General features: G+C 71.9%; 81 protein-coding genes and 1 pseudogene (1 of these 82 running past the window's edge). 27 read left to right on the top strand and 55 right to left on the bottom strand.

Annotated features, from left to right (window positions below; genetic code table 11):
• Positions 1-272 precede the first annotated feature (272 nt).
• Positions 273-1,571: a DUF3152 domain-containing protein gene (locus tag ACFYO5_RS19530; RefSeq protein WP_388710048.1), complete on the bottom strand. Its 1,299-nt coding sequence runs from the start codon at positions 1,569-1,571 to the stop codon at positions 273-275.
• A gap of 224 nt (positions 1,572-1,795) precedes the next feature.
• Positions 1,796-3,052, bottom strand: a complete 1,257-nt coding sequence (locus tag ACFYO5_RS19525) for an alpha/beta fold hydrolase (protein ID WP_388710046.1) — start codon at positions 3,050-3,052, stop codon at positions 1,796-1,798.
• Between the two features lie 198 nt (positions 3,053-3,250).
• Between ACFYO5_RS19525 and ACFYO5_RS19520 the strand changes: the two genes are divergently transcribed.
• The 4 genes from ACFYO5_RS19520 (at position 3,251) to ACFYO5_RS19505 (ending at position 5,180) form a co-directional block, all read left to right on the top strand.
• Positions 3,251-3,472, top strand: a complete 222-nt coding sequence (locus ACFYO5_RS19520; protein WP_356566248.1) for a hypothetical protein — start codon at positions 3,251-3,253, stop codon at positions 3,470-3,472.
• Positions 3,473-3,695: 223 nt separating this feature from the next.
• A complete protein-coding gene (locus tag ACFYO5_RS19515; protein WP_356566246.1) occupies positions 3,696-4,337 on the top strand; it encodes a TetR/AcrR family transcriptional regulator in 642 nt (213 codons plus the stop codon).
• A 145-nt stretch (positions 4,338-4,482) separates the two neighbouring features.
• Positions 4,483-4,710: a DUF3107 domain-containing protein gene (locus tag ACFYO5_RS19510; RefSeq protein WP_073493074.1), complete on the top strand. Its 228-nt coding sequence runs from the start codon at positions 4,483-4,485 to the stop codon at positions 4,708-4,710.
• Between the two features lie 200 nt (positions 4,711-4,910).
• Positions 4,911-5,180 (top strand): hypothetical protein, encoded by a 270-nt coding sequence (locus ACFYO5_RS19505; protein ID WP_356566244.1) that lies wholly within the window; start codon positions 4,911-4,913, stop codon positions 5,178-5,180.
• A 393-nt stretch (positions 5,181-5,573) separates the two neighbouring features.
• Here ACFYO5_RS19505 and ACFYO5_RS19500 read toward each other — a convergent pair whose 3' ends face one another.
• Positions 5,574-6,311 (bottom strand): ferritin-like fold-containing protein, encoded by a 738-nt coding sequence (locus tag ACFYO5_RS19500; RefSeq protein ID WP_356566242.1) that lies wholly within the window; start codon positions 6,309-6,311, stop codon positions 5,574-5,576.
• 495 nt (positions 6,312-6,806) lie between these two features.
• Here ACFYO5_RS19500 and ACFYO5_RS19495 point away from each other — a divergent pair, with 495 nt between their 5' ends.
• Both ACFYO5_RS19495 and ACFYO5_RS19490 read left to right on the top strand, forming a co-directional pair.
• Positions 6,807-9,491 carry a DEAD/DEAH box helicase gene (locus ACFYO5_RS19495; protein WP_388710043.1) on the top strand — a complete coding sequence of 895 codons (2,685 nt, stop codon included), beginning with the start codon at positions 6,807-6,809 and terminating at the stop codon, positions 9,489-9,491.
• 143 nt (positions 9,492-9,634) lie between these two features.
• A complete protein-coding gene (locus ACFYO5_RS19490; protein ID WP_388710438.1) occupies positions 9,635-10,510 on the top strand; it encodes an alpha/beta fold hydrolase in 876 nt (291 codons plus the stop codon).
• Positions 10,511-10,712: 202 nt separating this feature from the next.
• Here the strand turns inward: ACFYO5_RS19490 and ACFYO5_RS19485 are convergent, their stop codons facing one another.
• Positions 10,713-11,618 (bottom strand): NYN domain-containing protein, encoded by a 906-nt coding sequence (locus ACFYO5_RS19485; RefSeq protein ID WP_388710436.1) that lies wholly within the window; start codon positions 11,616-11,618, stop codon positions 10,713-10,715.
• Between the two features lie 232 nt (positions 11,619-11,850).
• Here ACFYO5_RS19485 and ACFYO5_RS19480 point away from each other — a divergent pair, with 232 nt between their 5' ends.
• Entirely contained in the window at positions 11,851-12,003 is a 153-nt protein-coding gene (locus tag ACFYO5_RS19480) for a hypothetical protein (RefSeq protein WP_007384531.1), read from the top strand.
• Between the two features lie 79 nt (positions 12,004-12,082).
• Here ACFYO5_RS19480 and ACFYO5_RS19475 read toward each other — a convergent pair whose 3' ends face one another.
• From ACFYO5_RS19475 to ACFYO5_RS19465, 3 genes are all read right to left on the bottom strand, one after another.
• Entirely contained in the window at positions 12,083-12,688 is a 606-nt protein-coding gene (locus tag ACFYO5_RS19475; protein ID WP_388710040.1) for a MarC family protein, read from the bottom strand.
• Positions 12,689-12,739: 51 nt separating this feature from the next.
• The gene (locus ACFYO5_RS19470; protein ID WP_388710038.1) at positions 12,740-13,597 is read right to left on the bottom strand and encodes a PHP domain-containing protein; all 858 of its coding nucleotides are present in this window, start codon (positions 13,595-13,597) and stop codon (positions 12,740-12,742) included.
• A gap of 212 nt (positions 13,598-13,809) precedes the next feature.
• Positions 13,810-14,451: a DUF6758 family protein gene (locus ACFYO5_RS19465; RefSeq protein ID WP_356566234.1), complete on the bottom strand. Its 642-nt coding sequence runs from the start codon at positions 14,449-14,451 to the stop codon at positions 13,810-13,812.
• A gap of 158 nt (positions 14,452-14,609) precedes the next feature.
• On the opposite strand from ACFYO5_RS19465, the gene ACFYO5_RS19460 reads away from it, so the two are divergent.
• Positions 14,610-15,833: an MFS transporter gene (locus tag ACFYO5_RS19460; RefSeq protein ID WP_388710035.1), complete on the top strand. Its 1,224-nt coding sequence runs from the start codon at positions 14,610-14,612 to the stop codon at positions 15,831-15,833.
• A 30-nt stretch (positions 15,834-15,863) separates the two neighbouring features.
• On the opposite strand, the gene ACFYO5_RS19455 is transcribed toward ACFYO5_RS19460, so the two are convergent.
• Complete coding sequence (locus ACFYO5_RS19455; protein ID WP_388710033.1) at positions 15,864-16,448, bottom strand: suppressor of fused domain protein; 585 nt, start codon at positions 16,446-16,448, stop codon at positions 15,864-15,866.
• A 521-nt stretch (positions 16,449-16,969) separates the two neighbouring features.
• Between ACFYO5_RS19455 and ACFYO5_RS19450 the strand changes: the two genes are divergently transcribed.
• Together ACFYO5_RS19450 and ACFYO5_RS19445 are read left to right on the top strand one after the other, a co-directional pair.
• A complete protein-coding gene (locus ACFYO5_RS19450) occupies positions 16,970-18,085 on the top strand; it encodes a magnesium and cobalt transport protein CorA (RefSeq protein WP_388710031.1) in 1,116 nt (371 codons plus the stop codon).
• A 25-nt stretch (positions 18,086-18,110) separates the two neighbouring features.
• A complete protein-coding gene (locus ACFYO5_RS19445) occupies positions 18,111-18,638 on the top strand; it encodes a hypothetical protein (protein ID WP_388710029.1) in 528 nt (175 codons plus the stop codon).
• A gap of 4 nt (positions 18,639-18,642) precedes the next feature.
• Here the strand turns inward: ACFYO5_RS19445 and ACFYO5_RS19440 are convergent, their stop codons facing one another.
• The gene (locus ACFYO5_RS19440; protein WP_388710027.1) at positions 18,643-19,404 is read right to left on the bottom strand and encodes a hypothetical protein; all 762 of its coding nucleotides are present in this window, start codon (positions 19,402-19,404) and stop codon (positions 18,643-18,645) included.
• Between the two features lie 235 nt (positions 19,405-19,639).
• Here ACFYO5_RS19440 and ACFYO5_RS19435 point away from each other — a divergent pair, with 235 nt between their 5' ends.
• Genes ACFYO5_RS19435 through ACFYO5_RS19425 form a run of 3 tightly spaced genes read left to right on the top strand, consistent with a single transcriptional unit; the run spans position 19,640 to position 22,677 of the window.
• Positions 19,640-20,923 carry a magnesium transporter MgtE N-terminal domain-containing protein gene (locus ACFYO5_RS19435; protein ID WP_388710025.1) on the top strand — a complete coding sequence of 428 codons (1,284 nt, stop codon included), beginning with the start codon at positions 19,640-19,642 and terminating at the stop codon, positions 20,921-20,923.
• Positions 20,913-21,500, top strand: coding sequence for a DUF1003 domain-containing protein (locus ACFYO5_RS19430; RefSeq protein ID WP_388710023.1), 588 nt, complete (start codon positions 20,913-20,915; stop codon positions 21,498-21,500). The genes ACFYO5_RS19435 and ACFYO5_RS19430 overlap by 11 nt, the downstream gene beginning before the upstream one ends.
• 43 nt (positions 21,501-21,543) lie before the next feature.
• Positions 21,544-22,677, top strand: coding sequence for an Mrp/NBP35 family ATP-binding protein (locus ACFYO5_RS19425; RefSeq protein ID WP_388710021.1), 1,134 nt, complete (start codon positions 21,544-21,546; stop codon positions 22,675-22,677).
• A gap of 100 nt (positions 22,678-22,777) precedes the next feature.
• Here ACFYO5_RS19425 and ACFYO5_RS19420 read toward each other — a convergent pair whose 3' ends face one another.
• The 5 genes from ACFYO5_RS19420 to sigE all read right to left on the bottom strand — a co-directional run bounded on the left by ACFYO5_RS19420 (position 22,778) and on the right by sigE (position 28,627).
• Positions 22,778-23,437, bottom strand: coding sequence for a hypothetical protein (locus ACFYO5_RS19420; protein WP_388710019.1), 660 nt, complete (start codon positions 23,435-23,437; stop codon positions 22,778-22,780).
• A 179-nt stretch (positions 23,438-23,616) separates the two neighbouring features.
• Positions 23,617-24,057, bottom strand: a complete 441-nt coding sequence (locus ACFYO5_RS19415) for a sec-independent translocase (RefSeq protein ID WP_388710017.1) — start codon at positions 24,055-24,057, stop codon at positions 23,617-23,619.
• A gap of 244 nt (positions 24,058-24,301) precedes the next feature.
• Positions 24,302-26,215 carry a trypsin-like peptidase domain-containing protein gene (locus ACFYO5_RS19410; protein WP_388710434.1) on the bottom strand — a complete coding sequence of 638 codons (1,914 nt, stop codon included), beginning with the start codon at positions 26,213-26,215 and terminating at the stop codon, positions 24,302-24,304.
• 667 nt (positions 26,216-26,882) lie between these two features.
• Positions 26,883-27,848, bottom strand: a complete 966-nt coding sequence (locus tag ACFYO5_RS19405; protein WP_388710015.1) for a zf-HC2 domain-containing protein — start codon at positions 27,846-27,848, stop codon at positions 26,883-26,885.
• Positions 27,845-28,627: an RNA polymerase sigma factor SigE gene (sigE, locus tag ACFYO5_RS19400; protein ID WP_388710013.1), complete on the bottom strand. Its 783-nt coding sequence runs from the start codon at positions 28,625-28,627 to the stop codon at positions 27,845-27,847. Before sigE ends, ACFYO5_RS19405 begins: the two co-directional genes overlap by 4 nt.
• A 163-nt stretch (positions 28,628-28,790) precedes the next feature.
• Between sigE and ACFYO5_RS19395 the strand changes: the two genes are divergently transcribed.
• The gene (locus ACFYO5_RS19395) at positions 28,791-29,489 is read left to right on the top strand and encodes an O-methyltransferase (protein WP_356566405.1); all 699 of its coding nucleotides are present in this window, start codon (positions 28,791-28,793) and stop codon (positions 29,487-29,489) included.
• Positions 29,490-29,781: 292 nt separating this feature from the next.
• On the opposite strand, the gene ACFYO5_RS19390 is transcribed toward ACFYO5_RS19395, so the two are convergent.
• Positions 29,782-29,949 carry a DUF3117 domain-containing protein gene (locus tag ACFYO5_RS19390; protein WP_003966491.1) on the bottom strand — a complete coding sequence of 56 codons (168 nt, stop codon included), beginning with the start codon at positions 29,947-29,949 and terminating at the stop codon, positions 29,782-29,784.
• Between the two features lie 374 nt (positions 29,950-30,323).
• On the opposite strand from ACFYO5_RS19390, the gene ACFYO5_RS19385 reads away from it, so the two are divergent.
• Complete coding sequence (locus ACFYO5_RS19385) at positions 30,324-31,115, top strand: enoyl-CoA hydratase-related protein (RefSeq protein ID WP_356566206.1); 792 nt, start codon at positions 30,324-30,326, stop codon at positions 31,113-31,115.
• A gap of 81 nt (positions 31,116-31,196) precedes the next feature.
• Here the strand turns inward: ACFYO5_RS19385 and ACFYO5_RS19380 are convergent, their stop codons facing one another.
• On the bottom strand, positions 31,197-31,805 hold the full coding sequence (locus ACFYO5_RS19380) for a DNA-3-methyladenine glycosylase I (protein WP_388710011.1): 609 nt from the start codon (positions 31,803-31,805) through the stop codon (positions 31,197-31,199).
• Complete coding sequence (locus tag ACFYO5_RS19375) at positions 31,802-32,152, bottom strand: DivIVA domain-containing protein (protein WP_356566403.1); 351 nt, start codon at positions 32,150-32,152, stop codon at positions 31,802-31,804. Before ACFYO5_RS19375 ends, ACFYO5_RS19380 begins: the two co-directional genes overlap by 4 nt.
• A 131-nt stretch (positions 32,153-32,283) precedes the next feature.
• On the opposite strand from ACFYO5_RS19375, the gene folP reads away from it, so the two are divergent.
• Entirely contained in the window at positions 32,284-33,144 is an 861-nt protein-coding gene (folP, locus tag ACFYO5_RS19370) for a dihydropteroate synthase (RefSeq protein WP_388710009.1), read from the top strand.
• A gap of 164 nt (positions 33,145-33,308) precedes the next feature.
• On the opposite strand, the gene ACFYO5_RS19365 is transcribed toward folP, so the two are convergent.
• Positions 33,309-34,067 (bottom strand): TIGR00730 family Rossman fold protein, encoded by a 759-nt coding sequence (locus tag ACFYO5_RS19365; protein WP_388710007.1) that lies wholly within the window; start codon positions 34,065-34,067, stop codon positions 33,309-33,311.
• Between the two features lie 112 nt (positions 34,068-34,179).
• Positions 34,180-35,259, bottom strand: a complete 1,080-nt coding sequence (dapE, locus tag ACFYO5_RS19360; RefSeq protein ID WP_388710005.1) for a succinyl-diaminopimelate desuccinylase — start codon at positions 35,257-35,259, stop codon at positions 34,180-34,182.
• 94 nt (positions 35,260-35,353) lie between these two features.
• On the opposite strand from dapE, the gene ACFYO5_RS19355 reads away from it, so the two are divergent.
• Together ACFYO5_RS19355 and ACFYO5_RS19350 are read left to right on the top strand one after the other, a co-directional pair.
• Positions 35,354-36,343, top strand: a complete 990-nt coding sequence (locus ACFYO5_RS19355) for a heavy metal transporter (protein WP_388710003.1) — start codon at positions 35,354-35,356, stop codon at positions 36,341-36,343.
• Positions 36,344-36,640: 297 nt separating this feature from the next.
• Positions 36,641-37,102, top strand: coding sequence for an ATP-binding protein (locus ACFYO5_RS19350; RefSeq protein WP_356566196.1), 462 nt, complete (start codon positions 36,641-36,643; stop codon positions 37,100-37,102).
• A 636-nt stretch (positions 37,103-37,738) separates the two neighbouring features.
• Here the strand turns inward: ACFYO5_RS19350 and ACFYO5_RS19345 are convergent.
• Both ACFYO5_RS19345 and fdxA read right to left on the bottom strand, forming a co-directional pair.
• A complete protein-coding gene (locus tag ACFYO5_RS19345) occupies positions 37,739-38,833 on the bottom strand; it encodes a bifunctional succinyldiaminopimelate transaminase/glutamate-prephenate aminotransferase (RefSeq protein WP_356566194.1) in 1,095 nt (364 codons plus the stop codon).
• A gap of 115 nt (positions 38,834-38,948) precedes the next feature.
• Positions 38,949-39,269, bottom strand: coding sequence for a ferredoxin (gene fdxA, locus ACFYO5_RS19340; RefSeq protein ID WP_007495984.1), 321 nt, complete (start codon positions 39,267-39,269; stop codon positions 38,949-38,951).
• Positions 39,270-39,379: 110 nt separating this feature from the next.
• Here fdxA and ACFYO5_RS19335 point away from each other — a divergent pair, with 110 nt between their 5' ends.
• A complete protein-coding gene (locus tag ACFYO5_RS19335) occupies positions 39,380-40,456 on the top strand; it encodes a GNAT family N-acetyltransferase (protein WP_388710432.1) in 1,077 nt (358 codons plus the stop codon).
• Positions 40,453-41,286, top strand: coding sequence for a tetratricopeptide repeat protein (locus ACFYO5_RS19330; RefSeq protein WP_388709999.1), 834 nt, complete (start codon positions 40,453-40,455; stop codon positions 41,284-41,286). Before ACFYO5_RS19335 ends, ACFYO5_RS19330 begins: the two co-directional genes overlap by 4 nt.
• A gap of 25 nt (positions 41,287-41,311) precedes the next feature.
• Here ACFYO5_RS19330 and ACFYO5_RS19325 read toward each other — a convergent pair whose 3' ends face one another.
• The 8 genes from ACFYO5_RS19325 to ACFYO5_RS19290 form a co-directional block, all read right to left on the bottom strand.
• Positions 41,312-41,926 (bottom strand): response regulator transcription factor, encoded by a 615-nt coding sequence (locus ACFYO5_RS19325; protein WP_356566189.1) that lies wholly within the window; start codon positions 41,924-41,926, stop codon positions 41,312-41,314.
• On the bottom strand, positions 41,923-43,086 hold the full coding sequence (locus tag ACFYO5_RS19320) for a sensor histidine kinase (RefSeq protein ID WP_388709996.1): 1,164 nt from the start codon (positions 43,084-43,086) through the stop codon (positions 41,923-41,925). Before ACFYO5_RS19320 ends, ACFYO5_RS19325 begins: the two co-directional genes overlap by 4 nt.
• The gene (locus ACFYO5_RS19315; RefSeq protein ID WP_388709994.1) at positions 43,083-43,823 is read right to left on the bottom strand and encodes an ABC transporter permease; all 741 of its coding nucleotides are present in this window, start codon (positions 43,821-43,823) and stop codon (positions 43,083-43,085) included. Before ACFYO5_RS19315 ends, ACFYO5_RS19320 begins: the two co-directional genes overlap by 4 nt.
• The gene (locus ACFYO5_RS19310; protein WP_356566183.1) at positions 43,820-44,749 is read right to left on the bottom strand and encodes an ABC transporter ATP-binding protein; all 930 of its coding nucleotides are present in this window, start codon (positions 44,747-44,749) and stop codon (positions 43,820-43,822) included. The genes ACFYO5_RS19315 and ACFYO5_RS19310 overlap by 4 nt, the downstream gene beginning before the upstream one ends.
• A gap of 570 nt (positions 44,750-45,319) precedes the next feature.
• Positions 45,320-47,710, bottom strand: coding sequence for a hypothetical protein (locus tag ACFYO5_RS19305; protein ID WP_388709992.1), 2,391 nt, complete (start codon positions 47,708-47,710; stop codon positions 45,320-45,322).
• 154 nt (positions 47,711-47,864) lie between these two features.
• Entirely contained in the window at positions 47,865-48,275 is a 411-nt protein-coding gene (locus ACFYO5_RS19300) for a DUF6113 family protein (RefSeq protein ID WP_356566179.1), read from the bottom strand.
• The gene (gene mshB / locus ACFYO5_RS19295; protein ID WP_388709990.1) at positions 48,275-49,153 is read right to left on the bottom strand and encodes an N-acetyl-1-D-myo-inositol-2-amino-2-deoxy-alpha-D-glucopyranoside deacetylase; all 879 of its coding nucleotides are present in this window, start codon (positions 49,151-49,153) and stop codon (positions 48,275-48,277) included. Before mshB ends, ACFYO5_RS19300 begins: the two co-directional genes overlap by 1 nt.
• Before the next feature lie 76 nt (positions 49,154-49,229).
• The gene (locus tag ACFYO5_RS19290) at positions 49,230-49,424 is read right to left on the bottom strand and encodes a hypothetical protein (protein WP_020127941.1); all 195 of its coding nucleotides are present in this window, start codon (positions 49,422-49,424) and stop codon (positions 49,230-49,232) included.
• A 179-nt stretch (positions 49,425-49,603) separates the two neighbouring features.
• On the opposite strand from ACFYO5_RS19290, the gene ACFYO5_RS19285 reads away from it, so the two are divergent.
• The gene (locus ACFYO5_RS19285; RefSeq protein WP_388709987.1) at positions 49,604-51,763 is read left to right on the top strand and encodes a prolyl oligopeptidase family serine peptidase; all 2,160 of its coding nucleotides are present in this window, start codon (positions 49,604-49,606) and stop codon (positions 51,761-51,763) included.
• Positions 51,764-51,911: 148 nt separating this feature from the next.
• Here the strand turns inward: ACFYO5_RS19285 and ACFYO5_RS19280 are convergent, their stop codons facing one another.
• The 12 genes from ACFYO5_RS19280 to ACFYO5_RS19225 all read right to left on the bottom strand — a co-directional run bounded on the left by ACFYO5_RS19280 (position 51,912) and on the right by ACFYO5_RS19225 (position 70,196).
• Complete coding sequence (locus ACFYO5_RS19280; RefSeq protein WP_388709985.1) at positions 51,912-53,015, bottom strand: ABC transporter ATP-binding protein; 1,104 nt, start codon at positions 53,013-53,015, stop codon at positions 51,912-51,914.
• Positions 53,008-53,982, bottom strand: a complete 975-nt coding sequence (locus ACFYO5_RS19275; RefSeq protein WP_356566172.1) for an ABC transporter ATP-binding protein — start codon at positions 53,980-53,982, stop codon at positions 53,008-53,010. Before ACFYO5_RS19275 ends, ACFYO5_RS19280 begins: the two co-directional genes overlap by 8 nt.
• Before the next feature lie 6 nt (positions 53,983-53,988).
• Positions 53,989-55,026 (bottom strand): ABC transporter permease, encoded by a 1,038-nt coding sequence (locus ACFYO5_RS19270; protein WP_388709982.1) that lies wholly within the window; start codon positions 55,024-55,026, stop codon positions 53,989-53,991.
• A complete protein-coding gene (locus ACFYO5_RS19265) occupies positions 55,019-55,942 on the bottom strand; it encodes an ABC transporter permease (RefSeq protein ID WP_356566168.1) in 924 nt (307 codons plus the stop codon). Before ACFYO5_RS19265 ends, ACFYO5_RS19270 begins: the two co-directional genes overlap by 8 nt.
• A 5-nt stretch (positions 55,943-55,947) precedes the next feature.
• A complete protein-coding gene (locus ACFYO5_RS19260; protein ID WP_388709979.1) occupies positions 55,948-57,576 on the bottom strand; it encodes an ABC transporter substrate-binding protein in 1,629 nt (542 codons plus the stop codon).
• Between the two features lie 1,547 nt (positions 57,577-59,123).
• Entirely contained in the window at positions 59,124-60,260 is a 1,137-nt protein-coding gene (locus ACFYO5_RS19255; protein ID WP_388709977.1) for an ABC transporter ATP-binding protein, read from the bottom strand.
• Between the two features lie 13 nt (positions 60,261-60,273).
• A complete protein-coding gene (locus tag ACFYO5_RS19250) occupies positions 60,274-61,335 on the bottom strand; it encodes an ABC transporter ATP-binding protein (protein WP_356566157.1) in 1,062 nt (353 codons plus the stop codon).
• Positions 61,336-61,350: 15 nt separating this feature from the next.
• On the bottom strand, positions 61,351-62,328 hold the full coding sequence (locus tag ACFYO5_RS19245; RefSeq protein WP_356566155.1) for an ABC transporter permease: 978 nt from the start codon (positions 62,326-62,328) through the stop codon (positions 61,351-61,353).
• A 98-nt stretch (positions 62,329-62,426) separates the two neighbouring features.
• The gene (locus ACFYO5_RS19240; RefSeq protein WP_356566153.1) at positions 62,427-64,232 is read right to left on the bottom strand and encodes an ABC transporter substrate-binding protein; all 1,806 of its coding nucleotides are present in this window, start codon (positions 64,230-64,232) and stop codon (positions 62,427-62,429) included.
• Positions 64,233-64,334: 102 nt separating this feature from the next.
• On the bottom strand, positions 64,335-65,381 hold the full coding sequence (locus ACFYO5_RS19235; protein ID WP_388709974.1) for an ABC transporter permease: 1,047 nt from the start codon (positions 65,379-65,381) through the stop codon (positions 64,335-64,337).
• 517 nt (positions 65,382-65,898) lie between these two features.
• The gene (gene typA / locus ACFYO5_RS19230; RefSeq protein WP_356566149.1) at positions 65,899-67,806 is read right to left on the bottom strand and encodes a translational GTPase TypA; all 1,908 of its coding nucleotides are present in this window, start codon (positions 67,804-67,806) and stop codon (positions 65,899-65,901) included.
• Positions 67,807-67,967: 161 nt separating this feature from the next.
• Positions 67,968-70,196: an ABC transporter substrate-binding protein gene (locus tag ACFYO5_RS19225; protein ID WP_388709971.1), complete on the bottom strand. Its 2,229-nt coding sequence runs from the start codon at positions 70,194-70,196 to the stop codon at positions 67,968-67,970.
• 286 nt (positions 70,197-70,482) lie between these two features.
• Between ACFYO5_RS19225 and ACFYO5_RS19220 the strand changes: the two genes are divergently transcribed.
• Genes ACFYO5_RS19220 through ACFYO5_RS19205 form a run of 4 tightly spaced genes read left to right on the top strand, consistent with a single transcriptional unit; the run spans position 70,483 to position 74,343 of the window.
• Positions 70,483-70,773, top strand: a complete 291-nt coding sequence (locus tag ACFYO5_RS19220; RefSeq protein ID WP_388709969.1) for a hypothetical protein — start codon at positions 70,483-70,485, stop codon at positions 70,771-70,773.
• A gap of 18 nt (positions 70,774-70,791) precedes the next feature.
• Positions 70,792-71,610, top strand: coding sequence for a hypothetical protein (locus ACFYO5_RS19215; protein WP_388709967.1), 819 nt, complete (start codon positions 70,792-70,794; stop codon positions 71,608-71,610).
• Positions 71,611-71,629: 19 nt separating this feature from the next.
• Positions 71,630-73,570, top strand: a complete 1,941-nt coding sequence (locus ACFYO5_RS19210; protein ID WP_388709965.1) for a fumarate reductase/succinate dehydrogenase flavoprotein subunit — start codon at positions 71,630-71,632, stop codon at positions 73,568-73,570.
• Positions 73,567-74,343, top strand: coding sequence for a succinate dehydrogenase/fumarate reductase iron-sulfur subunit (locus ACFYO5_RS19205; RefSeq protein ID WP_356566139.1), 777 nt, complete (start codon positions 73,567-73,569; stop codon positions 74,341-74,343). The genes ACFYO5_RS19210 and ACFYO5_RS19205 overlap by 4 nt, the downstream gene beginning before the upstream one ends.
• 18 nt (positions 74,344-74,361) lie before the next feature.
• On the opposite strand, the gene ACFYO5_RS19200 is transcribed toward ACFYO5_RS19205, so the two are convergent.
• Both ACFYO5_RS19200 and ACFYO5_RS19195 read right to left on the bottom strand, forming a co-directional pair.
• Positions 74,362-75,300, bottom strand: coding sequence for a class I SAM-dependent methyltransferase (locus ACFYO5_RS19200; RefSeq protein ID WP_388709963.1), 939 nt, complete (start codon positions 75,298-75,300; stop codon positions 74,362-74,364).
• 172 nt (positions 75,301-75,472) lie between these two features.
• The gene (locus ACFYO5_RS19195; protein ID WP_388710430.1) at positions 75,473-76,585 is read right to left on the bottom strand and encodes a hypothetical protein; all 1,113 of its coding nucleotides are present in this window, start codon (positions 76,583-76,585) and stop codon (positions 75,473-75,475) included.
• Positions 76,586-77,060: 475 nt separating this feature from the next.
• Between ACFYO5_RS19195 and ACFYO5_RS19190 the strand changes: the two genes are divergently transcribed.
• Positions 77,061-77,528, top strand: a complete 468-nt coding sequence (locus ACFYO5_RS19190; RefSeq protein ID WP_388709961.1) for a hypothetical protein — start codon at positions 77,061-77,063, stop codon at positions 77,526-77,528.
• A gap of 9 nt (positions 77,529-77,537) precedes the next feature.
• Here the strand turns inward: ACFYO5_RS19190 and ACFYO5_RS19185 are convergent, their stop codons facing one another.
• From ACFYO5_RS19185 to ACFYO5_RS19140, 10 genes and pseudogenes are all read right to left on the bottom strand, one after another.
• Entirely contained in the window at positions 77,538-80,183 is a 2,646-nt protein-coding gene (locus tag ACFYO5_RS19185; RefSeq protein WP_388709959.1) for a SpoIIE family protein phosphatase, read from the bottom strand.
• 412 nt (positions 80,184-80,595) lie between these two features.
• On the bottom strand, positions 80,596-81,003 hold the full coding sequence (locus ACFYO5_RS19180; protein WP_356566131.1) for an ATP-binding protein: 408 nt from the start codon (positions 81,001-81,003) through the stop codon (positions 80,596-80,598).
• A gap of 153 nt (positions 81,004-81,156) precedes the next feature.
• The gene (locus ACFYO5_RS19175) at positions 81,157-81,597 is read right to left on the bottom strand and encodes a (deoxy)nucleoside triphosphate pyrophosphohydrolase (RefSeq protein WP_356566129.1); all 441 of its coding nucleotides are present in this window, start codon (positions 81,595-81,597) and stop codon (positions 81,157-81,159) included.
• A gap of 56 nt (positions 81,598-81,653) precedes the next feature.
• The gene (locus ACFYO5_RS19170) at positions 81,654-81,821 is read right to left on the bottom strand and encodes an SPOR domain-containing protein (RefSeq protein ID WP_356566127.1); all 168 of its coding nucleotides are present in this window, start codon (positions 81,819-81,821) and stop codon (positions 81,654-81,656) included.
• A 418-nt stretch (positions 81,822-82,239) separates the two neighbouring features.
• Complete coding sequence (locus tag ACFYO5_RS19165) at positions 82,240-82,992, bottom strand: GntR family transcriptional regulator (RefSeq protein ID WP_356566125.1); 753 nt, start codon at positions 82,990-82,992, stop codon at positions 82,240-82,242.
• Positions 82,993-83,139: 147 nt separating this feature from the next.
• Complete coding sequence (locus tag ACFYO5_RS19160; RefSeq protein ID WP_388709956.1) at positions 83,140-84,378, bottom strand: DUF4190 domain-containing protein; 1,239 nt, start codon at positions 84,376-84,378, stop codon at positions 83,140-83,142.
• A gap of 330 nt (positions 84,379-84,708) precedes the next feature.
• The gene (locus ACFYO5_RS19155) at positions 84,709-85,107 is read right to left on the bottom strand and encodes an Imm7 family immunity protein (RefSeq protein WP_388709954.1); all 399 of its coding nucleotides are present in this window, start codon (positions 85,105-85,107) and stop codon (positions 84,709-84,711) included.
• A 4-nt stretch (positions 85,108-85,111) separates the two neighbouring features.
• Complete coding sequence (locus tag ACFYO5_RS19150) at positions 85,112-89,797, bottom strand: putative T7SS-secreted protein (RefSeq protein WP_388709952.1); 4,686 nt, start codon at positions 89,795-89,797, stop codon at positions 85,112-85,114.
• A gap of 3 nt (positions 89,798-89,800) precedes the next feature.
• On the bottom strand, positions 89,801-90,457 hold the full coding sequence (locus ACFYO5_RS19145) for a hypothetical protein (RefSeq protein WP_356566401.1): 657 nt from the start codon (positions 90,455-90,457) through the stop codon (positions 89,801-89,803).
• Positions 90,458-90,672: 215 nt separating this feature from the next.
• A pseudogene (locus ACFYO5_RS19140) lies at positions 90,673-91,071 on the bottom strand (hypothetical protein); the annotation flags it as partial.
• Between the two features lie 362 nt (positions 91,072-91,433).
• Between ACFYO5_RS19140 and ACFYO5_RS19135 the strand changes: the two are divergent.
• On the top strand, positions 91,434-91,598 hold the full coding sequence (locus ACFYO5_RS19135; protein ID WP_388709950.1) for a hypothetical protein: 165 nt from the start codon (positions 91,434-91,436) through the stop codon (positions 91,596-91,598).
• On the opposite strand, the gene ACFYO5_RS19130 is transcribed toward ACFYO5_RS19135, so the two are convergent.
• Together ACFYO5_RS19130 and ACFYO5_RS19125 are read right to left on the bottom strand one after the other, a co-directional pair.
• Positions 91,564-91,866 carry an insulinase family protein gene (locus tag ACFYO5_RS19130; protein WP_388710427.1) on the bottom strand — a complete coding sequence of 101 codons (303 nt, stop codon included), beginning with the start codon at positions 91,864-91,866 and terminating at the stop codon, positions 91,564-91,566. The two genes, ACFYO5_RS19135 and ACFYO5_RS19130, sit on opposite strands and share 35 nt — an antisense overlap.
• 60 nt (positions 91,867-91,926) lie before the next feature.
• On the bottom strand, positions 91,927-92,034 hold the end of the coding sequence (locus ACFYO5_RS19125) for a M16 family metallopeptidase (RefSeq protein ID WP_388709948.1). Its footprint extends 336 nt past the window's final position; only the last 108 of its 444 coding nucleotides appear in the window; its start codon lies beyond the right edge, outside the window — the gene reads right to left on this strand; it ends in the stop codon at positions 91,927-91,929.

Here is a 92,034-nt window from a genome sequence, read left to right as displayed (position 1 = left end):
GAATCTTGAGGGCGGCCCCGGGGCCCCCCCCCGCTCGCCGGTGGGGGGCGCGGCGGGGGCCCGGGGGGCGCCCGGGGGGCACAACTTCCGCGCCCTGGGGGGGGGGGGGGGGGGGGGGGCCCCCCCCCCCCACCAAAAGGGGTGAACGGTCGTAACTTTCCCGTGCGGGCGGCGTTCGGTCGCGCTAAGAGATCGCGCGAGCGCGAAACGTCACCTCGCCGGGGGGCGCGGACACCGCGCCGGGCGCCCCGCTGAGCGGCTCCGGCCGGGCGTCAGCTGTTCGGATAGGGCCAGGGGTTGGGCAGACAGCGGATCCCGTCGTACTCCAGGAACTTCGTCTGCTGCTGCATGACCGGGGCGAGGTCGCCGTCCTTGTCGCAGGTGACATGGCCGTAGCCGAGCCGGTGCCCCACCTCGTGGTTGATCAGCATCTGCCGGTAGGCGTACATCTGATCGCCGTATGTCGTGGACCCCTGTGCCCACCGGTAGGCGTTGATCATCACGCGTTCGGTGGCGGCCGAGTCGCAGGAGACATTGTCCTCGGTGGTGTCCAGGCCGGACTTCGCGCACCAGTCGGCGGTGGTGCCGGGGCTCGCGAGCGTGATGACGAAGTCGGGTTCGCCCGATTGGACGCGCTCGAAGGTCCGCGCACCGCCGTGTGCCCAACTGCGGTCGTCGTTCAGCGTCGTCTGCACGGCTTGTGCGAACAGTTCGGCATCGAGCCCGAGCCCCTGCTCGACGTCCACGCGGTAGGTGTACTTCTGCCCCGTGCCGGGCGCCTTGTCGATGCCGGGCACGGCGTCGAAGCTGCCCGGCCCCGCGAACGTGGCCCCGAGCCGGTACCGCGCGCTCATCTTCTGGGCGTACGTCAGGGGCACCACCGCGGGTGACGCCGACGGGCTCGGCCGCTCGGCGCCGCGAGCGGCGGTGGAGCGGGCGTCACGGGCGGCCTTGTCGGCCGTGGCCTGGGCCTGGGTCCGGACGGAGTCCTCGTCGCGCGCGTCGGTGACCTGGCCGGCCACGACGATGGCCAGCACGGTGGTGACGGCGGCGGCCGCGATGCCGGTGAAGGCCCGGCCCTTGCCGCCCCTGGCCGCCGGCTCGGCGCCGGGCGGCTCGTCGTCGGATCCGCCGGCGCCGCCGCCCGTGGAGGCCGGACGGGGGCTCCTGTCCCGGTCGGTGACGCAGACATAGGCGTCGGTGGGGCGCGGGGTGACGCGGGTGTCCGTGGCGAGTGCGGTGCTCGCGGCCGCCGCCTCGGGCGTGCGGTGTGCGAAGACGTCGTCGTCCCCGGTGAAGGCGTCGAGGTAGTCCTGGCGCGGACCCGCCGCCGGATCGGCCCGCCGCTGCCGGGCCCCGGCCGCCGCCTCGGGTCGCTGGCGAGGGATCAGCGGGCCGAAACCGCGGGCCGTGCGCTCCCGCAACTCTCCCCAGGCTCCGCCGGCTTCACGCTGCTCGGGGTGCCCGCCGCGGACCTGCGGCGTGCCATGGGCGGGGGTGCCGTCGGGGGCGCGGCGCCCGCCCGGGACGGGCAGGCCGTGGGCGGGGGTGCCGTCGGGGAGTCTCGGCATGCCCCGAGCGGGCGTGCCGTCGGGAGACCGGGGCACTGCGCGAGCGGGGGTCGAGTCGGGAGACCCGGGCGTCGCGGAGGGCCCCTCGGCGGGCCGGGCCTGGCCCTGGGGACGGCCGTCCCGCGCCTCGTCCGGCGCGGATCCCGGCGAAGCGGAGCCGGTGCTCTCCCGCGGCGCGCTCTTGGGCGCGGCCCCGCGTCGACTGTGACGTCCCACGACCCCCCTCAGCTCCCCGAGCCCGCGGATCCGCCGGCCCGCTCAGAGAACGAGCCGGAGCCCGAACCGGTTCCCCGCGCCGAGATCGACTCCGCATCCGACGTCACTGCCGACGCCGACGCCGTCTCAGCGTCCACAGCCGCGTGCGCATCCATGTCCACATCCGTATCCGTATCCGAATCCGCCCCGGATCCGGTCCTCCCATCCGGTCTCGGCCCGACATCGGCGTCCGGCCTCGACCTCCTCCCCGCATCCGAGCGCACACCGGCGTCCGTACACGGTCCGGCCCCCGGCTCCGTGGCCGATGCCCGGTCCCGGGTCTCTGCCAGCAGCTCCCGGAACGCCGTGGCGACCGTCTCCGGATACTCCATCATCGCCACGTGCCCCGCGTTCGGCAGGGTGAGCAGGCGGGAGTCACGGAAGGCGCGTGCCGACCTCTGGGCCATGCGGAAGCCGACGAGCTGATCGCGGCCTCCGTAGACGAGGAGGGCAGGGGCGAGGACGCGTTCGGCCTGGCGCCACAGGCCGTGCTGACCGCCCAGCGTGTAGGCGTTGACCAGCCCGCGCGCGGAGCGTGTCATCGCGTCCCAGAAGTAGGGCAGCCGCATCCGCCGTTCGAGTTCCTCCACGGCGTGGCCGAAGGCCTCCGGACTGACCCGTCCGGGGTCGCCGTAGCACAGGGCCGTGACTCCGCGGACCCGCTGCTCGGCCGTCCACTCCCGGGTGAACCGGGTGAACAGCGCCGCCACGCCGGGCATGCCGAGCAGGCCGGTGGGCACCGCCGTGCGTTGGACCCGCAGCTCCGGGAGAGCGGGCGAGACGAGGGTCAGTGTCCGGACGAGGTCGGGACGGACGGCCGCGACACGGGTGGCGACCGCTCCGCCGAGCGAGTTGCCGAAGAGGTGGACGGGGCCGCGGCCGGACGCGTCGAGATGGCGGATCACCGCACGCGCGTGGGCGGTGATGGAGTAGTTGCCGTCGTCCGGCGGCGGGGAGTCTCCGAAACCGGGGAGGTCGACGGCCTCGCTCTCGACGACGCCGTCGAGCTGCGCCATCAGCGCGGACCAGTTCTGCGAGGAGCCGCCGAGGCCGTGGACGTACAGCGCGGGCTGCAGCCCCGCGCGCGTGGGCGGCCTGGAGCGGACCGTCAGGGTGACGCCGGGGAGGCGGACCGACCGCAGTCTCTCGCCCTCGGCGACCCGGACCGACGCGGCCTTCGGCAGCACGCTGGTGGGCGGCACGGACGGCAGCTCTGTCGAAGACATGCCGCAATGTTACGAGACGATCACGCCAGGACCCGTGTGTTCGGCGTCACAAGAGGCCCACCGCGCGTCGCGCAGATGGCGGCGCGATTCCTGGGCACATCGCATAGCGTCCGAAAAGGGTGTCTCCTAGGCTCGTACAAAGGGCACCCGCGTGTAGCCCCTGCACTCTCAGGGACGTTCGTAGGAAGGGAGCCCCTCATGGCCATCGACCCCACCGATCCGGAGACGTTCGCCGACGAGAAGGACGACGCCACGGAGATCGCCGTCGAGGCGCCGGAGAACGACGCCGCCGAGCAGCAGGCGGACGTCGCGCCGAGGCGTGACGATCCACTGGAGGACGTCGACCCCGGCCGGGCCAACGAGGCGGATCTCGTCGAACAGACGCGCGTGGTCTCGCACGACGAGGACGACTATCGCTGACAGGACCGACGTCGGCCTCCGAGAAGACACCGTAAAACGCCGCGCGCCGAGCAGAAGTGGGCCGCGATTTTTCCCACTAAGACCTACTTCGAAACCTTATCTGAGGCTTTTGTCATCGTCCGGTCCGTGAAATTCTGCGCTCGCACCGCGCACACCACGGTTACCGAAAAGTACGATGGCGACGCGGCGGCACACCGCAAGAGTGACGACTTTGGGAGGCGGCGTGACAGCCATCGAGCAGACCGAGGCGGCGCGCCCGCGAGGCACGCGCCTGCCGCGCCGTGCCCGACGGAACCAACTGCTGGGCGCCGCCCAGGAAGTCTTCGTCGCACAGGGCTACCACGCGGCCGCCATGGACGACATCGCCGAACGCGCCGGCGTCAGCAAGCCGGTGCTCTACCAGCATTTCCCGGGCAAGCTGGACCTCTACCTGGCTCTGCTGGACCAGCACTGCGAGTCGCTCATCCAGGCCGTGCGCAGCGCGCTCGCGTCGACGACCGACAACAAGCAGCGCGTCCGCGCGACGATGGACGCGTACTTCGCATACGTCGAGGACGACGGCGGCGCCTTCCGCCTGGTCTTCGAGTCGGACCTGACGAACGAGCCCGCCGTGCGCGAGCGCGTCGACAAGGTCACCAACGAGTGCGCCGAGGCGATCTGCGACGTCATCGCCGAGGACACCGGTCTCTCGCGCGCGGAGTCGATGCTGCTGGCCTCCGGCCTCGGTGGCCTGGCGCAGGTCGTGGCCCGCTCCTGGCTGCACAGCGACCGCAGCGTCCCGCGGGACCAGGCGGTGCAGTTGCTGGCCTCCCTGGCCTGGCGGGGCATCGCCGGATTCCCGCTGCACGGCATCGAGCAGCACTGAGCGACACCACCCCGGCCGTTTGTTCCCGTGCGCTGTTCGCTCCTGGCGTGGACGCCCGCGCCGTACACGTCCCCTCACCGGGCTAATGTGTGCAGCGTACGGCGCGGACGCCCGCGCACCTCGTGATCGTCGGAGGGACTTAGCCGTGGAGGTCAAGATCGGCGTGCAGCACGCGCCCCGCGAGATCGTTCTGGAGAGCGGTCAGACTCCGGAGGAGGTCGAGCGCGTGGTGGCCGACGCCCTGGCCGGGAAGTCGCAGCTGCTCAGCCTCACGGACCAGCACGGCCGCAAGGTCCTGGTTCCGGCCGACCGCCTGGCCTACGTTGAGCTGGGCGAGCCGGCCCCGCGCAAGGTGGGCTTCGGCGCGCTGTAGCGATGCTCGACGGAAGGGGCCCGGCGGCCGTTCGGCTGCCGGGCCCCTTCCGCGTTCCGCCCCCGCGGACACACCCCGCTCCCGTACCGCGCCCTCCACGGACGGAGCACGACCTCCCCACAGGGGATTGCATTCCGCAGGTCACGGGTATGACGGGCTACGACCTTGGTACACAGCCCGGCCGCCTGGAGGGACCTCGGATGATCTTGGAAGCGCTCGGCTCCGCTGTGTTCGGTCTCGTGCTCGCGTGGGCGGCGGTCCACCGCCTCTCCCACCGGCTCCCGGCCCGCACGCTCGTGCTGGCGACGGGCGTCGCCGGAGCCCTGTTCGGAGACTTCGTCACCCACAGCGCACTGGGCCCCGGTTCCCCGTTCGCGAGTCTCCTCGGCGCGGCGATCGTCTCCACCGCCTCGCTCTCCCTGCTCCTGCGCCCGGCGACGAGACTCCGCCGCCGATCGGCAACGGCGTAGCGGACTCGGTCCCACCGGATCCGCCACGGGCGCGCAAGCCCCGCCCGAGCGGCGGCGAACGGCCGCCCATGCGCCGGCCGCCAAGGAAGGCCGTCCAGGAAGCCGCCTCTGGCCCCGGCGTGGCGTGCAGGCGTGGAGGCTACGGCGTCGAACAAAACCACGCGCCAGGGGCCGGAGCCGCCCCACGGCGAACCCGCGAGGGCGCGACGCGCTACGCGGCCGACCCCAGCCGGCGAGGAGGCCGCAGTCGGCGCCGGCGGCCACGACGACGCCCCGGCCGGAAAGGCCGGCGGCGTGCCGTGCACGCATGGACCACGTCGGCAACGGCGTGGAACACAGCCACGCGACAGGGACCGGACCCGCCCCCCGCCGATCCCACGGGGGCGCGACGCGCTACGCGGCCAACCCCAGTGCGGCCATCCGCTTCGTGTGCGCCTCGGTGATCCGCGAGAACATCCGTCCCACCTCCGCGAGGTCGAACCCGTCCGCCACGCCGCCCACGAGCATCGTGGACAGGGCGTCGCGGTCGGCCACCACCCGCTGGGACTGCGAGAGGGCCTCGCCCATCAGCCGCCGCGCCCACAGCGCGAGCCGTCCGCCCACCCGCGGTTCCGCGTCGATCGCCGCGCGCACCCGGTCGACGGCGAAGCCGGCGTGACCGGTGTCGTCGAGCACGGCCAGGACCAGGCCGCGGGTGTCCGTGTCGAGCCGGGCCGCGACCTCCCGGTAGAAGTCGCTGGCGATCGAGTCGCCGACGTAGGCCTTGACGAGGCCCTCCAGCCAGTCCGACGGGGCGGTCTGGCGGTGGAAGCCGTCGAGCGCGGCCACGAACGGCTGCATCGCGCGCGTCGGCTCCTCGCCGATCTCCGTGAGCCGGTCGCGCAGCCGCTCGAAGTGGTGGAACTCCGCCGACGCCATCTTCGCCAGCTCCGCCTTGTCCTCCAGCGTGGGCGCCAGTTTGGCGTCCTCGGCGAGCCGCTCGAACGCCGCCAGCTCGCCGTACGCGAGCGCGCCGAGCAGGTCCACGACCGCGGCCCGGTACTGAGGATCGGCGGAGGCCTTCGCCCAGTCCTGGGCGGCGATACCGGTGGCGGCGTTCTCAGGCTTGTCAGAGCTCGTCATGCAGCGCACAATAGCCCGCCCGTGGTGGGACGGAAGTCCCTGGTCAATCAGTGTGACAACGACGACGCGAAGGACCACGTCCGACGGCGCGACAACCACAACGTGACCGAATCGGCCATCGCATGTGCGCGGATCCGGGGTATGGTGGTAATGCGCCTGCCGATGATTCGACGGGCTGCAGGTATGAGGATGCCCGGTCGGTGGCCCGATCGGCTCCGACCCGACAGCCCTCCCTGGCCGTACGGCACCTCGCGTACGACGACCGGAGGGAACCCCTCAGCGGTACGAACGCTAGAGCGTCGGCAGAGGTCCCGTGTCTTGCCGGTTTCGCCCAGAGGGCGACCGACGTCCCCGACACGGTCCGCCACGACCCCCGCGCTCGCCTCGCACCGCGCACACAGAAGAGGCAGCACCCTGACTACGTTCCGAGAGCTCGGGATCCTTCCCGAGACCGCCGAAGCCCTCGAAGCCGTCGGCATCATCACCCCCTTCCCCATCCAGGAAATGACGCTTCCCGTGGCCCTGACGGGCACGGACGTCATCGGACAGGCCAAGACGGGCACCGGCAAGACGCTCGGCTTCGGCCTTCCGCTCCTCGATCGCGTCACCGTCCCCGCCGACGTCGAGGCCGGTCGCGCCAAGCCCGAGGACCTGACCGACGCCCCGCAGGCGCTCGTCGTCGTCCCCACCCGCGAGCTGTGCACGCAGGTCACCAACGACCTGCTGACCGCGGGCAAGGTGCGCAACGTGCGCGTCCTCGCCATCTACGGCGGCCGGGCCTACGAGCCCCAGGTCGAGGCCCTCAAGAAGGGCGTCGACGTCGTCGTCGGCACCCCGGGCCGACTGCTGGACCTCGCGGGCCAGAAGAAGCTCGACCTCAAGCACATCCGCTCGCTCGTCCTCGACGAGGCCGACGAGATGCTCGACCTGGGCTTCCTGCCCGACGTCGAGAAGATCATCAACATGCTTCCGGTGAAGCGCCAGACCATGCTGTTCTCGGCGACCATGCCGGGCGCGGTCATCGGCCTCGCGCGCCGCTACATGTCGCAGCCGACGCACATCAACGCCACCTCGCCGGACGACGCGGGCCGGACCGTCGCGAACACCAAGCAGCACGTGTTCCGCGCGCACAACATGGACAAGCCCGAGATGGTCGCGCGCATCCTCCAGGCCGAGGGCCGCGGTCTGGTCATGGTGTTCTGCCGTACCAAGCGCACGGCGGCCGACCTGGCCGACCAGCTCCAGCAGCGCGGCTTCGCCTCCGGCGCGGTCCACGGCGACCTCGGCCAGGGCGCCCGCGAGCAGGCGCTGCGCGCCTTCCGCAATGGCAAGGTCGACGTCCTCGTCTGCACCGACGTGGCCGCCCGCGGCATCGACGTCGAGGGCGTGACCCACGTCATCAACTACCAGTCCCCCGAGGACGAGAAGACGTACCTGCACCGCATCGGCCGCACCGGCCGCGCGGGCGCCAAGGGCATCGCCGTCACCCTCGTCGACTGGGACGACATCCCGCGCTGGCAGCTCATCAACAAGGCGCTGGACCTGAAGTTCCCCGACCCGCCGGAGACGTACTCCACGTCCCCGCACTTCTTCGAGGCACTCGCCATCCCCGCGGGCACCAAGGGTGTCCTGCCGCGTTCGGAGCGCACGCGCGCCGGTCTCGACGCGGAGGAGATGGAGGACCTCGGCGAGCCGGGCGGCCGTGGTGGACGCGGCCGTAACGACCGGAACGACCGGGGTGACCGAGGCGACCGCCGCGGTGGCGGCCGCGACGAGTCGCGCTCCGCCGAGCGCGAGCGCCCCGCCCGTACGCCGCGCCGTCGCCGCCGCACCCGCAACGGCGAGCCCCTCGACGCGTCGGCCCCCGCCGGGACCGTCGCACCCGAGCAGACGCCCGCCGCGGAGGACGCGACCTCGTCGCGTACGCCGCGACGTCGGCGCCGGGGCCGTGCCGCGCAGGAGGTCGCCGCCGCGGCGTCCGTGACGCCGGTGGTCAGCGTCCCCGAGGCCGCTGAAGCGGTCGTGACGACCGTGGAGAGCCCGGCCCCCGACGCTTCGGACGCCGCCAAGCCGCGCCGCCGCCGTACCCGCAGGAACGCGGACGCGCCGGTCGGCGCGACGGGGACGGCGGTCGAGACCGTGGCCGGGACCACGGTGGAGATCCCCGCCCAGGCGCCCGCGGCGGAGGCCACCGTGGCCGAAGCCGCCGTCGACACGGCGGAGGCCACCGAGGCCAGGCCGCGCCGCCGTACCCGCAAGGCGACGGCCCCGGTCGAGGCCACGGCCGACGCCGCCGAGAGCGCCGCGGTGGCCACCGAGGCCGCGCCGCGTCGTACGCGCAAGACGACGGCTGCTCCGGCTGCCGAGGTCGCGGTCGACACGGCCGAGGCCACGGAGGCCAAGCCGCGCCGCACCCGCAAGACGGCCACCGCACCGGCCGCCGAGGACGCCACCGAGGCCAAGCCCCGCCGCACCCGCAAGGCCGCCCAGCCGGAGACGACGGCCACCGTCGACATCCCGGCCCAGGCCGCGCAGGAGCCCGAGGCCAAGCCCCGCCGCACCCGCAAGACGGCCACCGCACCGGCCGCCGAGGCCGCGGTAGACACGGCCGAAGGCACGGAGGCCAAGCCGCGCCGCACCCGCAAGGCGGCGGTCGCGACGGACGCCGCGGCGGACGTCGCCGAAGCGGTCGAGGTCAAGCCGCGCCGCACCCGCAAGACGGCGGCTGCCCCGGCCGCCGAGGTCGCGGTCGACACGGCCGAGGCCACGGAGGCCAAGCCGCGCCGCACGCGCAAGACGGCCACCGCACCGGCCGCCGAGGACGCCACCGAGGCCAAGCCCCGCCGCGCCCGTAAGACGGCGGCTGCCCCGGCCGCCGAGGCCGCGGTCGACACGGCCGAGGCCACGGAGGCCAAGCCGCGCCGCACCCGCAAGACGGCCACCGCACCGGCCGCCGAGGACGCCACCGAGGCCAAGCCCCGCCGCACCCGCAAGGCCGCCCAGCCGGAGACGACGGCCACCGTCGACATCCCGGCCCAGGCCGCGCAGGAGCCCGAGGCCAAGCCCCGCCGCATCCGCAAGACGGCGGCGGCTGCCCCGGCCGCCGAAGCCGGTGCCGCCGAAGAGGCGAAGCCGAAGGCCCGGCGCACGCGCAAGGCGACGGCCGCCGCGGAGTCCGCGGAGAGCTGATCGCCCGCAAGGGCACAGTCCGACGGCCCGGTCGCTCCCTGGTGGAGCGGCCGGGCCGTCGGCGTTCCGGCACCGGCGCCGTCCCTCGCCGGCCCCTCCTCGCGGGCCCCGTCGCCGTGGCCCGGTAGCCTCGGCGTGTGACCATGCCGACCGCCTTCACCCCGCCCCCCGGCGCTCGCGCGTACCCCCTGCGCACCGCGCGCGGCGAGTTCGCCGTCGTCGACTCGCCCGTGGCCGACGGTGTGGTGCCCCGGGGTGTCGCGCTGCTGCTGCCCGGGTTCACCGGCAGCAAGGAGGATTTCCACCTGCTGCACGAACCGCTCGCGGCGCGCGGGTACCGCACGGTCGCCGTGGACGGTCGCGGACAGAACGAGAGCGACGGTCCCGCGTTCGACGAAGCACCGTACGCGCAGGAGGAGTTGGCGCGGGACGTGCTCGCGCAGGCGGCCGCGCTCGGCACCCCGGTCCAGCTGGCCGGGCACTCCCTGGGCGGTCAGATCGCCAGGGCGGCCGTTCTGCTCGACCACTCCCCCTTCGTCTCGTTCACGCTGGTCGCGTCCGGCCCGGCGCGGATCTCCGAGTCGCAGCGGCAACGCGTGCGGCTGCTGCACGACGCGCTCGCGCTGATGACGATGCCCGAGGTGTGGGAGGCGATCCTGGCGATGGGCCCGCCGGAGGAAGTCGGCGGCCCGGCCCGCGGATTCGGCGATCCGGTGCTGCTGCGGCAGCGGTGGGTGAACCACAAGCCCGCGCAACTCCTGGCGACGGGTCGCCAGTTGCTGACCGAGCCGGACCGCGTCGCGGAACTCGCCGCCGTGCCGCTGCCGTTCCACGTCCTGTCGGGGGCGTACGACGACACCTGGCCGGTGACCGTCCTGGACGACATGGCGATGGAGCTGGGCGCGCACCGGACGGTCGTCGCGGGCGCCGAGCACTCCCCCAACCTGGACCAGCCTCTGCCGACGGCGCACGCGCTCGCGGACTTCTGGGACAAGATCCGCCCGGACGGGCACGGCTAGGGCGGCTCGTCCGGATCGGTCCGGTCGCGGACGTGCAAGCCCAGGGCTGCGCCGGATCCGTCCGGTCGCGGACGTGCACGACCACGACTGCTCCACATCGGCCGGCCCCGAACGGGCAAAGCCCAGGACTGCTCCGCATCGGCCCGTCCCGAACGGGCAAGCCCAGGACTGCTCCGCATCGGCCGGTCGCCGGACGGAGCGGCTAGTACTGCGTCTGCAGGTGCTCCCAGAACCCGTCCCGCAGTGCCCGCCTGAGGTCCGACTGGCCGCGCAGCGAGTACTGAAGCATGCCCTCCGCCTCCACGAGCAGGTCCTGGTCGACGGAGCCGGGCAGGTAGGGGTGGCCCGGCAGCAGTTCCACGAGGGACTCCCGGCCCCGTGCCGCCAGCCACTTCGCCGCGATCTGCGCGCCGACGAAGCGGACGTCGTCGCGGGTCGGCCGGGCCGCGCCGGCCGGCTCGTAGGTCTGGGCGGTGCGCCGTGAGACGTACGGCTTGAAGAAGTCGAGGTCGAGGGTGCGCTGGCTGTCGACCTCCCACAGCAGGGGTTCCGCCTGGTTGCGGCCCTCGGGGGCCTCGATGCCCCAGAGGTGGACCCGGGCGCCGTAGCCCTGAGCGGCCTCGACGGCGGAGACCAGGTCCTCGTCGCCGCCCAGCAGCGCGGCGTCGCTGATGGCGCGGTGCCGGGCGAGGGACTCCAGGTCGCTGCGGATCAGGGAGTCGACGCCCTTCTGCTGGTTGTTGGCGTTGAGGTTGCCCAGGCGGACCTTGACGTCGGGGAGTTCGGCGATGGACTGCTGCTCGACGGTGTGGATGCGGCGGCGGGCGCCGTCGTACCAGTAGACGCGCAGCAGCCGGCTGTCCGCGAAGATCGTGCGGGCGCGGTCGATGAGCGCGTCGATCAGGCCCTCGGCGTCGAGGTCGAAGGCCCGGCGGTCCTCGGTCCCGGCGACGAGCCGGCCCGCCGCCGCGTAGAGGTACCCGGCGTCGACGAAGATCGCATGGGTCGAGGGTGTCTTCGCCACCTCGGCGAGCATGCGGGTCAGCAGCTCGTTGGTGCGGTCGATGCGGGCGGCGAGGGCCGGGAGGTCGTCGTTCATCGCGTCCATTGTCCCGGCGGTCACGCTGCGAACACAACCGGTCCCGCTCGGTCCGGGCACGCGCCGTCATCGATCACGGCGGGTCCCCTGTCGGGCGTCGGCGACCCCGCTCCCTTACCGGTGAGTAATTAGGCGTTCGAAAAATTTCTTTAGCGTAGGGAATGTTTGTAACACGGGAGCGGTTGACTCCTCATGTACAGCAATTCTCCTCAGGAGGATGACCAGACGAAGGGAGAAGCCCATGCGCTTCGAAATCATGCGACTCGACGACGTCGACGGCACGCCCGTGGACAGCACCGTCGTGGACGCCGCCTCCGTCAACCGGATCGTTCAGCAGGCCGCCGCCATCGGGCAGCGGCTGTGGATCCGTCCGGCCGACACCTCGGCCTCGTAACACCACGGAGCCACACACAGACTTCAGAGCCCCCCACGGCACGATGCCGTAGGGGGCTCTGCGCGTACCGGCGGCCGGCTCAGGTTCCTTGGACCACCTGTGTGACGCCGTTGATGATCTGCTGTACGGCGATGGCGGAGAGCATCATTCCGGCGAGGCGCGTCACCAGGACCACGCCGCCGTCCTTGATGACCCGGATGATCAGCAGCGAGTAGCGCATCACCACCCACAGCACGGCATGGATGGCGAGGATGGCCGTCCACACCGACACCTGCGTGACGGCGCTGTCGGCCTTCTGCACGGCCAGGATGACCGACACGATCGCACCCGGCCCGGCCAGCAGCGGCATGCCGAGCGGGACCAGCGCCACATTGACGTCCTTGGTCTGCTTGGGCTCGTCGGTCTTGCCGGTCAGCAGGTCGAGGGCGATCAGCAGGAGCAGCAGTCCGCCCGCGATCATCAGGGCGGGCACGGACACATGCAGGTAGTTCAGGATCTGGTGGCCCAGGAGCCCGAAGACGGCGATGACACCGCCGGCCACGCAGACGGCCTGGAAGGCCATCCTCTTCTGCACCTTGGCGGGGCGCCCGGCGGTCAGCGCGAGGAAGATCGGGGTGATCCCGGGGGGATCCATGATGACGAAGAGCGTGAGGAAGAGAGAGCCGAAGACGGCAACGTCGAACATCGGTACGAGAGCCTTGCGAAAGAGGTGAAGGGTGACGGATCGGGGTGGGCCTCAGGCTCCGCCGGCCCCCGGCACCGGGAACGCGCCGGTCGCGCGCCGGGTGATCTCCCCGTAGACCTCGGGGTCCGTCGTGTACTCGCCGAGCGTGCACGTCTTGCGGCTGCCGTGGTAGTCGCTCGACCCGGTCACGAGAAGCCCCAGGTCGGCGGCGAGCCCGCGCAGTCGCGCCCGGGTGTCGTCGTCGTGGTCCATGTGGTCGACCTCGATGCCGTCGAGGCCGGCGGCGGCCAGCTCGGCGATCGCGGACTCCGGCACCGTACGGCCCCGCTTGCTCGCGGCCGGGTGGGCGAAGACGGTCACGCCGCCGGCCGCCTTGACCAGCCGGATCGCCTCGAAGGGGTCAGTCTCGTGCTTCTCGACGTAGGCCCGGCCGCCGTCGGACAGCCAGTTCTGGGTGAACGCGTCGTTCACGGTCGGCACGACGCCGAGTTCGACGAGCGCGGTGGCCACGTGCGGACGTCCGACGGAGCCCTCCCCCGCGATCCGCGCGACCTGCTCCCAGGTGACGGGCACGCCCAGCTCGTTGAGCCTGGTGACCATCGCGCGCGCCCGCGGCACCCGGTCGTCGCGCACCAGCTCGCGCTCGGCGAGCAGGGCGGGCTCGTCGGGGTCGAAGAGGTAGGCCAGCATGTGCATGCTGATCCCGTCGAGACGGCAGGACAGCTCGGCGCCCGTGACGAGGGTGAGACCCCGCGGCAGCGCGGCGATCGCCTCGGCGTGTCCACGGGTGCTGTCGTGGTCGGTCAGCGCGACGACGTCCAGTCCGGCCGCGGCGGCGTTGCGCACCAGCTCGGCCGGGGTGTCCGTACCATCGGAAGCCGTGGAGTGGCAGTGCAGGTCGATGCGCACGACGCGGACTCCAAGCGGTGACGGGCGGACGGGGACGCTCAAGGATAACCGGATTTCCGGACTCCCCTGTCACACCCGAACCTCCGGAGCACCCCCTACACCTGGGGAGCGCCGACCGGACCCGGACCGGACCGGGAGAGCACCCCCGGACCTGCGGACCCCACCTCAGCGCGACCGCGCACCGCCGGGTCCTTCCCGCACCGGGAACACCCCTACGGTTTCAGCAGTCGCGGCGAAAGCGCCCCGCACGGCACCAGCTCGACCTCCGCGCCCGCGTCGCGCAGATCGGTCAGCACCAGCTCGTCGTACATCAGCAGCCCCGACTGCTCGGGCCACACGACGGCCCACAGCCACAGCCCGCGCGCCTCGCCCGCGAAGACCGCGCGGTCGTCCGGAGCGCCGTTGACCAGCCAGAGCGGGGTGGGGCGGCCGGCTGCGAGGACCTTGGCCTGGGGCGGCTTCTCCACGTTCATGTGGGGGCCGGGATCGGGGCCGTCCATCCCGGCGTACCGTGCGCCGAGTCCGACGCCCAGCTCCTCGGCGACGAGGATCAGCTCCCCCATGCCGCCGACCGGGCCGGGGCCCGTGCAGGCGACGGCGGAGGCGCGGCCGCCGCTGCGGTCGTCACCGGCGTAGGTCACGCCCGTGAACAGCCAGCCGACCGGCAGCGGCCACGGCATCCACACCGGCACCCGCGTGCGGTGCACGACGACGCTGAGGGCCTCGACGCTGGGCGGGATCACGGGCTGGAGCGGATGCACGGCCCCGTGCACATCGCACTGCCAGGAATCGGCGAAGAGGCCGGGAGCCCTGACCCGGCCACCACACTTCGGGCAACTGGGTTCGCCCCTCATAGAGCCCCACGGTCCTACCCGATCCGGCCCACGTCAAGGACGATCACCCGTCCGGGCGGAACCCCGTCCGGCCGGACCCAATGCATGTAACTTGCATTAGTTAGCTTGGCTAACTTAGTATGTGTAAATACCAACCAACTCTTGGGACGGGAGCAAGCATGGACCCCTTCGATGCGGGAGCCGGTGGCCTTCTGCGGCAGCCCAAGGCGGTCTGGGCGACCGCCGGCGCGTCCGTCGTCGCCTTCATGGGCATCGGACTCGTCGACCCGATCCTGCCCTCCATCGCCCGGGGGCTGGACGCCACGGCCGGCCAGGTCTCCCTCCTCTTCACCTCCTACTTCCTGATCACCGCGTTCGCGATGCTGGTGACCGGCTTCGTCTCCAGCCGGATCGGCGGTCGCAGGACCCTGCTGCTCGGTCTCGCCCTCGTCGTCGTCTTCGCGGGCCTGGCCGGCACCTCCGACACCGTCGGACAGCTCGTCGGCTACCGCGCGGGCTGGGGTCTCGGCAACGCGCTGTTCGTCTCCACCGCGCTGGCGGTGATCGTCGGCGCGGCGGCGGGCGGCAGCGCGGCGGCCATCCTGCTGTACGAGTCCGCCCTCGGCCTCGGCATGGCGTGCGGGCCCCTGCTCGGCGCGCTGCTCGGGGACGCCAGCTGGCGCTATCCGTTCTTCGGCACCGCGGTGCTGATGGCGATCGGCTTCCTGTGCGTCGCGGCGTTCCTGAAGGAGCAGCCGAGGCCGGCCCGCAGGACCTCGCTGCTGGACCCGCTCAAGGCGCTCGGCCACGGCGGTCTGGCCTCGGCGGCGGTCTCGGCGTTCTTCTACAACTACACGTTCTTCACCGTGCTGGCCTTCACGCCGTTCGTGCTGGACATGACGCCCTACAGGTCGGGCGCGGTGTTCTTCGCCTGGGGCCTGCTGCTCGCCGTCTTCTCGGTGCTGGTGGCCCCGCGGCTCCAGAAGCGGTTCGGGTCCCTGAAGGTGCTCGGCGGCTCCCTGCTGCTGCTCGCCGCCGACGTCCTGGTGCTCGGCTACGGCGACCACGCCACCGCCGTGCTCTGCACGATCCTGTCGGGCGCCTTCATCGGCGTGAACAACACCGTGTACACGGAGCTGGCGCTCGGCGTGTCGGACGCCCCGCGCCCGGTCGCGAGCGCCGGCTACAACTTCGTGCGCTGGTTCGCCGCGGCCGCCGCGCCGTTCTTCGCGCCGAAGATCGAGGAGTGGACCGACGTCCACGTCCCGTTCGTCGTCGCGGCGGTCACCGCCGTCCTCGGCGCGGTCGTGGTCGCCGTACGGCGGGAGGCGCTGACGCACCAGGCCGAGGAGCTGGAGCCCCGGCACGCGACCGAGGACGGGGTCACCGTCTTCGCCAACTGACAGCGCCCGGACGCCTGTCGGTGAGTTCGCTCACCCCAGGGGGACGGACCCGCGGGACGGATCCCGCAGGTCCGTCCCGTGCGTCAGCCACCGCTCCTGGAGGGCCTGGGCGCCGTGCACGCGCTTCCAGGCGGCCTCGTTGGGGGTCATCGGCAGCAGCGGCAGGAAGTGGACCGGGTCGAGGGGCTCGTCGAGGCCCAGGTCCTCGACCAGACCGCCGGGCTCGGCGACCAGTACGGAGGTGAACGGGGAGCCGGGCCACAGGGGTTCACCGACGTCGAGGGAGGCGCCGGGCGCCACGACGACGCCCTCGACCTGCGGGGAGGCGGCGAGCACGGCGAGCGGGCGGAGCACCTTGTCGGTGTCCGCCCGCCCGGCGCGCACGGACAGGACCAGCTCGGCGCGCGGCCCCTTGACCGGGTCGGCGAGCATCGCCGTGGGGTCGCTCATCGGCTGCGCGGACATGCCGAGCGTGGCGTAGCGGACGATGTCCCCCTCCTGGAAGCGGAGGACCTCGATGCGGTCCGTACCCAGGAAGGTGACCGCGGCACGGGCGTCCGGCTCGCCCAGCGCGCTGCGCAACCGGGCTTCGACCAGAGGAAGAACATCAGCCATGCCGCGAGCATAGAACTCGCCAGTACCGGGCAAAGCAGCGCCTTGACACTTCGGTCGGCTGATACTCTGGCCCGGCGGTTCGGGGCAGCACGCAGAAGCGTCGCCATCAAGCCCCGACGCCGAAGGTATTCCCTCACGGGGGACCGGCTGGAGGAGGTGGGGCTGTCATGGATCGAAGTCGACCGTGCAGTACCACTCGCTCTTCCCGCCGCTGACGTAGCTCTGGCTCCGGCCGACCGCCGCCTCTCGCGTTCGCTTCTTCACTCGGAAGAGCACTTCGTTTCGTTGTACCGGATCCGCCCGAGCTTCCTCGGTCCGCGCGATCCGTCTGATCTGAAGCAGTAGCCGAATCAGTAGCGAAACCCGCCACCGCGACGGTGCGGTGCTCCCCGCTTTGCGGACGTGCCAAACATCCTCTCCCTGCCTCGATGGGCGGGAAGGACCCTTGTCAGGACGTCCCCATTCCGGGTAGTTCCACCCGTCGTCGGCGCCTTTCGTTGCCCGTCGCGAAGGAGCCTGCCATGTCGATGATCCGCGACCTGCGTGCCGTGGTCCGCCCGTCCCGCCCCTCCCTGCGCAAGGAGAGCGGCGCGTACGACACCACGCGCGACCCGGCCACCCCCTCGGCCGTCGTCGACTGCGCCGTCTACCGCGACGGCGCCCGCGTCGAGACGGCGACGCCGCTGGCCCCGCACGAGGCGATGCGCCAGGTGCGCCGCGACGGCGGCTTCGTCTGGATCGGCCTGCACGAGCCGACGGAGAGTGAGTTCTCCGGCATCGCCCGGGAGTTCGGGCTGCACCCGCTGGCCGTGGAGGACGCGGTCCAGGCCCACCAGCGCCCCAAGCTGGAGCGCTACGACGACTCCCTGTTCACCGTCTTCAAGACCATCCACTACGTGGAGCACGACCAACTCGACGCCAACAGCGAGGTCGTGGAGACCGGCGAGGTCATGTGCTTCACCGGCAAGGACTTCTTCATCACCGTCCGGCACGGCGGCCAGGGCTCGTTGCGCGCCCTGCGGCACCGCCTCCAGGACGACCCGGAGCTGCTCGCCAGGGGCCCCTCCGCGGTGCTGCACGCGATCGCCGACCATGTCGTCGACGGCTACATCGCGGTCGCCGACGCCGTGCAGGACGACATCGACGAGGTCGAGACGGAGGTGTTCTCGCCGGGCCGCAAGGGCAGCCCGCGCGGCACCGACGCCGGCCGGATCTACCAACTCAAGCGTGAGGTACTGGAGTTCAAGCGCGCGGTGTCGCCGCTGCTGCGACCGATGCAGCTGCTGAGCGAGCGGCCCATGCGGCTGGTCGACCCCGACATCCAGAAGTACTTCCGCGACGTCGCCGACCACCTCGCACGGGTCCAGGAACAGGTCATCGGCTTCGACGAGCTGCTCAACTCGATCCTCCAGGCCAACCTCGCCCAGGCGTCCGTCGCGCAGAACGAGGACATGCGCAAGATCACGTCCTGGGCGGCCATCATCGCCGTACCGACGATGGTCTGCGGGGTGTACGGCATGAACTTCGACCACATGCCGGAGCTGCACTGGCGCTACGGCTATCCCATGATGATGTCGGTGACGGTGGCGCTCTGCGTGGGCATCCACCGCACGCTGAAGCGCAACGGCTGGCTCTGACGGGCGCCTGGATAGGGTGGGTCCCATGACACGCGAGCTGCTCGATCCGGCCCTCGTCGAGGAGGCCACCAAGAAGTCCGGCCTCATCTGGGTCGAGGCGGCCGGTGAACGGAGCGCACGGGCCCTGTGGCACGTGTGGCACGCGGGCGCGGCCCATCTCGTCGGCGACGGGCCCGGCGAGCAGCCGCTGCCGGGACTGGCGGACGGCGTGACGGCCGAGGTGACCGTCCGCAGCAAGGACAAGGGCGGCCGGCTGGTCACCTGGACCGCGCGGGTCGTCCAGCTCGCCCCCGGCACCGAGGCGTGGGAGGCGGCCGTCGCCGATCTCAAGGGCAAGCGGCTCAACGCGCCCGACGGCGAGGCGATGACCGGGCGCTGGGCGCGCGAGTGCCGGGTGGTCCGGCTGGAGCCCACCGGCGCCACGGCCGCGCTGCCCGACGGGGACCTGGCGGCGCCGCCGGTGCCGTCCCCGGCGACGACCCGTCAGCCGGTCCCGGCGGCCCTGCCGCGGCTGCTGCTGAAGAGGAAACCCAAGAAGGCCCCGCGCGCGTAGCCGGTCACGACGTCGGCAGTTCCTTGCCGTAGTCCACGGTCTCGCCCTTCGCCGGCTTCTCCAGGGCGAAGTCCCTGCCCCAGGCCGAGAAGGTCAGCGTGCCCGCCCCGCCCGCGCGCACCAGGCGCAGCGGGTACGGCTTGCCCTCCAGGGACACGTCCAGCGTGCCGCCGGAGCCCCCGTCGCCCGTGATGCGGATGGTGCGCACCCCGCCCTGCTCGTGGTGGCCGTCCTTGCCCAGCGAACCGTGCAGTGTCAGCACACTGTCGAGAAGGAGGTCCTTGTCCGTGAACCCGCTGAACTTCTTGTACGAGGGATCACCGGTCGGCACCTTCACGTACTTGTCGTCGAGTTTGCCCGCGGCCGCGGTGTCGGAGCCGCCGTCGTCGGACTTGCCGTCCTCGTGCTTCCAGAACGCGGCGTCCGCCTTGAGGTACAGCTCCTCGTCGACCCGCAGCAGGTGGAAGGTGGCGCCCCCGGCGGTGACCGACCCCGTGGCGCCGTCCGACTTCAGGCTCATGTCGAGCTTGTACGACTTCCCGCCGGCGACCACGCTCCCGGAGAGCCGCACCGCGTCCACCGCCGCGGCGGCCGTCTGCGTCCTCGCCTGGATCTTGTCGGCGGCCAGCTTGCCGACCCCGTTGGTTCCCGCGTCCGGGTCCTCGCCGCCGCACCCGGTGAGCCCCAGGCCCGTCACGGCCAGCGCGCACATCGCGCTCACCAGCGCGGCTCGGCGATGGGTACGGCCCTGGGTGATCGCAGTCACAGAGGGGGCTGCCTTTCTGCGGGAAACTCCTGAGCGGCGTACCGCAGCGTACCGGGGTCCGGGCAGGGGAACGGAGCCAGTCCGTCCGGACCCCTCACCAGCGCGTACCCGATCGGGACGGGCTAGCCTTAAGCCCGCACGAGCGGGCATTTGCGAAAAGAACCTCACCCGCGACACCGCGGGGAGCACGACGGCGAACACCCCGTACGAGCGCGTACGAGAAGGAGGTCCGGACATGGCTGCGGGCGCCCCCCGGATCTTCGTCTCCCACCTGGCCGGAGTCGCCGTGTTCGACCCGGCCGGCGACACCGTGGGGCGGGTGCGTGACCTGGTCGTCATGCTGCGGGTCGGCCGCAAGCCGCCCAGGCTGCTCGGGCTGGTCGTCGAACTCACCACCCGGCGCCGGATCTTCCTGCCGATGACCCGGGTGACCAGCATCGAGTCCGGCCAGGTCCTCAGCACCGGAGTGCTGAACGTGCGCCGCTTCGAACAGCGGCCCACCGAGCGGCTCGTCTTCGGCGAGCTGCTCGACCGGCGCGTCACGCTCGCCGAGACCGGCGAGGACGTCACCGTCCTCGACCTGTCCGTGCAGCAACTGCCGGCCCGCCGGGACTGGGAGATCGACCGGATCTTCGTGCAGAAGGGCAGGAAGTCGGGTGCCTTCCGGCGCGGCAAGGGCGAGAAGCTGACCGTGGAGTGGTCGGCGGTCACCGGCTTCTCCCTGGAGGAGCACGGGCAGGGCGCCGAGAGCCTCCTCGCCACCTTCGAGCAGCTGCGCCCGGCCGACCTGGCGAACGTCCTGCACCACCTGTCCGCCAAGCGCCGCGCGGAGGTCGCCGCCGCCCTCGACGACGACCGGCTCGCCGACGTCCTGGAGGAGCTGCCGGAGGACGACCAGATCGAGATCCTCGGCAAGCTGAAGGAGGAGCGCGCCGCGGACGTCCTGGAGGCCATGGACCCCGACGACGCGGCCGACCTGCTCTCCGAGCTGCCCGAGGAGGACAAGGAGCGGCTGCTGAGCCTGATGGAGCCGGACGACGCCGCTGACATGCGCCGTCTGATGGCGTACGAGGAGCACACGGCGGGCGGTCTGATGACGACCGAGCCGATCGTGCTGCGGCCGGACGCGACCGTCGCCGACGCCCTCGCCCGCGTCCGCAACCCCGACCTCTCCCCCGCCCTCGCCGCCCAGGTGTACGTGTGCCGTCCACCCGACGACACCCCCACCGGCAAGTATCTGGGCACCGTCCACTTCCAGCGGCTCCTGCGCGACCCCCCGTACACCCTGGTCAGCTCGATCCTCGACGACGACCTCCAGGCGCTCGCCCCGGACGCGGCGCTGCCCGTGGTCGCCGGGTTCTTCGCGACGTACGACATGGTCGCGGCGCCCGTCGTCGACGAGGCGGGCTCGCTGCTCGGCGCGGTGACCGTGGACGACGTACTGGACCACATGCTGCCCGAGGACTGGCGGGAGACGGAGTTCCACCTGGCCGAGGGGGAGGTGCCCGATGGCTCCTGACCGTGACCCCGCCCGCGCCGAGCGGACCCCGACCGGCGCCACGGCGGCGACCCGCCCCCGCGTCCGGCTGGACCAGCCGCGTCCGCCCAGGCGGCGGATCCTGCCCGAGTGGGACCCGGAGGCCTTCGGACGGCTGTCGGAGCGCATCGCCCGGTTCCTGGGCACCGGACGCTTCATCGTCTGGATGACGATCGTCATCATCGTGTGGGTGCTGTGGAACATCTTCGCCCCACGCGACCTGCGCTTCGACAACTATCCCTTCATCTTCCTCACGCTGATGCTGTCGCTCCAGGCCTCCTACGCGGCCCCGTTGATCCTGCTCGCGCAGAACCGCCAGGACGACCGCGACCGGGTCAACCTGGAGCAGGACCGCAAGCAGAACGAGCGGTCCATCGCGGACACCGAGTACCTCACCCGGGAGATCGCCGCCCTGCGGATCGGGCTCGGCGAGGTCGCCACCCGGGACTGGATCCGCTCCGAACTCCAGGACATGGTGAAGGAGCTGGAGGGGGCGCGCGACGGCCATGTCGTATTCCCGGCAGACCGGTCGCGCGGACGTGACGTAGACGACCGCTGACGGGCATGCCGAGGGTCGCGCGGGGCGCCGTACCATCGTCCTTATGGCTACGGAAGACGCGGTGCGTGAAGCACTGGCGACGGTGAACGACCCCGAGATCAACCGCCCCATCACCGAACTCGGGATGGTCAAGTCGGTGGACATCGGGGCGGACGGAGCGGTCGCGGTCACCGTGTACCTGACGGTCTCCGGCTGCCCGATGCGCGAGACGATCACGCAGCGCGTCACCGACGCGGTCTCCGCGGTCGACGGCGTCACGCGGGTCGACGTGACCCTGGACGTGATGAGCGACGAACAGCGCAAGGAACTGGCGAGCGCGCTGCGCGGCGGCCAGACCGAGCGCGAGGTGCCCTTCGCCAAGCCCGGCTCGCTCACGCGCGTGTACGCGGTCGCGTCCGGCAAGGGAGGCGTCGGCAAGTCGTCGGTCACGGTGAACCTGGCCGCGGCGATGGCGGCCGACGGTCTGAGGGTGGGTGTCGTCGACGCCGACATCTACGGCCACAGCGTGCCCCGCATGCTCGGCGCGGACGGCCGTCCCACCCAGGTCGAGAACATGATCATGCCGCCGTCGGCGCACGGCGTGAAGGTCATCTCGATCGGCATGTTCACGCCGGGCAATGCCCCGGTCGTCTGGCGCGGCCCGATGCTCCACCGGGCGCTCCAGCAGTTCCTGGCCGACGTGTACTGGGGCGACCTCGACGTCCTGCTGCTCGACCTCCCGCCGGGCACCGGCGACATCGCCATCTCGGTGGCCCAGCTGGTCCCGAACGCGGAGATCCTGGTCGTGACGACGCCGCAGCAGGCCGCCGCCGAGGTGGCCGAGCGGGCGGGTTCCATCGCCGTCCAGACCCACCAGAAGATCGTCGGCGTCGTCGAGAACATGTCCGGGCTGCCCTGCCCGCACTGCGGCGAGATGGTCGACGTCTTCGGCACCGGCGGCGGCCAGTCCGTCGCGGACGGCCTGACCCGCACCACGGGCGCCTCGGTGCCGGTCCTCGGCTCCATCCCCATCGACGTCCGGCTGCGCGAGGGCGGCGACGAGGGCAAGCCGGTCGTCCTCACCGACCCGGACTCCCCGGCGGGCTCCGCCCTGCGGGCCATCGCGGGCAAACTGGGCGGCCGTCAGCGCGGTCTCTCGGGCCTGTCCCTGGGGATCACCCCGAAGAACAAGTTCTGACCTGCGGGCTCCGACCCGCCGTACGAACCCGATTCCCGACCGTCGTACGACAGCGGGGGCGCCGTCGGTCAGGACCGCGCCCCCGTCGCCGTCACCGCGGCTACTCGTACGCGGCGATGTCCTTGATCACGGCGAAGCCGAGCCCGTACGCGCTCATGCCCCTGCCGTACGCCCCCACGTGCACGCCCTCCTGCGTCGAGCCGGCCAGCACCCAGCCGAACTCGGACTCGCGATAGTGGAAGGGGGTCGGCACGCCGTCGACCGGCAGGGACAGCGTGGACCAGTCCGAGCCGGACAGGTCGTCGGCCAGCACCCACGCCGTCTCGGTCTGCTGGTCCAGCCAGTCGTCGCGCAGGCTGTGGTCCATCTGCCCCGGCCAGGTGAAGGACAGCAGCCCCACACCCGCCAGCCAGGCCGCCGAGGACACCGAGGTGGCCTCCAGCAGTCCGGTGCCGTCCGCGCTGCGCCGGACGGGATTCGCGGCGACGGTCACGACCACGGCGAACTTCCCGCGGTCCTCCCCGGCCGTCTCGTGCCGTACGGAGGGCTCGTCACCGTGCCCGATCGAACCGTGCTCGACGGCACCGTCGGCCGCCGTACCGACCTGCATCAGCCAGCGCGGTCCCGTGAAGGCCTCGTCGAGGCCGTACCACGGGAAGGACGCCTCCAGGTAGCCGTCGACCGTGCGCCGGGCGGAGGGGACCTGTTGTCCGCCCTCCGCGGCCGACGCCTGTTCGACTGCCCGACTCGTCGTCTCCATGTACCCGGACGCCTCCTTGCTCTAGCCGGACCGTACGGCCCGCCCCCCTTCGGGCGGCGTCGCCCTTGTGGGTACGGCCCGCACAACAACCAGGCAGCATAGCCACCCCGCTCGTGACTGGGGGGAAGCCGCCCGGCGCGTGAGGCGTGCGCCCCCTCACATCCGGGGGCGCGGGTGACTCAGGTGGCGTCCGCGTCGAAGGGCGGGCGGTCGTCCTTGCCCGGCTCCTCCGGCTTCTTCACCATGTCGATCCGGCCGCCGGACGAGGAGGCCGAGGAGGACGACGAGGACTCCTGTTCGCGGGCCTGCACGGCGTCCGTGACCTCGGCCATCTCCTTCTTGAGGTCGAAGCCGTTGCGGATCTCCTTGAGCCCCAGGTCCTCGTTGTCCAGCTGCTTGCGGAGGAAGGTCTTGGGGTTGAGGTCCTCGAACTCGAAGTCCTTGAACTCCGGGCCGAGTTCCTGCCGGATGTCCTGCTTGGCGCTCTCGGAGAACTCACGGATCTTCCGGACCGTGCGCATCACGTCCTGGATGACCTTCGGGAGCTTGTCCGGACCGAAGACGAGCACGGCCAGGACGACGATCGTCACCAGCTCGAGCGCACCTATGTCATTGAACACCTGAAGCTCCTTGCGATGTCCGCGGTCCGCGGTCCTCGGTGGCCCTGGTGGCCCTCGGTGGTCAGTGCGGGTCTTCCGTGGTCCGGGCCGGGTCCACGGTACCTGTCGCACCTGTCCGACCGGTACCGTCCCGAGGTGTCCGACTGGTCGTGGGCGACCTGTTTTCCGCGTTGTTTGCCTGATGGGGCCAGGCGTCGGCGTCCGAAGTGTGAGGTATCCGGCAATCGTGGGGTGACCGGCCGGTTCAGCCGCTGTCGGAGGAGCCGAGGACGAGGGACAGGGCGCGTTCCTTGCCGTCGCGTTCGACGGTCAGTTCCAGGCGGTCGCCGGGGCGGTGTGCGCGGGTCCTGACGATCAGTTCCTCGCCCGAGTGGACGCGTCGGCCGTCGACCGCGGTGATGACGTCCCCCGGCCGGATGCCGGCCCTGTCGCCGGGGCCGCCCGCGGTCACCGGATCGCTTCCGCCACCGTTCTCGGTGCCGACCCGGGCGCCGTCGCCCGCGTAGTCCATGTCGAGGGTCACGCCGATGACGGGGTGGGTCGCCCGGCCCGTGTTGATCAGTTCCTCGGCGACGCGTTTGCCCTGATTGACCGGGATGGCGAAGCCCAGGCCGATCGAGCCGGCCCGGCCGCCGTCGGAGTCGCTGCCGTCGGCGGCGGACCGGATGGCCGAGTTGATGCCGATGACGTGGCCCTGCGTGTCGAGGAGGGGGCCACCGGAGTTGCCGGGGTTGATGGGCGCGTCGGTCTGCAAGGCGTCCACGTACGACACGTCGCTCCCGTCGCCGCTGCCGCCGCCGGCGGTGATGGGCCGCTCCCTGGCGCTGATGATGCCCGAGGTGACGGTGCCCGCCAGGTCGAAGGGGGCGCCGATGGCGACGACCGGGTCACCGACCCGCACGTTGTCGGAGTTGCCGAGGGGCAGGGGCTCGAGACCGCGCACGCCGGTCACCCTGACCACCGCGAGGTCGTATCCGCTGTCCTTGCCGACGACCTCGGCCTCGGCGGTCTGGCCTCCGTTGAAGGTGACCGATATCTCGCCGCCGGACCCGGCGGGCTCGACGACGTGGCTGTTGGTCAGGATGTGCCCCCGCGTGTCGAGCACGAAGCCGGTGCCGGTGCCGGCCTCCGCACTGCCGCTGACGTGCAGGGTGACGACGCCGGGCAGGGCACGGGCGGCGATCCCGGCGACACTGTCCGCGTCCCGGCCGCCCGGCACGACGGGGGCCTGCGGCAGCTCCACCGCCGCCACCCCGCCGTTCCGCTCCAGATACACGCCGACGCCCCCGCCGACGCCCCCGGAGACCAGAGCCACCAGCAAGGCCCCACCGACCAGCCCCCGACGCCTACGCCTGCGCCGCTGCTCCACGCTGAGGACGGCACCCCCGGTCTGCTGGAGCGGCCCGGCCCCGAGGGGAGCGGCCGCCCAGGGGTCATAGCGACGCCAGGGGTCGGCGGGGGCTTGGGAGGAGGAGTCGGCGGGGGCCTCGGGGGAGGCGGGGGGCACGGACGGGGCGGCGGGTGCCTCGGGGGAGGCGGGGCTGCTGTGGGAGGCCGCGGGTTGGTCGGAGACGGGCGCGAGAGGGACGCCGTGTGCCGGTGGGGGCGTCCCGAAAGCCGCCGCGCCGGGAACACCGGACGCGGGCGGCGGCGTCTCGGGAGCCACCGCGTCGGGAATGGGCATGTCGGCGACTGGCGGGGCCACGTCGAGCGCGGGCTCGGCGGGAACACCGGTCGCGAGTGGGGGCGGGAGCGGGGGCGTCTCGGGAGCCACCGCGCCTGGAGCGGACCTGCCGACGACTGGCGGATCCACGTCGAGCGCAGGCCCGACAGGAACACCGGTCGCGGGCGGGGGCGGGAGCGGGGGCGTCTCGGGAACCACCGCGCCTGGAGCGGACCTGCCTGGGACTGGCGGATCCACGCCGCGCGCAGGCCCGACAGGCGTCTCGGGAACCACCGCGCCTGGAGCGGACCTGCCTGGGACTGGCGGATCCACGCCGAGCGCAGGCCCGACAGGAACACCGGTCGCGAGCGGGGGCGAGGGCGGGGGCGTCTCGGGAACCGCCGCACCGGGCACCGGCGCCCCGCCGGACTCCGCAGCTACGGCGCCCGGCACGGGCGAGGGCACGCCGTAGGCCACCGCGCCCGGAACGGGCATGCCGACGGCAGGCGGGGCCACGCCGAACACCGGCGCAGCGGGAACGCCGGGCGGGAACGGTGGCACCTCGGGGAGGCCCGTACCGCGCACGTCGGCGACACCGGGCGTCGGCACCGTCGCCCCGGAGGCGGCCGTGGCGGAGGTCGGTGACGCGGCCGGGTGCTGGACGGGCGGTGCGGGCGCCCAGGGGCCCGGTTCGCCGTAGGGAGGGGTGCTGTAGGGGTCGGGGTCGTGCAGGGGCTTGGGACGGTCGGTGACGGCAGGAACGTGGGACGCGGGGTCGGTCGACGGCGGTGACTGCGTCTCGTCCCCGGCGAGCGGCCGGAGCGCGGTGTCAGCCGGCTCCATTGCCTCCCCCGACGACAGCTGCGAGGGACCGGCCACCGGGGCCCCCGGGCCCACGGCAACTTGGGGACGGGCCAGTTCGAAGTCGCCCTGGGCGACGGCGTCCCACGCAGGCCCGCTCGACCGCTCGGCGGCCTCCCGCCCGGCGGGGCTTCCGCCGGGGACCTCGCCACCCGCGGGCACACTCGGCTCGTCCCCGGACACCCGCCCGGCAGGGCTCTCTGTGGGCTTGCCCTCGTTCATGCTCTCCCCGTGCTCAGGCTCGCACTCCGCCCCGCGTCGCATGGGCGCGATTCACCCTGGATTCAACCAGGTTCGCGGGTCAGTGGGCCTGGTGCGGGGGCGGGGTCGGGGCGGACGTGGGCTTGGGGACCGGTGCGGCGAGCAGGCCGGGGGAGGTGATGCCCGGGGTGGTGGTCCAGGAGGTCAGCGAGACCGGTGGGGTCGTGCCGAGCGGGCGTATGAGAGGGGACATGGCGGCGGCGCCGGCCATCACGGGGGTGGTCAGCCGGTGCAGTGGCGCCTGCTCGGGGTGGACCGCCGGGGACGGCACTCCGGGCAGCAGCGGTGCGGAGACCTGGGTCGGGACCAGCGGGGTCTCGCCGAGCATCTGCCCACCCTGGGCGAGCAGGGGTCCGACGCCACGGCGGCGCTGGCTCTCGGGGCTCGTCGCAGAGCCGCCGCCCGGCGTGCGGGCCGGTGTCACATTGCTGCCCGCGCCGGTGCCGCCACGGGCGTCCGTGTCGGCCGGGACGCCGGTGTTCATGCCGCCCAGGGCGATCGCTGCCAGCGACACCGCGCCGGCGGCGACGAAGGCGAACCTCAGCCCCCGCGAACGCTCGGCGTCGGAGCGGCCGACCCCATGGATACGGAAGGCTCGCTCGGCTGAGGGCGTCAGCACGGAGCCGTGGTCGCGCGCCGGGATGTAGCCGAACTCGAACGGCTCCGCCCGCTTGGCTCCGAAGACTCCGAACGCTCCGGGGCGGGCCCCGAATCTGTCGCCGAAGCCTCCTCCTGCGAGCGGCGGCAGGCCGTCGTCGTCCGGGTCGCCTCCCCCGGGCAGCCCTTGCAGGCGCGCCAGGAAGCTTTCGGATGGGGCGGGCGGGGCCACTTCGGCGAAGACGTTCTTCAGTCGGCGCTGTGCGTCGACCTCCGCCTTGCACTTGGGGCAGGTCGCCACGTGCGCCAGCACGCGTTCACGGGTGTCATGGCCCAGCTCGCCGTCCACCAGGGCGGAGAGCCGGTCACCGAGATGCTGTTCGGCCGGGGTAGGACGGGTTCCACTCACGCGGTCGCGCCCCCTCCCCCCAGAGCGGGGACACGGGCCACGAACGAGCGACGCTCGGAGCGCGCCTCGGGCGAGCGGTGGGCCAGTGCCTTGCGCAGCTGCGAACGGCCGCGGTGGATACGCGAGCGGACCGTGCCCAGCTTGACGCCGAGGGTCGCGGCGATCTCCTCGTACGACAGTCCTTCGATGTCGCACAGGACGACCGCGGCGCGGAACTCGGGCGCGAGGGTGTCGAGGGCCTGCTGGACGTCCGCGTCGAAGTGGGCGTCGTTGAAGAGTTGCTGCGGGTTGGGTTCCTTGCTGGGCAGCCGCTCCGCCGCGTCATCGCCGAGCGAGTCGAAGCGGATGCGCTGCTTGCGGCGGACCATGTCCAGGAAGAGGTTGGTGGTGATGCGGTGCAGCCAGCCCTCGAAGGTGCCCGGGGTGTACGTCGACAGCGAGCGGAAGACGCGGACGAACACCTCCTGGGTGAGGTCCTCGGCATCGTGCTGGTTACCGGTGAGGCGGTAGGCGAGCCGGTACACGCGGCCGCTGTGCATGCTGACGATCTCCTCCCACGTGGGCGGAGTCCACGCCTGCCCGTCCGCGTCGGTGGAGAAGGTCGCGGTCTGGGCCGGGCCGGCACCAGGGCCGGCGGCGTGACTGTGGTCAGCGGTGTCGTTCACGGATTTCGGCCTGCCTGCCGAACCGAGAAAGCGCCGCAGCGCTCCTCCCCGATCCACGGGCGCGGCCGCACCTCCCCTGTCGGCTCTGGTGGTGTCCAGCGGAGCCCCTACCATAGCCACCTCGCCCGTTAGCTCCGGATAAGCGGTTTTACGAGAGATTGATCGGTGCTGATACGGCTCATGCGGCTGCGTCAGCACTTGCTCGGCATCCCGTCCGTCGTCGTGATCCAACCGTGTCCCCCCGTAGTCCGTCACACCCCTTCAAACGCGCGGTCCCATCTGCGGGTTCCCGGCACCAACGGATACAGTCACGCCCAGGCAACCACGGGGACAGGAGAGGGTCATTACCGGCAACCGGCAGACGAGCTGGGCGTTCGCCGACGCCTATGTCGCCGAGGACGAAGCACTGCGCTGGGCCCGCGACCGGGCCCGCGACGCGGGGCTGCGCTCGGTGTCGCCCAGCACGGGCGCCGCGCTGCGGTTGCTCGCCGCCACCGTGGACGCCAAGGCGGTCGCGGAGATCGGTACCGGTACCGGCGTCTCGGGGATCCACCTGCTGCACGGCATGCGCCCGGACGGCGTCCTGACGACCGTCGACCCCGAGCCGGAGCACCAGCAGTTCGCCCGGCAGGCCTTCCGGGCCTGCGGTTTCGCCAGCAACCGGGCCCGCTTCATCCCGGGCCGCGCGCTGGACGTGCTGCCACGGCTGGCGGACGCCGGCTACGACCTCGTCTTCTGCGACGGTGACCGGCTCGAGGTCATGGACTACCTCGCTGAATCGTTGCGCCTGCTGCGACAGGGGGGACTCGTGGTGTTCGAGGGCGTCTTCGCGAACGGCCGCACGATCGACTCGGGCCCGCAGCCGACGGAGGTCATAAGGGTCCGCGAACTGCTGCGCGCGGTACGCGAGAGCCAGGAGATGGTGCCGTCGCTGCTGCCGGTGGGCGACGGCCTTCTCTGCGCGGTCAAGCGATAGCCGTACGCCGACGGCCAGGCGTCAGCCCGTACGCCGACGGCCGAGCGATACCTGTGCGACCGAGGACCGTGCGAGCCACCACCGCGTGAGCCGCGCCCTGCCGCCTCCCGTTCGGGTACCTACCCGCTCGGATACCTGCCCGCCCGGTCACCTCCCCCGGCCGCCTCCCGCCCGGATACCTGCCCGCCCGGTACGCCGTTCGGGCTACGGGCCCCCGTCGCCCCCGGCAAAACAATCTCCCCGGCACCCTGAAGGATGCCGGGGAGACCGAAGGGGTATGGTCGCTTGCGCGTCAGCCGACGACCTTCTTGAGGGCGTCGCCGAGCGCGTCGGCCTCGTCCGGGGTCAGCTCGACAACGAGCCGACCGCCGCCTTCGAGCGGAACTCGCATGACGATGCCCCGCCCCTCCTTGGTCACCTCGAGCGGGCCATCGCCCGTCCGCGGCTTCATGGCCGCCATGCTCGTTCCCCTTCCTGAAACCAGCTCATCGTCAAAGCCGACGGCCCGTGGAGGGCAAGGCGCGGCCCAGCACGGGACCAACGACCAACGACACCGGCATCGAACACATTGCTTCCCAGCCATTATCCCGCATCGCAGGACCCGATGACCAACATCGGTCGGCATCGCTTGGGCAACGCGCGCGAGCAAAACCACTCAATTCGGCGATGTGACTGCGATACTGCGCGCCCGCACGGACTTCCGCCCGCCGGAAATCGTCCTGATTTCTTTGACGCAGGTCACACGTCCCGCGCGCTCGCCGTCCCTCATGCTGTCCTTCGGACACCTGCGCGTACTGGTCAGTACGTCAGCCGCGACACCGGAGGGGACATTCCATGGCCGACACCGTGCTCTACGAGGTGAGCGACGGGCTCGCGACGATCACCCTGAACCGCCCCGAGGCGATGAACGCGCTGGACATCGCGACCAAGGTCGCCCTGCGGGAGGCGGTGGAGTCCGCGGCGGCCGACGACGCCGTACGGGCCGTGCTGCTGACCGCCGCCGGTGAGCGGGCCTTCTGCGTGGGCCAGGACCTCAAGGAGCACATCGGGCTGCTGGCCGAAGGCTCCGGCAGGGTCATGAGCACGGTCAAGGAGCACTACAACCCGGTCGTGCGGGCGCTCACCGAGGCGCCCAAGCCGGTCGTCGCCGCCGTGAACGGGGTCGCCGCGGGCGCCGGCTTCGGCTTCGCGCTGGCCGCGGACTACCGGGTGGTGGCCGACACGGCGTCCTTCAACACCTCGTTCGCGGGGGTCGCGCTCACCGCCGACTCGGGCGTCTCGTGGACCCTGCCCCGCGTGATCGGCCCGGGCCGTGCCGCCGATCTGCTGCTGTTCCCGCGCAGCGTCAAGGCGCAGGAGGCGTACGAACTGGGCATCGCCAACCTGGTCGTACCGGCCGAGGCGCTGCGCCCGGAGGCCGAGCGGGTGGCGCGGGCGCTGGCCGCCGGGCCGACGGTCGCCTACGCGGCGATCAAGGAGGCCGTCGCCTACGGGCTGTCGCACTCGCTCAGCGAGACGCTGGACAAGGAGGACGAGTTGCAGACTCGGGCGGGGGCCTCGCAGGACCACGCGATCGCCGTGCAGGCGTTCGTGAACAAGGAGAAGCCCAGGTACCTGGGCCGCTGAGTCCGGCGACGCGAGCGGCGTCGGGGGCCGCGGGGCCGGTGCGGCCGTAGCGCGCCCCCGCGCCCCTCAGCCCCCCACCCCTCAGGCCTGTGCGCCGCTCACGGCCGCCGCGCCTCGGGACACACAGGTCTCCAGGTGGTCGTCCACCAGCCCGCACGCCTGCATGAGCGCGTACGCCGTGGTGGGCCCGACGAACCGGAGGCCCCGCTTTTTGAGCGCCTTCGAGAGGGCCGTCGACTCGTCCGTCACCGCCGGGACGTCCGCGAGGGTTTTGGGGACCGTCCGGGCCGCCGGGTCCGGGGCATGGGACCAGATCAGTTCGTCGAGGTCGCCCGGGGACCAGCCGGCCAGCACGCGCGCGTTGGCGAGCGTGGCGTCGATCTTGGCGCGGTTGCGGATGATGCCGGGGTCGGCGAGGAGGCGGGCGCGGTCCTCCTCCGTGAAGGCGGCGACCGCGTCGATCGCGAAGTCGGCGAAGGCGGTACGGAATCCGGAGCGGCGGCGCAGGATCGTGATCCAGGACAGACCCGACTGGAAGGCCTCCAGACTGAGGCGCTCGAAGAGGGCCTGGTCGCCGTGGACCGGGCGGCCCCACTCCTCGTCGTGGTACGTCACGTAGTCCGCCGTGGACAGGGCCCAGGGGCAGCGCAGCGCGCCGTCGGGGCCGGCGAGGGCGGCACCGTCGCTCACTGCTGCTCCTCCGGTGCGGGCTTGTCCATGGAGACGTGCGGTTCGGGCGTCCGGGCGGCGGAGAGCGCGGACTCCAGTTCGCCGATGCGGGCGTCGCGCTCGGCGAGTTCGGCGCCGAGGCGGTTGAGCGCGTCGTCGACGTCGGCCATGCGGTAGCCGCGGGCGGCGAGCGGGAAGCGGAGGCGGTCGACGTCGGACCGGTCGAGGGGGCGGTCCGGGGGCAGCGGGTCGTGCAGCCGCTCGGGCTCGACCTCCGGCAGCGGACCGGTGCCCTCGCCGCCGCCCACCACGGCGAGTGTCACCGCGGCCACCACGACGGCGAGCGCGACGACCAGGAAGAAGAACATAACCATCGGTGGGTCCCCACGCTCGCTGTGCTCGTTGTCGGATGTGTCAGGCTCCGATCGTGCCATGAGGGTGTGACAGTTAGGGTCGCAGGCGGCGGATGTCAGGGACGTACGAGGAGAGGTCACAGGGGATGCTCAGGCTGGGCAGGCGGGAATTCGGCACCCACGAGCCGGTGATCATGGCGATCGTGAACCGGACCCCCGACTCCTTCTACGACCAGGGCGCGACCTTCCGTGACGAGCCGGCCCTCGCGCGCGTGGAGCAGGCGGTGGCCGAGGGCGCCGCGATCATCGACATCGGCGGCGTGAAGGCCGGTCCCGGTGCGGAGGTCACGGCCGAGGAGGAGGCGCGGCGCACGGTCGGTTTCGTGGCCGAGGTGCGGCGGCGCTTCCCGGACGTCGTGATCAGCGTGGACACGTGGCGGTCCGAGGTCGGCGAGGCCGTCTGCGAGGCGGGCGCGGATCTGCTGAACGACGCGTGGGGCGGGGTGGATCCGCGGCTGGCCGAGGTGGCGGCGCGGTACGGGGCCGGGCTGGTCTGCACGCACGCGGGCGGCACGCGGCCGCGCACGCGGCCGCACCGGGTGGCCTACGACGACGTCGTGGCCGACATCCTGCGCGTGACCGTGGGGCTGGCGGAGCGGGCCGTGGAGCTGGGGGTGCCGCGGGAGTCGATCCTGATCGATCCCGGGCACGACTTCGGGAAGAACACGCGGCACAGCCTCGAGGCGACGCGGCGGCTGGGCGAGATGGTGGGCACGGGCTGGCCGGTGCTGGTGTCGCTGTCGAACAAGGACTTCGTGGGCGAGACGTTGGACCGGCCGGTGAAGGAACGGGTGGTGGGGACGTTGGCCACCACCGCGGTGTCCGCGTGGCTGGGGGCACGGGTGTACCGGGTGCACGAGGTCGCCGAGACGCGGCAGGTGCTGGACATGGTGGCGTCCATCGCGGGGCACCGGGAGCCGGCGGTGGCCCGGCGGGGGCTGGCGTAGTTCCCGCTCGCCCCCGCCACCGCTTCCCGCCCCCTCCCCCGCCGCGGCTTCCCGGCCCCGGCGCGGGGGCCGCGCCCCCGCGCCCGCAGCCGCCGGCCGCCACGGGTTGCCCGGCCGCCACGCGTCCCCCGGCGCCGGACGGGCGGGCGGGGCAAATCCGCCCTCTAGCGGCCCGCTTCCTTGGAGACCAACGCCACCGCTTCCTCCACGTCGTCCGTGACGTGGAAGAGGAGGAGGTCCTTCTCCGAGGCCTTGCCCTGGGCGATCAGGGTGTTCTTCAGCCAGTCGATCAGGCCGCCCCAGTACTCCGTGCCGAAGAGGACGATCGGGAAGCGGGTGACCTTCTGGGTCTGGACGAGGGTGAGGGCCTCGAAGAGTTCGTCCAGGGTGCCGAGGCCGCCGGGCAGGACGACGAACCCCTGCGCGTACTTCACGAACATCATCTTGCGGACGAAGAAGTACCGGAAGTTCAGGCCGATGTCGACGTAGGGGTTGAGGCCCTGCTCGAAGGGCAGTTCGATGCCGAGGCCGACCGAGACGCCGCCCGCCTCGCAGGCGCCCTTGTTGGCCGCCTCCATGGCGCCGGGACCGCCGCCCGTGATCACCGCCCAGCCGGCCTGCACCAGCGCGCGGCCGAGCCGTACGCCCGCCTCGTACTCCGGGGAGTCCACCGGCGTCCGGGCGGAGCCGAAGACGCTGATGGCGGCCGGGAGTTCGGCGAGGGTGCCGAAGCCCTCGATGAACTCCGACTGGATGCGCAGGACCCGCCAGGGGTCGGTGTGGACCCAGTCGGACGGGGCCCGCTCGTCCAGCAGCCGCTGGTCCGTGGTGCTCGCCTGCACCTGGTCCCGCCTCCGGAGGACCGGTCCCAGGCGCTGTTCCTCCGGTGGCCGCCGCTTGCCCTCCGGGTTGCCTGTAGCCATGTGAACTCCCTCCGCTAGCAGTCGTTCCACCTCAGCGTAGATCTACGCGGGTTACGGACGGGGGACGTCGGCGTGTCCGCCGTCCGGCGCCCCCGGCACGGATGCCCCGGGATCAGGCGGTCAGCCAGGACCGCAGCCGCTCCTCGGCCGCCAGGATCTTCGCGGTGTCCACGTGTTCGTCCCGCTTGTGCGCCAGGTGCGGGTTGCCGGGGCCGTAGTTGACGGCGGGCACGCCGAGCGCCGAGAAGCGGGAGACGTCGGTCCAGCCGTACTTGGGCTGCGGGGTGCCGCCCACCGCCTCGATGAAGGCCGCCGCGGCGGGGTGGGAGAGGCCGGGCCGGGCCGCCCCGCTGTGGTCGTCGACGACGAACTCCGCCACCCCGCAGTCGGCGAACACCTCTCGGACGTGGGCGACGGCCTCCTCGGGCGTACGGTCGGGCGCGTAGCGGAAGTTGACGGTCACGACGCACTCGTCGGGGATGACGTTGCCGGCCACTCCGCCGGTGATGCCGACCGCGTTGAGGCCTTCGCGGTACTCCAGGCCGTCGACCACCGGGTGACGGGGCTCGTAGGAGGCGAGGCGGGCCAGGATCGGGGCGGCGGCGTGGATGGCGTTGGAGCCCATCCAGCCGCGCGCCGAGTGGGCCCGCTCGCCGCTGGTCCTCAGCAGGACCCGCAGGGTGCCCTGGCAGCCGCCCTCCACCTGACCGTCTGAGGGCTCCAGGAGGACCGCAAAGTCGCCCTCCAGCCACTCCGGGTGGGCCTCGGCGACGTGCTTGAGGCCGTTGAGGTCGGCGGCGACCTCTTCGTTGTCGTAGAAGACGAAGGTGAGGTCCCGGTTGGGGGCCGGGACGGTCGCGGCGATGCGGAGCTGGACCGCGACGCCCGACTTCATGTCGCAGGTGCCGCAGCCCCACAGGATGCCGTCCGCGTCCAGCCGGGAGGGGACGTTGTCCGCGATCGGGACGGTGTCGATGTGGCCGGCGAGGATCACCCGCTCGGGACGGCCCAGCCGGGTGCGGGCGGTCACGTTGTTGCCGTGCCGGTCCACCGTCAGGTGCGGGAGCGCGCGCAGAGCCGTCTCGACGGCGTCCGCGAGCGGCTTCTCCGTGCCGCTCTCGGAGGGGAAGTCGACGAGCTGCGCGGTGAGCAGGGCGGCGTCCAGCGTGAGGTCAAGCGGGGTCTCGGCCATGGCCTCGACCCTAACGCCCCGACCGCTGGGAGCGCCCCGACCCGCCTTCCGCACCGGTCTCCCCGGTTTTCGTACTCTCCAGTACCTTGTACGCGTGCCAGAGCCGTCACCTTCTCCCAAGCGCCGCGGCCGCCTCCTGCGATGCGGGGCGGCCTGCGTGGTCCTGTCCGCCGTCGCGGGGTACGTCGTGGTCCAGTACGTCACCGGCGGCGCCGGGGATCCGGGGTGCAGAGTCGTTTCCGCGGACGGGGCGGCGTACGAGTTCACCCCGGAACAGGCGGTGAACGCGGCCACCATCGCCGCCGTCGGCACCAACCGGGACATGCCCGAACGGGCCGTGACCATCGCCCTGGCGACCGCGCTCCAGGAGTCGGCGCTGCGCAACCTCGACCACGGCGACCGGGATTCGCTCGGCCTCTTCCAGCAGCGGCCCTCGCAGGGCTGGGGCAGCGCGCGGGAGGTCAGGGACCCGGCCTACGCGGCGAACATCTTCTACGAGCACCTCGCCAAGGTCCCCGGTTACACCGGACTGCCGCTCACCGTCGCCGCGCAGCGGGTGCAGCGCAGCGGCTACCCGGAGGCGTACGCCAAGCACGAGCCGGACGCGACGCTGCTGGCCGCCGCTCTCACCGGGACCACCGCGGCCTCACTGACCTGCGAGGGCCGCCCGGACGCCGGCACCGCCGTCGCGACGGCCACCGGTCCGGACGCGGTCCGCGCCGCGCTCGTACGGGACTTCGGGCGCGACGCGCTCCAGCAGGCGGGCGCGGAGGTGGGCGCCGAGGAGACCTCCCCCGCGGACGTCGGCCCGCCGGTCGCCGAGACCGACGGACGGACCGTGACGCTGCCCGTGGCCGAGGCCACCGCCACGGACGGGCCCGAGGCCCTGCGGCGCGGCTGGCAGCTCGCGCACTGGGCGGTGGCCAACGCCTCCGCGCTGCGCGTGGAGCGCGTCAGCTATGCCGGCCGGGAGTGGGTGGCCGGAAACACCCGCAGCACATGGCGCCCCACCGGACCGGCCGACGACGGCGCCACAAAGGCGGGCGACGGCTCCGGAAGCGTACGGATCGTCACCGCGCAGTAGTACGGGTATTCACCCTGACGGGTGGTGCGTGGGGTACCGGGCGGCGGTGCGTCCGGGTTTCCGCGCCGTCACCCCCGACGTGGGCGAACAGCTTGGGAACAAAGGGCTCCGCGGGTTCTGCGCATTTTCCTGTCGGTCGGGTTTCGCCCGTTTTTAACCAGAGCTGATTATGCGACGCATTGCCAACTCTTTACGTCGGCAGTCCGCAACCTTCGCGGGGTTCGAGCGGTAGTCAGTGCGTCCGGGCCCGGACAGACGTCACAGACAGTTCTTGTTCTCTCCCGTCGAAGGAGCATCATGTCCCTCCCCCTGACCCGCAGGATCGCCCGTGCCGCACTGCTTGTCGCCGCGGGAGCTGCTGCCGGTGTCGGTGCGGCCGGCTCCGCCAGCGCTGCCCCCGACCTGCCCGCCACCCCGAACCTGGGCGGCCTGACCGCCCTGGACGGGGCGAGCGTCGGCAACACGGTCGACAGCGCGGCGCAGAACGTCACCGGGACCGCGGGCGAGACCGGTGGCAAGGCGGTCGAGCACGCCGTGCCGGCCGCGGGCAAGACCGGCGGCAAGGCCGTGAAGAAGGTGACCCCGGTCGCGCAGAAGGCCGCCGGTGAGGCCGCCGGCTCCGCGGCGGGCTCCGCCGGGGACCTCGTCGGGGACACCGCGTCCACGGCCACGAAGGGCGGCCTGCCGACGGAGTCGCTGACGCAGGGTGGACTGCCGGGCGCGGGGACGCTGCCGGTGAAGGACCTGCCGCTCGGCTAGCACCGGGCTTCGGCCGTGACGGGGTCCGGGGTGTCTCCCCGGACCCCGTCCCGCTGCGCGAGCGCGCTCACGCCCGCCTAGTCAGAGCCGGCCGGGCCGAGCCGGGCCCGGCGCCGCACGCGATGCCCGCCCCGCGCCACGCCGCCCACACCCCGGACCCCCTCCCGCTGTGCGGGCGTGCTCACGCCGGCCGAGCCGGGTGCGGCCCGGCCGGGACCCGGGCCGCACCCGATACCCGCTCCGCCCACGCCGCCCACACCCCGGACCCCCTCCCGCTGTGCGAGCGTGCTCACGCCGGCCGAACCGGGACCGGCCCGGCCGGGACCCGGGCCGCACCCGATACCCGCTCCGCCCACGGCCGCCCACACCCCGGACCCCGTCCCGCTCGCTGTACGAGCGTGCTCACGCCGACCGAACCGGGACCGGCCCGGCCGGGACCCGGGCCGCACCCGATACCCGCCCCCGCCCCACGGCCCCCGACACCCCGGACCCCGTCCCGCTGCGCGAGCGCGCTCACGCCGACCGAGCCAGGGCCGGCCGGGACCCGGCGCCGCAAGCAACGCCCGCCCCGCCCCGCCCCGGCGGCACGGCCACCCGCAGCGGTACCGGCTCACGCCAGCCACTCCACCGCCGGCGTCACGCCAGCCGCTCCACCGCCGCCCGCACCCGGTCGTCCGACGCCGTCAGGGCCACCCGCACGTGCTGCGCGCCCGCCGGACCGTAGAAGTCGCCGGGGGCCACCAGGACGCCGCGGGCCGCCAGGTGGGACACCGTGTCCCAGCAGGACTCACCCCTCGTGGCCCAGAGGTAGAGGCTGGCCTCGCTGTGGTCGATGCGGAAGCCGTGGCCGACGAGGGCCTCGCGCAGCAGGCCGCGGCGGACCGCGTAGCGCTCCCGCTGCTCGTGGACGTGGGCGTCGTCGGAGAGGGCCGCCACGACCGCCGCCTGCGTCGGCGCCGACGTCATCATCCCGCCGTGCTTGCGGATCTCCAGGAGCGGTGCGAGCACCGCCGGGTCGCCGGCCAGGAACGCGGCACGGTAGCCGGCCAGGTTGGAGCGCTTGGACAGGGAGTGGACCGCGACGATCCCGTCGTACGAGCCGCCGTTGACGTCCGGGTGGAGGACGGAGACCGGGTCGGCCTCCCAGCCCAGTTCGAGGTAGCACTCGTCGGAGAAGACGAGGATGCCGTGCTCGCGCGCCCAGGCCACGATCCGGGTCAGCTCGGCCTTGGAGAGGACCTTGCCGGTGGGGTTGGAGGGCGAGTTCAGCCAGAGGAGCCTGAGGTCCGTCGGGTCCAGCTCGGTCGGGTCGTCGTAGGCCTCGTACGCGGCACGGGCCAGGCGGGCGCCGACCTCGTACGTCGGGTAGGCGAGGCGCGGGAAGGCCACCCGGTCGCCGGGGCCGAGACCCAGCTGGGTGGGGAGCCAGGCGACCAGTTCCTTGGAGCCGACGATCGGCAGGACGTGCCGGTGGGTGACCGCGCGGGCACCCAGGCGCCGCTCCAGCCAGCCGGTGATCGCGTCGCGCAGCGCCGGGGTGCCCCAGACCGTCGGGTAGCCCGGGGAGTCCGCCGCGTCGATCAGCGCCTTGCGAATCAGCTCGGGGACCGGGTCGACCGGGGTGCCGACGGAGAGGTCGACGATCCCGTCGGGATGCGCCGCGGCCGTCTTCTTGTACGGCTCCAGCTTGTCCCAGGGGAAGGTGGGAAGACGGTCGGAAACTGCGGACACGGTTCTTGGCTCGCTCTCTGACGGATACGGCAAACGCCTCGGCCCCCTACGGCGATCTTGGGCGATCAGGCCGTACGGGACCGAGGCGGCGCGATGGTGCGGACCGCTTGCCCGACTACTCGGCCTGCGGCGGCAGCGCGGCGACGAAGGGGTGGTCGCGCTCGATCAGACCGAGCTTGCTGGCACCGCCGGGCGAGCCCAGCTCGTCGAAGAACTCGACGTTCGCCTTGTAGTAGTCCTTCCACTCCTCCGGAGTGTCGTCCTCGTAGAAGATCGCCTCGACCGGGCAGACCGGCTCACAGGCACCACAGTCGACGCATTCGTCCGGGTGGATGTACAAGGACCGCTGGCCCTCGTAGATGCAGTCGACCGGGCACTCCTCGATGCACGCCTTGTCCTTCACGTCGACACAAGGCTGCGCGATGACGTAGGTCACGCTGTCATTCCTCCTCGATAGGGCGCTGGCGGGCCTCCCCAGGCTCCGCCGCCTGGCGCGCGGGAGCGCGGCGTCGTCGATGCCCGACCCTAGTATCTCCGTTCTTGGCAATGATCCGACCAGGAGGGGTGGACCGACCTGTGGAAATTTCGGCCACTGGACGTCTCGAGGTCCGCATCACCGCCGCTGACGTGGGAAAACGCGTCTCCGTGCGGCGTCTGAGCGAACCTGGGGTGACTGAGGGGCGATTCACCGACACGGTGGGTGTTCTCACATCATGGGACAGCGGTGTGCTGGTGATCACACGCAAGAGCGGGGAGAGCGTCCGCTTCTCGGAGTCCTCACTGGTCGCCGGGAAGGTCGTGCCGCCCGCTCCGGCCCGCCGCCGGGGACCGGCCGCCTCCTACGCCGAACTCGCCCACGTCTCCGCCCGCGCCTGGCGGCCGACGGAGAGCGAGCGGCTCGGCGGGTGGGAGCTGCGCGCCGCCTCCGGGTTCACCCGCCGGGCCAACTCCGTGCTGCCGCTGGGCGACCCGGGCCTGCCCCTCGACGGGGCGCTGGACGTCGTACGGCGCTGGTACGGCGACCGGGGGCTGCCCGCCTATCTGCAGACCGCGACCGGGGCCGAGGGCACCCAGGAGCTGCTGTGCGCCGAGTTGGAACGGCGCGGGTGGGTGCGTGAGGTGACGGCCGAGCTGTGGATCGGGGCGCTCGCGCCGGTCGCCGACCGGGCGGAGGCGGAGGCCGGGGGTGCGGTGCTGGCGCGGCAGGCCGACGAGGCCTGGCTGGCGCGGTACCAGCGCAAGGGGGTCGACGAGGTGGCGCTGAAGGTGCTGGGAGGGGGGTCCCCCCGCCCGGGCGAGGCCGGGAGGGGGAGGGAGCCGTCGGTGTGGTTCGCGTCGGTGCCCGGCGAGGGCGCGGTTCCCGCGGCCATCGGCCGGTGTGTCGTGGACGGTCGGTGGGCCGGGTTCGGGGCGGTCGAGGTGGATCCGGCGCAACGGCGGCGCGGGCTGGCGACGGTCGTGATGGCCGCGCTGGCCCGTCGGGCGCTGGCGGAGGGCGCGTCCGCGGCCTGGCTCCAGGTCGAGGAGGACAACACGGCGGCGCGGGCGCTGTACGCCGGCATGGGGTTCGGGGCGCATCACGCCTACCACCATTATCGGGAGCCGGAGGGGAGTACGCCGTGACGGGACTCGAGCCCGCGGAGCTGCGGCGGCGGTTCGCCGAGGAGGCGCGGTCCGAGCGGCCCGATCTGTCGCTGCTGTGCCTCCTGGTGGGCGCGGCGGCGGACCGGTCGCTGGACGAGGCGCAGCTGGACGCCGCGCAGGTCGAACTGGACTCGCTGGCCGGGCAGGTGCCGTTCCGGCCGGGCGGGCCGCGCGCGTGGGCGGTCGCGCTGCGCGAGCTGCTCGGCGAGCGGCTCGGCTTCGGCGGCTCGGCGGCGGCGTACGAGCGGTTGGAGTCGTCCCTGCTGCATCAGGTGCTGGAGCGGCGGCGGGGGCTGCCCATCCTGCTGTCCGTGGTGTGGATCGAGGTCGCGCGGCGGGCCGGCGCGCCGGTGTACGGCGTCGCCCTGCCGGGGCACTTCGTGGTCGGCTTCGGCCCTCCGGAGGAGCAGGTGCTCGTCGATCCGTTCGACGGGGGCCGGCTGCTGACGGGGCGCGATGCCGAGCTGCTGGTGACGGGGGCGACGGGGGCCCCGCTGGAACCCTCGATGCTGGCACCGGCCGAGACGCTGGACGTCGTACGGCGGATCCTCAACAACATCCGGGCGTGGGCGGCGGCCCGGCCCGAACGGTCGGACGTCGCCCTGTGGGCCGTGGAGCTGGGGCTCCTCCTGCCGTCCCATCCGGCGCGCCTGCGGTACGAGCGGGGGCAACTGCTGGTGCAGCGCGGGCAGTTCACGCAGGGGGCGGAGGAGATGGAGGAGTACGCGGGGCTGGTCGAGGTGGTGGACGCGACGCTGGCGGAGCGGGTCCGGCAGGAGGCGCGGGCGGCGCGGGCTCTGCTGAACTGACGCCCCGACCACGGCACCCGCCGGCTCAGAGCCAGCCCTTCTCCCTCGCCGTCCGCACCGCCTCGGCCCGGTTGCGTACCGCCAGCTTCTGGATCGCGGTCGACAGGTAGTTGCGCACCGTGCCCTGGGACAGGTGCAGGGCCGCCGCCAGCTCGGCGTTGGTGGAGCCGTCCGCCGCCGCCCGGAGCACCTCGCGCTCGCGGTCCGTCAGGGGGTTCGCGCCCTCGGCGAGGGCCGCTGCCGCCAGGGTGGGGTCGATGACGCGTTCGCCGGCCAGGACCTTGCGGACCGCCTGCGCCAGCTCGGCCGCGGGGGCGTCCTTGACGAGGAAGGCGTCGGCGCCGGCCTCCATGGCGCTGCGGAGGTAGCCGGGGCGGCCGAAGGTGGTGAGGACGACCAGTTTGACCGCCGGGAGTTCCCGGTGGAGCACGGCCGCCGCCTCGATGCCCGTCGCGCCCGGCATCTCGATGTCGAGGAGGGCCACGTCCACGTCGTGGGCCCGCGCGGCCGCCGGCACCTCGTCGCCGCGGGCCACCTGGACGACCACCTCGATGTCGTCCTCCAGGCCGAGCAGGGCGGCGAGCGCCTCGCGGACCATCGACTGGTCCTCGGCGAGGAGGACCTTGATCGTGCGGGTCATGAGCCGGATCCTACGTCGGTCACGGGCACGCGCGCGGTGATCCGGAAGCCGCTTCTGGAGCCGCCCGCCTCCAGCGTGCCGCCCGCCTTCTCCAGGCGCTCGGTCAGGCCGGTGAGGCCGTTGCCGGGGACCGTCGCGGAGACGGCTCCCTGGCCGCCGCAGCCGTCGTCCTCGACGGAGAGTTCCAGGACGGGTCCGTCGAGGGTCCGGCGGCGCAGCACCTCCACCGTGCAGCGCCGGGCGCCGCTGTGCCGTAGGACGTTGGTGACGGCCTCGCGCAGGGCCCAGGCGAGGACCGACTCGCTGTCCTCGGGGACGCCGTCGAGGTCGACGGGGCCGGGGATCCCGGCGACGATGCCCGCCGCGGTCAGGGCGGCCCGCGCTCCGGCGAGTTCGGCGGCGAGCCGGGGGCGGCGGTATCCGGTGACGGCCTCCCGTACGTCGACGAGGGCCTGCCGGCTGACCTGCTCGATGTCGGCGACCTGGCGCGCCGCCTTCTCGGGGTGGTCGGGGAGCATCCGGCCGGCGAGTTCGCTCTTGAGGGTGATCAGGGACAGGGAGTGGCCGAGCAGGTCGTGCAGATCGCGGGCGAGGCGCAGCCGCTCCTCGTTGGCGGCGAGCTGGGCGACGGTGGCGCGGGCCTCCCGCAACGCGATCGTCGTACGGACGAGTTCGCGTACACCGGTCATGGCGAAGCCTCCGAGGAGGGCCGGGATGAGCAGGCCAGCCAGGTAGGCCCGGCCGCCCGGCACCGCGAAGGCGATCGCGGCCATCAGGGCGGACGCGGCCGGGATCGTCCAGCGGGCCGCCCGCAGCGGCAGGGCGGCGCCGGAGGCGATCGACACGTAGACGAAGAGGACCAGCCACTCGCGGCCCAGGGTGAGGGCGAGGAGCGTGGACTGGGCGGCGAGAACGCCCAGCGAGCCGAGCACCAGGCGGTTGTGTTCGCCGCGGCCGGTGCGGAAGACCAGGACCATGTACCAGACGACGAAGGCGCCGAGGCCGGTCCAGCCGAGGACCCGCGCGACCGCGCCGTGCCCGCCGTGCAGCAGGTCGCCGACGGGCGCGCTCAGGTAGACCAGCCAGATGCCGGTCCACAGGGACTTGACGACCCGTTGTCTGCGATTCTCCGGGCGTTGCCCGATGCCGACGCCGCTCACGCCTTCAGCGTGTCCTTCCGGTACAGCCAGGCGGCGCCGCCCGTGAACAGGACGAAGAAGGCGGCGAGGACCGCGATGTCCCGGGCGTGCGGTGCCTGGTTCTGCTCGATCGCCTGCCCCAGGGCAGCGTACGCGTGCGTCGGCACCCATCGGGCGATGTCCTGGAGCCAGCCGGGGAAGGTGGTCGTCGGCATCCACAGACCGCCGAGGATCGACAGGCCGAAGTAGGTGATCATCGTGATCGGGCGGACCGCGTCCCCGCTCGCGAGGTAGCCGAGCGCGACGCCGAGGGCGGCGAAGACGAGGCTGCCCGCCCAGATCGCGCCGGTGAGGGCGAGCCACTGCCAGGCGTCCAGGCGTACGTCCTTCACGGCCGCGGCGACGGCGAAGACGATGACGATGGACGGCAGGCTGACGACGGCGGCGCTCGCGGTCTTGGCGAGGACGTACCCGCGGCCCGGCAGCGGGGTCAGCCGCAGCTGCCGTACCCAGCCGCTCTGGCGCTCCTTGGCTATCCGTTCGCTGTTGCCCATCAGGACGGCCGTGAGGGCGCCGAAGGAGGCCATGGAGACCATCATGTAGGTCGGCAGGGTCAGGCCGGTGCCGTCGATCTTCGTGGTGGCGTCGGCGCTGCCCGCGATCAGCAGGAACAGCACGGACGGGTAGATCACCGAGAAGAACAGGAACTTGCGGTTGCGCAGGGCGCGGACGAGTTCCAGCTTGATGAGGGCGTTCATGCGGTGCGTGCCTCCTCGGCGGTGGTGAGGGCGACGAAGGCCTGTTCCAGGCCGAGGCCGGCGACCTCCAGGTTGCGGGGGTACAGGCCGAGTCCGTAGAGGGCGTGCACGGTGGCGTCGGCGTCGGTGGACTGGATGCGGACCGTGCGGCCGGTGACGGTGAGGGCGGTGAGGAAGGGCAGCTCGCGCAGGGCGCTCTCCTCGACCCCGCCGGTCGTTCCGTTCTCGCCGTCCAGGTCGAAGGAGATGCGGCGGGCGCCGGCCTTCGCCTTGATCTCGGCGGCCGTCCCGTCGGCGAGCAGACGGCCGCGGTGCAGCACGACGACGCGGTCGGCGATCGCGTCGGCCTCCTCCAGGTAGTGCGTGGCGAACAGCACCGTGCGGCCCTGGTCCGCCTGCTCGCGCATGGTGTCCCAGAACGCCCGGCGGGTGGTGACGTCCATTCCGGTGGTGGGCTCGTCCAGGACGATCAGGTCGCTGTCGCCGGCGGTGGCGAGGGCGAAGCGGACGCGCTGGGCCTGGCCGCCGGAGAGCTTGTCGACCTTGCGGTCGGCGATCTTGGTGATGCCGGCGCGGGCCAGGACGTCGGCGGTCCGGTACGGCCGCGGGTGCAGGGAGCAGGCGAGCGCGACCAGTTCGGCGACGGTCACCTCGTCCATCAGGCCGCCGCTCTGGAGCATGGCGCCCACCCGTCCGGCGACGATCGCCTCGCGGGGGCCGGTGCCGAGCACGCGGACCGTGCCGCTGTCGGCCTGCTTGAGGCCGAGGAGGAGGTCGAGGGTGGTGGACTTGCCGGCCCCGTTGGGTCCGAGCAGCGCCACGGTCTCCCCCGGGCGCAGAACGAGGCTGAGCCCGTCCACCGCCCGAACGTCCCCGTAGCCCTTGGTCACCTGGTCGAAGGCGACCACCGCTGTTGTCGTCGTCATGCGTCGATCCTCGCCGCCGGGACGCGGCGGGCGGCAGTGTCGGCCGTCCGGTGTGCCGTATGACAGATGTCATGCGGCGGGGGTGGCCGGGGAGCTGACCCGGTCGGCATGCTGTGGAAGGCAGTTGGGGGCGACGAGTGGCGATGCCCGGTGCGAAGCAGGGCAGTTGGGCGACGGCGGGCTGTGGTGGCCGGGCGGCGGGCGGCAGTTGACGCCCGGAGGAGGGCAGGTGGGTGCGCGCCGGGGCGGATCACCCGCGGGTCTCCGCCGACGCCAGGCCGCCCGCCGGCGCCGGCCGCACCCGAGCGGTACCCGCGAGCCGGCCGGCAGCGGTTCCGGCGGAGCCCCGAGCACCACACGGGGAGTCGGCCGCACCGGACGGCACGCGGTATCCGTCGGCACCCCGAACGGCGCCCGCGGCCGGCACCGAACCGCACGCGGGTCCGCCCGGACCGGACCGTCCACGCTCACCGGCGCCCAGCCGCCCGCGCCGGTCGGTCCCCGGCGGTACGGCGAAGGGCACCCGGCGGAGATGCCGGGTGCCCTGGGTGGCCGCAGTTCCGCCTCGGGTCAGCTCGGGTCGGTGTCGATGACCGCGAGCCGGTCCGTCCTGCTCATCAGGGCCGGGCGCAGGGCGCTGATGACGTCCTGGACCGTGACGGGTGTCTTCTGGCCCGTGCCGCGGGTGATCAGGACGCCGTCGAAGGCGCCGCCGTACAGCTCCTTCAACGCGGCCTCGTCGTAGCTCTCGACGAGCTTGCCGTCGATGGCCTTGACGCCCAGGAACTTCCACAGGGAGTTCTTGGGGCTCATCGGGACGGCGTGCGCGGCGTCGGTCTGGACGGTGACGTTGCCGGACATCGCCGGTTCGGCGAACTTCTTCATCATCCGGTCGACCTCGGCGTCGGACACCGTCGGCTGCCTGGTCGTCGTCGGGACCTTCGCCGCGGTGGCCGCGCCGGTCTCGACCTGGCTGCGGTACGCCGCCACGACGGCCGTCTGGGCCTTGGTGGCGTCGATGCCCTTGCCCGCCTTGCCGTAGACGGCGACGGCCTTGCCGGACTTGAACTCGATCGTGCCGTCGGTGGCCGAACCGGCGCCGCCCGCGGCGGTCTCCAGGGCCGCCTGGAGCTTCTCCTCGTCGACCGGCATCGCGGGCTCGATCTCGCGGTGCTCGCCGAACAGCGACCCGATCACCGAGACGGGGTTGTAGTCGCTCTTGGCGGCCGCGTCGACGGTGGCCTGCATGTCGAACTGGAGGCCCGCCTGGTCCGGCTTGAGGGTGACGGTGTCGCCGTCCACGGACAGCTTCAGCGCCTGGTTCACCCTGCTGTCGAAGGCGTCGTCGAGCTTCTTGACGGCGTCGTCGCGGGTTCCGCCGCCGATGTCGACGCCGAGCACGGTGGTGCCCTTGGGCACGTCGGAGTGGTTCATCAGCAGTCCGGCCCCGTAGGCACCGGCCGCGGCGACCACCACCAGGCTGCCGAGCAGGACCAGTTTGCTGCGGCCCTTCTTCTTTTTCTTCTTCGCGGCGGCCGCGGGCGCGTTCTGCGGGACCGGCTCGGGCGCCTTCGGCGGGGTGTGCGGCAGCGGCCCGTCGGGGTGTCCGCCGGCCGCGAACGGCCCGCCCGGTCCGGGACCCTGACCGGCCGCGGGGACGACCGGGATGCCGCTGGTGACGGTCTGCCCGGAGACGTTGTCGTGCCGGCCGTAGCCGCCGGGGCCGGGATCGGGGGCCGGCTGCTGCGGGGTGAGGATCGCGGTGTCGTCGCTGATGCCCCCGCCGGGATGACGGACGGCTCCCGCGGCGGCGCCGGGAACCGCGCCGGGGGGTCCCCCGAGCATCGGCGGCACCATCGGGCCGTCACCGGTCACCGGGCCGCCGGTGGGACCCGCGGGACCCTGCGGGCCGCCCCGGCCACCGCGGCCGACGGGGCCCTCCGGTCCGTTGAAGTCGTAGGGGCCGCCGGGTGCGCCGGGGCCGCCGCCCTGACCGTTCGGCCCGGGATAACCGCCCTGGCCGCTGCCGCTGCCGTGCCCGGCGAAGTACGGCAGGTCGTCGCGGCGGGGCTCCGGGCCGCCGGCCTGCGCCGGACCACCCTGCGCGGGACCACCCTGCATCGGACCACCCTGCACCGGGCCGCCGCCCTGCACCGGACCGCCCTGCGCCGGACCGCCACCCTGCGGTGGGCGGGCGCCGTTGCCGTGGGGACCCGCGGCGAGCGCCTCGGTCACGTCGAAGGAGCCGGTGCCGCCGCCGTGCCCGGGAGCCACCGGACCGCCGGTGGCTCCGGACATCCCGGCGCCGTTGGTGCCGCCGGGGCGGGGGGCGCCCGGTGCGCTCATGGAGCCGACCACACCGCCGGGCCGCCCGGCCCCCGGTCGCGCGCCGCCGGGCGCACCGGCGTTGCCGCCGGGCGCGGACGGGGCGGAGGGGGTGCCGGAGGGCGCTCCGGCGGCCGAACCACCCGCCGGAGCGGCGCCGTTGGCCGGGCCGCTGCCCTGGGTGCCCTTGGCGGGGGCGGACTTGCGCGGTGCGAACCATTCGCTGGGCATCTTCTCCTCGGCCGTCGGCCCGGGGTCGCCGGGTGCCTCGCCGGCGCCCTCGGCTCCCGGACGTCCGGCGGCTCCCGGCGTGGGGGCACCGCCCGCGGCTGCGGCGGGGTCGGCGCCCCGCGCGTCGGCACCGCCGTCGTCGCCCGCGGAGTCCGCGTCGGTGACGGGCGTGCGCACGACGACCGGCGGGATGGGCCGCGACCCGGGGATGTTGATCCGGATCCGGGTCGTCAGCGTGGTCTCGGTCTTGCGTTCCTCCGGCCGTGCGGCCGAACGGCCCGTGTCAGGGCCGCCGTCGGACACCACCGGGGTGCCGTAGGGCGGCGTGCCCGAGGGGTATGCGGCTCCGCCGCGCCCGTTGGACCCGTTGGGCCCGGAGGACGGACTGTCAGTTTCACGACTCAAGGCAGGTTCTCCAGGTTGGCTCCGCCGCCCGCCACGACCTCACGGGCAGCTCGGCGGCGCGCACCACCATACTGGCCGCTTCTGGCCGGTATCCCATGACCGCCGCCGAAACCGTCACGGGACTCGCACGCCCGCGCCACGGCGAAGCGGTACGTCACTTGGCAAGTCGGACGCCGTCGCCGCCCGGTTGCCGCCCCCAGCCGATGGTGGCGCAGATCACAGCAAGTGTCATGCCGCCGAACAGGAACAGGTAGGAGCCGTACCCCGCGCCGAACAGGAAGTCGCCCTCGGGGCGGCTCGTGAGGAGCAGGACGACGGCGATCATCCAGCCGGCGGCGGGCGCGACGGCCCCGGCCCGGCTGCCGACGGCCCGCACCCCGCCGAGGAACAGCCCCGCGGCGCCCGCGAGCGCGAGCAGCAGCCCGCCGGGGAACCAGCCGGCCTGGAGCAGCGCCCCGGCGAGCGCGGTGAGCGCGCCGAGCAGCAGCAGCCCGAGGTGGGCGGCGATCCGTCCGGCGGAAGGCCGCTGGAGGGGCTGGGCGAGCAGGGAACCCTGGTCCGGCATCAGAGGGCCCCCTCGTCGGCGGCGGACCCGATACCGGCGAACAGGTCGGTCTCCCGCTCCTGGGGCCGCTGTCCGCGCACGAGTTCGTAGTACTCGGTGGTGAAGAGGGGCTGGGCCAGCTCGTTGGAGAGCGCGAAGTGTCTCTCGTCGGGGGCGACCTCGATCTGGGTGGCGTGCGCGCGCATCGCGGCGGCCTTGGCTGCGGCGTGGGCGCCGCCGTCGATCTCGGTGGTGACGCTCTCGTCGTCGACGACGCCGGGTACGTCGTCGATCTCGGCGCTCTTGGAGAAGGGCAGGCCGGGCAGCTCCTCCCGGAGCCGGGTGAAGGCGGCCTCGGCGACGGAACGCGGGACGCGGTTCCAGTAGACCTTGGGGACGCTCCAGCCGGCCTCCGCGGCCAGCTCCACGGCCCGCATGGCGACGCGGTGGGCCTGGATGTGGTCGGGGTGGCCGTAGCCGCCGTGGCCGTCGTAGGTGACGAGGACCTGGGGGCGCAGGTCGAGGATCACCTCGACGAGGTATCCGGCGGCGGCGTCGACGTCGGCCTGCCAGAAGCAGGCGGGGTCGTCATTGTCGGGCAGGCCCATCATCCCGGAGTCGGCGTAGCGTCCGGCCCCGCCGAGCAACCGAAAGTCCTGGACGCCCAGTTCGCCCATGGCCGCGGTGAGTTCGCGCAGGCGACACCCGCCCAGGGCGGCACCGGTGAGGTGCCGCAGCTGCGGCGGGATGACCTCGCCACGCTCACCGAGGGTGCAGGTGACCAGGGCCACCTGAACGCCCTCGGCCGCGTACCTGGCCATGGTCGCGCCGTTGTTGATCGACTCGTCGTCGGGGTGCGCGTGCACCAGCAGCAGACGCCGGGCTGGCAGTTCCGTCATGGGGCAACCCTACGAGGCAGGCATGCATCCGCGCCGCACGGGCAGACGCGGAGGCAGACCTCGGGCGGGCACCCCGTCAGAACTTGATGCTGCCGATCATGCTCGCCACGCTCGTCGTCAGGTCGCTGATGGTCGGCGCGATCGTCGAGGAGGCGAGGTAGAAGCCGAGCAGGATGCAGACAACCGCGTGACCGCCCTTCAGTCCTGACTTCTTGACCAGCAAGAAGACGATGATCGCCAGCAGCACCACCGCCGAAATCGAGAGTGCCACGGCGGCTCACCTCCAAGAACCCGGGTACGTGGGGGAATGACAGAGCTAGAGAACCTGTAAATCCATACATCAGCCAGCAGGTTCATACCCACACAGCGCTAGTGATCATAACTGTGGGTGCGTGCGCATCTCTCGGCGCACAGCCGCACAAGGGGGCGCATGGCCAATATGGTCGGGGCATGACGACCGAGTCCGACTCATTCCCTCGCCGGCACGCCCGCACCCAGCGGTTCACGCTCGGCGCGCCGCGTTCGTTCACCGTGGCGCCCGACGGCTCCCGTGTCGTGTTCCTGCGCTCCTCCGCGGGTGACGACCGCAGCAACGCGCTGTGGGTGCTCGACCCGGCGGACGGCCGGGAGCGCGTGGCCGCGGACCCGCGCGCCCTCCTGGGCGGCGCCTCGGAGGACCTCTCGCCCGAGGAGCGGGCGCGCCGCGAGCGCAGCCGGGAAGGCGGCGCCGGGATCGTCGGGTACGCCACCGACGCGGCCGTCGAGCTGGCGTCTTTCACGTTGTCAGGGCGGCTTTTCACGGCGGAGCTGCGGGCCGGTACGGCACGCGGGATCCGCGTTCCCGGGCCGGTGATCGATCCCCGCCCCTCCCCCGACGGGCGGCTCGTGGCGTACGTCGCGCGGGGCGCCCTGCGCGTGGTGGGCGCCGAGGGTGAGGGTGATGCGGCGCTCGCCGAGCCGGAATCGGAGTCGGTTTCCTACGGATTGGCCGAGTTCATCGCCGCGGAGGAGATGGGCCGTTCGCGGGGGTTCTGGTGGGCTCCGGAGTCCGACCGGCTGCTGGTGGCGAGGGTGGACGACACGCCGGTGGAGCGGTGGTGGATCTCCGACCCGGCACAGCCGGAACGTGAGCCACGACACGTCCCCTATCCGGCTGCCGGGACGGCCAACGCGGACGTACGGCTGTTCGTGTTCGACCTCGACGGGGGGCGCACGGAGGTCGTCTGGGACCGGGCGCGGTATCCGTATCTGGCGCGAGTGCACTGGTCAGCGGCGGGTGCTCCGCTGCTGCTCGTCCAGGCGCGCGACCAGCGCAGTCAGCTGTTCCTGGCGGTCGACACGGCCTCCGGGGCGACGCGGATGGTGCATGCCGACGAGGATCCGATTTGGCTTGATCTTTTCCCTGGAGTGCCCTGCTGGAGCCCTTCGGGACAGCTGGTGCGGATCGCCGACGAGGGCGGCGCCCGGGTCCTCGCGGTCGGCGAACGCCCGCTGACCGGAGCCCAGTTGCAGGTGCGGGCGGTACTGGACGTGACGGCCGACGACGTGCTGGTCTCGGCCTCGGCCGGGGAGTCGGCCGAGAGCCCCGAGATCGGCGAGGTGCATGTCTACCGCGTCAACGAACTCGGTGTGGAGCGCCTGTCCGACGAGCCCGGCGTGCACTCGGCGGTACGGGCCGGGGGCGTGACCGTCCTGGTCTCGTCGACGCTGGACCGGCCCGGCAGCCGGGTGCGGGTCCTGCGGCACGGTGCCCGGAGGGAGACGGGGGTCCCCGCGGCCGGAGGCCGGGACACGACAGTCACGGTCCGGTCGTATGCGGAGAATCCCGGCCTCACCCCCCGCGTGAAACTCACCCAGGGGGGCGCACGGCGGATCCCGTGCGCCGTGCTTATGCCTACGGACTACTCCGGTGACACCTCGCTCCCGGTCCTGCTGGACCCCTACGGGGGCCCGCACGGCCCTCGGGTGCTCGCCGCGCACAACGCCCACCTGACCTCGCAGTGGTTCGCCGACCAGGGCTTCGCGGTGGTCGTCGCCGACGGGCGGGGCACACCGGGGCGCTCACCGGCCTGGGAGAAGGCGATCAAGGACGATCTGGCGGCCGTCGTGCTCCAGGACCAGGTCGACGCGCTCCAGGCGCTCGCGGCGGACTTCCCGCTCGATCTGGGCCGGGTCGCCATCCGCGGCTGGTCCTTCGGCGGCTACCTGGCGGCCCTCGCGGTGCTGCGCCGCCCGGACGTGTTCCACGCGGCGGTGGTCGGCGCGCCGGTCACCGACCTGCGCCTGTACGACACGCACTACCAGGAGCGCTACCTCGGACACCCGGGACAGCAGCCGGAGGTCTACCGGCGGAACTCACTGGTGGACGACGCGGGCCTGGTCGACCCCGCCGAACCGGCCCGTCCGATGATGATCATCCACGGCCTCGCGGACGACAACGTGGTGGTCGCCCACTCCCTGCGGCTGTCCTCGGCCCTGCTCGCCGCCGGCCGCCCGCACGAGGTCCTGCCGCTGGCCGGGGTGACGCACATGACCCCGCAGGAGACGGTCGCCGAGAACCTGCTCCGCCTCCAGCTGGACTTCCTCCGGCGCTCCCTGGGGCCCGCCTAGGCACGGCAACGGGCCGGGAGACATGGCGCTCCCGGCCCGTTCACGGCACCCGCACGGCCGTACGCTGTTCAGCCTGACGCGTCCGTATATCGGAATCGCGTCGGTCAAGTTGCCTGCGTGTTAACGCGATTGCGGCTCGAATGTCTGCCTATGACCGCTCGTTCCCCTGATCCTCCCGGAGTTCCTCGGGCGGGACCACCTGCTTCTCCTCCGCGAAGTGGCAGGCGGAGTCGTGGGCCGCGGGGCCCTGCGTGTGGCGGAACTCGGCCGGGACGGCGAGGGCCGGCACCTCCAGGGCGCACCGCTCCCGCGCCTTCCAGCAGCGGGTGCGGAAGCGGCAGCCGGAGGGGATGTTCGTCGGGGACGGCACGTCGCCGGAGAGGATGATCCGCTCCCGGTGCTCGCGCGCCTCCGGGTCCGGCACGGGCACCGCGGAGAGCAGCGCCTGGGTGTACGGGTGGGTGGGGTGGTCGTAGATCTCGGCGTCCCGGCCGGTCTCCACGATCCGGCCGAGGTACATCACCGCGACCCGGTCGGAGATGTGCCGGACGATCGACAGGTCGTGCGCGATGAAGATGTACGACAGGTCGAACTCGCTCTGGAGGCCAGCCATCAGGTTGATGACCTGCGCCTGCACGGACACGTCCAGCGCGGACACCGGCTCGTCGGCGACGATCACCTCGGGACGCAGGGCGAGCCCCCGCGCGATGCCGATGCGCTGGCGCTGGCCGCCGGAGAACTGGTGCGGGTAGCGGTTGATGTACTCGGGGTTGAGGCCGACCACGTCCAGCAGGTCCTGGACCTTCCTGCGCCGGTCCCCCTTGGGCGCCACCTCGGGATGGATCTCGTACGGCTCCCCGATGATGTCGCCCACGGTCATGCGGGGGTTGAGGGAGGTGTACGGGTCCTGGAAGACCATCTGGATGTTGCGGCGCACGGCCCTGAGGGCCCGCCCGGAGAGCCTGGTGACGTCCTCGCCCTTGTAGCGGATCTGCCCGGCCGTCGGCTTCTCCAGGTTGACCAGCATCTTGGCGACCGTGGACTTGCCGCAGCCCGACTCCCCCACGATGCCCAGGGTCTCGCCGCGGCCGAGGGTGAAGTCGACGCCGTCGACCGCCTTGACCGCGCCGACCTGTTTGCGGAAGAGGACGCCCCGGGTGAGCGGGTAGTGCTTGACGAGTCCGGTCACCTCCAGGATCGGCTCGGCCGGTGAGGTGGCCGGGACGGGCGCGGCGGCCGAGGTACTAGGCATGCAGGCACTCCCTCCAGAAGTGGCAGGCGCTGCCCCGCTCCTCGTCCACCTCGTACAGCGGCGGTTCGTCGGTGCGGCACACGTCCTGGACCATGGGGCAGCGCGGGTGGAAGGCGCAACCCGGCGGGATGTGCATGAGGTTGGGCGGCAGGCCCCTGATGGCGTACAGCTCCCGGCCCTTCTGGTCCAGGCGCGGGATGGAGTCGAGCAGACCGCGGGTGTAGGGGTGGGCGGGCGCCTTGTAGATGTCGTGGACGGGTGCCGACTCCACGATCCGGCCCGCGTACATCACGGCGATGCGGTCGGCGACGTCGGCGACCACGCCGAGGTCGTGGGTGATCAGGATGAGCCCCATGTGCAGCTCGCGCTGCAACTCCGCGAGCAGGTCCATGACCTGGGCCTGGACGGTGACGTCGAGGGCGGTGGTCGGCTCGTCGGCGATGATGAGCGCCGGTTCGAGGGCCATTGCCATCGCGATCATGATGCGCTGGCGCATGCCGCCGGAGAACTGGTGCGGGTACTGGCGGACCCGCTCCTTCGCGGCGGGGATGCGGACCCGGTCCATCAGCTCCACGGCCTTGGCACGGGCGTCCTTCCTGGACATGCCGCGGTGCACGACGAACATCTCGCCGAGCTGGTCGCCCACGGAGAGCACGGGGTTCAGCGAGGACAGCGCGTCCTGGAAGATCATCGCCATCTCGGCGCCCCGGACCTTGCGGCGCTCCTGCTCCTTGAGCGTCAGCAGGTCCCGGCCCCGGAAGAGGATCTGGCCGCCGGTGATCCGGCCGGGCGGGGTGTCCAGGATGCCCATGACGGCCTGGGCGGTGACGGACTTGCCGGAGCCCGACTCGCCGAGCACGGCGAGGGTCTCCCCGGCGTCGACGCCGTAGGTGACGCCGTTGACGGCCTTGGCGATCCCGTCGCGGGTACGGAACTCCACGTGCAGGTCGCGTACTTCGAGCAGCATGCGGCGTCACCTCAGCTTCGGGTCGAGGGCGTCGCGCACCGCGTCGCCGAGCATGATGAACGCCAGCACGGTGAGCGCCAGGGCACCGGAGGGCCACAGGAGCGCGTGCGGGGCGTTGCGGATGTACGGCGAGGCGGCGGAGATGTCGATGCCCCAGGAGACGGTCGGCGGCTTCAGGCCGACGCCGAGGTAGGACAGGGTGGCCTCCAGCGCGATGTACGTGCCGAGCGCGATGGTCGCCACGACGATCACCGGGGCGACGGCGTTGGGGGCGATGTGCCGCAGCAGCATGCGGGAGTTGGAGGCGCCGAGCGCCCGCGCGGCCTGGACGTAGTCGTTCTGCTTGGCGGTGATGACCGAGCCGCGGGCGATGCGGGAGATCTGCGGCCAGCCGAGCAGCACCATGAAGCCGATGACGGGCCAGACGGTGTTGCTGGTCACCACGGAGAGCAGGACCAGGCCGCCGAGGACGACGGGGATCGCGAAGAAGATGTCGGTGATCCGGGACAGGAACGAGTCCCCCACCCCGCCGAAGAAGCCGGCGAGCCCGCCGAGGACGCTGCCGAACAGGGCGACGCCCAGCGTGGCCAGGACGCCGACGGTGACGGACGTACGGGCGCCGTAGACGGTGCGGGTGTACACGTTGCAGCCCTGGCCGTCGTAGCCGAACGGGGCGCCCTGCTGGGAGCCCTCCTGGGCCTTGGCGAGGTCGCACTTGAGGGGGGAGCCGGAGGCGATCACCGAGGGCCACAGGGAGATGAACACCAGGAAGAGGATGACCAGGGCGGAGATGATGAAGACGGGGTTGCGGCGCAGGTCGCGCCAGGCGTCGGACCACAGGGAGCGGGCCCGTTCGCCGGGGGCCGAGGCGTCCGGTTCCGTGGGGCCGGTGCCGTCCGGGCCGGCCGGGGCCCGCTCCAGGGTCTCGCCCTCGGAGGTGGCGAGGTCCATCGCGCCGCCCATGCCCGTCGCGGCGATGGCGCCGTCCTCCGGGGCACGGCCCCCGCCGGAGGGGTACGACTCCGGCGGCATCGGTTCAGGCATAGCGGATCCTCGGGTCGAGTACGGCGTACAGGAGGTCGACGAGCAGGTTGGCCACCAGGAAGACCAGGACGAGGACGGTCACGAAGCCGACGACGGTCTGGGTGTTCTGGCGGAGGATGCCCTGGTAGAGCTGGAAGCCGACGCCGTGGATGTTGAAGATGCGCTCGGTGACGATCGCGCCGCCCATCAGGGCCCCGATGTCGGTGCCGATGAAGGTGACGACCGGGATGAGCGAGTTGCGCAGCAGGTGGCGGGTGACGACACGGCGCCTGGGCAGGCCCTTGGCGATCGCCGTACGGACGTAGTCGGACCGCTTGTTCTCCGCGATGGACGTGCGGGTCAGGCGGGTGACGTAGGCCAGTGACACGCTCGCCAGCACCAGGCCCGGCACGATCAGCTCGCCGAACGCGGCATCCGAGGACACCGACGGTTTGATCCAGCCCCATTCGACGCCGAGCAGCAGTTGGAGCAGCAGGCCGGTGACGAAGGTGGGGACGGAGATCACCACGAGGGTGACGAGCAGGACGCCGGTGTCGACGGGACGGCCGCGGCGCAGGCCGGTGACCACGCCCAGGGTGATGCCGACGACGATCTCGAAGACGATCGCGACGATCGTCAGCCGGATGGTGACGGGGAACGCCGAGGACATCAGCTCGGTGACCGGCTGGCCGTTGAACGCCGTCCCGAAGTCACCGGTGAAGACGTTCCCCATGTAGGTCAGGTACTGCTGCCAGACCGGCTTGTCGAGGCCGAACTCCTTCTTCAGCTGGGCGGCGGTAGCGGGGTCGCACTGCCGGTCGCCGCAGAGGCCCGCGATGGGGTCGCCCATCACGTTGACCATCAGGAAGATCAGCAGCGTGGCTCCGACGAACACCGGGACCATCTGGAGGAGACGCCGGATCACGTACCGCCCCATGCGGGTCAGCCGGCCTTGATCTCGTTGTAGACCGGGACGGAGAACGGGTTGAGCTTGACGTTGGAGAGGCGTTCCGAGTAGCCGGCGCTGCCGTTCTGGTACCAGAGCGGGATGGCCGCCATGTTGTCCCGCACGACCTCCTCGGCCTGCTGGAACGTCTCGACGGCCTTTCCGGTGTCGGTCTCGGCGTTGGCCTTGTCGACGAGGTCGTCGAACTTCTTGTCGGACCACTTGCCGTCGTTGGAGGAGGCGTTGGTGTAGTAGAGCGGCTGGAGGAAGTTCTGGATGAGCGGGTAGTCCATCTGCCACCCCGCCCGGAAGGGGCCGCTCATCTTCTGGTCGCCGATCTGGCTGCGGAAGTCCGCGAAGGTGCCGACCGGGTTGCCGACGCAGGCCTTGTCGTTGTCCAGGGCGTTGTTGATGGAGTTGCAGACGGCGTCGACCCACTGCTTGTGGGAACCGGTGTCCGCGTTGTACGTGATCTTTACCTGGCCGCCGGGGATGCCGCCGCCCTCCTGGATGAGCTTCTTGGCCGCCGCCGGGTCGTAGTCGCAGGCGTCCCCGCAGAGGCCTTCCTTGAAGCCGCCGTCCTCGCCGAGCACCGGGGAGGTCCAGTCGGTGGCGGGGGTGCGGGTCTTCTGGAAGATCGTCTCGGTGATCTGCTCGCGGTCGATGGCCCGGGACAGGCCGGTACGGACCTTGTCCGAGCCGCTCTTGTTCCAGTTCTTGTCGTAGAACGGGAAGGCGAGCGTCTGGAGGATGCCGGCGGGGGTGTTGAGGTAGCGGTCCCCCAGGTCGTTCTTGACGTTCTTGAGCTGGGCCGCGGGCACGTCGTCGACCAGGTCGAGGTTGCCGGCCAGCAGGTCGGTGTAGGCGGTGTTGTTGTCGGTGTAGACCTTGAGGTCCACGCCGCCGTTCTCCGCCGCGTCGTCGCCCGGGTAGTCCTCCCACTTGCGCAGGCTCATCTGGGAGCCCTTGGTGTAGGAGTCGATGGCGTAGGGGCCGTTGCCGACGGGCTTGGACAGCCAGCCGGCGTGGTCGGTGAAGAAGGCCTGCGGCAGCGGGGCGTAGGCGGGGTAGCCGAGGGTGTCGGGGAAGGTCGAGAACTTCTGGTTGAGCTTGACCGTGAAGGTCCTGTCGTCGACGACCTTCAGCCCGGAGAGGGTGTCGGCGGTCTGCTTGCCGCCGTCCTCGGGGTGCGTCTTGTCGTAGCCCTCGATGTAGCCGAAGAAGTACGCGTTCTTCTGGTTGTTCTTCAGGCCGGCGCCGTAGTTCCAGGCGTCGACGAAGGACTTGGCGGTGACCTTCTCGCCGTTGCTGAAGGTCCAGCCGTCCTTGATCGTGACGGTGAAGTTCTGCGAGTCCGAGGTCTCGATCTTCTCGGCGAGCATGTCCTCGGCCGCGCCGGTCTCCGGGTTGTACTTCTTCAGGCTCCGGAAGATCATGTCGAGGACCTTGCCGCCCTGCACCTCGTTGGTGTTGGCCGGCTCCAGCGGGTTCTGCGGGTCCCCCCACGAGGAGCTGAGCACCGCGCCGCTGTCGCCCCCGCTGTCGCCCCCGCCCCCGCAGGCCGTCGCCGCGAGGGCTACGGCCGCCGCGCCTGCGGCCCACTTGGCGTGCGTGGCTCCACGCATGGATGCCTCCTCTTGACCGCGCTTCACCTGAGCGCTGTGCCGTCGGTGTCGACGTCCGTATCGACGTACTGATCCTTTATCAGTCAATATCAACGCAAAAGGTGCATGACGCACATGCGCGCCACCCGTCCGGGTGTCGACGGTCCGGGGGCCGGGGACCGGGGGGCCGGGCGGCGGGCGGCGGGCGGCGGGCGGCGGGCGGCGGGCGGCGGGCGGCGGGCGGCGGGCGGCGGGCGGCGGGCGGCGGGCGGCGGGCGGCGGGAACCTGCCCGGTTGCGGCCGGTGAGGCCGACCAGGGGCATGGTCAAGGGGAGCCCGGCCCACAAGGGGCAGGAGGGCGGGTCCGGGAGCCGTGCCGGCCCCGCCGCTCGCAGACCCCTCTCGCCCCCGAGATCCGTACCGTCCAGCCCCACGCCGCGCCCCGGCATGCGGCCGCTGGGCAGCCGGGTGACAGCTGTGGGCGGCGGGCGGCGGGCGGCGGGCGGCGGGACACGGTGTTGGACGGCTTCCCCGATCGGGCTCCGTGCGGCCGATGGGGCGAGGCGTTCGACGGCTTCCCGGACCGGGTCCGCTGCGGGCGGCGGGGCGCGATGGAGGGGGAGCGATCAGGTCCACTGCGGGCGGCGGGGCGCGATGGCGGCGGAGCCACCAGGACCACTGCGGACGGCGGAGCCACCACGTGCCCCGCTCGTCACGGAAGACGCGCGGTTGTGACCGCCGCCGACCGCCGCCCGTCGAGGGTCCCCGCAGGCGGGTCAGCCCCGACCAGCTCTGATCGGCTCCGTGGGCGACGGTCGAGGAGGTCGAGCAGAGGTGCCGGGTACGGATGACCTCTCACACCCTGGACCGGACGACTCAGGCACTGGGCAACGTGGGGGCGGAGTTCGAGGTGCTCGGCCCTCCCGAATACGTCGACTTCGTCCGGGAGTGGGCTACCCGCTCACCCGTGCCACCGGCTCGTGACGTCCGGCGACGCAGCCCCGCCACCACAGGCCGAGCGAACCCGCCTCACGGCCCTGCGCGGACAGAGACGTGGTCCCGCGGCGGACCGGGCGTCGAAGCCGTGGTCGCGCCGCGGACCGGAAGGCTGACACGCCGCCGGCCGGAGACAGACCTTGCCGTCATACGGCGGACCCGGGCGTCGAGGCCGTCGTCGTACGGCCGGCCGGCCCGCCGGGCGCTGAGCCTGTGGTCAAGCGCCCGGAGTTGAGGCCGTCGTCGTGCGGCCGGGCGTTGCGTCTGCGGCACGGCAGCGGGCGTTGGCGCCGCGTGAGTCGCGCGGCCGACCGGAAGGCTCACACACCGCCGGCCGGACCCCGGCCTCCGCTCACGCGGCCGGCCGTCGATTCCCTCTGCGGTCGGCCGGGGAGGGGGCACGGGCGTGCGGAGGCCGGACGCCGGCTGCCGTGATCCCGCGCCGGCCGTCGAGGTCGTGGCCGTGCACCCGGCCGGACGCCGACGTCATGAGCCTCCGCCGCACGCCGACCTCCTGGTCGTACCCCCGGCCGGGTGCCGACCTCCTGGTCGTCCCCCCGGCCGGGTGTCCCTCACTTCTTGGCGGCGGGGCCGCCCTCCGCGTCGCTCTCCAGCGCCTTGAGCGCCGGGTCGAGGACGACGTCCTCGTCGCGCGGCTCCGTGGTCGGGTCCTCCGGGAAGTGGCAGGCCGTCAGGTGGCCGCGCCGGTTGCCGGAGAGCTGGACCAGCGGCGGCTCCTCCGTCGCGCACTTGTCCTGGGCCTTCCAGCAGCGGGTGCGGAAGCGGCAGCCGGACGGCGGGTGGATCGGCGAGGGCACGTCACCGGAGAGGCGGATCCGCTCGCGGGCGGGACCCTCCTCCGCGATCTCGACCTCGGGGACGGCGGAGAGGAGGGCGTGGGTGTACGGGTGCCGGGGGCCGTTGTAGATCGACTCACGGTCGCCGACCTCGACGATCTTGCCCAGGTACATCACCGCGACGCGCTGCGAGAAGTGCCGGACCACGGCCAGGTCGTGGGCGATGAACAGGAACGCGATGCCGAGTTCCCGCTGCACCTTCTGGAGCAGGTTGACGACCTGCGCCTGGATCGACACGTCCAGCGCGGAGACCGGCTCGTCCGCCACGATCAGCTTCGGCTCCAGGGCCAGCGCGCGGGCCACGCCGATGCGCTGGCGCTGGCCGCCGGAGAACTCGTGCGGGAAGCGGTTGTAGTGCTCCGGGTTGAGGCCGACCAGTTCGAGCAGCTCGCGGACCTTGGTCTCCCGGCCGCCCGCCGGCTCGATCCCGTTGACCTCCATCGGCGACTTGATGATCGTGCCGACGGTCTGCCGCGGGTTCAGCGAGGAATACGGGTCCTGGAAGATCATCTGGATCTCGGAGCGCACCGGCGCCAGTTGGCGGCGCGAGGCGTGGGTGATGTCCTGCCCCGAGTAGGTGATCTTCCCCGCGGTGGGTTCGAGCAGGCGGGTGATCAGCCGGCCCGCGGTCGACTTGCCACAGCCGGACTCGCCGACCAGGCCGACGCTCTCGCCGACGCCGACCGTCAGGTCGACACCGTCGACGGCCTGGACCGCGCCGACCTTCCGTTTGATCGGGAAGCCGCCGTAGATCGGGAAGTGCTTGGTCAGGCCCTCGATCTTCAGCAGCGGCTCGGGGGACGGGGTGTCGGTCGATCCCTGCTGTGTGGGGAGGGTGAGGTTGTCGCTCATGTCTCGGTGCTCCCTAGCGCAGCCGGGGCTGGATCTTGTCGATGAAGATGGTCTGCTTCTGCTCGGCCGTCAGATGACAGGCCGAGGCGCGCCCCGAGCCCAGCGGCGGCCGTTCCTGCGAGCACAGGTCGCCCGGAACCTGGTCCTTGAAGGCGCAGCGCGGGTGGAACGGGCAGCCGGAGGGCGGGTTGAGCAGCGACGGCGGGCTGCCCGGGATCGGGTCGAGCGCCTGGTGGATGTCCCCGTCCAGGCGCGGCATCGAGCTGAGCAGGCCCCAGGTGTAGGGGTGCTTCGGCGTGCGCAGCACCTCCTTGACGGAGCCGCGCTCCACGGCCCGGCCCGCGTACATCACCAGCAGGTCGTCGGCCATGTTGGAGATGACGCCGAGGTCGTGCGTGATGAAGACGATCGCGGAGCCGAACTCCTGCTGGAGGTCCTTGAGCAGGTCCAGGATCTGGGCCTGCACGGTGACGTCCAGCGCGGTGGTCGGCTCGTCGGCGATCAGCAGCTCGGGGTCGCACATCAGCGCCATGGCGATCATCGCGCGCTGGCGCATACCGCCGGAGAACTGGTGCGGGTAGTCGTCGAAGCGGACCTTGGGCTGCGGGATGCCGACCTTCTCCAGCATCTGGACCGCCCGGTCCTTCGCCTCCTTCTTGGAGGCGCCCCGGTGCTTCATGAAGGGCTCGGACAGCTGTCGGCCCACCGTGTAGAACGGCGACAGGGCGGTCAGCGGGTCCTGGAAGATCATCGCCATCTTGTTGCCGCGGAGCCGCTCCAGCTCGCGCTCGCCGGCGGTGACGAGTTCCTTGCCGTCGAGGAGGATCTCGCCCTCGACGGTCGTGTTGGCCGGATTGTGCAGGCCCAGCACCGTCAGGTTGGTGACGGACTTGCCGGAGCCGGATTCGCCGACGATGCCCAGGGTCTTGCCGCGCTCGACGTCGAAGGAGAGGCCGTCGACCGCCTTGACGATGCCGTCCTCGGTGGAGAACCGCACCTTCAGATCACGCACCGACAGGAAGCTCTCCGGGCCGGTCGGGGCCGGGGCGTCCTCGGTCTTGGTCAGTGTGGTCACGATGGTTCGTTCTTCCTAGGAGAGCCGGACGCGCGGGTCGATGTAGGCGTACGCGATGTCGGTGAGGATGTTGAAGATCAGGATGAAGAAGGCACCGAACAGCATGACGCCCATGGTCAGCGGCAGGTCCTTGGTGGTCGCGCCGTCGACCGCGAGGCGGCCGATGCCCTGGAGCGAGAAGGTCAGCTCCGTGACGACGGCACCGCCGAGCATGCCACTGATGTCCATGCCGAGGACGGTCACGATCGGGATGAGCGAGCCGCGCCAGGCGTACCGGAAGAAGACGTATTTCTTGCTCATGCCCTTGGCCCGGGCGGTACGGACGTGCTCCTCCGCGAGCTGCTCGATCATCGAGGAGCGGGCCATACGCGTGTACTGGGCGGTGAAGATGGTGGCCATCACCAGGGTGGGCAGCAGCATGCCCGTGAACCAGCCGACCGGGTCCTCGGTGATCGGCCGGTACTGGGGGTTCTCCATCAGGCCCGTGCTGTACACGAAGATGATCAGGACGATGGGGCCGAGGAAGTAGATCTGGAAGGAGCTCAGCACCATCGACGCACCGGTGGCGATCTTGTCGACCATCGAGCCGCGCCGGTAGGCGGCGAGCATGCCCGCCCCGACACCGACGACCAGGAAGATGACGGCGCCGCCGGCCGTGAGGGTCATGGTGGTCGGGAAACGGTCCAGGATCGTCGACCAGACCGGGTCGCCGGAGTAGAACGACATACCGAGGCAGGGCGCGTCGCAACGGCCGGCCGGGAAGTCACGGCCGGTCACGATGCCGGTCATGAAGTCCCAGAACTGCGTGTGCAACGGCAGGTTGAGGCCGAGAGCCGTCCGGATGTCCTCAAGTCTCTGGGGAGAGCAGTCCTTGCCACAGGCCAGGGAGGCATAGTCGGAGGGTGCGGCGACGAACAGGAAGAACGTGGCGGCGCCGATGAGGAACAGGGTGACGAGGGCACCGACTGTGCGCCGGAGGATGAACTGAAACATGGCGGGAGGGCTGCTCTCTGCGGAGACGGTGGGAGGTTTCACGGAGGTGCGGGGGTGCGCTCCGCCTGGTGCGCACCCCCGCGATCAGCCGTAGAGAGTTACGACTTCAGGAACAGACGGTTGATGTCGAGGAGGCTGGACACCGAGCCGTACCGGGCTCCACCGATGTTCGAACCGGAGAGCTGGAACTGCTTCGTGTACCACAGCGGCGCCGCCGGGAGGACGTTCTCCAGCAGGTAGTGCTGGGCTTCCTTCCAGGTCTTGGCGGCCTCGGTCGGGTCCTGGGTCAGGGCCTTCTGGATGAGCTCCTTGACCTTCGGGTCCTTGACGTGCGAGTAGTTCGGCGAACCGTCGGTGACCTGCGACGGGTCGTAGACCGGCGTGATGACGGTGCCGGGCGACGGCCAGTCCTGGCCCCAACCCGTGATGTACATGTCGTACGGGTTGCTGAGCTTGCCGATCTGCTCGTAGTAGCTCGCGGAGTCGACTTCCTTGGCGACGACGTCCAGGCCGACCTTGCTCAGGGCGTCCTCGATCGCGACCTTGCGCTTCTGGCCGGCCTCGCTGTTGGAGTAGGCGAAGACGACCTTCTTCTCCGCGGCCGGGACGTCCGCCAGCAGCTCCTTGGCCTTGGCGATGTTGCCCTGCGGCGTCTTGAGACGGCCGTACGGGTCGTACGTCTTCTCGTAGCCCGGCAGGGTCGGGGCGAAGTAGTTCGGGGCCACGTCGCCGCCGTACGCGCCACCCTCACCGGCGATGAGCGACTTGGAGTTGACGGCGTAGGTGACGGCCTCGCGGACCTTCTTGTTCTTCACGCGGTCGAGGTTGAAGGTCAGCTGCATGACGTAGGGCTGGTAGCCCTTCACCGTGCGCGCGTTGACCGCCGGGTTGCCGATGACGTCCTGGATCTGCGTCGCCTCGACGGCACCGGTGAGCTGGATGGCGTTCTTGTCGCCACCCTGGTCGGCGATCAGACGCTTGGTCTGGGTCGACTCGGTGACGCCGAACTGGAAGTTGAAGCCGTCCGGGTACTGGTGGCGCACGGAGTCGGTCTTCGGGTCCCAGTTGGTGTTCTTGGTGAGCACCAGGGCCTTGCCGACCTTGTACGACGCGATCTTGTACGGGCCCGTGGCGACGGGGGCCTTGTCGTACTTCTCCTTCGTGTCCGTCTTCGCGGGCACGACGGCGTAACCGGCCATGGCCAGCGTCTGCGGCAGGTCGGGGCGCGCCTGGTCGAAGTGGAAGACGACCGTCTTCGCGTCCGGGGTGTCCAGGACCGAGGCCGGCAGGTGCTTGCCGTCGTAGCCGCCGCCGGGCAGGAGCTTGCGGTAGTCGTCGGCGTACTTCTGGCCGGCGAGCCAGGTCTGCAGGTAGGGCGGGCCGTCGAAGATGAACTTCGCGAACTGGCGCTCGACCGTGTGACGGATGTCGGCGGACGTGATGGCGTTGCCGTTGGCGTCCTTGATGCCGTCCTTCAGGGTGAAGGTCCAGGTCTTGCCGCCGTCGGTGGACTTGCCCGAGTCGGTGGCGAGGTCGCCGGCGACCGAGACGTTGCCCTTGTCGTCCTCCTGGAACTGGGTCAGGCGGCGGAACAGCAGGTTGGCGACCTGACCGGCGTCGGACACGTAGATCTGACCCGGGTCCAGGTGGGAGAGACCCGCCTCCTGGTAGACCTGGATGGTGCCGCCGGCCTTGGCGCCGGGCACCTCCTTGGCGGGACCGGTGGAGCCGGCCGCGTCGATGTAGGAGACCGACTTCGACTGCGTCGCGGCCTCCTTCTGGTCCTTCTCGGAGTCCGCGCCGGACTTGCCGCCCTTGTTCTCGGAGCAGCCGGTGAGTGCCAGGGAGCCGGCCGCTATGGCGACCACGATGGCACGCGTTCTGCGTGAGGTGAACGACTTCATGTTGGCGAATGCACCTACCTGTCGGTTGTTATCCATGAGTACTGCCTGACGCGGCTGGTAGGCCGACGCGGGGGCGGCAGTCACCCCCCACCAATGGACGATCTACCGCCCGGACTTGGGGTCGAAGGCGTCCCGCACCGAGTCTCCGAGGAGATTGAAGGCCAGGACGAAGATCACCAGCGCCATACCCGGGAAGAAGATGAACGCGGGGTCCTGCTGCGCGTAGTCGGAGCCGGCGGCGAACAGACGCCCCCAGTCCGGGGTCGGCTCGACGAAGCCGACTCCCGCGAAGGAGAGGAAGGCGATGGTGAGGATGGTGCTGGGCAGTTGGTACGTGAACTGCACCAGGATCGGTGTCACCACGTTGGGCAGGATCTCCTTGCGGACGATACGCCACGGCGAGGCGCCGGAGACCTTGGCGGCCTCGACGAACTCGCGCTCCCGCAGGGACAGCACGGTGGAGCGGACCAGTCGGGACATGCCCATCCAGCCCAGCAGCCACAGCACGATCAGCATCGCGAGCGCCCGGAAGTAGGTGGGTGTCTCCTCCCGCGGGTCCACGAAGAACGAGGTCACCACGGGCATGAAGGCGATGAAGAACAGCTGCTGCGGGAACGACAGGAAGAAGTCGGTGACACGGCCGATCCAGTAGTCCGTCCGACCACCGAAGTAGCCACCGATGAGTCCGATGACGACACCGGTCGTCATCAGCAGGACGGTCACGCCGAACGCCATCAGCAGCGACGTCCGCATGCCGTACACCAGCATCGCGAAGACGTCCCGGCCGAACTGCGGCTCCACGCCGAACCAGTGGTCCCCGGAGATGCCTCCGAACCAGCCCAGGGGCAGTCCGAAGTCGTCCAGCACCGGCGTGTCCGAGTAGGTGGGGTCCTGGCCGTACAGCGTGTACGGATCGGTACCGCTGATCTTGGTCAGCAGCGGGGCGGCGAGGGCCACCACGATGTACAAAATCACTACCCAGGCGCAGACGACCCCGGTACGGTCGCGCTTGAAGCGCTGCCACATCAACTGGCCGGGAGAACGACCCTCCAGCTTCGCCTCACCCTTGACGGGCTCAGGTGTCGACTCGAGCTGGGGGTCCAAGGCAATCGTGGGCCCGGAGCCTTCAGCCTTGGCTGGACTGGTCATGTGTGTACTTCCCCCGGGGGGTTGGAGAGTTGAGCGCAGCACAGATACCGGCAGGTTCTGTGGTTTGGGGGAACTTTCGCCAAAGTGTTCAACGCGCGTCAAGGGCGAATGACATAGGGATCTCCCTACCGCCCATATTTTGAGGAAAAATTGCAAAGATTGACACCTGCGCGCGCTTGACAGGTGAGACAATAAATCGACATTTCGGACATATGCGTATCAAATTTTGTTTACACGTCCGAAACGCGTTGGCCGGATAACCGATAAACGGACGGCCACTCCCGTGACGCGAACAGCAGGCTCACAGGCTGCCCCCGACGCACCGGAGCACACCTCCAGGCACCCCTCGAGTCCGCCGCCACACCCACCCCGGAGCCGGCCACGCGGCGGCGGCCACACGGGCGGGACCCACACGGGCGGGACCCACACGGGCGGGACCCATGCGGGCGGAGCCCACGCGGGCACGCCGAAGCCCCGGCCCTCCCTCGGGGAGGGCCGGGAGCCGGCGTGCGGAGCGTCAGCCGTGCTTGGCGCGGCTCGCGGAACGGGCCCGCTCCCGCTGGTCGAGGACGACCTTGCGGATGCGAACCGCCTCCGGGGTCACCTCGACGCACTCGTCGTCGCGGCAGAACTCCAGCGACTGCTCCAGCGACAGCTTGCGCGGCGGGACGATCGCCTCGAACGAGTCGGCCGACGACGACCGCATGTTCGTGAGCTTCTTCTCCTTCGTGATGTTCACGTCCATGTCGTCGGCGCGCGAGTTCTCGCCGACGATCATGCCCTCGTACACCTCGGTGCCGGGGTCGGTGAACAGCACGCCGCGCTCCTGGAGGTTCGTCATCGCGAACGCGGTGACGGCACCGGCGCGGTCGGCGACCAGCGAGCCGTTGTTACGGGTCGTCAGGGTGCCGAACCACGGCTCGTGGCCCTCGTGGATGGAGTGGGCGATACCCGTACCGCGCGTGCCCGTCAGGAACTCGGTACGGAAGCCGATGAGACCGCGGGAGGGGACCACGAACTCCATGCGGACCCAGCCCGAGCCGTGGTTGGACATGTTGTCCATCCGGCCCTTGCGGACGCCCATGAGCTGCGTGACGGCGCCCATGTGCTCCTCGGGGACGTCGATCGTCATGCGCTCGACGGGCTCGTAGACCTTGCCGTCGACGAGCTTGGTGACGACCTGGGGCTTGCCGATGGTCAGCTCGAAGCCCTCACGGCGCATCTGCTCGACCAGGATGGCCAGCGCCAGCTCACCGCGGCCCTGCACCTCCCAGGCGTCGGGACGCTCGGTGTCCAGGACGCGGAGCGAGACGTTACCGACCAGCTCGCGGTCGAGACGGTCCTTGACCTGACGGGCGGTCACCTTGCGGTCCTTGACCGCGGCCTTGTTCTCGGCGCCCTTGCCGGTACCGCCCCGGCCGACCAGCGGCGAGGTGTTGGTGCCGATGGTCATCGAGATGGCCGGCTCGTCCACCGTGATGAGCGGCAGCGCGATCGGGTTCTCGGGGTCGGCGAGGGTCTCACCGATCATGATCTCCGGGATGCCGGCGACGGCGCAGATGTCACCCGGGCCGGCCTTCTCGGCGGGCTTGCGGGTGAGCGCCTCGGTCATCAGCAGCTCGGTGATGCGCACGTTGGACATGGTGCCGTCGCGCTTGATCCACGTGACGGTCTGCCCCTTGCGCAGCTCGCCCTGTTCGACGCGGAGCAGCGCGATACGGCCGAGGAAGTTGTCGGCGTCCAGGTTGGTGACGTGCGCCTGGAGCGGGGCCGCCTCGTCGAACTGCGGGGCCGGGACGTGCGACAGGATCGTGGAGAAGAACGGCTCCAGGCTGTCGCTGTCCTGCGGGACCGTGCCGTCCTCCGGCTTGGTCAGGGAGGCGACACCGTCACGCGCACACGCGTAGACGATGGGGAACTCGATCTGCTCCTCGTCGGCGTCGAGGTCGAGGAAGAGGTCGTAGGCCTCGTTCACGACCTCGTCGATGCGCGAGTCCGGCCGGTCCGTCTTGTTGATGCACAGGATGACGGGCAGGCGGGCCTGGAGGGCCTTGCGCAGCACGAAGCGGGTCTGCGGCAGGGGACCCTCGGAGGCGTCCACCAGCAGCACGACGGCGTCGACCATCGACAGGCCGCGCTCCACCTCGCCGCCGAAGTCGGCGTGACCGGGGGTGTCGATGATGTTGATGGTGATGACGTCCCCCCCGTCCTTGGGGTGGTACTTCACCGCCGTGTTCTTGGCGAGGATCGTGATGCCCTTCTCACGCTCCAGGTCGTTCGAGTCCATCATGCGGTCGTCGAGCGACTCGGCGGCGTGCGCGGCGAAGGCGCCGGCCTGCTTGAGCATGGCATCGACCAGGGTCGTCTTGCCGTGGTCGACGTGGGCGACGATGGCTACGTTGCGAATATCGTGGCGCGTGGCCATAAAGCGGCGATCTCCCGGAGTGTGAGGGCGGCCCTGCTGCGTACGTCCGTGTTACGCGGGCCCTGCCGGGCTTGACACGCCACGGCCTCACCCCATCGTACGTGGCCCGGCGGGGGACGGCCTCCGCAGGGCCGATCGGTCACCCGGTGATCACCGTTCGGTCACTTCCGCGCGGGGCTCGCGGAGGCCTTCGCGCCCTTCTCCAGGAAGCCCATGTCCTCGTAGACGGGGGTCTGGAAACCGAAGGCCCCGGCGTTGACCACGTTCTTCCGTACCGCCGTGAGCTGGGGACGCTGGTAGAGAGGAATCGATCCGGCAGCGGCCCAGATACGGGCGTCGGCCTTGCGGAGCAGCGAGCGGCCCTCCTTCTCGTCCAGCGTCGAGAGCGCCTGGTCGAACAACTGGTCGACCTGGTCGGTGCCGACCCGGGTGTAGTTCTGCTCGACGCTCAGCGAGCCGTCGGCGCCCGGGACCGGCTTGGCGTAGATCGGCCGGGCGTCGGTGGCCGGGAAGGCGGAGGCGGGCCAGGAGTAGAGGGCCAGGTCGAACTCGCCGGACGCGATGTGGTCCTTGAAGTAGCTCTCGTCGGACACCTTGGTGGTCTCCGTGCGGATGCCCACCTTCTCCAGCATCCGCGTGATCCGCCCGGCCACCAGGCGCAGGGACTCCGAGCCGGGGCCGGTCGGCAGCACGAACCGGAGCGTGAGCGCCTTGCCGTCCTTCGCCAGCGCCTCGCGCGCGGCACCCGCCGGGGCGGCGGTGCCCTTGGGGGCGTAGGCGCCGGGCGCGCCCTGCCGGTTCAGGTACTGCCTGCCGTCCTGGGCGAGCTGCCTGCCGTGGTCCTCGTGGTCGCGGCCGTGCTCCGTGGGCGCCTTGCCGTCCTGGCCGACGATGTACGTGCCGTCGTCGCCGCCCTCGGACTTGTCGTCGCCGTCGGACTTCCCGCCCTCCTCGGACTTCCCGCCTTCGGACTCCTTCCCCTCGGAATCCTCGCCCTCGGCCCCGGCGGCCTTCTCGCCCTTCTCGGGCTTGTCCACCGGGCCGCCCACCACCCAGCCGGCGTCCGCGAGCAGGGCCTGCGCCTCCTCGGTGTCCTGGCCGCCGAGTGCGCCGCTGTTGTCGGCGTACGCCTCCTGGCCGGAGAGCGCCAGGTGGCTGCCGACCGGCTCGGAGGGCAGGCCGAGCGGCTTGAGCACCACCTTCGCCAGCTCCTCGCGGTCGAGCGCCCTGGCCACCGCCCGGCGCACCCGCTCGTCGGCGAGGGGACCGTCGGCGCCGTTGAGGGCCAGCTGCGTGTAGGCCGGCTCCAGCGACTTGCGCACCTCGTAGCCGCGCAGTTCCTTGCGTTGCCGCTCCCAGGCGGCGACGGCCTCGCGGAGTTCCCCGCGGGCGTGGGTCTCCTCGTCGGCCGCGTCCTCCGCGTCGGTCGTGGAGTCGTCGACGACGGCCCATGAGCGCAGCGCCTTCGCCGCGGTGCGGCCGGCGCCGGGTCCGGAGAGCGGTCCGGCGGCGCCCGCGGCGCTGTCGATGCCATGGGCGGCGGCGGGGTCGATCTCGGCGAGGTCGAGGTCGCCGTCGGCGAGCCGGTCGGCCCGTTCGTCGCGGGGTACGGCGGTCAGCACGATCTCGGTCAGCTTGGCGGGCCGGCCCCACCAGCGCGGGTTGCGGGTGAGCCGGATCCGGTCGTTCTCGCGGTCGACCTGCTTGACGCTGAACGGCCCGGCGGTGACCTTGAGCTTGCGTCGCGCCCCGTCGTTGAAGGCGTCGGGCGTGCCCATGACGTCCTTGGGGTACAGCGGGGAGAACAGCGACCGCCAGTCGGCGTAGCGGCGGGCGAAGGTGACCCGGACCTCCAGGTCGTTGGCGCCCCGCTCGATCTTCTCGATGCGGTCGTAGCCGGCGTTGCGGGCGGTCCAGTAGGCGCTGTCCCTGCCGGACAGGGCGCGCCACTGGGCGGCGAAGTCGGCGGCGCCGATCTCGCGGCCGTCGCTCCACACCGCCTGCTGGTCGAGCCGGTACAGGACGACCTGCTTGGGCTCGGTGTCGACGACCTCGGCGGACTCCAGGAAGTCGGGGTGGCGCCGGGGCCGCCCCGTCGCGTCGAGCCGGTACATCGAGGGCAGGACGGCCTGCGCGACCCGGGTGGTGGTGGCGTCGGCGTCGGCCTGGAAGGTGTTGAAGGTGGCCGGCACGGCGTCCACGGCCCAGCGCAGGGTCCCGCCGTCGGCGATCTGGGCCCGGGCGGCGGGGGCGATGTCCTGGGCGGCCAGCGGCCGGCCGGCCCGGTCCTCGGAGGAGCAGCCGGACAGCAGGGGCACCGCGAGTGCTCCCGCGGTGAGGAGGGTGACCGAGCGCATGACCGCGCGGGGTCCGAGGCGGTCGTGGGACATCTCTGCTTACCTCCGGGAGCCGCGGGCGTTATGATCACTTTTGGCGGTATATGGAGCTGATCACATCTATTCGGCCACTGAAGAGGAAAGGGTTCGGCAGCGGACGGCGACACGGCGACCACAGCCGGGAAGCCCACCCGTGCGGCGCAACGCACCAGGGAGTGCACCCGTACGCCTCGGCCAATCGGTGCACATCCCTTCCCACCGGAGGGTGTGACGCGCAACACTCGCAGGCGCATGACCGTTGCCACCCACGGCCGCCAGGCCGACGGAAGCGAGGTACGTCATGTCCGTGCACGACGAACTGAGTTCGGTCCAGCGCTGCCTCGACGACCTGACCCGGTCGGTCGGGCGCCTGGAGCAGCAGATGGGCGGTGGCGGGCTGGACATGCGCCGCGTCCGCACCGACGCCGAGCACCTGCGGGAGAGCATCGGACTCCTGCGCGCGGCGGTGGCCACCCAGGTCGCGCCCGGGCGCCCCGATCTCGTCACCATGTCCGACACGCCGTACGACGACTCGCTGTGGATCGACACGGACGACGAGGGACTCGGTGCCCGCGACCGCCGCGCCCCCTGACCCGACCGGAGTCACACCTTGACCACTGGTACGGAACCCCGTCCCCCCGGCGGCGTGCGAAGCGGTACGCGCGCCGCCATCGACGCCCCGCACCTGCGGACCGACCGCTGGTGGCTGTCCCCGGCGCTCACCGCCGCCGGCCTGCTCGCCTTCGTCGTGTACTCGACCTGGCGGGCCTTCGCCGACACCGACTACTACGCGGCGCCGTACGTCTCGCCGTTCTACTCCCCCTGCCTGGCGGAGCGGTGCGAGCCGATGCGGGCCGGACCGAACTGGGAGATCTTCGGCGGCTGGTGGGGCGTCTCCCCCGCGATCATCATCCTGATCTTCCCCCTGGGCTTCCGCCTGACCTGCTACTACTACCGCAAGGCCTACTACCGGGGCTTCTGGGCGTCCCCGCCGGCCTGCGCGGTGGCGGAGCCGCACAAGAAGTACACGGGTGAGACCCGCTTCCCGCTGATCCTCCAGAACATCCACCGGTACTTCTTCTACGCCGCGATCGCGGTCGCCGGGATCCTGACCTACGACACCGTGCTCGCCTTCCGCGACGAGCACTACGCGTGGGGCCACATGGGGCTCGGCACCCTGGTCTTCCTGGTCAACATCGTGCTGATCTGGGCGTACACGGTCTCCTGCCACTCCTGCCGGCACATCGTCGGCGGCAAGCTCAGACACTTCTCCAAGCATCCCGTCCGCTACCGGATGTGGCAGTGGGCCGGAAGGCTCAACGCCCGGCACATGCAGCTCGCCTGGGCGTCGCTGGTGAGCGTCGCACTCGCCGACTTCTACGTGTACCTGGTCGCGTCCGGCGCCTTCGACGATCCACGCTTCTTCTAGACGAGTGAGGCCTTATCCGATGTCCGTGGTCGACCGGCAGGAGTGGGACGTCGTCGTGGTCGGGGCCGGTGGAGCCGGTCTGCGGGCCGCGATCGAGGCACGCGAGCGCGGCGCCCGTACGGCCGTGATCTGCAAGTCGCTGTTCGGCAAGGCGCACACCGTGATGGCCGAGGGCGGCATCGCGGCCGCCATGGGCAACGTCAACGCGGGCGACAACTGGCAGGTCCACTTCCGCGACACCATGCGCGGCGGCAAGTTCCTCAACCAGTGGCGGATGGCCGAGCTGCACGCCAAGGAGGCCCCGGACCGGGTGTGGGAGCTGGAGACCTGGGGCGCCCTGTTCGACCGGACGAAGGACGGCCGGATCTCGCAGCGCAACTTCGGCGGCCACGAGTACCCGCGCCTGGCGCACGTCGGCGACCGCACCGGCCTGGAGCTGATCCGCACCCTCCAGCAGAAGATCGTGTCGTTGCAGCAGGAGGACTTCCAGGAGAGCGGCGACTACGAGTCCCGGCTGAAGGTGTACCAGGAGTGCACCGTCACCCGCGTCCTCCAGGACCCCGCCGGCCGGGTCGGCGGGGTCTTCGGCTACGCCCGCGAGTCCGGCCGCTTCTTCGTCCTGGAGGCGCCCGCCGTGGTGATCGCCACCGGCGGGATCGGCAAGTCCTTCAAGGTGACGTCGAACTCGTGGGAGTACACCGGCGACGGCCACGCGCTCGCCCTGCTCGCCGGGGCGCCGCTGCTCAACATGGAGTTCGTGCAGTTCCACCCGACGGGCATGGTCTGGCCGCCGTCGGTGAAGGGCATCCTGGTCACCGAGTCGGTGCGCGGCGACGGCGGGGTGCTCAGGAACTCCGAGGGCGAGCGGTTCATGTTCGACTACGTCCCGGACGTCTTCAAGGACAAGTACGCCGAGTCCGAGGAGGAGGGCGACCGCTGGTACGAGGACGCGGACAACAACCGGCGGCCCCCCGAACTGCTCCCCCGCGACGAGGTGGCCCGCGCCATCAACTCCGAGGTGAAGGCGGGCCGCGGCTCCCCGCACGGCGGCGTCTTCCTCGACGTGTCCACGCGGATGCCGGCGGAAGTGATCAAACGCCGGCTGCCGTCCATGTACCACCAGTTCAAGGAGCTGGCCGACGTGGACATCACCGCGGAGGCGATGGAGGTGGGTCCCACCTGCCACTACGTGATGGGCGGCATCGCCGTCGACTCCGACACGGCCGCCGCCCGGGGGGTACCGGGCCTGTACGCCGCCGGTGAGGTGGCCGGCGGCATGCACGGCTCCAACCGGCTGGGCGGCAACTCCCTCTCCGACCTGCTGGTGTTCGGCCGCCGGGCGGGCTGGCACGCCGCCGAGTACGCGGCGGCCACCGCCCGGCCCGAGATCGACGACGCCCAGGTCGGCACGGCCGCCGCCGAGGCCCTGCGCCCGTTCTCCGCGGAGGCCGGGGAGCCCGGGAAGCCCGCCGGAAGCCCGCCCGAGAACCCGTACACCCTCCACCAGGAACTCCAGCAGACCATGAACGACCTGGTCGGCATCATCCGCCGGGAGGGCGAGATGGACCAGGCCCTGGAGAAGCTGGCGCGGTTGCGCGTACGGGCCGAGCGGGCCGGCGTGGAGGGGCACCGCCAGTTCAACCCCGGCTGGCACCTCGCCCTGGACCTGCGGAACATGCTGCTGGTCAGCGAGTGCGTGGCCCGGGCCGCGCTGGCGCGCACGGAGTCGCGCGGTGGCCACACCCGCGAGGACCATCCGTCGATGGACCGCGCCTGGCGCAACGTCAACCTGCTCTGCTCGCTGACCGAACCGGCCGGGGAGCCGTCGGCCGCCGACCCGGCACGCGACCGGATCACCCTCACCCGCGAGACCACCGAACCCGTCCGTCCCGACCTGCTGGCCCTCTTCGAGAAGGAGGAGCTGGTCAAGTACCTCGCCGAGGAGGAGCTGTCCAGTTGAGCACCTACGAGGCCCGTTTCAAGGTGTGGCGGGGTGACGAGCGGGGCGGCGGCCTGAAGGACTTCGCCGTCGAGGTCAACGACGGCGAGGTCGTCCTCGACATCGTCCACCGCCTCCAGGCCACCCAGGCGCCCGACCTGGCCGTCCGCTGGAACTGCAAGGCGGGCAAGTGCGGTTCGTGTTCGGCGGAGATCAACGGCCGCCCGCGGCTGCTGTGCATGACCCGTATGTCGGTGTTCGACCGGGACGAGACGATCACCGTGACCCCCCTGCGGGCCTTCCCGGTGATCCGCGACCTGGTGACGGACGTCGGCTTCAACTACCGCAAGGCCAGGGAGGTCCCGGCCTTCGTGCCGCCCGAGGGCGTGGCCCCCGGCGAGTACCGCATGTTCCAGGAGGACGTGGACCGGCCGCAGGAGTTCCGCAAGTGCATCGAGTGCTTCCTGTGCCAGGACACCTGCCATGTGGTCCGCGACCACGAGGAGAACAAGGCGGCGTTCGCCGGCCCCCGGTTCCTCATGCGGGTCGCGGAGCTGGACATGCATCCGCTGGACGCGGCCGAGGAGAGCGGCCTGGACCGCAAGCGCGCCGCTCAGGACGAACACGGCCTCGGCTACTGCAACATCACCAAGTGCTGCACGGAGGTCTGCCCCGAGGGCATCAAGATCACGGACAACGCGCTGATCCCCCTGAAGGAGCGGGCCGTGGACCGCAAGTACGACCCGCTCGTCTGGCTCGGGAACAAGATCAGGCGGCGGCCCTCGTCGGCGTGAGGGCCGCCGCGGGCGCGGTCAGGACGAAGCTCGCAGATATCCCGAGTGCGCCACGTGCCCGAGGAAGGTGAACCGGGTGTCGGTGGCCATGTGTTTGTCGAACGCCTCCCTGATGCCCGGCCACTTGGGGTGCCCGAAGTCGTCCAGCACGACGATGCCGCCGGGCGCGACGATCCTCTCGGCCCACTCCAGGTCCGCCGCGACACCGGCGGCCGAGTGGTCGCCGTCGACGACGATCACGCCGTAGGAACGGTCGGAGACCAGGGCCCGCACCCCGGGGTCCTCGGAGAAGCCCTGCTGGATCCGGGTCGCGGCGCCGGCCGCGCCCGCCAGCGAGAGGTTGGTGCGCACGGCGGCCTCACGGACCGGGGTGCCGGAGGCGTCGTCCGACATCGTGGTGCCGGGCTGCAACTGCGTCCCGGCGAGCGGATCGACGATGGTCAGCCGGGGGTCGCGGCCGGCGCGTTCCATCATGCGGATGAGGGCCGCGCCGAACATCCCGTACAGCGTGCCGATCTCCAGCATGTCGTCGTTCGGCGGGTCGAGCAGCGGTACGGCGGACAGCTTGCCGACGATGTTCATCGTGCCGCCGGCGATCCGGCCCACGCCCAGTGCCTCCAGGGCGACGAGGAGCCGGAACGCCTGGGCGACACCCCGCTCCGCGTCGTCCCGGTTGCCGGTCACGGCGGCGAGTTCGTCGATCAGCTGGTCCAGGTGGGTCGCCGACGGCATGCGCGCCATGCCGCGCCCGGTGCCGTCGAAGAAGAGTTCCAGGGGGTGTCGGCGGTCGCGGATCGCCTGGAGTTCCTGCCGCACCGCGTCGAGGGAGGCGTCGGTGGCGGCCCGCCCGCCGGTCCCCAGGGTGCGGCGGACCTGGCGCTCGACGCGCTGGTCGACGAGTTCGGCCACCGGGCGCAGGGCTCGGCGGACGGCCTTGCTGGTGAGGAGCGATCGCATCAGAGAGTGCCCTTACCGGGATAGGGGATGTGGACACTAGGGCGCCCACAACCCGTGCACAACCAACGCGGGCGCCCCCGGAGGCGAAGCTCGCATGACGTCCGGGCGACGGCCCGATGGCGTCCCAGGTGACGGGGTGGCGGCCCCGCTCGACGGGGCGAGGGATCGGGCGTCAGCCCACCCAGCCCTCGCGGTACGCCGTCCAGTCCGACTCCTCCGCCGCGAAGTCGACGTACAGGGCGACACCGAAGTTCGCGCGGTCGGCGTCCGTGCGGGACAGGCCGAGGCGGACGCCCCGGACTCCGGCGGGGACGGTCTCGGCGTGATTCCAGTGGCCGAAACGGTTCTCGTGGTAGAAGGGCAGGCCCATCAGGAGGTCGGTGGTGGGCGGGGTGACCTCCAGGGCGAGAGAGGTCTGCTGGGCGACATAGCCGCCGTAGGTGCTCTCCAACGGCTGGATCGTGTCGTACGACATGACGGCGATCTGGTCGACGCGGCGGGCCACCTCGCCGAAGAACTTCTGCGACCACCACTTCGGGTGACCGGTGGTCGTGCCCCAGAAGGAGTGGAAGCCGGGCACCGGGTCGATCTGGTGGGCGGCGACGGACAGGGGCGCGTCCTGTGCGGCGGTGACCCGGTGCAGGGCGTCCAGGAGGGTCAGGTAGTCCCGGTCACCGGAGTGCAGGGGCTCCAGGTCGAAATGGACGCCGTCGAAGCCGGTGGCGAGGATCTCGCGCGTGGACCGTACGACCGCCGCACGCGTCTGCGCGCGCTCCAGCCGCATGCCCTGGGGGGACTCGCTGGCGAGCACGTCACCGAGCCAGGCCTGGACGCGGATCCCCGGCATCTCCCGGTGGACGGCGGCGATGAACCAGCGGGCTCGGGGATACGACGACTCCGGAAGCGTGCCGTCGTGCTCCAGGGGCCCGGAGTGGACGTACAGGTCGCGGATGCCGGTGTCCTTCAGACGGTCGGCCAGGGCGGCGATGTCGGCGTCCTTCTTGCGGCCGTCCACCCAGGCGTGACCGAGCCAGAGGGCGTCCTTGCCACGGGTGTGGGTGCCGTCCGCCGGGTCGCCCATGTAGTTGACGCGCAGGGCGGTGAGGGCGACGAGGAGCGGGAGCAGGAGGAGGAGGGGGACGGCCAGGGCGATCCGTATCCTCCGGCGGACGCGCCGACGACGCCGTACGGCCGCCGCATCCTCGTCGGCCGCCGCGCCCTCGTCGGCCGCCGCATCCTCGTCGGCCGCCGCGCCCTGGTCGGCCTGCGCGGCCGGCACGTCGATGGCCGCATCGGCTTGGGTGTCCGCGCCGGGGTGGGCGTGGGCGTGGGCGTCCGTGCCCGTGTCGGTGCGCGCCGGGCCCGTGTCGGTGGCTGCCGCGCGCGGTCCGGTGGCCGCCGCGCCTCCCTCGGAGGCTGCCGCACGGGTGCCGGGCGCCCCGCCCGCGGCAAGCCTCACTCCTGCCTCAGACCTCGTCCCAGCCCCCACGTCCGCCTCCACCTCGGGGTGCGCCCCCGCGTCGGGGCTCGCCTCGGCCCCAGCTCCGGGTCCGTTCTCAGGCCTTGCCTCGGAGACACGCCTCGCATCGGCATCGGGCGCCACGCCCTCGTCGGACCCCGCGCCCGTGTCGGGCCTCGCCTCCGCGTTGGTACCGCTGGAGTGGTCCTTCACTGTTCCCCCTCTGCTCGGCCGCCCCACGCGCCCCGTCTCGGGCGTATCCCGGTCGCGTGGTCGCATGGCCGGCCCTACGCTCCCGAATGTGACGTCGTCCAAGCTCCGGGGCCGGTCTCGGCGGACCGGTCCGCACAGGTTCGTGCGGGTGGTGCACGCCGTACTGGGCGGAGCCACGGGAATCGTGTGGCTGGTGTTGCCGGGGATGACGACCGCGACGGACGCTTCGGTTGCGATCACCCGTCCCGCCGCCTCCGCCCCGGCGCCGGCCCCCGCCACCGCGGAGGACGGGGCGTCGGCCGCCGACCTGGTCCTGCCGCTCCTCACGGTCGGCGCGGCCGGGGCCCTCGCGGGGTACGGCTACCTCCGCCGCGTCCGCCGGACCCGCACCCGGACGACACCGGGCGGCCGCGTCACCCCCTCACCGCCGCACCCGGAACCGGGCGTCCCCGACGAGCGGGGCCGGGCGACCCCCGTCCGGGCCGTCGACCCGGAGAAGCCCGGTCCGGCGGGGTTCGCGCGCGGACCGAACGGCCCCGAGGAGCCACCCGCGTAGAGCGGCCCGTCAGAAGAGGCTCAGCAGCGCCTCCGCCGGGTCCGCGAGGCCTGTCCCGCCGTCGGGGAGGGGGAGTTCGAACCAGACCGTCTTGCCGCGGGGGGTGCGGCGGGACCCCCAGGCAGCGGAGAGCAGGCCGACGAGCTGGAGGCCCCGGCCGCCCTCGTCGGTGTCGCGGGCGCGGCGGCGGCGCGGCTGGACCAGGCCGGCGTCCCACACCTCGCACACCAGGGTGCGGTCGAGCAGCAGCCGGAGTCTGATCTCGCCCTCGCCGTAGCGGAGCGCGTTCGTGACGAGTTCGCTGACGAGGAGTTCCGTGGTGTCGACGAGCGGTTCCATGCCCCAGCCGAGCAGCTGCCCGCGGGCGTACTCGCGGGCCCGGCCGACGCTGCGCGGTTCGCGCGGCAGTGTCCAGTCGCCGACGGAGTCGGCGGGCAGGCCCTGCACGCGGGCCATCAGCAGCGCGATGTCGTCCTCGCCGTGGTGGGTGTCGAGGGTGGTGAGGACGTGGTCGCAGACGTCCTCCAGGGGGCTCGTGGGGTCCGTCAGGGCTCCCACGAAGGCCTGGAGGCCCTCGTCGAGGGGGTGGTCGCGTGATTCGACGAGTCCGTCCGTGTAGAGGGCGAGGAGCGCGCCCTCGGGGAGTTCGACCTCGACCTCCTCGAAGGGCTCCCCGCCGACGCCGAGCGGCATGCCCGGCGGCACGTCGAGCATCAGCGCGGGCTCGCCGGGTTCGACCAGCACGGGCGGCAGGTGGCCCGCGTTGGCGAAGGTGCACCTGCGGGTCACCGAGTCGTACACGGCGTAGACGCAGGTCGCGAGGTACACCTCGGACAGGTCGGCCTCGCGGGGCCGGCGGGCGGCGCGGGTGGCCTGCTGGACGCCACCGGGGGTGCCGAGGCCGCGCGCGATCTCGTCCAGCGCGGAGAGGACTTCCGCCGGTTCGAGGTCGAGGAGGGCGAGGGTCCGTACGGCGGTGCGGAGTTCACCCATCGCGACCGCCGCGCGCAGCCCGCGCCCCATCACGTCGCCGACCACCAACGCCGTACGGTGTCCGGGCAGTTCGATGACGTCGAACCAGTCGCCGCCGACCTCGCTGGGGCGGCCGGAAGCGACGCTGCCGGGCAGATAGCGGCAGGCGATGTCCAGGCCGGAGGCGACCGGGTCGCCCGGCGGCAGCAGCGACCGCTGGAGCATCAACGCCCGTTCGTGCTCACGCCGGTACAGCCGCGCGTTGTCGATACAGACGGCCGCCCGCGCCGCCAGCTCCACCGCGAGGTCCCGGTCCCGGTCCCCGAACGGCTCGCTGCCCTTCGTCCGCGAGAACTGGACCAGCCCCACGACCGTGTCGTGCGCGACCATCGGAACGGCGAGGGTGGACTGCACCAGGCCGCCCTCCTCGCCGGGGATGGTCACCGGGCGCGCGGTGCGCAGGGCGTCCGCGCAGGGGGAGTTGAACGGGAAGTGGTGGACCGCGCCGACGGCGACGGCCGCACCGCTGCCGGGGAACGGCGCGTCGGACACGGCGGACGAGAAGGCGACCCGGCGGAGTTCGGCGCTGCCGTCGGCGAGGCCGGTCGGGGTCTCGTCGCCGGCCAGCAGCCCCTGGTAGAGGTCGACGGTGGCCAGGTCGCAGAACCCGGGCACGACGACGTCGAGGAGTTCGCGCGCGGTCGTCTCCAGGTCGAGGGAGTTCCCTATGCGGGCGCCCGCCTCGTTCAGCAGGGCGAGGTTGCGCCGCGCGGCGGCGGCCTCACGGGCGGCGGCACGGCGGGCGGTGACGTCGGTGCCGAGCCAGGCGATGCCGATGGGCCGGCCCGAACCGCTGTGCACGCGGTACAGGTTGACGGACCAGTGCCGGCGTTCCTCGGAGCCCGGCACGAAGCCCGTGACGTGCATGTCCGTGATGGAGTCGCCGGTCTCCAGCACCCGGCGCAGCACGGCGCTGACCCGCTCGGCCTCGGGCCTGGGCAGATAGTCCGGGACGCCCTTGCCGCGGTGGTCGTCGGGGGTGCCGCCGAAGATGGACGCGAACCGCTCGTTGGCGCGGCGGACCCGCAGCTCGGGGTCGATCAGCAGGAAGCCGAACGGGGATTGACCGAATATCGCCTGCGAGGCGGCCAGGTCGGTCTCGATGCTGCGCAGGGTACGCACGTCGACGACGATGCAGACGGCGGCCTTCTCGCCCTCCTGGGTGCGTGTCGGCATGACGTACACCTCGGCGAGGCCCTGCTCGCCGCGCGTCCCGTCCCCCGTGCCCGGGGGGGCGGGCAGCCGGAAGGGGACGACGCCGGTCCACTCTCGGCCGTCGAGGATCTCGGCCATCTTGCGCTGGCCGCGCTCGCGCCGATCGGGGTCGATGAACGCGTCGATGGGGTCCATGCCGACGGCCCGTTCGGCGGCGATGCCGAAGATCTGCTCGGCGCGCAGACTCCACTGGTCGACGAGTCCGTCGGGGCCGATCGAGAAGGAGGCGACCTTGATGTAGTCGTAGATGGAGCCGGGTGGACTGCTCTGCCACAGGGCGTCGCCGGCCGGCACCTCGCCGTCGGCAAGGGTGTGTCGGGCGTCGCCCGCGCACGCGTCCGCGGTCTCCGCCCTCGCGCCGTCCGACGGGTCCTCGGACTCCGTGGCCTTCGCTGGTATCTCGCTCACGCGAACCGTCCCCTCCAGCTCACCGCGCCCGGCACCGGTCACCGGTTGCGGCTGCCCGCAGTATCCAGCACTACGGCGCCGCACGACACGGTGTTCACGATCACAGCACGGTCCAGGCTTTTTTCGGACCGTTCCGTGACAACACTTCCAATCTTCTAACCAGCCAACACGTCGTCGAACCACACCTGGCAGCATGCTTCGCCGGACTGGTGTCCGGGTGGCCGCCGGGCGGGCCGGGGAGACGGGGATCCCGGCCTCGTCCCGCACGCCGTTCCCGGCTTCCCGAACGCCGTCCCCGGTCTCCCGAACACCGCGCGCCCGCGTACCGCCGGGCGGGCCGGGGAGGCGCGGATCCCCGGCCTCGTCCCGCACGCCGTTCCCGGCCTCCCGCACGCCGCGCCCCCGCGTGCCGTCAGCCGGGGACGGCCAGTTCGAACCACACCGTCTTGCCCGTGCCGCCGGGTCTGCTGCCCCAGCGACGCGAGGAGGAGGCGACCAGTTGCAGTCCGCGCCCGCTCTCGTCCTCGGGCCGGGCGGCGCGCTCGCGCGGCGGGTCCGGCACCGGGTCGGAGACCTCCACGAGCAGCACCTCGGGCAGTCCGACGGGCCGGAGCAGGCGGACCCCGATGGGACCGGTGGCGTGCCGCAGGGCGTTCGTCACGAGTTCACTGACCAGGAGGGCGGCGATGTCGCCGAGGCTGTCGAGGCCCCAGCGGCGCAACTGCCCCCGTACCGCGGCGCGGGCGGTGCGCACCGCGCCGGCTTCCGCGGGGAACGTCCACTCGACGCAGTCGCCCTCGCCGTCGATCACGCCGATCACTTCCCAGGCCAGCGAAGCGCACCCACGCCCTGTTTCGTGGGGTTAATGGGGACATACCCGATATTCGGCATGCAGTACCGCGCGAGACGGCGCACGGTGGCAGCGCGGGCGAGGGCGTGCGGGGAGCGCGGCTGCCGGGGCGTGAGGGCGAGGTCAGTCGTCGTCGGCCGCCGCCCGTGACGGCTCTCCCGCCCCGGTCCGCAGCCGCGCGGCCACCTTCCGTACGGCCGGGACGTCCTGGTCCAGCCAGTCGACGTCCCAGATCTCCTCGGGTGCGAGCCAGCGCAGGTCGTCGTGGTCCTGGAGGGGGGCGGGGGCGGCGGAGGCCGGCTCCAGACGGGCGGTCCACACCCGCAGCGCGTACGGCGGTCGCAGCGGCCACTCACCCGGCACGCGCTCCATGACCCGCGCGTCGACGCCGAGTTCCTCCCGCAGTTCGCGGACCAGGGCCTCCTCGGGCCGCTCCCCCGGTTCGACCTTGCCGCCGGGCAGTTCCCACCGTCCGGCGAGTTCGGGGGGTGCGCTGCGGCGTGCGGCGAGCAGGCGGTCGCCGTCGAGCAGGGCGGCTCCGACCACCACGATCCGTTCCGTCATGCGCGGGAGCCTACGGGAGCGGTCCGGGGCGTCGGTTCCCGCCCGCCGCCGCCGTGTCACCCGATGTGTTCGACCCAGTAGAGCTGCTTGTGTCCGCGGCTGTCGAGGCTGTCCGCGATCTTCTGGGCCTCGGCGCGGGTCGCGTACCGGCCGACGCGGTAGCGGTTGCCGTTGTCGTCCTGGCGTATGACGAGCCAGGGCAGCGAGACGGTGCTGTCGTTCATCACGCCCCACGCCCCCTTCTCGCCCCGGCCCGGCCGGGTGCCGTCCGCGACGCGACGCGCGTCCCGCCCTGTGAGGAAACCGCGATCCGCATATGCCCGAGCGTACGCCCAACCTTTACTGAGCGAACACGGCTTTTCACCAACAGGTACGCAACCAGCCAAGCCGCAGGGGGCGCACGGGAGCGAACGCGCCGCCTCCGCACCGCGATGCCTCCGGTCGGCGCACTCCGGGCGCCGTCCGGGCACCCTGCGGGCGACCTGCGGGAACGGGCGAAAACGACCGGATTCCGACGGCTCGCGAACAGCCTCGCGGCGGGCCGTTTCCGGGGGCAACTGCCGGGAGGGTGTGCGCCGCCACCGCACGGGTGTGCGCGGGCTCACCCCATGCGCCGCTCCCGGACCGGGGCGGACGGCCCGGTCACCTCACCGGCAGGTGGTAGGAGACGCGGTAGCGGTCGGCGGGGATGACCACGTCGGCCGTCTCGACCGGGCGGCCCGAGGCGTAGTACGTGCGCTGGACGACCAGGACGACATGGCCCGGTACGCCTCCCAGGGCGAGGAGTTCCTCCGCGAGGCCGGGGCGGGCGCCGACCTCCTCGGTGACGTTGTCCACGATGACGTCGATGGCGCGCATGCGTTCGACCACGCCCATGCCGCCGAGCGGCCCCTCCTCGGGCAGCATGACGGGCGTACGTCCGGTGACGGCGAGGGGCTCCCAGGAGGTGGAGAGCATCATCGTCTCACCGGCCTCCCGGAAGACGTACTTGGTGCACATCACGCGGTCGCCCGGCTTGATCGCCAACCGCTCGGCGACGCCCGGACCGGCCTCGGCCTGCTCACTGCCCGACTCCCAGGTGCCACGCGCCCGCGCGTCCGCCTGCTCCTGCCGGAACGGGGTCGCGCCGGTCTCCGGGCGGTACCCGGAACGGGCGATCCGGCGTGGCACGGGCTGCTCGCGCACGTACGTCCCCGAACCGGAGCGGCCCTCGACCAGGCCCTCGGCCATCAGTACCTTGCGCGCCTCCAGCGCGACGGTGTCGGAGACGCCGTACTCCTCGCGGATGCGGGCCTGGGACGGCAGGCGGGCGTGCGGTGGCAGGGAGCCGTCGACGATCTGCTTGCGGAGATCGCCCGCGACGCGCAGGTACGCAGGCTGCTCACCGAATGTCACTGGCCGCTCCCATCAGCTTGTACAGACAGCGACAGGGTGGCAACCATCAGTCGTCCCCGGCAAGCAAAGGCCAGAGAATCACTCGATGTGATGACTTATCCCGGGGAGGGGCTTTGCGCAGGGAGTTTCTCCCCGCTATGGGCGCGATCACACGTCAAGGCCGTCGTCACTTCCCCGGCTGCTCCCACCGGTGCTCCCGCCCTCACTGTCGTCCTCGTACGTGGGCGGGGTGGTGGCCAGCCCCAGAGCCTTGCGGGCGGTGACCGTCGCGGCGCCGTCGACGTGCGCGTAGGCGGTGTCGTAGTGCTCGTAGAAGGTGTCCACGTCGGCGGCGGTCGACGCCGCCGTCCAGGCCTTGCCCGCCTTGGCCATGTCCTTCACGAGGGCGGCGACGGGCTGGCGGGCACCGGTCTGCCAGGTGTGCCCGTCCAGCGCCCCGGCCTGCTCGGCGGTCGCCTCCGCGACATCGCCGGCCCAGGCCTTGTTGGCCTCCAGGTCCTCCTCGGCGTAGTCCTCCGGCTCCTCGTAGAGCGCGTCGTCGACGGCGTTCAGCGCCTTCAGGAAGGCCAGTTGGTCCGCGGTGAGCGTCGTGGCGTCGGAGCGCAGCGAGCCCGTCAGCCGGGACTGCCCGTCGGTGTGGGCGAAGACGCAGACGATCTGATGGTCGCCCCACTCCCAGCTCTCACGGGTGGGCGTGAGGTGGTAGACGTCGATCTCGTCGGTCAGCGTCCAGGTGTCCATCGTGTACCGCGTCTCGAGCGTGTAGCACTTGTCCTCGGCCTCGTCCGCCAGGTAGTCGTCGCCCGGGTAACTGCCGCCGGACAGCCGGACGGTGCCGAACACCTCGCCCTCGTGCGCACCGGCGCAGTCCACCGTGTCGACGTCGTAGACGTCCTCGTCGATGGAGTCGCCCGGCACGTCGAAGCAGTCGCCCTGGACCAGGGAGAGGCTGGAGTTGCTGCTCACGCCCTCCTTGAAGCCCTCCCAGAACGAGGACCCGCCCCCCGTGGCCAGCATCAGCACCCACAGCGCGAGTCCGAGAGAGGACAGCACGGCCCCGCCGATCGCCATGCCCGTGCCGCGCTCCCCGCGCTTCCTGATCTGCACCAGCGCGATGACGCCGAGGACCAGACCGACGGCCGGCAGGAAGCACAGCACGCCGAGGACGAGGGCGGCGATCGCGATCCCGTTGACGGGCGCGGGCCGGTTGAGGGGCATGTACCCCTGCCCCCAGACCGCGTACGGCGCCCCGGCGTACGGCCCCTGGGGTCCCTGGGGCGCCTGCGGGCCGTACGGCTGCTGCGGGTACGGGCCCGGACCCTGCGGCTGGGGAGGCCCGTACGGGTCCTGGGGCTGCTGCGGCCCGGGGGGCGGGGGTATGGACACGAGTACCGTGCTCCTGGATCAGACGGGGCGGTCGGGGCGGGCCGCACCTGGCTGCACACGGCGATGCAGAACTGACGTACGACTGGGCGCATGGTAAGCGCGGTACCCGCGGGGGCGGTATGCGCGGTACGAATACGACGATCCGGGCGGTGGGCGGGGCGGCGCCGACAACGCTCCACGCCCCCGGCCCGACCGCCGCGGCGGCCTTCGAGCACTCGGCAGCACAGTGCCGCCGCACCGGTCCCGGCGGCACCGACTGGCCGGGCGGAGCCCTGGGGCCGCCCGTCTGCGGTGTCCCGGAGCCGACTTCGGGACCGTGGTCTCCTTCGGTCAGTCCTCGATCACCGGATTGCACGGCGAGAGGAACGGATCCAGGCGCTCCTCGACCATCCCCCTGCGCATGACGCGCACCCGGAAGGCGTTGTCGGCGTTCGGGAGGTCGCCGTCGTCGGAGCGGTCGTAGAGGAGCCCCCACGAGCCGGGGAAGCGGCGCGCGATGTACGCCACCAGTTCGTCCAACTGCCCGGCCTCGTAGCCGACGTGGTTCGTGTGACCGGTGGCCGTGACGACGTCCAGCCCGTTGAAGACGTCGAGCACGACCTTGCAGCTGGGGGACCACCGGACGGCGCCGATCCGCTCACGCAGCTCCTCGACACCCGCCTTCAGGGCCTGCGAGTCGTCCTCGTAGGGGTCCTCCGAGATACCGAACCAGCCATGGAACTCGTACATGCCCTCACTCCAGCGGATTCGTATCGATCACCGGCTCGACGCCGTACCGGCGTCCGTACTCCTCGAGTTTATCGATCACCCCTGGTCCGGGCGGTCCGTCGAACTGGAAGTACGGCGTGCGGCCGCTCTGGATCGCCGCCTCGAACGTGGCTTGCGCCTGTTTGCGGAACTTCTTGTTCAGGGTGAAGTCCGCGGGCTTCGCCTGGGCCACGTACTCATCGCTGATCGCGTCGAACTCACGTCCGTCCGGGTCGTTCGCGAACCTCCTGCGGGGTTCTCCGCCGAGTTTCTCGGCCAGCTTGTCCGCGTCGGCGTCGGGTTTGTTGACCTCGAAGAGTTCACCGAGGCCTCCGTTGTCCTCGTACGGCGCGAGACCCAGCGGATCGCTGAACCGGTGCGGGTTGTGCACGTACGCCGTCGGGTTGGGCGCGGGCGCGAGACCCAGCGGGTCGGGCGTGGTGTACCGGGCCGTCCGCGGGTCGTAGTAGCGGTGGTGGTTGTAGTGCAGGCCGGTCTCCGGGTCGAAGTACTGGCCGGGGAAGCGCAGCGGTGTGTACGCGGACGCGTCGGCGTTCCACGTCGTGATGCCCCACAGCGTGGTGCGGCTCTGCCAGGCGATGCGCCCGTCCTCGTCGATCAACTCGGTGGGGGTGCCGATGAGGTCCGTCGCGATCGCGAAGAACCGCGCGTCGATCTCCTGCCGGGTGGCCGCGTCGGTGAGCCGTTCGGTCTGGGCGACCGGGGTCAGGCCCTCGTAATCCCAGCTCAGCGTGGTGTGGTGGGGCAACTCGCCGGGGATCTCCGTGGTCTGCTCCGCGAGCACGGCACCGTCCCAGACGAAGCGGGTGCGCTCGGCCACCGTCCTGCCGTCGGCCGCCATGCGCTCCTTGGCGATCCGTCGGCCGAGCGGGTCGTACCGGTAGCGCCACGCGGTGCCGTCCGGAGTCCCCACCTCCGTGAGCCGGTCCTCGGCGTCGTACGCGTAGGTCCACACGTCGCGCTTCCTCGACAGCCGGGTCTTCGAGCGGCGGACCAGCCGGCCGGCGTCGTCGTACACGTAGCGGTTGGCACCGGCCTCCGTGATCCGGGTGCCGGTGTAGGAGCGCTCGCCGCGCGCGTCGCCACCGGCGTGGCGGTCCGGCCAGGCGGCGGAGACGTTGTTGCCGCCGCTGTCGTACGCGTAGGACTCGCTCCACCGGTCGGCCGTGACGGCGGTGACCCGGCCCGTCGCGTCCAGCCCGAAGCGGCGCGGGCCGCGCAGGGCGTCGTCGACCGCGACGAGATGACCGTCCTCGCGGTACGCGTACGTCCGCAGGTTCAGGCGGTGACCGCCGCGCGCCACCTCCTGGGCGGTGAGTCTGCCCGCGGCGTCCCAGTCCGACGTCAGCGTCAGCGTCTCCCCGACGCTGCGGGTCAGTTCGCGCCCCACGGCATCACGCGTGAACACGATGTCGTGGCCCGCGACGGTCAGCGCGGCGGCACGGCCCGCGCTGTCGTGCCGGTACGTGGTGACATGGCCGCTGGGGGTGACGCGCCGGGTGCGGCGTCCTGCCTCGTCGTACCGGAACGACAGGGCGCGCCCGTCGACCAGCTCCGTCTTGACGTGGCCCCTGCGGTCGTACGCGTACGACAGCTCCGCGTCGGGACCGACGGCCCGCAGCAGCCGATCCGCGGCGTCGTACTCGTACGTCGTCACGGCACCGCCGGCGTCCTTGCGGACGACCCGGCCGAGCACGTCCCGCTCGTAACGGACGGTCGAGCCGAGCGGGTCACGGCGGGCCAGCACCCGGCCGAGCGGGTCGACGTCGTAGGCGACTGTGCGCCCGTCGAAGTCGGTCTCGGCCACGAGGTTGCCGACCGGGTCGTAGGTGTAACCCCACCGCAGGCCCAGCGGATTCCTGACCTCGGTGAGGCGCAGCTCCGTGTCGTGCGTGAACTCGTGGCGGGTGCCGTCCGGGTCGGTGCGGGCCGTGAGCAGGTCGAAGTGGGTGTACTCGAAGGTCGTGGTGCGGCCCTCGGGGTCGGTGTGGCTGAGGCAGTTGCCCTCGCCGTCGTACGTCCACGACTCCACGGCGCCGTCCGGGCCCGTGAACCGCGCGAGCCGGCCCTCGGGGGTCCACTCGAAGCGGGTGGTGCCGCCGCTCGGTCCGGTGCGCTCGGTGACCCGGCCGAAGGCGTCGCGCACGTACGATGTCGTACCGCCGTCCGGGGCCGTCTGCGTCATGAGGAGGCCCGCCGCGTTGTGGCGCAGCAGGGTCGTGGCGCCGAGCGGGTCGGTGACCGAGGTGACGTGGCCGAGCGCGTCATGGGTGTAGCGGGTGGTGCGCCCGGCGGGGTTGGTGACCGCCACCCGGTTGCCGCGTTCGTCGAACTCCTGCTTCCAGCGCAGCCCGCCCGGCTGGACCAGCTCGACCGGGCGGCCGCCCATGCCGTAGACCGCCGTCTGCACACTGCCGTCGGGGCGGGTCGTCGAGACGAGACGGCCCTCGTCGTCCCAGCGGAACTCGGTGCGCGCGCCTGCGGATCCCCCCGCTCGCGGCGGAGGGTCGGTACGGGACAGCAGTCGGTCGTCGCGGTCGTAGGCGTACCGGATCGTCGCGCCCCCGGGCCAGGTCTCGGCGACGACCTGGAGGTGGCTGTTGACCGTGTAGCGCCAGGTGTGGCCGAGGGAGTCGGTGACCGTGGTGGTGGTCAGACCGGTGTCGGGGTGCGGGTCGCTGTAGTGGAACTCCGAGCCCAGATGCCCCTCGGCACCGGTCTGAGACACGCACCTGTCCCTGCCGTCGTACACGAAGCTGTAGCTGGAGCCGTTCGTGTCGGTCCAGGCGGCGATGCGGCCTTCCGTGTCGTAGTCGAACCGGGTGGGGATGCCGGAGGACTTGGTGACCTCGGTGAGATGGCCCTCCTCGCTGTATCCGTATCCGACGATCTCGGTGTCGCCGAGACTCAGCGAGGTGATCCGGCGGTTCTCCGTGGTGAACGTGAGGCGGTAGCCACCCGAGTGGGTGAGGGCCAGCGGGGCGCCCTCCTCGTCGTACTCGGCGATGATGGTGCGCCCGTGGGGGTCGGCGATCTCGGCGAGCGGCGCGGAGCCGTCGTCTCCGGGCTCGGCGCCGGGCGGGGCGAGAAAGTGCCGGACGACGCCCGTGTCCGGGTCGGTGAGCGTGTAGGTGCCGTCGGTGTGCCGCTCCAGCGGCCAGCGCGGCCCCGCCTCGGGAAGCACCGGCGTGCCGGGGGCGGGGTGCGGATACGGGACCAGCAGGTTGTCCTCGCCGTGGAAGACGACACCGATCGGGTCGACGGTCAGGCGCTGGTCGATCGTCGACGACCAGCTTTCGCCGAACCAGCGCCCCGCCCGGTACGAGGACTCGAAGTCCCTGCGGAACAGCAGCGGCAGGCTGCCCGGCAGCAGTACGTCCTCCTGCGGCAGGAACATGCGGCCGGTCGCGAAGTCGACGGGTTCACGGCCACACCGCTTGCCGTCGACCCTGCGGACGGTCTCCCTGAGGTCCCGGGCGCGGCGCGCCTTCGCGGCGTCCGCCAAATCGTCCGTGAGCCTGACGCCCTTCACGCCGGCTCCGGCGCCACCCGTCGCGACGGTGAGGATCGCGTCCGGCACCAGCGTGCCGAGCCCCTCCGCCGGGTCCTTCATGAAGGTGTCCAGCATCTGCTTGCCGGTGCCCCAGGGGTCATTGGCGACCTGGACGAGGCCGGCGACGGTGCTGTTGAGATTGGTGGCGTACTCGGCCGGATGCGTGATGTTGTACGGGTCCAGCGGGTTGAGGCCCCGGACGAAGTTCGCGATGCCCGCGGTGCCCTTGACCGCGCCCATGGCGAAGTGGGTCTTCATCAGGTCGTACTCGTCGAGGCCGTCCTTGAGCTGTTCGCCGTAGGAAGGCTTGGGCGGGGCCGCGTCCCGGGCCGTCCGCACGGCTGCGCGGGCGGTCTCGGCGGCGGAGTTCCGCTGCCTGCGCGCCTCGGCGAGGATGTCCTGCGCCTCCTGCATCTTCGCCTTGCCGGGGTCGGAGAACTCGCCCGGCTTCGCCGGCAGGGTGGCGGGGTCACGCTTGTCGGAGGGCATCGCGTTGTACTTGTCGACGGCGCTGTTGTAGTCGTCGACCTGCTTCTTGTGCGCGTCCAGGGCGTCCGCCGACGCCTTCGTGCCCTCCTTCCACTTGTCGATCGCCGACTGCGCCTGGCCCTGCGCCCAGGTCACCGTGTCCGCGAACGACTCCAGCGCCTTCGCCGCCCCCTCGAACGCGTCCGCGCCCTTGTACCACTTGGGCGGTTCCAGTTTCACCGTCTTGCGGAACGCGTCCGCCGCCTGACCCTGCAAAGACTCCGAGTCGAGCCCTTCCAGACCGAGCCCGACGTCGTTGAACGAATCCGTGAAGTCACGCAGGTGGGACGCGGTGGTGCGCAACTTGCCCGGCGAGCCGTAGATGAGCTTGGTCTTGTCCTCGGTCTGCCCGAGATCCATCTCGTCGACCTCGGCGCCCATCCGGTTCGCCACGGAACGCGACTGCTCGCGCACCCAGTCCGCACCGGACTCCCAGCCGACGTCATCGAGCCGGTCCGCCGTCCAGTTCCCGGCGTCCTCCACCCGGTTGCCGACCCACTCGACGCCGTCCTCGACCGCGTCCTCGACGACATCCGGCGTGAGGTCGCTGACAAGATCCCCGATGCCCATACGTCAGTTACCCCCGCCGTCGGTCTGCTCCTGCTGTTGGGCCCGCTCCTCGGGCGACGGCCCGAAGGTGTCGTCGACGGCCCTGTCGAACTGTTCCTGGTCGATGCCGAAGAGGTCGTTGAGCCGCCGCGACTGCTCGCCGCCCTGTCCCTCGGTGACCAGCGCGCGCCCGGTGTCCTTCCAGGTCTGGGCCATCTCGTCACCGGCGCGGTCCCACGACTCGCCGCTCCAGTCCGGGTTCAGCGCGTCCGGTGTGAACACGTCGCCCCAGTCCTGCTGGGCGATGTCCTCCTCGGAGGCGTACGGGCTGCCGCCGGTGATCGAGTTGACGCCGAACTTCAGCGAACTCTGGACGTACTGGTCCTCCTCCCACAGCACACCCGCGGCCAGGCCGAGTTTCGCCGCGATGGCGTTGGCGTCGTGGATCAACGCGCGTACGCCCCACTCCCACCGCTCGGAGAAGTCCTCGAAGTCCACGGAGAGACCGTGGTGTCCGGCTTCCATGCCGGTCATCGCCAGTTCGGAGAAGCCCTTGCCGAGCACCGCTCCGGTGCTCGTCCCGATCTCCTTCAGCTCACCGACCGCGTTGCGAATGCCCTGGGTGAGCCGCTGCACGGTGTAGTGGTCGACACCGAGATCCTTCGCCCCGTCGCCCATCAGGCGGCACCCCCTGAGGTCGTGTCGGTCCCGTGGGTCGGGTGGGCCGCGTGGGTCGGGTGGGCCCCGTGGGTCGCTTGGGCCGCTTGGGTCGCTTGGGTCGCTTGGGTCGGCCGGGGCCCTTCGGTCGCCCGGGGCCCTTCGGTCGCCCGCGTCGTGTCGGTCGCCCGGGTCGCGTCGGTCGCCCGGGTCGCGTCGGCGAGTTCGTCCGGCGTGACGACGGCGGCGGCGTCCGGGACGATCCCCGGGGCGGGCGGGAAGAGCATGGACCCGTCGGGGTCCGCGACGTCGACGGCGATGCCCGCGGGTTCGCCCATCGCCGGAATGATCTCGTCGAGCAGCCGGGCGCCGAGCAGTTCGGCGAACTCCCAGGGCCGCGCTCCGTCCTGGTCGCTCCCCGACCCCGGCGCCCTCGAACGCGCGAACCGGGCGAGGGCCTCCTCACCGGTGAACGCGAACACCCAGCGCACACCGCCGAAGTGCCCCGTCCACAGCCCGCCGCCGTCCAGCGGCACGAGCATCCTGGCCCGCCTCAACTCCCCCAGGAGCGCCCGCGCATCCCCCGTTCCGGCCCGCCGGTCAGCAATACGTCCGGCGAGCGCAGCCCCGTCACGCAATTTCCCTGCCTCCCCGGCATCGACAACAACGAGCCTTCCCAGGACACCACGTTCCAGCCCGGTCCGACGGTTCCCGGCCACAACGCCCTACCATTCCCGGCAGGCTGAGAAAAGCCAACTCCCGTGCGGCAGCTCGTCCGGAAGCACGCCCAACCCAGCAGGAACGCCGGCCCCGTCCCGGCACGGGAAAGAGCCAGGGGCTCGACTCCGACGAGTCGAGCCCCGCTGTCCTGCGCGTGTGACGAAGGCGACGTGATGGGTCCGCTCCTACACGTTGAAGCGGAGATCGAGCAGGACCTCGATGCGTCCGGACCAGAGCGACGTGCTGACGGCACCTCGCCAGGGCCGGGCGCATCCAGGTGATGACCAGTTGGAAGGTGTCGGGATCGCGTGCCTGGAGCGGGCCGAAGAAGCCGCAGCCCGAGCGCACGCCGGTGGCGAGCTGGGTGCCCGTGACCAGCCGGCGGGCCAGCATCGACCGTTCGGTGCCGGTCAGCAGCGCCGACAGCACCATGTGCGCGACGTAGGCGGGCAGTTCACGGCCCGGGGCGGGCATCCGGTGGCCGAGGGCGAGCGCGGGCAGCGGGGCGTGTCCGTCCTGGTGCGTACCGCAGTGCTCGGTGTCCGGCGCCGGCTCGCCGAGTTGGGGCAGGGGGCGGTTGGGCGGCCGGGGATCCGGCCGAAGTACCACTGCACCAGTTCCGCCGTCCGGTCCGGGTCGAAGCCGCCGCAGACCGTCGGGACGGCGTTGGAGGGCGCGTAGTACGCCTCGTGGAAGGCCGCGCACTCGCGGATCGTGGCCCGTTCGAGGTTCCGCAGGTCGCCGTAGCCGTTGTGGCCGTTGGCGAACGACTCTTAGAGGACGCCGGGCAGGACGGTCCAGGGGAAGCCGCCGTAGGGGCGGTGGGTGACGTTGGTGAGGATCTCCTCCTTGACCACCCGCAGCTGCGTGTCGAGGTTGTC

This window comes from Streptomyces sp. NPDC006259, from assembly GCF_042870975.1.
Taxonomy (GTDB): Bacteria; Actinomycetota; Actinomycetes; order Streptomycetales; family Streptomycetaceae; genus Streptomyces.
This window is presented reverse-complemented; position numbering and strand designations above follow the sequence as displayed.

Coding starts and splice junctions, on each gene's coding strand:
- ACFYO5_RS19530 (WP_388710048.1), bottom strand. CDS start 1,571: ATGCCGAGACTCCCCGACGGCACCCCCGCCCACGGCCTGCCCGTCCCG.
- ACFYO5_RS19525 (WP_388710046.1), bottom strand. CDS start 3,052: ATGTCTTCGACAGAGCTGCCGTCCGTGCCGCCCACCAGCGTGCTGCCG.
- ACFYO5_RS19520 (WP_356566248.1), top strand. CDS start 3,251: ATGGCCATCGACCCCACCGATCCGGAGACGTTCGCCGACGAGAAGGAC.
- ACFYO5_RS19505 (WP_356566244.1), top strand. CDS start 4,911: ATGATCTTGGAAGCGCTCGGCTCCGCTGTGTTCGGTCTCGTGCTCGCG.
- ACFYO5_RS19495 (WP_388710043.1), top strand. CDS start 6,807: ATGACGCTTCCCGTGGCCCTGACGGGCACGGACGTCATCGGACAGGCC.
- ACFYO5_RS19490 (WP_388710438.1), top strand. CDS start 9,635: ATGCCGACCGCCTTCACCCCGCCCCCCGGCGCTCGCGCGTACCCCCTG.
- ACFYO5_RS19485 (WP_388710436.1), bottom strand. CDS start 11,618: ATGGACGCGATGAACGACGACCTCCCGGCCCTCGCCGCCCGCATCGAC.
- ACFYO5_RS19480 (WP_007384531.1), top strand. CDS start 11,851: ATGCGCTTCGAAATCATGCGACTCGACGACGTCGACGGCACGCCCGTG.
- ACFYO5_RS19475 (WP_388710040.1), bottom strand. CDS start 12,688: ATGTTCGACGTTGCCGTCTTCGGCTCTCTCTTCCTCACGCTCTTCGTC.
- ACFYO5_RS19465 (WP_356566234.1), bottom strand. CDS start 14,451: ATGAGGGGCGAACCCAGTTGCCCGAAGTGTGGTGGCCGGGTCAGGGCT.
- ACFYO5_RS19460 (WP_388710035.1), top strand. CDS start 14,610: ATGGACCCCTTCGATGCGGGAGCCGGTGGCCTTCTGCGGCAGCCCAAG.
- ACFYO5_RS19455 (WP_388710033.1), bottom strand. CDS start 16,448: ATGGCTGATGTTCTTCCTCTGGTCGAAGCCCGGTTGCGCAGCGCGCTG.
- ACFYO5_RS19450 (WP_388710031.1), top strand. CDS start 16,970: ATGTCGATGATCCGCGACCTGCGTGCCGTGGTCCGCCCGTCCCGCCCC.
- ACFYO5_RS19445 (WP_388710029.1), top strand. CDS start 18,111: ATGACACGCGAGCTGCTCGATCCGGCCCTCGTCGAGGAGGCCACCAAG.
- ACFYO5_RS19435 (WP_388710025.1), top strand. CDS start 19,640: ATGGCTGCGGGCGCCCCCCGGATCTTCGTCTCCCACCTGGCCGGAGTC.
- ACFYO5_RS19430 (WP_388710023.1), top strand. CDS start 20,913: ATGGCTCCTGACCGTGACCCCGCCCGCGCCGAGCGGACCCCGACCGGC.
- ACFYO5_RS19425 (WP_388710021.1), top strand. CDS start 21,544: ATGGCTACGGAAGACGCGGTGCGTGAAGCACTGGCGACGGTGAACGAC.
- ACFYO5_RS19420 (WP_388710019.1), bottom strand. CDS start 23,437: ATGGAGACGACGAGTCGGGCAGTCGAACAGGCGTCGGCCGCGGAGGGC.
- ACFYO5_RS19410 (WP_388710434.1), bottom strand. CDS start 26,215: ATGCCCGTTCCGGGCGCGGTGGCCTACGGCGTGCCCTCGCCCGTGCCG.
- sigE (WP_388710013.1), bottom strand. CDS start 28,627: ATGGTAGGGGCTCCGCTGGACACCACCAGAGCCGACAGGGGAGGTGCG.
- ACFYO5_RS19390 (WP_003966491.1), bottom strand. CDS start 29,949: ATGGCGGCCATGAAGCCGCGGACGGGCGATGGCCCGCTCGAGGTGACC.
- ACFYO5_RS19385 (WP_356566206.1), top strand. CDS start 30,324: ATGGCCGACACCGTGCTCTACGAGGTGAGCGACGGGCTCGCGACGATC.
- ACFYO5_RS19375 (WP_356566403.1), bottom strand. CDS start 32,152: ATGTTCTTCTTCCTGGTCGTCGCGCTCGCCGTCGTGGTGGCCGCGGTG.
- folP (WP_388710009.1), top strand. CDS start 32,284: ATGCTCAGGCTGGGCAGGCGGGAATTCGGCACCCACGAGCCGGTGATC.
- ACFYO5_RS19365 (WP_388710007.1), bottom strand. CDS start 34,067: ATGGCTACAGGCAACCCGGAGGGCAAGCGGCGGCCACCGGAGGAACAG.
- dapE (WP_388710005.1), bottom strand. CDS start 35,259: ATGGCCGAGACCCCGCTTGACCTCACGCTGGACGCCGCCCTGCTCACC.
- ACFYO5_RS19350 (WP_356566196.1), top strand. CDS start 36,641: ATGTCCCTCCCCCTGACCCGCAGGATCGCCCGTGCCGCACTGCTTGTC.
- ACFYO5_RS19335 (WP_388710432.1), top strand. CDS start 39,380: ATGATCCGACCAGGAGGGGTGGACCGACCTGTGGAAATTTCGGCCACT.
- ACFYO5_RS19325 (WP_356566189.1), bottom strand. CDS start 41,926: ATGACCCGCACGATCAAGGTCCTCCTCGCCGAGGACCAGTCGATGGTC.
- ACFYO5_RS19315 (WP_388709994.1), bottom strand. CDS start 43,823: ATGAACGCCCTCATCAAGCTGGAACTCGTCCGCGCCCTGCGCAACCGC.
- ACFYO5_RS19310 (WP_356566183.1), bottom strand. CDS start 44,749: ATGACGACGACAACAGCGGTGGTCGCCTTCGACCAGGTGACCAAGGGC.
- ACFYO5_RS19300 (WP_356566179.1), bottom strand. CDS start 48,275: ATGCCGGACCAGGGTTCCCTGCTCGCCCAGCCCCTCCAGCGGCCTTCC.
- mshB (WP_388709990.1), bottom strand. CDS start 49,153: ATGACGGAACTGCCAGCCCGGCGTCTGCTGCTGGTGCACGCGCACCCC.
- ACFYO5_RS19285 (WP_388709987.1), top strand. CDS start 49,604: ATGACGACCGAGTCCGACTCATTCCCTCGCCGGCACGCCCGCACCCAG.
- ACFYO5_RS19280 (WP_388709985.1), bottom strand. CDS start 53,015: ATGCCTAGTACCTCGGCCGCCGCGCCCGTCCCGGCCACCTCACCGGCC.
- ACFYO5_RS19275 (WP_356566172.1), bottom strand. CDS start 53,982: ATGCTGCTCGAAGTACGCGACCTGCACGTGGAGTTCCGTACCCGCGAC.
- ACFYO5_RS19270 (WP_388709982.1), bottom strand. CDS start 55,026: ATGCCTGAACCGATGCCGCCGGAGTCGTACCCCTCCGGCGGGGGCCGT.
- ACFYO5_RS19265 (WP_356566168.1), bottom strand. CDS start 55,942: ATGGGGCGGTACGTGATCCGGCGTCTCCTCCAGATGGTCCCGGTGTTC.
- ACFYO5_RS19260 (WP_388709979.1), bottom strand. CDS start 57,576: ATGCGTGGAGCCACGCACGCCAAGTGGGCCGCAGGCGCGGCGGCCGTA.
- ACFYO5_RS19255 (WP_388709977.1), bottom strand. CDS start 60,260: ATGAGCGACAACCTCACCCTCCCCACACAGCAGGGATCGACCGACACC.
- ACFYO5_RS19245 (WP_356566155.1), bottom strand. CDS start 62,328: ATGTTTCAGTTCATCCTCCGGCGCACAGTCGGTGCCCTCGTCACCCTG.
- ACFYO5_RS19240 (WP_356566153.1), bottom strand. CDS start 64,232: ATGAAGTCGTTCACCTCACGCAGAACGCGTGCCATCGTGGTCGCCATA.
- ACFYO5_RS19235 (WP_388709974.1), bottom strand. CDS start 65,381: ATGACCAGTCCAGCCAAGGCTGAAGGCTCCGGGCCCACGATTGCCTTG.
- typA (WP_356566149.1), bottom strand. CDS start 67,806: ATGGCCACGCGCCACGATATTCGCAACGTAGCCATCGTCGCCCACGTC.
- ACFYO5_RS19225 (WP_388709971.1), bottom strand. CDS start 70,196: ATGTCCCACGACCGCCTCGGACCCCGCGCGGTCATGCGCTCGGTCACC.
- ACFYO5_RS19220 (WP_388709969.1), top strand. CDS start 70,483: ATGTCCGTGCACGACGAACTGAGTTCGGTCCAGCGCTGCCTCGACGAC.
- ACFYO5_RS19210 (WP_388709965.1), top strand. CDS start 71,630: ATGTCCGTGGTCGACCGGCAGGAGTGGGACGTCGTCGTGGTCGGGGCC.
- ACFYO5_RS19200 (WP_388709963.1), bottom strand. CDS start 75,300: ATGCGATCGCTCCTCACCAGCAAGGCCGTCCGCCGAGCCCTGCGCCCG.
- ACFYO5_RS19175 (WP_356566129.1), bottom strand. CDS start 81,597: ATGACGGAACGGATCGTGGTGGTCGGAGCCGCCCTGCTCGACGGCGAC.
- ACFYO5_RS19170 (WP_356566127.1), bottom strand. CDS start 81,821: ATGAACGACAGCACCGTCTCGCTGCCCTGGCTCGTCATACGCCAGGAC.
- ACFYO5_RS19155 (WP_388709954.1), bottom strand. CDS start 85,107: ATGTACGAGTTCCATGGCTGGTTCGGTATCTCGGAGGACCCCTACGAG.
- ACFYO5_RS19150 (WP_388709952.1), bottom strand. CDS start 89,797: ATGGGCATCGGGGATCTTGTCAGCGACCTCACGCCGGATGTCGTCGAG.
- ACFYO5_RS19135 (WP_388709950.1), top strand. CDS start 91,434: ATGACCAGTTGGAAGGTGTCGGGATCGCGTGCCTGGAGCGGGCCGAAG.